This window comes from Pseudomaricurvus alcaniphilus, from assembly GCF_011440395.1.
Classification (GTDB): Bacteria; Pseudomonadota; Gammaproteobacteria; order Pseudomonadales; family Cellvibrionaceae; genus Pseudomaricurvus; species Pseudomaricurvus alcaniphilus.
On sequence record NZ_JAAOIX010000014.1, the window covers coordinates 1 to 115,343 of the forward strand.

The following is a 115,343-nucleotide window of genomic DNA, read 5'->3' on the forward strand; positions in this document are numbered from 1 at the left end:
CTTTTCGCGCTCCCGGAAACTCGCTAGCGCTCAAACATCCGTCCGCGAAAACCCGAAAAGCGCGGAGAGCCTAAACGCGACCTGATTGGTCTGGCAGGGCACACCCACCGAGCCTTGACCAAGCATCGAGCGAGATTCTGGAAAAAGACAAACTTAGAGATAATTCGATCCTCGCGAGAATAAATTATCTCGATCTTCAGCGGGTTTTGGTGGGTATGAAGGGCATACCTTCCGCGTCTTGAGCAGATCTCAGTTCTGTAAGCTGGAAGTGAAATAACACTGCTGTTAAAGAGCACAATGTAGTCAGCGGTGGGGGGAGCCCGTTGCGGATCAATCAGGCCATGCTTATCCCCCCGACCACATTTGGGGTAGTCGGCGAGGACTGTTCGAATCCCATTTTTTTGCGCGTCTTTTTGCGCAAAAAATGGTTGAGTTTCGCAGCTGCCAAATGTGGACGGGGGGATATGGCCGATCCGCAATGGGCTCCCCCCACCGATGACGGGCAGTCCACTCATATCTCGAATGTGCATAATCCCTCTGCAAATATGGAAGTCCATGTATGGATATGGCCGATCCGCAATGGGCTCCCCCCAGCGCTGACGGGCAGCCCACTCATTTCTCAAATGTGCATAAAATCCGATTAATGCCAGATGATAAGGGTTAATCTATCTTAACCCTGGCAACACTTTTACCATTTTTAGTGCTGTACACTGCGTTGGACTTTAGCGAATCAAGCAATACCGTTTCGCCGTTACGCCAGGTTACTTCTATCGACTTTATGTCGGTTTCTGTACCCAGGCCAAAATGAACTGTGTCGATCAGGCTTTGGGAGAAAACTTCGCCCGCGGAGCCAACCTGCTTGGTGTAGGTCTTGCCAGAGCTGGTAGTCACTTTAATTTTAGCGAAATAGGGGTCGACCTTCTCTATAGGGCTGTAATCTACATCCACCAGAACGTAGTTGCCTGACGTAACCGCCTGGTCGAGAGTGGTGTTTTGGTATAGATACCAGTAGCCTTCTTCTTCACTGCCATTCAGCAGATCGACTTGGCCGTCCAGGTTAAAATCAAATGCCTGGCCCATATCACCATGGCCGGGATCATTGGCGTCTTTTGTGGCCAAGCTGGTCATATTTTCAAAATAGCCTTTGCCCGTATTGAGTAACACCAGATCAGCAACTCGCTCCCTTAGAAATCCGTAGCGATAAACAAACAGGTCTTCCCAGCCATCGTTGTTCAGATCAGCGTGGGTTACACCCCAATGGTCGCCGCCTTTAGGAAGGTTCCACTCGCTTGAAGCATCAATGAACTTGTTACCTGTGTTGATTAACAGAATGTCTTGTTCGTTGCGGTTATTGGCTTTCCAGTCGTATTCAACGTCATTTAGTCCGGTTAAAGAGAAGGTGACGGTCCAGTAGATATTCTGGTTTCTTACCCATTCCGCCTGCCATTTGCCGTTGCCCATATAGCCAAGGTAAAGACCATTTTGATCCCGGACGCCGGGCCAGCCTTTGGCGTTGTCCGGGGCTATGGTTAATGAGTCCTCTGCGGTTTTCATTTCCTCTGGTAATTGGGTGACCTGAAAGCCCTTGGCTTTGACTATGTGCCTGGCTTTGTTCTCGCCCAGGAAGATCGCGAAGCCATCGTTGTACTGGCGGTAGGTCAATTCCATGTGGGATAAGGTAATAGCGTCGTCGGCCTCAAAGCGTATAGCGGTTGTGCCGGTTTCGCCGTCGTCCCGGATATCCAGTTTTTTCGTTTCCGGGTTAAAGTCTATTGATTTTCGCGATAGCTGATAATGGGTTTTACCACGTGCCAGATAGAGATCGGTTAAACCATCATTGTTTGCATCAAAATCTGTTACTGCGATAACACCGTCCCTGCCTGCGGCGGATTTTGGCAGCCATTCGTTGGTGACGTTGCTGAAATCCAGGTTGCCATTGTTTTTCCATACGCTAAGTGGCGAGTAGCAAACGAAATCCTGCTTGCCGTCGCCATCAATATCGGTCACCAAAACCCGTTCGGCCATAGCGTTTTCCAGCCCGGGGATTCTAACCTGGGTAAAGGTGCCATCGCCGTTGTTGTGATAGAAGAGCTGTTGTGGGCCGGAGTAGTTGGGTGTTTTGGCATTGAATAGCGCCAGGTCGAGTTTGCCATCCAGATCCAAATCAACCCAGCGCGGTGCACGGCCGCGCGCGGGTGTGGTTATGCCCGCAGCGACTGACACGTTGGTGAATTTGCCATTGTGGTTGTTGAGTAAAGCGTAGGAGCTCGGGTTGGTACCATTGGCACCGCCCAGGGCTACCATAATGTCCAGATCGCCATCGGCATCGTAGTCCCCAAGTGCTGAACCGTGAAAGTCCTGGGGGCCTGGGAATAGACGCTCTATATTTACCTTGCCTTGACCGTCGTTGGTGACCAGTTGGGTGGGGATATGGTTGTGGTTGTTCAAGACAAAGTCGTAATGCCCATCGTTATTGACATCGCCGATAGAAGGGCCGCCGTACTTGTAGGTTTCCTCGGTGACCAGGCCGATTTGGTTGGAAATATCCTGGAAATCGGGAACGGTTAGATCGGCCACATCGCTAAATTGCAGGCTCTGTAATGTTACTTTTCCACTTCGCCCCACGAATTTCAGCCGCGTAGTGCCCTGGGCATCGAATTTTACTAAAGCGTTTAACGTATTTTTCCCGGATTTTGGAATGTTCAAATCATCCAGAATCAGTTTGTCATCAGCGTAGACACTTAAGCCGGCGTAATCCTTATCGATGGAGACGGTCAGTGTCATGCGCTTTAGCAGGTTGCCATCGACCTGGTAGGGGGTGACAAAGTTTTCCTGGTTGCTCACTGTAACGGGTTTATTGAGTAATCCCGGGCCTGAGTTCAGGCTGGATTGTGCCGGTTGTGTTGACAGTATTGATGAGCTGTTGCAGCCAACCAGTGCGAGAGAAACCAGGCTGGCTACTGTGCATACCCGGGTTATGAATGACTTGTGCAATAGTTTGCGAGATAACATAGTAATCCTCAAATGTTCACAATATTATGTTGGTCCGGTTCTGCGAGCGCGACACAACTGTTGAGTTGTTTAATCTTTAATAGTGATTGGGTAGATGCCCGCTTCGTAGTTGTTACCATCGCTTGAAGTGAACGAGGCGCGTAAATAATAAAAGTGGCCATCTGGCAACTCGGAAGTCGGTGTCAAGCCTTCCAGGGAGATTGTCATGGACGAGCTTCCGGACTCGGTTTTTAAAGCGTCTTTGTCAGTGTGTATTATGTCCCTGGCCGGGATCCACTCGCTTTTAAAATGACGTAGCCAGAACCTTATGCCGCCTTCGTCTGCCGCTATGACCTTACGGCCGGTTCCGGCATGGTAGTCCACGTTCAGGGTGATCTTGTCGCCAACCACAAACTCCGAGTTTCTTAGCAGATCTTCATCGACAAATTTGATATAGCCTTCAGTGACGGGTTTGATGGTCAACTGCATGCTGTCAATCACGGTCTTATCGCTATCTACGGCGAGCTGGATATTTACAGCTCCGGCGCGCTTTGCGGTAATCAGGCCATTTGCATCAATGCTGGCAACCTGTGGGTCGCTGCTGGTCCAGGTTAAAGCGGCGTTGTCTGCGTATTTCGGTTGCACGAGGCCATGCAATGTCATTGTCTGGCCGACCAGTATCTCGGTGGGTTTATCTGCTATGGATACCGCCTGCACCGGCACGGCAAACCACTCAATGATCTTGCCCTGGCTGCTAGCACTCAGGTTATTGGCCGGGCTGGTTGCAGTGATGGTGGCGGTTCGATTGATCTCGCCTACCGCCGTAACCAGGCCCTGTTCACTCACTGTTAACACCGATTCGTCGCTGCTCGACCATTGCAGGCGCTGATCAGCATTGGCCGGGGTGATAGCCACTTCCGGGTTAATGGCAGTACCCCTCCTGATGGTGAAGCTGGAAGGGTTGAGTGCCAGCGACACGGGATCAATTTTGTCGGTGTCATACATTCGGTTGGCGAGCTTTTCTGTGAGTTCGACGGTTTCACCGTTGCGCCATCTTACCTTGATGCTGTCAATATGATCCTGGTCTCCGAGACCAAAGTGGACGATGTTGAGCAGGCTTTGGGAAAAAACTTCGCCTGCTGAGCCCACCCGCTTGCGGTATTCATTGCCAGCGGTGTTGACGATGACCTCGGCAGAGATGGGGTCGACACCGGATTGCGGCGCATAACCGACTCTAACCGTGGCGTAATTGCCATTGCCGGGCTGTTCATTGGAGTAGAGATACCACTCGCCGCCTTCACTGCCATTGAGGAAGTCGAGGTCGCCATCCTGGTCGAAATCAAACGCCTGGCCCATATCACCATTGCCGGGCCCACCTATGTCATTGGCGCCATGCATGGTGACGGTTTCGAAGTTGCCCTTGCCGGTATTGAGCAACATCAAATCGGAAATTCTTGCGCCAATAAAGCCCCAGCGATAGACGAAGATGTCCTGATAGCTATCGTTGTTAAAATCGCCGACGGTAACGCCCAGAGCGTTTCCACCCGTCGGAATGTTCCACTCGCTGGATACGTCGGTAAACTTGTCACCGTCATTTCTGAGGAGTACGTCTGCTTCGTTCCTGTTTTGGGGCACAAAAACCGGCTCCACCCCATGGACACCGGAGAGGCTGAATTTAAAGCCCCAGAAAATATCCCCATTGCGTACCAGTGCGGCTTTCCATTGACCATTACCCAAGTGGCCAAAATACACCCCGTTGGCTGTTATGTCGTCTGGCCAGCCCGATGCGCTAGCGGGGTCGATCTCCAGCTCGTCACCATTGGCCAGTACCCGGGCCGATTTTTCGGCGCCTAAGAACAGGGGGTAATCCTTGCCTCTGAAATCGCCCTGGGCCAGGAAGTAGTAGTTATGGAACCTGATTTTTCCCTCGGCACTGAACGTAAACTCATCGGTACCTTTGAAGCCGCGCGGCTTGATCGACAACTCTTTGGCAATTGGGTCCAGGTCCAGTGACGGTGTTTCTCCTCGACCCAACTCAAATTCCTTGCCTCGTGCAAGGTAGAGATCGAGGTCGCCGTCGTTATCTATATCCAGGTCAGCAACGGCCATAATGTTGTGCAGGCGGGCGACGTCTGCCGGTATTTTTGCGGTTACCTCGGTAAAGGTAAAATCCCCATTGCCTTGCCATACCGATAGCGGCCCGTACAGAATCACATCATCAATATTGTCCTGGTTGATATCGGTTACCAGGACGCGCGACGGGTGCACATCTTGCAAACCGGGGACAGATTTATACTGGAAGGTGCTGTTGCCCAGGTTTTCGTAGAAAAAATGTTGTGGTTTCTCTTTGCCGAGACCCTCCTCATTGATCAACATAAGGTCCAGGTCGCCATCGAGATCCATATCGGACCAACGCGCCCCTCGACCTCGGCCGCCTCTATCGATGTTGACGTCGCCGGTCATAAGCACGAACGTGCCATTGTTATTCTGATAGAAATTGGCCTTGGACGGATCTTTACCATTACCGCCGCCCTGGGTAACTACCAGGTCCAGGTCGCCGTCGTTATCGTAGTCACCGGCTGCTGTACCGTGCAAGTCATGCATAAACCAGCGGGAGAGATTCTTGCTGTGGGCGGTTACCGTGCCGTCGCCGTTATTCCAGTAAAGTTTGCTGTCCGCCTGGTTGTGGTTGTTGGTAATAAAGTCATAGTCGCCGTCGTTATCCATATCGGCAATGGTCGGGCCTCCGTATTTGATGGAGCTCACCTTGTCCAGTCCGGCGTCGGCGGATATGTCCCGGTAGAATGGAATATCCAACCGATCCAGGTCTTCGAATTGAAGGCTGTTGAGAGTGATATCAGCGTCATTGGATTTTATGGTCAGTCGGGTATCGCCGGATGCATCAAAGCGTACCAGAGCGTTGAGAACCTGCTCACCGGCTTTAGGTACATTGAGGTTGTCAACCAGGAGGGTATCGTTGGCGTATAGACTGAGGCTGGCGTAGCTTTGCGGGTTGCTAACCGTAAAGGTTGCTTTTTTGATGGGGCTGCCAGTCACCGTGTAATGCATGGTCACCGGCTGCGCCGCCGCGATGACAGTGGGCGTGGAAAGGGGATCGGTTGGTGTACGCGCGGCCAGGCACAGTCCCGCGACCAGTACAATTGTCATGCCCGCTAACAAGCTGCTCTTCTTCTCAAATTTCATTTATTTCATTACCTGGTTATTGAACAACGACATTCAATTGATTAGCTATTGCCTGCCTGAAAATCCCAGGCTTTGGCAGACACCAATCCGTAATCGGATGTAAACGAGTTAGTTAAAGGAACTTATGCCCTTTACCGAACTTTTATAGCAATCTGTTCGAGCCACTGTTTTCATCCTGGTGGATAGTGACCGGCCAGCCAGGGAATTGATTGTTCGGATTGCTTTCGGTGGCATCCACCAGAAAGCGAAAAGCCTGCAGGGTGTAGGTCTTGGCAGCCGTATCAAACAGGATAAACCCGAACCCGGAACCTTTTTCATGGGCGTGAATATAGCGGTTGTCAGATTGGCCAACTTCCGGGTTGCCAACCGCGTAGACGTAGATCTTGTTGCCGAAACTGTCCAGGTATTCACCCGTTTGCGCCAGGCCGTGCGAGGGGCGATGCTTGTGGGGTAACTTGACATCGTCCGGGCGCCACCACCTGGGCCAGCCCGCGGCGATAGCGGGGGTACAGAAGGCCCAATTGCTGTCTCGCTGGGCATTTACACCGTATTGCGACAAACTCCCCAAGTGGGTGTCGCCACAAATATGCAGCGCTTTCGACCGGCGCATAATGTCGATGGCACGGTTGCGCGCCGTTGCCGGCCAACCGCTGCTGTCAAAATCGTATTTTAAATAATTGTCTGGCGAGGGTTGGTGCGTCGAAATGCCGGCAAACACCGTCTGGCTAAGCACGGCTTTCAGGGAGTGTCCGCGCCAGTCCTCGGCCCAGCGGGCTAAAAAGTCTTCCTGGCGTTGCCCCAGCAGGTGCAGGTCCGGGTGGTCGAAGGCCGGGTTGTAATAGGCGGGTGCTTCATCATTGCCGGTTTCCCCGACGGAGATATTCAAGCGCTCTGGTCCACTTTTCCACTGGCGGTCGGCAATAATGGCAAAGCTCACATCACCGTAAACCAGGTCGGTGTAATACACGCTCATGCCCCTGGCAGAGGGGGTGGGGTCTACGGGGTCCGGGTGGTGGGCGGTATGGGTTCTATGCACCGCGTTGACCACCCGCACTGGTTCAATATAGCCTCCCCAGGTATCACTGCGCCCGCTTAGCACGGCCTCCTCTGACATTTTGGCGCCGCCTTCGCCCCACAGATTGCCCTGCAGGATGTCATGGTCATCGGGCAGGCAAACTGTCGGCGCGTTGCGCATGGCCTCCCCGAAGGCCCAGCCGAATTGGTAGTATTTGCGCAGGTAATTGAGAATGGCTGGTCTGGATGGGGCCCGAATGATGCCGAAGCCGCCGTGGTCTTCGTAAATCTGGTCGCCGGAAAACAGAATCAAATCGGGATTTAATTTGACAATATTGTTGGCCACCGGTGCGTAGGGGAAGGCGTAATCGTTCTGGCAGGTCAGGGCGGCCATGCGCACCGGCCTGTCCACCGGGTTGGCTTGAATGGTGCCGGTATAGATATCGGGAATCTCGCGGCCGTCGCGCAGCTTTTCTCGATAGACGACGCGATAAGCTGTGCTCAGTTTTTCATTCCAATTGGCAATTCGGAAGGTCGCAATCCAGGCGTCCGGGTCCAGCTGTGCTTTGGCAATGGGTTGCCAGCTGCCGGACTTGCGGATTTGTAACTCTACCTCCTGATTGTCATGCTCCCCCATTGGCCCGGTCAGTGCACTCAATTTCAGCACAAACCCTTCTTCAGTGCGGGTATTGCTCAAGGTGTACATCGTCCACAGGATGGGGCCGAATTTTTGTTCCGGGGCATAGTTAAAGCCGGCACCCGTCAATGTCCACCGGGAAAAACGATACCGTGTACCGCTGGATTCGGTCGGCTGCTCTGAGGGGAGGGTGAAATTGCTAACGATAGCGACATTTCCCAATAGTTTGTCGATGGCGACCAGGTCTTGCAGCTGACCGATCAATTCGCCATTACTGCTCAGGCGCGCCTCCAGGGACAGGGCAAATACCCCGGCCCTGGGCTCGCCGCTAAGTAGCAGAGTAACGTCTTCGCTGCCCACCTGTTTGGCTAACTCGGTGCGCTTGCCGCCCAGTGACAATTGATTGGCAATGATTCCGGCATCAAATCCCTGTTGCACAAAGCAATTGCTGCGGTATTCATTGATGTCGCTCTTTGCCCCCAGCCGAATACCGGCTCCGCCATCCTGGGAGCCTGGGTTGAGTCTTTTCAGGCGCACTGACACAGTAAAGGCCCGGTGCCCGGTTAGCTGATGAATCAAGGAGTGAATGCTGCGATTGCCGCCGCTGCTCAGGCATTCCACGCCGCCATCGACAATACCCCAGTCTTCCATGGGGTTGGCCCAGTAGTTACCACCCACCCAGACTCGATCATGCCGTTGCGCCCAGTCGTCGCTGACAGCCTCTGGTAAAGTGCTGGTGCTCTTGGTCGGGGTGTTGCTGGCAACTGCGGTGCAGCCCAGGGAGCTGCCGGCCAATCCGGCAGCAGCCAGTTTCAATGCATTGCGACGGGAAACCTGGTGCTTCATATTGTCCTCTTTATATTGTCTACGGCTGGTCAGGCTGCGGCTGGAAAGTCATGCGCGAGGCCAGCTGATTTGCATTATTAATTGTAGATTGTCTACAATATACCTGAGTGGCTTGCTAGTGTAAATATTGGAGTTCATATTTCAGCAGGCAAAAAAAAGCCGCCCCGTGGGGGCGGCAAACGCACGATCGGATGGATGTTTGCGCAGTATCAGCCTCGCGGCAGTTGCCTGGCCGCAGCCATAAGGGTACGGGCCTTGACGCGTATTTGCTCGACGTTATCGCCGGCTTGGTAGAGATTGGAGCCCAGGCCAAAGCCCCTGGTGCCTGCTTGCCAGTAAGCGGCCATATTGTGCTCATCGATACCGCCCACCGCCAGGGTGGTGATATTTTTCGGCAGTGGCCCGAACAGCGAGGCCACGTAGCTGGTCCCCAGATCACCGGCGGGGAATAATTTGATGTGGTCGGCGCCTGCGGCTATGGCGCTGAATATCTCGGTAGGCGTCAGGCAGCCTGGCAGTGACATCAACTCGGCTGCAAGGGTGGCCTTAATGACGTCGGGATTACAGTTTGGAGAGATGATCAATTGGCCGCCCGCGTTTTTAACCGCGCTTACCTCGGCGGTGGTCAAGACCGTGCCGGCGCCACAGAGGCCGCGCCCTTCCATGCGCCGGGCCAGCAATTCCAGGCTCTTCAGCGGTTCGGGTGAGTTAAGTGGAATCTCAATGATGCGAACCCCTTCTTCCAGCAGTGTTTCTGCAACGGCCTCTACCTCGGTCGGTTTTACTCCGCGAATGATGGCTATCAGTGGACACTCGGTCAGTGCCTGTTGGAATTGTTGGGTCAGCATCGGTGTCTCCCGGCGTGGTAATTAAAGGAGCGGTTATTCTAACCACCTCCTGCTGTATTGTATATAGTAAAATGTTAACAAAAATGAAAGTGGTGATTATTTGTTGTCCCGGCGCCGCTGAGGGCTGCTCAATGACGGGTGATTAAAAGGTGAATAAGCGGCAGGCTGAAATAGGGCGTTTACAGGCAGATGATAATATTGTAAATTGTTGACAACATAAAAACAGGATGGCTAATCGTGATAGGCAAGTTCGCATTTCTGGTATTCGCAATGGCGGTTACCGCTGGTAGTAACGCCGCTGCCGCGGAAGTCTCCCCCGCAGCTGCACCTGCGCCTGCAGCCCAGGCATTTGCTGTAGAGATACTGAACCCGGCAGCGCTGGCGCTAATCGAGCCCGGGGCGCGAATCAGTGTGCGCGGCGAGGGCTACAAGTGGACGGAAGGGCCCCTGTGGATTGACGATGGCGGTTACTTGCTGTTTTCAGATATTCCCAATAACACCATCGTCAAATACCAGCCGGGCCAGGGCACCAGTGTCTATCTGCGCAATTCCGGTGCGACCGGTTTATACCCCGGTGACTATGGCCAGGGTTCCAATGGCTTGCTGCTCAATGAGCGCGGTCAATTGGTCTTGTTGCAGCAGGGCGACCGGCGGGTGGCGGCAATGGCTGCCCCCCTGTCCGCACCGGCAGCAAATTTTATAACCCTGGCGGGGGACTACCAGGGCAAGCGCCTCAACAGCCCCAACGATGGGGTCTTTCACTCCGACGGCAGCCTCTACTTTACCGATCCGCCCTATGGCCTTGATAAAGGCCTGGATGATCAGCGCAAGGAGCTGCCGATGCAGGGTGTCTATCGCTTGAGTGCGCAGGGCGACCTGGTCCTGCTGGACGCTTCTGTGACCTTTCCCAATGGCATTGCGTTGTCTGTGGACGAGAAAACCCTATACGTGGCCGTATCCGATCCTCAGCAGCCGGTTTGGCTGGCCTACGACATCGTGGCGGACGGTAGCCTGGCGAACAAGCGAATTTTCTACGACGCCAGCGACCTTATCGGTGTCGCAGGGGAGCAGGGGGTGCCCGACGGCATGGCCGTGCACTCCAGCGGCAATATTTTTGCCACCGGCCCGGGTGGGGTATGGCTGTTTAACCCCCAGGGTGAGGTGTTGGCAAAAATTCGCACCGGCAAGTTGAGCGCCAACTGCGGCTTGTCCGCCGATGAAAAACGCCTGTTTATTGCCGCTCACGACACGTTACTGGAAGTGCCGCTGCACTAGTATTTAATAACACTCAATAGGTTCAAGCATGCAAAACATAAACCTGAACAGACTCAGCAAGTTCGCGCTAACGCTGGCCCTGGTAACGCCCACCCTGGCACTGGTGGCCTGTAATTCCGCTGATCCCAATCACGTTACGGCGCCCGATGACGCAGCCACTATCCGTACGCTCTATGATTTCGAAGCCGATAAGTTGCCGGCCGATGTACAGCTGGTTGCCGCCAGCGGCAGCCTGACCGCGAGCGACGCCAGCACCGGGCAACAGGCCCTCAACCTGAAAATGCATTCGGCGGAGCACAGCTATAGCGGTGTCACTTTTCGCCCCGAGCAGCCCTGGTATTGGGGCGACTACAAGGATTTTAGCCTGGCGTTTGATATTGCCAATCGCGGCGAAGTCTCGGCACAGCTCTACCTGGACGTGGAAGATATCGACGGTGCGGTAACCACTCGCAGTATCAGCATTCCCGTGGGCGCCGCCAAAACCTATTACTCCAAGATGCGAGGCCACGACCTGCGCAGCCCGGATGGCAATTCCAACGTCGAGTTGAATTTCAGTTCTGGCCTGCGCTCCAATCCCGCCACCTGGGAGGGTGACGGGGTGCAGTTTGTCTCCATGTGGGGCAAGAAGAACCTCAATCTCAACGGCATCCGCCGCATCAGTCTCAGTGTCCAGGGCACCTTGCGTGACAAGGAAATTACCCTCGACAATGTGCGCCTGATTGCCAACCCGAAAATGGACCGGGCGTTCCTTAAAGGTATCGTCGATCAGTACGGACAGAGTGCCAAGACCGAGTTTGAAGGCAAGATTCACTCCGATGCGGAATTAATTGCCCAGCGGGATGCGGAGCTTGCCGAGTTGCAGGGCGGTGAGCCCATGGCCGATCGCTCCCGTTTCAGCGGCTGGAAGAACGGGCCAAAGTTAAAGGCCACCGGGTATTTTCGCACTGAAAAAGTTAACGGCAAGTGGTCGCTGGTGGACCCGGAAGGTTACTTGTATTTTGCCACCGGCCTGGACATTATTCGCCTATCCAACTCCACTACCATGACCGGCTACGATTTTAACCAACAGCTGATCGAGCAGCGCAAGGCTGGTGACCTGACGCCGGAAGATTCCATGGGCCTGAATACGGTGCCGGCGCGGGCGCTGCCGTCGCGGCAGAAAGTTTCCTCCATTCGCGCCGATATGTTCCAGTGGCTGCCGTCCTATAGCGATCCGCTGGGCAATCACTTCGGTTACCGCCGCTCCGCCCATTCCGGCCCCTTGAAGCACGGTGAAACCTTCAGCTTTTACAGCGCCAACCTGGAGCGCAAGTACGGCGAGACGTCGCCCCACTCCTATTTGGATCAATGGGAGAAGGTTACCGTCGAGCGCATGCTGAATTGGGGCTTTACCTCGCTGGGTAACTGGACCGATCCACGCTTCTACGACCAGCAGCGGGTTCCATATTTCGCCAATGGCTGGATCATCGGTGATTTCAAGACGGTCTCCAGTGGCAATGATTTCTGGGCGCCAATGCCGGATGTGTTTGATCCGGTGTTTGAAGAGCGTGCTATGGCAACCGCCAAAACCGTGGCCGATGAAGTGCAGGGCAGCCCCTGGTGTGTGGGTGTGTTTATCGATAACGAGAAGAGCTTCGGGCGCTCCGAAACCAATGAATCACGCCTGGGAATTGTACTGCACACCTTGCGCCGGGACGGCAAGGATGTACCCACCAAGCGCGCGTTTACCGAGTTGATGCGCAAACAATACTCTTCCATCGAAGCCCTTAACGCAGCCTGGAACAAAACCATTGCCAGCTGGGAGGCATTTGATGCCGGGATAGATTCAACCCTGCAAACCGAGGCACAGCTGGCGGATTATTCACAGTTGCTGGGTGCCTACGCGGACCAGTATTTCGCCACCGTCAACAAGGCGCTGAAACGCTATATGCCCAATCACCTCTATCTGGGTGCGCGCTTTCCGGACTGGGGTATGCCCAAGGAAGTGGTTAAGGCCTCAGCGAAACATGTGGATGTCATCAGCTATAACTCCTATAAGGAGGGACTGCCCAATCACAAGTGGGAGTTCCTGGCGGAGCTCGACATGCCCAGCATTATTGGTGAATTCCATATTGGCGCCAATGATACCGGTTTGTTTCACCCGGGCCTGATTCACGCCGCCAACCAGCAGGATCGCGCCCGTATGTACCAGGAGTATATGCAGTCGGTGATCGATAATCCCTACTTCGTCGGTGCCCACTGGTTCCAGTATATGGATTCCCCCATTACCGGCCGCGCCTATGACGGCGAAAACTACAATGTCGGCTTTGTCAATGTGGCGGATGTGCCCTACAAGCAGATGGTGGAAGCGGCCCGGTCACTGCACGATTCCATGTACCGGCGCCGCTACGGGAACTAACAGGAATAGCGTTGAACTGTATTTAAGGCAGGGCACCTGGACGCCAGTCAAGCGGTCGCGGCTACCGGCGTCGCCAGAACGGGCGCGCCGGGTGATGGCTGGTATTACATTTGGCAGAATTATACTATAGCGGTAATGCGTTACACGGAACGGCCGGTAGTTGAAATGCTGCCCGCAGCCTGTGAATGCTCCCCACAGCTTGCTACAGGATATAATTATGTCAATCGCTCTATGGTGCCTGTTCGTCGCAGGCTTGCTGCATGTGGTTACCAAGGTACCGCTGTCGATGGCCCAAAACCAGGCCGGTGGCTACGACAATCACAGTCCTCGCGAGCAGCAGGCCGCCTTGCAAGGCTGGGGCAAGCGGGCCCTGGCGGCACACCAGAACCAGATCGAAAGCTTTCCCTTTTTTGCCGCTGGTGTGCTGGCGGCCACTGCCACGGGCGTTACCGGCAGTGTGGCTGATTACCTGGCATTGGCTTATGTGCTGGCCAGGCTGGTTTACCTGTATTGTTACCTGAAAGATATCGCCTTGTTGCGCTCAGTGGTTTGGGGTGTGGGCTTTCTCAGTTCCCTGGCACTGCTATGCAGTCCGGCATGGGGCCACTAGGCTTACGCATTGACGAAAGCGAACAGGCCGGGCGATACAGCTGCAAGCATAGCTTCAATCCTGCACACCGCAGCTCCAGCCTGCGTTATCGTTGGCCTGGAGCAGGCGCTGGAAAGCCGCGGCGGGCTGTGGCCGCGCATAGCCAAAGCCCTGGCCAGTCTTGCAGCCCGCTTCCACCAGAAAACGGTACTGGGCCTCGGTTTCTATACCCTCGGCGGTAACTTCCAGGTCCAATTGCTCGGCCATGGCAAGGATTGACAATACCACCTGCCTGGACTTTTGCTGGTGTGGTACATCGGTGAGAAAACTGCGATCGATCTTTACCCGGCTCCAGGGCATGCGAGCCAGATAGGCCAGCGCCGAATAGCCGGTGCCGAAGTCATCGATGGCGATGCTCACGCCCAGCGCACTGAGTTCATTAAAGGCCTGTTCTACCTGTTGCTGGTAGCGCACCACATGGCCTTCGGTGATTTCAAGTTCCAGGTCGCTGTAGGCGATGCCGGCGCTCTCCACTGCTGTACGCACCGTACTGACGAATTCCGGGTCGCACAGCTGCACTGGCGACACATTCACTGCCATGCGCAAGGGGCCGCCGTTCTGCTGCTGCCACAGCTTCAGTTGCTGGCAGGCCTCAATCAGGATCCAGCGGCCCAGTGGCACGATAAAGCCCAACTCCTCTGTCAGCGGTATAAACCGGTCGGGGCTGATCAGTTCGCCGTTCTCAGCGCGCAGGCGTACCAGTGCTTCGGCGCCCACGGTCTGCTGGCTTTGAATATCGAACAGTGGCTGGTAGTAGAGCTCGAAGCGGTCGTCGGCGAGGGCTTTTTCCAGCTCTGCTGTGATCCAGTCGCGGCATAGTGCCGGTTGCGACAGGGCGCCGGGGTTTCTTTGCAATTGTTCGCTAAGGCTACGCGGGTGTGACGCAGTCTGGGCTGGTTGCGGAAACCGGATCACCGTCGCACCGCCAGTCTGAGACGCCTGTATTTTTCTCGCTTGCTGATTGTTCAGTTGTCTGGTGTACATGGCTATACCCTTTTATTAAACCTGGTCGAGTGGTTGGTTTGCTCTGTATTATCGATCGGGATTAATCGTCCACCAGGGCCTTGTCGGACCACAGGTAGCTGTCGGACCAGAGGTAGCCGTCGGACCAGAGATAACCATCACTCCACAGATAACCGTCGGACCAGAGGTAGCCCTGGCTCCACAGGCTGCTGTCAGACCAGAGGTAACCGTCGCTCCACAGGTAGCCATCGGACCAGAGATAACCGTCGCTCCACAGATAGCCGTCGCTCCACAGGTAACCGTCCGACCAGAGGTAGCCATCGGCATCCACACCGCTGTCGGACCACAGGTAACCGTCACTCCACAAGTAGCCCAGCGCCCACTGGCTGTCGCCCCACAGCAGACCGGTTTCCTCGAAACCCATCCGGCCGGTGGTCTCATCGCGGATCACCTTGGGAGACACCGCGTTGCTGGCAGTACCGTAATCACTCAGCGCGGCGCTGATATTGAGAATGCCGGCGCCGGTGGCGAACACATCGGCAAAATCCACCTTGGTGGCTGAGCGCATTAGCCGCGCCTTGACTGAATCGGGGGTCAGCAAGGGGTTTTGCTCCAGCATCAGGGCGACCGCACCGGATACCACCGCAGCCGACATGCTGGTGCCCGACAGTTGCAGATACTCGGCGGTGGCTTTACCCGGGGCGTAGATTGCACGCTCTGTCTCGTGAGAATCCATATAGGAATCTTTGGCCTTGATGGAAATCATGCGATTGCCGGGAGCCAGCAGGTCGGGTTTCGCCACGCGATCAATCAGCGTCGGGCCGCGGGAGGAGTATGTGGACACGATATCGTTACCGGCCAGGCTGTCGCCCCAGGTGGTCACTGAACCGACGGTAATAACCCGCGCCGAATTGCCGGGGCTGGTTATAGTGCCGTAGCCATAGCTGCCAGCGTTACCGGCGGAACAAACCACTACTACGCCGGCATTCCACAGCGCGTCTACCGCTTGCACCAGCGGGTCAAGGGCCGCCGATTCGTACACCGGGTGTCCCAGCGACAAGTTGGCGACGCGGATATTGTATTGATCCTTGTTTTCCAGCACCCAGTCGAGCGCAGCGAGCACGTCCGAGGCGTAGCCCTTGCCCTGTTCATCGAGAACTCGCAGGGAGATGATGTCGGCATTGGGCGCAACGCCCCGGTAGGCGCCGCCAGAGTGCTCGCCATATCCGGCTATGAGTCCGGCGACGTGGTTGCCGTGACCGTACTTGTCGTCCCGTTTGTCGTAACCGAATGCCACGGAGACCGCTGGCTTCTTGTCCGGGTGTGAGCGCATACCGGAATCAATGACGGCAACGGCGACCCCCTGGCCAGTGAGGCCGGAATTGCTTAATTCCGGGTAGGAGGCCAGCACCGGTGCCGGCAGACTCTGCAAGGGAATTGGCTGGTATACGGGCAAGCCGTCAGTGGGTAATGGGTAGGTGTCAGTGGGTAATGGGTAGATCATGCTGTCCGCCAGCAGCGCGGCTGCACTCATGGGTTCGTCCACCGCAATCATGGCCAGGTTGGGGTTTTTCATCAGGCCCTTGATGGCGTCAGCAGGCACGGAAACGGCGTGGCCTTTCAACGCTTTGAACTCGCGTTTGATGGATCCACCCGTGACCGTCACCTGGTCATTGTCGCTATTTTTGGGCTTCTGTTTATAGGTGAGGATCAGGCGTACCTCATCCTTGTTCGACTTGTTCATGGCCTTCATGGCCTTGTCGCTCATGCGCACCGAATCCTTGTTCGACTTTTTCAGGGCCTGCATGGCTTTGTCGTTGCTGCGGGCGTCACCGCCGTGGCTCAACAGCGATACCAGCATCAGGCCCAGCAGTGCAAGGTGGCGAGAGGGGTGAAAGAACGGAATCATCATGATTCTCCTGAAAAGTGGTTTTTTACTCCGTTGCCGTTTTTTGCATTGGAGTCTTTTACATATTCCCTCTTGTAGGTGCACTGGCCGTGCCAGCTTTGAACGCAATGTTCGCCAAACTTTTTCCGGGCAATGATTGTCTTTTTTTATCAATAGGTTAGCTGGGTGCTTTGCCGTAGTTAGATGCTAAGGGTGAAAGACAGTGGCTCAGCAGCGTAAAAAACCGGTGTGTAAAATCGGTGGATTCGCCTAAAAAATGGGTTTTATTTTCAAAAAAGTGGCGCGTGGAATGCCGGTTACTCGCACCGGGTTGCGCCACTTTACGGTGTGAGCAACTGGGGAAATGTTGCGCCAGGCTGGTTTTTCCCGGCATTTTTCGCCAAGGAACGGCACTTTTCGCCAAAAAAACCACAGGCCCGCTCTTGTCCGGGATTGGTTTGGGTTGAGTGTCAATATTCCGTGTTCGGGCGCAGTGCGGCCAGAGTCATTTCGGCACCTTGGCTGCAGTGGACAAGCCTCGGATAGCGACTATGCTTGCTTTAGAAACTCTATCCGGGCGGAAATAGGGGTCCTCTTGTTCTCCGCTTTATGGATAGGAATGCTGACTTGGTCGCGGGAGCGAGTAGGAAACAATGATTGATGTAAAAAACGTTCGGCTTGAGCATATGCCATTGCGGCGCAATCTGGCGGCCTTGCTTTCGATAGCCTGTGCGCTTTCATCTGGTGTGTCGCTGGCCGACACCCGACAGCAAATGGATGTCATAGAAGTTACCGGCAGCCGTATTCCCAGGGCAGCCACAGAGGGCGTCTCGCCGCTGGTCGCCTTTGACCGACAAGCGCTGGAGCGCTCCGGTGCGAGCACCCTGAACGAGTTTATTCGGGATACGGTTTTCAGCTCCGCAGGCGTGGTAGATGAACAGTTTACCCAGGGCTTTGCCCCCGGCACGTCGGCGATAAACTTGCGCGGGCTGGGGGTAAATCGCACCCTTGTGTTGTTGGATGGCAAGCGCCTGCCGGTTCACCCCTTTGGCCAAAACGGAACCGACAGCTTTGTTGACATCAACAGCATTCCACTGGCGGCTATTGAACGCATTGAAGTGGTCAAGGACGGCGCCTCGGCAATCTATGGCGCGGATGCTGTCGCTGGCGTGGTCAATATAATCACCCGCAAACAGAATGAGGGGCTGGAGGCGGTCATCAAGTTGGGGGTCAGCGGTGAAAGCGACGGCGAAGAGGGCGAGCTCAGCTTGCTGGCCGGCAAGCGCTGGGAGACCACAAGTGCCTCAGTAAGCTTGAGCTATTTCGATCGCGACGCGGTAATGGCGGCGGATCGAAAGGTGACCAGCAGTGCCAATGGACCCATTGACGATCGCAGCTTTCTCGGCCAACCGGGAACTATTATCCCGCTGGCGACTGGCCTGCCCCAGGCGGCGGCCGACTGCCCCTCCGCCAGTTTGATCAACCGCGGGCCGGCTTCGTTCTGCGGTTACGATTTCCCCCGCTGGAATACGCTGGTACCTGAGACCCGGCGGCTTGGCCTGGTCGGCGACTTTGAGCACGAATTAAGTGAAAGCACGCACCTGTTCGCGCGCGCCATGTACAGTCACGCCTATTCCGAGCGGGACCTGGCGCCCAGCAATAATGCCCCGGACCTGTTTTTCGTCGGCGCGGCCAACCCCAATAACCCGTTGGGTGAAAATATGGTGGTGCTCTACCGTATGGAAGAATTGGGTGCCCGCCGGGATGAGTTTGAAACCGATACCTACAATTTACTGGCCGGCTTAAAGGGATATTACGGCAGCTGGAACTGGGAACTGTCGGCGGGAGTTGGCCGGGTTGACTCGGATACTGCCGGTGTCAACGGTTATGCGCGCGCGGCTGACTTGCAGTCGCTGGTGGATAGTGGCGCCCTGAACCTGTTTGGCCCGAGCCCGGATTTCGATGCTGACGCGGTGAGTTACGTCACTCGACGCGACGGTCGCTCAAAGCAGGCCGCTGTCGATTTCAACGCTGTTGGCGAAGTGCTGAACCTGAGTAACGGTCCGGTACTGGTGGCACTGGGCGCGGAATTGCGCCGCGAAAAGCTGTCTGACAGTTTTGATTCTCTTACCGAGTCGGGGGCGATTTTGGGTGTCGGCGGCTCAAGCGCGGAAGGCGACCGCAGTGTTCGCTCCATGTATGTAGAATTTTCCATTCCCGCCGCTGCGGCGCTTGAACTGCAGGTTGCCGGACGTATCGATAACTACAGTGACTTTGGCACCAGCTTTAACCCGAAACTGGGCTTGCGCTGGCAGTTATTGCCTGGGCTGGCGTTGCGAGGCAGTGCCGGCACAGGGTTCAAGGCGCCGTCCTTACATGAGCTGTACAGCGGTGAAGTGTTGGGGTTTGAGACCGTACTGGACGACGGCAGCCTGGTGGGCGACGTGCCGACCACAATGCAGGGTAATCCCGACCTGGATGCCGAGGAGTCGGACAGTATTAATCTCGGCCTGGCGCTCGACCTTAGCCGGCACTGGACCCTGGGTCTCGATGCCTGGTACCTGAAAAACGAAAATGCGGTGACCAACGATGCCCAGTACATTGTGGATAACGAAGCCAGCTACCCTGGCCTGGTTGAACGCAATAGCAGCGGCGACCTGGTAGGCCTCGCCAGCCCGTTCCTGAATATCGCGGCGCAGAAACTTTGGGGTCTCGACCTGGACTCCCAATTGACCTGGCCGGAAACCAAATTTGGCGATTTCCAGATTGCCCTGCTGGCAAGCTATCTCGGCGCGTTTGAAGAAGAGCGACGGGAAGGAGAGGGCTTTGAAGACAGTGCAGGTGAAGATGGTCGACCTGAGTGGCGCGGCAATGTCTCCTTAAACTGGAGCCACGCTGAGTTCCAGGGAGGGCTCACAGTAAACCATGTGGGCGGTTACGAGCGTGCGGAAGTGGAGGATGAGATTGGTTCCTGGACAACCGTGGATAGCCAATTTTCCTGGTCACCTGCCGGTTTGTCGACGACTACCTTTGCGCTCGGGGTTGAAAACCTGTTTGACAAGCAGCCGCCACTGGATCCCTACCTGGAAGGGTGGCCATTTATCAACCGGGCGCTGCACAACGTGCGTGGTCGCTTCTGGTATTTGAGCTACAAGCAAAATTTTTAAGTGATTGGACTGCGCCATTCATTGCGCCGGGTAATGATTGTGAGGCCGGAATTCTCCAGAGGGAATTTGTGGAAAAACCTGTATTGATTTTTGTCGAGCCGCAACCACGCACACTGGGCAAATTGCGGCTGGCGCTGATGAAATCGCGGCCCGACTGGCAGGTGTTGGCGGTAGCCGATGCCACGGCAGCACTGGATTATCTCAAGCAACGTAAAATCAGCCTGGTGATGGCCAACTTTGGCGATGATGTAAAGGCTTGCGAGGAATTTTTCTGTCAGGTGCGTGACTGGAGCCCACAGATCGTTCGGGTCGGTCTGCTGCCTGAAAGCCTGACCGGCGCTGCGGCCAGTTCGAGCCGTTACGCACACGATTACATTTGCGAAACTTCTGCCATCGAACCCATAGAAAGGGTGCTGGAGCGAGGCCTGGCGATCTGGGCCGGGAGTGAGAAAAATCCGCGTCTCGGGCAGCTCCTCTCCAATTTGGAGATTTTGCCAACTCCGCCCATGTTGTATTTTGATATCCGAGATTCGCTGGAGTCTCCGCAGGGCAGCCTGCAGGGGATTGCTGACCTGATTGGCCGTGATCCCGCCATCACGGCCAGGATTCTGAAAGCGGCAAACTCGGGCTTTTATGGTTCACCCGGCACTGTTGCTGACCTAACCAAGGCGATCAATCTCCTCGGTATGGACCTGGTTCTGGCGCTGGTATTGTCGTTGCATTTGTACGACCAGTTGCCCTTGCCGGGGGTCAACCTGGATGCGCTTTGGAATCACAATATGGCGGTGTCGCTGGTGGCGAGGGAGTTGGTGCTGCAACACGGCGGTGATCGGGCCACGGCGACGATTGCCTCCATCGCCGGTTTATTGCACGACATGGGGCAGCTGGTTTTTCTCGCTAACAGTGCCCAGAACTATTACCCCATCATTCGCCAGGCGGCCAGCGATGAGAGTTTGCTGCTGCAAATGGAAGAGGCTGAATTTGGCGTGGGGCACGCCGAGTTGAGCGCCCATATCCTGTCGCTTTGGGGGTTGCCGGACGAAGTTGTCGAGGCGGTCCGCGATCACCATTTACCGAGTTCCCTCAACTCTGCCAATGTGCCGTTGCCCACCCGGGCGGTGGCGGTGGCGGAGTGGTTGCTGCAGGCGCATCAGCTCGGCACAGCGGAGGGGGATAGTGACATTGCGCAGCTGCAGCTGCCGGCGACGGTGGCAATGCTGACTGTCGGCCGGCAAGTGCTGCGGCAGCTGGTGGAACTGGGCGCGATTCCGAATCCCGGCAATTCATTTGAGGCTTTACCCGCATGAGTGATCACCCGCTAGCTCAGCCCGCCGACACCCTGAAAAATTATCTGGTTGCAGTGCGCAAGCTGACCGCAGCGGCCAATGCGTCGCTCTATGTGCCGGCCACGGACGCTGATGGCGTGGAGCTTTTGCTGCACGAATGTGGGCGCGCTGCAATACCTGAATTGCTGGATACCGCTGTCGCTGCGCATAGTGCAGCGGCACTGCAAGCCCGTGAGTCGCCGACTGCAGTAAACCGCCTCGGCGATTTCGTTGAGGTCTTTACCAGCGCCGACCCGCAGGCCAGCCTGCTGAAAATACATTTGTCAGCGGTAGATCCGATGTTCAGGGCGCAGCCGCCACGCACATCGCTACAACTCCCGGCACCGGTCGCCTGGCTGGGGCTGAAGTTTAATGGGCAGCCGCCGCCGCAATTGACGGCAGCAGCTGAAGCGTCTGCGGGGCAGTGGATCGGATGGAGTATCGCCTCGGGTTTCCACTTCGCCTGGAACCAGTTGCGAGCTGCAAACCTGCAGCAGGACCCGGTCAGTTTGCTGCCCGGACGCGACGAATTCCAGGTGCAACTGAAGGCCACCATGGCCACAGCGCGCAAGAGTGGTCAGTTGTTTGGTCTGGCGCTGCTCAATCCCGATGACTTTGGCCTGATCAACAACCGTCTCGGGCGCGAGCAGGGCGACCGCGCACTGCGAGAGCTGGGGGCGCAATTGTGCTCGGCACTGCGGGATACCGACAGCCTGTTTCGTTATGGCGGGGCGGTATTTGGGCTGATCCTGCAAATGAGCAGTCGCGAAGAGGCGCAGGCGGCTGCTGAGCGCATCCGCCAGACACTTGCCAAGCAAGCGTTGATTGACGGCGCAATACGTCTCGGGATCAGTGTCGGGCTGGCGATCTTTAACGGTGAGCAGGACAGTGATGTCAGTGTCGACGACCTGATTCGTCGTGCCGACCGGGCCCTGAATACCGCCAAGCTTTCCGGCGGCAGCCAGACTGTGGTGTGGGAGTCTTCCAGCCAGTTGTCGATGATTCAAAACTTTGATCGGCTCAGCGGTATCTTTACGGCGGACACAGCCAAAGACTATCGCAACATGCAGTTGCTGTGGGACATGGTGGCGGTGATTTCCTCTCAGGCAAATACGGCTGCCATGGCACAGGACTTCGTCGATCGCCTCTGTGTGACCTTCAAACCGCGCCAGGTGGCGCTCTGCCTGCTGGGGGAAAATGATGAGTTTCAAGTCCAGGCTTTTGCCCTCAACGCACCGGGGCGCCAGGCCCCCGGACAGGGCAAGGTACGCGCCCTGAAACTGTCGGAAAAGCGCCGCTTGTTACTGCAACGGGCCAGTCAGTCACTGCGTCCGGAGCGTGGACGCCTGGCGCCAGACTCTGGCCCGGCGGATTCGGCTAATACCTTTCTCGCCTATGCGATACCGCTGTTGGTGGAAAACAAGACCTCGCTCGGCTGTATCTACATTGACGGGCAGGAGCCAGCTTTTACCCTGGGTTCATCCGATATTATCTTCCTGGCGGCGCTGGCTAACCAGATGGCAGTGGCGCTCGACCGCGTGCGTCTGGGTGAAACGTTGCGCCAGAGCAAGGAGCAGGAGAGCAGGCAGCTCAAGGTGGAAGTTCGAGGGCTGCGCAACGCCTTGCAACAATCGCGTATGGTATATCGCTCGCCCCAGATGCAGGCCGTGTTGGATGTGGTGCGCCGTATTGCACCCACTGATGTTACGGTACTGGTGACTGGCGAGAGCGGTACCGGCAAGGAAGTGTTGGCGCGTACCATTCACGAGCAGAGCAAGCGCAAACAGCAAGCTTTTGTGACGGTCGACTGCGGTGCCATCCCGCAAAGCCTTATCGATGCCGAGTTGTTTGGGCATGTTAAAGGCGCCTATACCGGAGCCCAGGAAGCCTCGAAGGGGCGTATTGCCCAGGCGGAGGGCGGCACCCTGTTCCTGGACGAGATTGGTGAGTTGCCGCTGGAAGTACAGACCAAGTTACTGCGCTTTGTGCAGGAGCGGGAATTTACCGCGGTCGGTGCGACACACTCACGCCAGATCGATGTGCGCATTGTCGCAGCCACCAATCGTGACCTGGCGCTGGAGTCCCAGGCCGGGCGATTCCGCCAGGACCTCTACTACCGCTTGCAAGTTGTCACCCTAACCTCGCCGCCGCTGCGTCAGCGGTTGGATGATATTTTGCCGCTGGCCTACTATTTCCTTGAGAAGTTCGCCGTCCAGAATGGCAGCAGCGCCCGCAGCCTGAGCCCGGAGGCAGAGGCAAAACTGTTGCAGCACAATTGGCCGGGCAATGTGCGTGAATTGCAAAACCGGGTGCTGCAAGCCGTCATCATGTCCGACGCCGAGGAAATCGATTTGCCGGATCTGGCGCCAGCGACGGGCGCACCGGTTACCGCCTTGTCAGGTGTATTGCCCGAGCCGGTTGCCGCGCTGCCGACCCGGATACCGGCAGCCGCCGCAGTCGTGCCACCGGCGAAGCAACCGGACAGATCTTCTGACCCCTGGGGTGCCATTGAGCAGGGGTTGGCGCAACAGGTACAGATGGCCATGAGCCAGCTAAACGGCAAAGCGTGGCCACTGGGGCGCTGGTTGCTTGCGGACCTGGTGGCGGCGGCAGATGACGCCAGTGCGGGTAACGCGCGCCAGGCTGCGCAGATACTGGGCATGGCAGAGACCACGTTTCGGCGCCAACTTGAAAAAGTACGGCAGGAGGAGGCGGCCGGACTGTTGGTGCGCGCACCCGGCTGGGCGGATTTTCAACCGCTGCTGCAGCAACTGGTTAGTGCGGTCCGCGGCAGCCCGGGAGAGGACGTCATCGACCGTGCCAGCCAATTGTTGCTCCAGCATGTGCTGGGCCGGGTGGGGGAAAACGACAAGCTGGGCTCGGCCCTACTCGGCGTGACCAGACCCACTTATCTGCGGCGCAAGTCCCTGCTGGACTATGCCTGAGCTGCCGGGCCTCGCCGGCGGCGCTCGCATCGGCAATCATAGCTCTACAGTTCTCATCCATTAACCCACTCCCGCCATTGTAATGTTGCCGGCGGCCGCGAAACCCGGTCGCCGAAACCTTGTCGCCGCACCCTTGCCTGAAGGGGCTATTTCTGGCCGTAATCCTGTTGTTGCAATCCTGTTGTTGCAATCCTGTTGTTCTAATCTGGGATCGCCGTTTTTACCCGCCGGTTTTTCAGGCCGCCAAAATTTCAGAGGATCCACCGGTTTTTATCGATAGCCAAGTGTGTGGCAAAGACTCAAGAGTTGACCTGGTCTTCGGGAAACGTTTCAGTAGCGTCTTTAAGTTTATGAATTAGCTGAAGTTATACGCTTTTTGCTGAATCGAAAAGTCGCCTGGTGAGCGATTGGCACAGGGGTTGCACTTCAGAGGATAGAGAAGGATTAATCATGCAAGCGAATTCCACGGGGGCAATAGTATGTCAGCTTTAAACGTTAACACTTTATCTGCGGAGCTTGAGCTGTCCTGGACCGGCGCCATCAATACAGCGCGGGCCGGGCATGGGCTTATGCAGTGGAAAAATTGCCAATCCCTGCGGGCGGCCAATAGCACTCTGCAGCCGAGCCAGCCCTGCGACTGGCTTAAAGTGCACAATAGCGGTCAGGCGATGTCCTACCAGGCGCGCCAGGTGCTGGAGCAACTGCATAATCAACAAACCCCCGGCGCCCTGTGTGTCTTGCGGGTCACTGAGCTGAGGCTGATTGCCGAAGCTTTTGGCCAGCGTGCTGGCAGCGAGCTTATGGGCCTGGTGGCGACCCAGTTGCGTGCCAGCATGCGGCAGTGGGATTTGCTGGAGCAGGTCAGCGAAGATGAGTTTTTACTGATCGTCGTGGGTGACAGCAGCGCCGAGGACCTGTGCCTGGCGGCCCAGCGATTGTTGGGGGCCGCTTCCGGTGCCTATGAAGTGCAGGGCTTGCGCTCCCATATCCACGCCAGCCTGGGTATTGCGCGCTTTCCGAAAGATGCCTCGGAAGCCGATTCGTTGCTGCAATATGCGCGTATCTCTCTCTATGAAAATCGCGGCGGCAATAACCGCAACTACCATTTTTTCTCACCGGAATTGCTCGGCCAGTTACAGTCGCAGCTGTGGATGCTCACCGAGTTGCAAGACGCCCTCGCGGCGGAGCGGTTTGAATTGCATTACCAGCCGCAATTTGATGTTGCTACCCAGCAAATTATGGGCGTCGAGGCTTTGGTGCGCCTGCGTACCGCTGCCGGTGAGCATATCGGCCCCGACAAGTTTATCCCCCTGGCGGAAAAACACGGACTGATTGTACCCATCGGCAGCTGGGTGATGCGCCAGGCTTGCCGCCAGCTCAAGGTGCTGCAACAGCAGGGGCATGGCCAATTGCGTATGGCGGTGAACGTGTCGCCGCTGCAATTGCTCGAAGACGATTTTGTGGCCATGGTGTGTGCTGCCGTCGAGAGCGCCGGCATTCGCTACTCCGACCTGGAACTGGAAATTACCGAGGGCCAGGTGTTGCAGTATTTGCCGTTGATTGAGACGGCGTTCAGTGAACTGGCGGCTAAAGGGGTCCGCATCGCCATTGATGATTTTGGTACCGGCTTTTCCGCCCTCGCTTACCTGACGCGGATGCATTGGAGTTGCGTCAAGATCGATCGCGCTTTCCTCGCCCGGGTGGGTGACGACCCGGCTGCCGGGCGGCTGGTGCAAGCGATTATCGCCATGGCGACGGAACTTGGGCTGGAGGTCGTGGCAGAGGGGGTCGAGTACGAGCAGCAGTATCGCTTCCTGCAGAACAGCGGTTGCCAGCGGGCCCAGGGTTTCGGCTATTCACGGCCCCACACTGAAGCTGACCTGCCGGAACAATTACAGCAGCGAAAATTACCCGTTTGGCCAATTAGCATCTAAACTGAATTTAAGATATTGATTGACAATCGCCACGAGCAGAGAGGGCTGGCGGATTGACCCTGATTCGACATACCACTTGCAGCCAGAAGGGCAGGCCATAGTCATGCCGGGCTCTGGCGTGCAAACTGCTCACGGGTGGCCAAAACGGCAGCAGCTGTTGCTTTGGTTGCTGGCGCTTGTCTGGCAAGTTATGGCGTTGAGTTGCTGGGCGGCGAGCCCGGAGTCAGCGCGGGCGTCGCTGCCGAGAAACGTGCAGTTTTTCTCCCTGGCGACGGGTGACGGTTTGTCCCAGGCTGCCGTCAATGCGGTGGTTCAGGACCAGCAAGGATTTATGTGGTTCGGCACCCAGGAGGGGCTGGATCGCTACGACGGTTACGATTTCAAATCCTATCACCACGATACGGTCGACGCTGGCAGCCTGTCTAACGATTGGGTTTGGACCCTGCTGGTAGACCGTTCCGGTCGGCTGTGGGTGGGATCCGATGGCGGCGGCCTGTCTCGTTATCTGCCCGATTCGGACAGTTTTATTCACTATCGCCACAACCCCGATAACCCCACCAGTTTGGCTAATGACCGGGTGCGGGCAATTTATGAGGATCGCAGCGGCGTTCTCTGGATAGGTACGGACGGCGGCGGGCTCAGTCGTCTCGATCCGCAAACCGGCCGTTTCAAAAACTACAGTTATGAGCTCGAGTCGCAAGCCAGCTCGGGAAAAAACAAGGTGTTTTCCGTTCGCGAAAGCCGCGATGGCCGCCTCTGGGTGGGAACCGACGGTGCCGGGCTGGTTGAATTTGACCGCCTCACGGAAAGGTTTGTGCCCTATGCAAGTTCGCGGGAGGACGCTCCGGACTTGGGGCGCGAGCGGGTGCGGACGATCTACGAAGACGCCCAGGGGCGACTGTGGATCGGCACTTACGATGCCGGAGTCAAGTTGCTGGACCTGGCCGACGGTTCCATTCGCGCTCTGCAAAATAGTCCGTCCGACCCACACAGCCTCAGTCATAACGAGGTGCGCAGTGTTTTCCAGGATGCCGATGGCACCATTTGGGTGGGCACTGATCACGGTCTGAATGAATGGCGCCCGGCGATCCAGGGTTTTGTCGCCTACCGCCATGACCCGGCGGTAGGCGGATCGCTGGTGAACAATCGCATTATGAGTATCTACCAGGATCGCGGCGATGTACTGTGGATAGGTACATTTGGTGGCGTCAGTCGCTGGAATTACCTGAGCGATGATTTTCTGCATATCGTCAATGACCTCGGTAACAACCTGGTCACCAGTGTCAGGGAAGCCAGCGACGCCAACCTCTGGGTTGGAACCTATGGCGGTGGTCTCAATAGGTTGAATCCGCTGAGTGGCGAAAGTCACAGCTATCGACACGATCCGGCCGATCCCAAGTCTCTGTCCGATAATCGGGTAATGAGTGTGTTTGCCGCGTCCAACGAGGTGGTCTGGGTGGGCACGCGGGCGGGGGGATTGAATCGCCTCGATGTGAACACGGGCCATTTCACCCGCTATGAGCATGATCCGAAAAAGCCCGGTTCCCTCAGCGCTTTGGGCGTCACTTCGATCTACGCCCAGGACGACGCCAGCCTCTGGGTGGGCACCTACGGTGGGGGGCTGAATCGGCTGGATATTGCCAGCGGGCAGTTCCAGGCCTGGCGCCACGATCCGAACGATAATACCAGTATCAGCAGCGACCGGGTGTTGTCGATCGTCCGCAGTCGCACGGGAACACTGTGGATAGCCACCGAGGATGGCGGCCTCAACGAATTTGATCCGCGCACCTACAAATTTACCCGCTATCAACACCAGTCGAAAAGTGCCGACAGCCTCAGCAGTGATACTGCCTGGGAAGTCTTGGAGGGACAGGACGGATCGCTGTGGGTGGCGACCCGTGACGGCGGCCTCAACCGTTGGCACCCCGGCGATCGCAAGGCTGGCAATCCGGTATTTCGCCATTATGGCAAAGCCGAGGGCTTGGTGAGCAATGCCATTTACGGTGTACTTGAGGATCGATCCGGGATGTTGTGGTTGAGTGGTAACCGCGGTCTGACCCGGTTTAACCCCGAGACTGAAGAGGTGCGCCATTTTGATACTGAAAACGGGCTGCGCAGTAACGAATTCAATTACGGTGCGAGAACCGGCACCGCGAGCGGTTCGCTGGTGTTTGGCGGCAGCAGTGGTTTGGTCATTTTTGACCCCCTGAAGATTCGCACCAATTACCACCAGCCGCAGGTGGCAGTGACTGCCATTTCGCGCATGGACCCGGTGGCGTATGGTCACAGCGAGACGGCCGCGGTGCCAGTGCTGAATCTCGATTACCGCGACTACGCCGTCAGCTTCGAGTTTACCGCGCTTGATTTCTCTTCATCGGACAAAAACCAGTATCGCTACTTGCTCGAAGGGTTTGACAAGCAGTGGCTCAACCCCGGTCGTTTTCGTCGCACCACTTATACCAACCTGCCGGCTGGCGATTACGTATTCAAGGTCAAGGCTTCCAACAATGAAGGCATCTGGAGCAGCGACGTTGCGGCTATCGGCATAACCGTGCAACCGCCACCCTGGAAAAGCGACATGGCCTACCTGAGTTATGCGCTGCTGGCAATGGCGCTGTTGGGCCTGACGGTGCGCAACCAGATCAATCGATTGCGGCGGGCGGAATACCAGCGCATTGAGCTGGAGAAACAGGTGTTGAACCGCACCGAGGAATTGGCGACACAAAACCGCAACCTGGAGAAATTAACCCGGGAGCTGGAGCAGGCCAGCATTACGGACCCGTTGACCGGCCTCTACAATCGCCGCTATCTCAATCACCACATCACTACCGAACTTGCAGCGCTGGAGCGCGGCATTAGTAGCGACCATGAAAACCGCGAGCAACCGTTGGCGACGGATCTCGCTCCAGGTCTCGCCCTGATTATGATCGATCTGGATGGCTTCAAACCCATCAATGATAACTTCGGTCACCACGCCGGCGACCGGGCACTGCAGCAAGTGCGCGATATACTGCTGAAATGTTGTCGGGGTAGCGACACCATAGTGCGCTGGGGCGGCGATGAGTTCCTGATCGTCGGTCGCCAGGCCAGTCGCCGCGGTGCCGAAAAACAGGCCGAACGGCTGCGCCAGGGTTTAGCCGAACACCAGTACCAGGTTGGCACCGGGCAGGTCGCTCGCTTATCCGGCTCCATTGGCGTCGCCATGATGCCGTTTGCGCCAAGCGATTCGGTCCAGCTCTCCTGGGAGCAGGTGGTATCGGTCGCTGACCAGGCCGCCTACCTGGCTAAACAGAACGGTCGCAATGCCTGGGTGGCGCTGTACGGTGCCCGTGAATTAAGCGGTGCAGATGCCTACGAGCGCATCAGTACCAGTCTCGAATCGATGGTGCAGCGGGGCGAAGTGCAGGTGAAAACCTCGCTCGACAAGCCGCTGCAATATGATCTGAAGGTACGCCAGCGAAATGCCTGATTTTGCTCTGCGTCTTTTTACAGGTCGGCCCAACGTCGTCTCATCGCGGTGCGAGTTTGGCAATCGAATGCTGCTGGCATTGTGGCTGCTGTTACTGGCAGGCTGCCAAAATAGTAATTTCCCGACAGCCACTAGTGCCCCGTCGCCGGAATTGCTGCGCCAGTACTCGATCCAGCAATTTCTCGAAAACACCAGTTTCAGCGAGAACTCCTTCTCCCCGGATGGCAGCAAAATTCTGGTCAGTAGTGACCAGAATGGTATCGATAATGCGGTGGCCATCGACCGCGAAACCGGTAACCACATTGCACTGACCAGCTCCAGCGATAATTCGATCAAGGTGGTGAGCTATTTTCCCGCCGATGAGCGATTTCTGTTTTTGGCCGACCAGGGTGGCAATGAACTGGATCATCTCTATGTACAGGAGCTGGATGGTACACAGGTGGATCTCACTCCAGGCAAGGGACACCAGGTGCGATTTCTGGGTTGGGCCGCGGACGGCAGCAGTCTGTTTATGGCGACTAATGAGCGCGACCCGCGCCACTACGACATCTTTGAAGTGCTGCTCGAAGACTATTCGCGGCGTTTAATCTACTCCGACACCGAGAGCCTGGAGCTGTTGCAAATCTCGCCTGACAAACGCTATATCGCCTTTGCCAGAATTCGCGCCCGCCACGATATCGAGCTGCTGGTTTATGACCTTAACCTGAGCCAGATGCGCAGTGTGACAGCGGCCAGCGCCGCCTCCGAAAATCATTTCCAGGCGTTTAGTCACGACGGCGCACATATCTATTACACCACCAACCGCGACAGTGAGTTCTCCTATCTGGTACGCAAGCGACTGGCCGGGGACAGGGAAGAGGTAATCTATCGCACCAACTGGGATGTTACTTTTACCCGGCCTTCCCCCCGTGGCAGCTACCTGGTTATCGGTGTCAACCGCGACGCCCATACTCGGGTTGAGGTTCTGCGCGCGGAGAATTTGCACCCTGTGTCCATCGCCCCACTGTCGGGGTTAAATCTGGATTCAGTGAGCTTTTCTGCCGACGAGCGTTATATGGCGTTCTATCGCCACAGCAGTCGTTCGCCACAAAATCTTTACAGTTTCGATTTCGTCAGCGGAGACCTGACACAGCTTACCCAGTCTCTGAATCCCGCCATCGATGAAAACCAGTTAGTGGAAGCGGAGCTGGTGCGTTTTCGGGCACCGGACGGCCTGGAAATCCCGGGCCTGCTGTACAAGCCTCGGTGGGCAACTGCAAGCAACAAGGTGCCGGCCATGGTATGGGTTCACGGTGGCCCGGGCGGCCAGTCGCGAGCGATTTATCATCCGCTGATTCAGTACCTGGTCAACCACGGTTACGCTGTTTACGCCATTAATAATCGTGGCAGTTCCGGTTATGGGCGCCAGTTTTTTATGGCCGATGACCGCGGCCACGGCCGGGCCGACCTCGACGATTGTGTTGCCAGCAAAAGCATGCTTGTGGATACCGGCTATATCGATCCCCGGCGTATAGGCATCATAGGTACCAGCTACGGTGGCTACCTGGCAATGGCGGCGTTGAGTTTTCGACCTGAGGAATTTTCTCTGGGAGTAAATATTTTTGGCTTCTCCAACTGGATTCAAACCCTGCAATCCATGCCGCCCTGGTGGCAGCCTATTCGCGAAGCGCTGTATGCGGAGATAGGACATCCGGAGCGCGACAGTGCCTACCTGAGAAGTATCTCGCCCTTGTTTTACGCCGACCAGATTGTCAAGCCGGTGATGTTACTGCAAGGCACCAATGACCCGCGAGTATTGCGTTCGGAGACCAGTGCCATGGTAGCGGCCATTCGCAATCAGGGTACTCCGGTTGAATACCTGGAGTTTGAAGACGAGGGCCACAGCCTGCGTCATAAAGAGAGCCAGCGAGTGGCCTATGCAGCCATACTGAATTATCTCGATCGCTATCTGCAACCGCAGGTTACTGAGTGAATGAATCGACCGAATGAATAACGGTATGAATACCAGAAGCGGTCGCTGACCGCACAGGGCAGATCAAATTACTGGGCATTGTTAACCCGCTGGGCTCACACTCTGGTCAGGGGTTGGATAAGGTTGCGGCACCACCACAGTTTGCCGGTTTTTACCGTCGCCACTTTTGGGGCTGCGGAGGGTGATTGCTCCTGCCGGCGCACAGCTTTTTTGAACTGCGGATTCCAGGGTTGTCTGCCAGCTTGTGTCGATTGGGATAGTTCAATGCTCATAGGTCACCTCAGGTTCATTGCCGTTGGGCAAGCACCGGCAAACGATTCCGGCGGGTTGTAAGCATTGTTATCGCAGAATGTGTGCCAACCTCCGGGGTCCTCCTGACTGAATGTTCTTTTTCTATTTTTTCTTATTTAAATCAAAGTGTTAGAGGGCAGGGTTGGTCCAGCAAACAAAGTCGCTGGCAGCAGGGGGGGCCGGTTTACATAGACAAAACTGGCGGATCGGCCGAAAAATCGGTGTCTATTCCGAAATTCCGGTGGATCTGGCTCTGCGCGGGATGTTGATCAATACGCTGCGCGGCGATTCATTGTGGCGGCAGAAGTATTTGCTTTGTGGATTAGTCCGGAAGGCTGGTGGCGAGGAGCTTGTTCCGGTTTTTATCTTCCAGCCTGGCCGGCGCGCATTGTCGCGGATCCTGGATGATCACCACGCACTCCAGGCATTGCACACACTCGTCGTAGTCGATGCTGCCATCCCGTTTGATGGCGTTAATTTCACAGCGATGGCGACACAGCTGGCAGGGCTGGCCGCACTCCCGGCGCCTATCCAGCCACTCGAACATTCGCAATTTGCCGAGGATGGCGAGGCCGGCGCCCAGCGGGCACAGGTAGCGGCAGTAGAATTTATGGATAAACATGCCCACGCCCAGCAGCAGCAGGGCGTAGATCACAAAGGGTGCCGAGCGTACAAACAGCAGGGTAATCGAGGTTTTGAAGGGCTCCACTTCCGCCAGTTGCTCGGCCAGGGTCAGGGAAAAGAGAGAGGTTGCCACCAGGCCCACGAGGATGAGGTACTTGATCAGCAGCATGGGCCGGTGGTATTTGGGTTTGATGCTGATCTGCCTGAAGCCCAGTTTTTTGGCCAGCAGCGAGGCAAATTCCTGCAGCGCGCCAAACGGGCACAACCAGCCACAGTAGAGCCCGCGCCCCCACAATAGCAGGCTGATCACAGTGAAAATCCAGAGAATAAAGATAATCGGGTCGAGCAGGAAAACATCGAGGCTAAAGCCGTCGATCAACTCCAGCAGCAGGGTGTAGATATTCACCACCGAGAGCTGGCCCTGGGCGTAAAAGCCGATAAATAACAAAGTAAAGGTTAGATACGCCCAGCGGAAGCGGTGCAGCCAGCGCGACCGGGAAGAGAGTGCCTGCTGGCGGCTAAAGGCGACGCTCAACATCAGCAATCCCAGCAGCAATACACCTGTTTCCAGCGCGCGTTCGCGCCACAAGCGCCACCAAAGTGAGCTGGTAAAGTCATCGGCTACCACCGTCGGGGCGCTGATATGAAACAGCGTCTCTGGCAACTGGTAGTCGTCGCTAAACACATGCTCATCCGCCACCAGGTGGTTTTTCTGCAAGCTGACGCGCAGGGTCAGTTGCATGGCGGAAGCCGGATCAAAGCCGGATTGACTGTTGATCTTGAAAATCTGCAGGTTGTTGGCGTCCGCATCTTCATCTGTTGCGCTAAGCCGGGGCTTGCGCTCCTCATCGTCGTAAAAGTTCAGGTCCCGCAGGGTCATGGGCAAGCCGTGTTGTACCAGGCCGACGCGCTCGGGCACGGTGCCGGGCCGGAACCATGGTTCCAGGTAGGAGTAGAAGCCCTCTGACTTTATGGCGATGGCGTGCTCGTTGGGCCCCAGCTGGGCAATGACACGGGCGTATTCAGCGTCGCCCAACATATTCCTGCCGATGCTCGGCACATTGAGGTAGGCGTAATACAGGGTTATGCCCTGTTCGACCGGGGCGGTTGCGTAATTCGCCTGGGCATCAGTTTGCAGATAGCTGTCGAGGCCACTGCCGAGGCTGGCCGCGATGTCTGGCGCCGGCAGGTGCCAGCGGCGCAGATAGCCTTTGGCGAGCAGCTCGTCGACCGTCAGTGGCTCGAACAGTTCGGTATTTATGGTCGCCGCCGCGGCCTGGGAAAATTCAGCCAGCAGCTTGCGCGCCACCTGCAAGGCCGAGGAGAGGATGGTGTCGTTAATGACGATGACCGATACCGTGGCTTTGGTGACACCATCGAAATAGGCGGTTTGTGGCGCGCTGCTGGCCGCTGAACCCCCGTTTTGCGCGGCGCCGCTTTTTGCACCACCACTTCTGGAGCCGACAATAATGCGGTCGCTGACGCGGTGACCGTTGTATTGCTCAATAAACTCCAGCAGCGGCTTTGGACCCAGGCCGTGCAGAAAGATGGGTTCGTGATGCCGCAGAATTTTCAATCCCCTGAAACGCCCCTCCGTATCGATGCCAATCAACAGGTTGACCCGGTCACCGGAAAATCCTGGCAGGTCGACAAAATCATTGCTTTCGAAGGCGTAGCCAATCAATTCGTTGAGTTGGTACACCGGCCACACCGGCGTGGCTTGCTGCTTGGCACCGATGACGGTGGCGCTGGGGAATATGGCCTGGATGTCATCCTGCAGGTCGAACGCTTGCTCGTCGCCGCGGCACCAGGCACTGAACAGTACTAACGCCAGCAGTAACGCCAGCAGCAACGCCACCAGTAATCCGGGTTGTGGCTTTGGGGCCAGGTGGGGTAGTTGCGCATTCCGGTAGACGCTGCGCCGCCAAAACGTATCTGGATTTTCCGGTCGGGCGAACTGCATGGCCAGATGCTCCCGCGGCAAGGTGTTGGAGTTATTTTTAAGGTCAATAGCGCAGTGTAAAGCGGTGGCAGCCCGTGACAATATGCAAAGCGTTGCAGTTGTTTCCTACTTTAGGAGGAGGTCTTTCGGCGGATTTTCAGTTCTGCCAAAGGACCACGTAAACCCCTAGTTGGGAGGCTATGTTTCAAGTGGCAGGCGAGTATTATCTGCATTGTCCAACTTCAAAAAATTATTAACGGACGGCAGGTACTTTATTAAGCACAACTCAAACAATAAACCACGTCAATCTGCCAAAAATGCAAGAGGTCACTATGTATAAAAATACCAGATCCAGAAACACTGCAACTACTTACACAAGTACTTGCGCAAACACTTCCGTAAAAAACAGGGCTGGAGTCGCTGCGATTGCGGCCACATCCGCCGCGGCAGTGGCGCTGGCCATCAGCATTCCCGCCAGCGCTGCCATTACTGTTTACGATAAGGAAGACACCACCTTTTCTGTTGATGGCTCCTTTAATACCTTCTATGTGCAAAGTGATTCTGACAATGAAATCGCTGGCACCGAACGCAATCAATCGCGGGTAAAGATGGGCTTGCTGCCCAATGTAGTGGGTTTCAATTTTTCCAAACAAATGGGCGACCTGAAGCTGGGCGGTCGGTCGTCATTCTGGGTTTCTATCAATGACAGCAATACCGCGATCACCTCCACCGGTATCGATGTGCGCCAGTTTTACGCCACCATTGACGGCGAGTGGGGGCAAGTACTGGTGGGTAAGGATTTTACCCTGTTCAGTCGCTCCAATATTTTTCTCGATGAAATGCTGCTCGGCTACGGTTCGGTCAACGATACCCTGGGACTGATCGATGGCCAGGGGGTTTCCTTCGGCCATATCGGCAGCGGCTATTTCTATCCGTTTCCCCACGCCCAGATTACCTATCGCTCACCGGAAATGGGCGGCTTCAAGCTGGCGCTGGGCATCGTTGACCCGGGCAATACCGCACCGACCGATCGCGGTGCAGGTCGCAGCAGCGAAGAGAGTCTGCCGCGCTTTGAGGGCGAATTGACCTTTAACACCAGCTTTGATGGCGGCTCGTTCACGGGCTTTGCCGGTTTCCTGACCCAGACCACCGAAAGTGACGTGGATGGCGATATTGAATCCACCGGCTTTTCCTACGGCGCCAAGGTCAAGGTGGGCGGCCTGGCGTTACACGCATCCGGCTTTACTGGCCAGGGCCTGGGCCTGTTGTTGGGGCCAGGGGCGGATTCCGGCCTCGGCCTTACCGGCTTGATTTCGGAAGCCGGTGAAGAAGTGGACAGCGACGGCTACCTGGTACAGGGCTCCTACAGCGCGGGTAAATCCCGCTTTGTGCTCTCCTACGGTGAAACCGAAGTGGATACCACGGCACAGTGGCAGGGGGAAACCGCACAGGCGGCCTGGTTCTACGCGCTTAACAGCAGCCTGACCCTGGTGGGAGAGTTCAACACCAATGAAATTTCCATCGGCAGCGCGAGCGAAGAAACCGACACCCTGGCACTGGGTGTGATCGTCAATTTTTAATTTACTCATGGCAGTTAAAAGTCGGGTAAATAAACAGTTTTTACGGGGTAACGCTCGGCCAGTTGCGGCTGGCCGGGTTAACAAAAAATGCCTTCGCTGTGAGCGAGACTGCGCGCCAGAACGCATTCCGCAGAAGGCCTTTTGCAGGTAATAAAAGCAACAATTGGTTCAACAATTGATTTTTGCACAACCAAAGCATCACCAAACAAACAAATGGAGTCGAAAATTATGATCTACGCATCACCAGGACAACCAGGCTCGGTTGTATCGTTTAAATCACGTTACGAAAACTTTATTGGCGGCGAGTGGGTTGCACCGGTTGCCGGACAGTATTTCGACAATGTGTCGCCAGTCAACAATGAAGTCTTTTGTGAAATTCCCCGCTCCACGGCTGCCGATATCGATCTGGCACTGGACGCAGCCCACCGCGCCAGGGCGGCCTGGGGCTCCACCTCGGTCACCGAGCGCTCCAATATCCTGTTGAAAATAGCCGACCGCATCGAGGCCAACCTGGAGACGCTGGCCGTAGCGGAAACCTGGGACAACGGCAAAGCGGTACGGGAGACTCTGGCGGCAGATATTCCGCTGGCGGCCGATCACTTTCGCTATTTCGCCGGCTGTATCCGCGCCCAGGATGGCACCATTGGCGAGATCGACGCCAATACCGTGTCCTACCACTTCCACGAACCACTGGGCGTGGTGGGCCAGATTATTCCGTGGAATTTCCCGCTGTTGATGGCGGCCTGGAAGCTGGCGCCAGCGTTGGCGGCAGGTAACTGCACCGTGCTGAAGCCGGCCGAGCAAACCCCGGCGTCCATTCTGGTACTGGTGGAGTTGATCCACGACCTGCTGCCCCCGGGTGTACTCAATGTGGTCAATGGTTATGGCAAGGAGGCCGGCGAGGCCCTGGCCAGCAGCACCCGCATTGCCAAAATCGCCTTTACCGGCTCCACTCCGGTGGGCTCCCACATCCTCAAGCTGGCGGCGGATAATCTTATTCCCTCCACTGTGGAGCTGGGTGGCAAATCCCCCAATATCTTTTTCGAAGACATCATGCAGCACGAGGATGAGTTCCTCAGCAAGTGTGTCGAGGGTACGGTACTGGCGTTTTTCAACCAGGGTGAAGTGTGTACCTGTCCGTCCCGGGCCTTGATCCAGGAGAGTATCTACGACGAGTTTATCTCCCTGGTAGTGGCGCGTACCCAGACCATCAAGCGCGGCAACCCGCTGGATACTGAAACCCAGGTCGGTGCCCAGGCGTCCTCCCAGCAGTACGACAAGATTCTCAGCTACCTGGAAATCGGCCGGGAAGAGGGTGCCGAAGTCCTTATCGGTGGTGGCCCGGCCAGTGTCGAAGGCTTCAGTCGCGGCTTCTACATCGAGCCGACCCTGCTCAAGGGCACAAACGATATGCGCGTATTCCAGGAGGAGATTTTTGGCCCCGTGGTTGGCGTGACTACCTTCAAGGACGAAGCCGAAGCACTGGCCATCGCCAATAGCACCGAGTTTGGTCTGGGTGCCGGCGTCTGGAGCCGCGATATGAACCGCTCCTATCGCATGGGTCGCGGAATCCAGGCCGGTCGTATCTGGACCAACTGCTACCACGCCTATCCGGCCCACGCCGCCTTTGGCGGTTACAAGAAATCCGGTATCGGCCGCGAAACCCACAAGCTGGCGCTGGATCACTACCAGCAAACCAAGAACCTGCTGGTCAGCTATGACGTCAATCCGCTCGGCTTCTTCTAGAAATCCGCTGCGAGCCCCGGGTCCACCGGGGCCAGCTATTACTTTCCTCTGTTTGAGGTGCTTTTACCCCGCACTCCGGTGCGGGGCTTTTTATTTACAGGGAAGTAATGTAAGCGGCGGGCGCATGGATGCGCAGGAGCCGCGATTTACAGGAACGTAATGGCCGCTACTCACTCCTCAATCTCGTCCTAAAGTACAATTCCCGAGTCCCGCGGGGCGCGCTAGGATGGCTGAAACCATAAACATAAAGCCCATAGCCTCAGCGCTGGGCACTGCAGGTGAAAAGTGCAACAGGTGAAGCGTGCGTTTCAGTAGCGAAATTGGCGAGCCGGCAGCGGGCGAATTAGTCACCGGCCGGGTAAAGTGGCTGCTGTTGCTGACCTTGCTGCTGTTGCCGGGTTTGTTGCCAATCTTCAGTAACCCCCTCAATGCCGGCACTCAGACGGTGCGGATCGGTGTTCTCAAGTTTGGCACCATCAATTGGGAGATGGAGGTTATTCAACGCCATCAGCTGGCCGAAAAAGCCGGCATCGATTTGCAGATCGTCCGTTTGGGTTCCACCCAGGCGCTGAAAGTAGCCTTGCAGGGCGGTGTGGTGGATGCCGTGGTCGGCGACTGGCTGTGGGCAGCCCGGCAGCTGGAGTTCAAGCGCGACTATTATTTCTACCCCTATTCGACCTCGGCCGCGTCGCTGGTGGTCGACCCCGTCAGTGGCATTGCCAGTTTCGACCAGCTCGCCGGCCGCCGCATTGGCGTAGCCGGGGGCCCCCTGAACAAGAGTTGGGTGCTCTATCGAGCCTACGCCCGCCGGGTTCACAACCTGGATTTGGCCTCCGACGCCACCATCAAGTTTGCCGCTCCTCCCATGTTAAACGCACTGCTGCAACAGCAGGAGCTCGATGCGGTGATCAACTTCTGGCATTACAGTGCCGAGCTCAATGCCGCGGGTATGCCCACTGTGTTGACTATGGGCGAGTTGCTGCAGGGGGTGGGGGTCGACCAGGATGTGCCGCTGCTGGGCTGGTTGTTTAGCCGTCGCTGGGGCGATGAACACGCGGATGCCATAAACGCCTTCCTGGCGGTTTCGGCCGCAGCCAAGCAGTTGTTGCTGCATTCCGACCGGGAGTGGGAACAGCTCGAGTCGATGGCGAGAATAGAGAGTGAAGCCCTGAAACACGCCTTGCGCGACCAATACCGGGCGGGAATTCCCGCGGGCTTTGGTCGTCGCGAACAACAGGCCATGGGTCAGCTATTTGCCGTGCTCAAGGAAGAGGGTGGGGCGGACATGGTTGGCAAACTGGCGCAATTACCGGAAGCGATATTTTGGCCAAGCCCAGTGATAGCTCAATAAGCCCCGTTATGAGGCCCCTGAAAGGCGACTGGTTCGACGGCGCTGGTATTGCTGCCCGCTGGACACGGTTCGCGGGCAAATTGTTCAGCAGGGGGCTGTCGGTTTTCTTGCTGCTGGTGGTCTGGCAAGCCGGGGTGCAAATCTTTGAGCCGGCCCTGCTACCCGCGCCCTCGGCAGTGGCGCAGCTGATTTGGCAATACACGCTCGACGGCGATTTGCTCTTGCATCTCGGTATCACCCTGCGCCGGGTGGCGTTGAGTTTTGCCATTGCCATGTTGTTGGGCATGGTGGTGGGACTGTTGATGGGGCACTACCGGCGGGTCGACAAGTTTCTCGACGGACTGGTCACCCTGGCGCTGAACCTGCCCGCACTGGTGGTCATTATTCTGTGCTTTATCTGGCTGGGTCTGAACGATGTGGCGGCGGTGGTGGCGGTGGTCATTAACAAGGTGCCGAATATCGCGGTGACCTTTCGCGAGGGCGCCAAGAATATCGATCGCGATCTGTTGGCGGTTGCTAAAGCCTACCGGGTGCCCTTTATGCGCACTCTACGGCAAGTGTACCTGCCCCAGCTTTTACCCTATTTCCTGGCGGCAGCGCGCTGTGGCCTGGCCCTGGTCTGGAAAATTGTGCTGGTGGTGGAATTACTGGGTTGCAGTGAGGGTGTCGGCTTCCAGCTGGGCAACTATTTCCAGCTGTTCGATATCGCCAGTATCCTGGCCTATACCTTCGCCTTCGTGGCGGTGGTTTACTCGGTGGAAGTGTTTGTATTGCAGCCCTGGGAACGCTCGGTCAGCAGGTGGCGCACATGCTAGACATCCATATTGAACGTAAATCCTACGGTGACAGCGAGCCCGTCATTGCCGATTTGCATTTCGAGGTCCACAGCGGCGAGTTTGTGGCGTTGGTGGGGCCATCGGGGGCGGGCAAGAGTACCCTGTTGCAGTTGATCTGTGGCCTGGATAAGGATTATCGCGGTACCGTCGCAGCCCGCTTTCAACCCGGTGTCGCGGCCACCACTGCGGTTATGTTCCAGGACCCTCGGTTGATGCCCTGGTTGACGGTGGAGCAAAATATCGCGCTGGTGGTGGGTGACAGCGAGGTCAATCGACGCCGGGCCGCGCAGTTAATGGCGGCGGTGGGCATATTCGAGCACAGGTACAGCTATCCTGCCCAGTTATCGGGTGGCATGAAAAAGCGGGTGGCTCTTGCCCGGGCCTTTATCACCAAGCCGGATTTGCTGTTGCTGGATGAACCTTTCTCGTCCCTGGACCAACCGGCTGCCGAGGAGTTGCGGCAGTTGACCCGGCAGCTGTGTACAGAGCACGGGGTTACCGTACTCTATGTCACTCACGACCTGCCCGAAGCCATCAGCCTCGCCGACAGGGTATTGTTCCTGTCGCCCTCACCCATGCGGGTGGTGCTGGATAAAGCGGTTAATATCAAGCGTCCGCGGCGCCTCGGCGACGCTGCGGCAGTGGTGTTCCTGGCCCGGCTATTGGAGCAGTATCCGGATATCCTCAAGGGCCACAAGCTACCGACACAGGCCGTTGAGGCGGGTTGATAAAGCGCGGGTATGAACCTTGTTCTGCGCTCGATAAGTCGCTAACCTCGGGTGGGGTTAATGTTCAATCATAAATTACGTATTTTATTTAAAAGTCATTCCCGATTTAAAAGTCATTCCCGCGCAGGCGGGAATCCATAGAATAGAACCCGTATTATCCCCGATCGCCGCCGATTTGGGGATGAGAATAATGAGCTTCTGGCTGGTTAGTGAGCCTGTGTTGCAAAATATAGCAAACCAAAAATTCGAATTATTATAACAAGGGATTTTCCCATGAAGCCGCAATTAGTGAGCAACCTATCGTCCTCCACGCCAGCATCGGGCGTCAAGCGCGCGGGCTCGGAGAACCCCAATCCGGACGAGGCCGCGCGGGAGATTCATGCCGGGCTGGCACAGGAATCCCCGGCCTGCATTATTTTTTACTGCAGTGCCGACTATTGCCTCGAGCTGTTGTCGCAGGAACTGGAAAAGTTATTCTCCGGTATTCAGTTGATCGGTTGTACCACTGCCGGTGAGATAACGCCGCTGGGTTGCAGGGTCAACTCCATTTCCGCCTTCAGCTTGTCCAGTGCGCAGTTTGCGGTGGAGGCCAAACTGATTGAGAACCTGGCCAGCTTTACCGCTGACGAGGCGGAAATCCTGGTCAGCGATATGGTGCAACGCCTGAAGAACCATGCGGTTGCCCCCATTGCCGGGCACAGCTTCGCGCTGTCGCTGCTCGATGGCATGTCGATCCGGGAAGAACTGGTGCTGAACGCGCTCAGCAGTGGCTTGCAGGAGATACCCCTGGTGGGTGGTTCGGCCGGCGACAACCAGCATTTCGTCGATACCCAGATTTATTTCAATGGTACGTTTCAGGCCAAGTCAGCGGTGCTGGTGCTGGTCAATACCATCTGCCCGTTTGAAGTGTTCAGCAGCCATCATTTGATTCCGCAAACCGACAAACTGGTGGTCACCCGGGCCTCGCCCTACGAGCGGGTGGTACACGAGTTTAACGCTGAGCCTGCGGCGCTGGAATACTGCCGGATCAACGGCCTCGCCATTGAGGACCTGACGGCGGAAACCTTTGGCGTCTGTCCGCTGGCGGTGCAATTGAGCGATGAGCTCTATGCCCGCTCCATCCAGAAGGTCAATGACGACCTGAGCCTGACGTTTTTTTGTGCCATCGATGTGGGTGTGATCCTGACCAGCATGCGCTCGTCGGGGTTGGTGGCGCACACCAAGGAGTTGTTGAGTCGCATTACCGAAAAGATTGGCAGCCCGCAGGTGATAATTGGCTATGACTGCATTCATCGGCGCTGTGAAATAGATCGCCTCAACCTGGTGGATGCCATGTCGGAGCTCTACGCCCGCTACAATGTGATTGGCTTCAATACCTACGGCGAACAGAGCAATGGCATGCATTTGAATCACACCTTAACCGGGGTGGCAATCGGGTCAGTGGATGATGGACGGCGATAAGACTCGCGCCGGCACAGGCGCCGCTGCTGCCGAGCAGGGCGAAAGCAGTGACTTGCAAGAGGGTTACGCCGCGCTGCTCTATGAAAATCAAAAGCTGAAAAAAATAAACCAGGTGTTGATGCAGCGTGTGGAAATGGGCTGGGGCAATCACAGTGATGCCTATCGCTCGTTTGAAAGCGCGGCGTTACTGGCCGATAAGGTAAAAGAGCGCACCCGGGAGTTGCGCCAGACACTCAACCGCCTGGAGGAAAGTAACGAAAAGCTGGCCCGGGCCCGGGCGGCATCGGAACGGGACCGACAGATTCTCCGCGACGCAATCGAAAGCATTCCGGAGTCTTTTGCCCTGTTCGATGCGCAGCGGCGCTTGCTGCTGTCCAACAGTCGCTTCCGCTCCTTTTGGAGTTCGGCCTCGATCAAACTGGAAGTGGGGGTGACCCGCTTGCCCGACTTGAAGCGGGCCGCCGCTGGCCTCGGCTTTATCGACAAGCGTGCGCGCATCCGCGGCAAAGCCGAGGCGCAAGCGCAACCCGGCCAGCCGGGTGAACTGGTGTTTCGCCTGCAAAATGGCCACTGGATACAGATGTCCGAACACCCCACCTCCGAGGGGGGGCTGGTGGTTATCTACACCGATATCACCTCGATCAAGGAGAGTGAAAAGTTGCGCCGCCAGCGGGAAGTGGCGGAACAGGCGCTGATCTTGCAATCGACCCTGGAAAATATGTCCGAGGGCGTGGCGCTGGTGAATGGCGACTGCAAACTCGAATCCTGGAATCGCCGCTTTGTGGAGCTGAGCGGCTTGGACACAGAAATGATCGAGCGCGGCGTCAACTTCCAGCAACTGTTGGCGGCCACAGAGCTGGGCGATACCCCGATACCCGGGCAGTTGTCCAACTGCTCGCCGGGCGAAGTAATCTACATGGGTGAGAAAACCCTGGCCAGTGGCCTGGTGCTTTTGGTCCGGCGCCACGCCATCGCCGGCGGCGGTTTTCTCGATACCTACGCGGACATTACCGATCGCTTCAAGAACGAAGAGGCGCTGCGTGAGAGCGAGCAGCGCATTCGGCTGATTACCGATGCCATGCCCGCCATGATCTCCTACGTCACTCGGGATTTGCGCTACGAATTCGTCAATCGCTACTTCGAAGACTGGTTTGATCGGCCGCGCAGTTCAATACTGGGGCAGTCGCTGCCCGATCTGCTGGCCACTCGGGACTACCAGATTCACCGGCCCTATATCGACAGCGCCCTGCACGGGCGGCAGGTCAATTTTGAAGTGGAACAAACCCTGGACGGCAAGAAAAGCCGCAATTTTCGCAAGACCTATATTCCCCACTTTGACGGCGACAAGAAGGTGGTGGGGTTCTTTTCTCTGGAGCAGGACATCACCCAGCAGCGCCGCACCGCGCAGGCGCTGCAACAGGCTTACGAACATATGGAGCAGCGGGTCAGTGTCAGGACCCGGGAGATCTCCACCATCAACCAGCAGTTGCGCAAGGAGATTGACGAGCGCCAATTGGTTGAGGCCAGCTTGATCGAGGCGAAAAAAGCCGCTGACCTGGCCAACGAATCAAAAACCAAATTCCTCGCCGCCGCCAGCCACGACCTGTTGCAACCCATGAATGCCGCCAGGCTATTCTCCGCCGCCCTCAACGACCTGGAATTGCCCGCCAGCGCCATACAGCTGGTCAATTCCCTCAGTTACTCGCTGGAGGATGTCGAATCATTGATCAGCGCGCTGGTGGATATCTCCAAGCTGGAAGCGGGCGTGGTCGAGCCGGTGCCGGAGACGTTTATGGTGGATGAACTGCTGGGCAAGCTGGTGAACGAATATTCAGCCCAGGCCGCTAAAGCCGGCCTGCAGCTGGGCTACGTCAAATCCTCCGCCGCCATTCATACCGACAGCCAGTTACTGGCGCGCATCCTGCGCAATATACTCACCAACGCCATTCGCTACACCCCCGCGGGCAAGATCGTGTTGGGCTGTCGACGCCACACAGCGGGGCTGGAAATCCAGGTGTGGGACACGGGCATTGGCATCCCCCAGGACAAGATCCATGAGATCTTTGAAGAGTTTAGCCGCGTCGATCCGAAGCAGCGCCGCAGCGACAAGGGGCTGGGACTGGGGCTGGCGATTGTGGACCGCATCGCACGGGTGTTGGGACATCGGGTAAAAGTGAAATCAAAGCTGGGCCAGGGCTCCTGCTTCTCCATTTTGATTCCCTACGGCGTGATCGAAGCTGACCGCGGCAGCGCCGCTCTGGAACTGGACACCCTCGGGCGCTCCATCTACGGCGCCAGTGTGCTGGTTATCGATAACGACAGTGAAATTTGTGCCGGCATGCGCGCCTTGCTGGAAGGCTGGAAGTGCCATGTCACCACGGTGCAGTCCATCGAGGAACTGGCCCAGCTGCAGCAGGGCAGCGAGCAGGGATTACAGCTGATGATTGCCGATTACCACCTGGACGATAATCGCACCGGCCTGGAGGCTATCGCCCTGCTGGAAAAACAGTTGCAGCGAACAGTGCCGGTGATTTTGATCACCGCCAACTACAGCAATGAATTGCGCCAGCTGGCGCGAGATTCCGGCTATGTCCTGATGAACAAGCCCATAAAGCCACTCAAACTAAAAGCGGTAATGGCCAATATTCTGGGCAACTAGTAAAACTAAGCACCTCAAAGAAGAAATCTGGACGCTGGCACAATGGTAGGTCTGGTGGCGGGGGCTTGCTTTCAAGACCCTCGACAGCATGGATGCTGTCGTGGAGCCCCCAAGGATGGGTTAACGGCGAGTCTTGAAAGCAAGACCCCGCCGCCAGGCCGGGAGAGATACTAATAACCCAAAGGCTACAAGCTATATACCTGCTACCGCCGATGCCTGCAATTACCGATTATTGTAACTGCTAAAGTCAATATTCGAAGCGCACAGCACCGCCTGGATGCGGTTGTGCACGTTGAGCTTTTGCAAAATGGCGGACACGTGGGACTTCACCGTGGTCTCGGCAATATTGAGTTCGTAAGCAATCTTCTTGTTGGATTCACCTTTCGCCATGCGTTCAAACACCAACAGTTGGCGCCGGCTGAGGGAGCCGATCAACTTGGGGTCAATTTCGGTTTTATTGGTTTGCTGGCGCTTGGGTTCGGAGCTGCTGCGAATTACGTCAGAGGGCAAGTACACCTGGCCGTTCAGGATTTGCTCCAGCGCATCGCCGATATGATGGCTGTCCGAGGACTTGGTGATAAAACCCACCGCGCCGTAAGTCACCGCCTGTAACACCACACTCTTGTTTTCTTCCGCGGAAATAATCACCACCGGCACTTCCGGGTAGTTATTGCGCACCTTGACTATGCCGTTGAGTCCGTCCATACCCGGCATGTTCAAGTCCAGCAACACCAGGTCCAGGTCCGGAGTCTCCTCAAGCAGTGCCAGGGCGGAATCCAGATCCTCGCTGGTGAGGGCGGTTGCGCCGGGAAATTTTTTCTCCAGCACGCCGGTAATGGCATCGCGGAACAGGGGGTGGTCGTCGGCAATCAGAATCTTGTACATGGGCGTCACGTTTTCCGGTTATCTGGCATTATTATCAGTCGGTAAATATACCCCAATCCGGGGCGCCGGCCCAGTCTGGCCCGGCAGTCTCAGCTCGGCGGCTTGCCCCGCTGTGGCCTGTTGCGCGGCTGGTAAGCGCTGATGGCGGCAAATAGCAGCACTGCAGTTACCGCTGCAGTAACCCCCAGTGCCGGCAGGTTGAGGCTGGCGTAGAGCGCGAAGCGGATCAATTCCACCGCGTGGGTAAACGGGTTGTAGAGGCAGACCAGGTAGATGAACTCACTGGACTCACGCATGCGCCAAAGGGGGTACAGGGCGGAAGACAGAAAGAACATGGGGAACACCACAAAATTCATCACCCCGGCAAAATTCTCCAGCTGCTTGATCAGGATGGACAGCAACAGGCCAAGTGAACAGAGCATTAGCGAGGCCAGCAGAACCGCCGGCAGCAGCCAAAAATAGCCACTGGCCGGCATCACAATATCGAACAGCGCGGCGATCAGTAAAAAAGTGTAGACCTGTAGCAGGGATACCAGCGAAGTGGAGAGTATCTTGCAGAGCAGCAGGTAACTGCGCGGCATGGGGCTGGTCAACAAGACTTTCATGCTGCCCATCTCCCGGTCATAGACCATGGACAGGGAGCTCTGCATGCTGTTGAACAGCAGGATAATGCCCACCAGGCCTGGGGTGATATAGACCTCGTAAGTGATATAGGTCTCGTAGGGCGGAATGATGGCGATACCAAGCGCGGCCCGGAAGCCGGCGGCGAAGACCAGCAACCACAGTAACGGCCGCACCAGGGCGCTGGCAAAGCGGGCGCGCTGCTGCAGGAAACGGTGCAGTTCCCGCTTGAAAATACCGAGGAAACAATAGCTTGCGGTGGCCAGGTTCATGTTGTCAGCTCCCCGGTTTGCGTGCCGGTCAGGCGCCCGAACAGATCAATGAGTCGGTCGCAGTGATGTTCTAGCAACAGCTCTTCGCAGCGATTCTGGGCCAGCTTGTTGCCGCGGTGCAGGATCATCACCTGGTCGGCAGCCTCCACTTCATCGATCAGGTGGGTGGCCCAGAGCACGGCGATACCCTGCTGCTGGCAGAGATCGCGCACGTGGCGATTGATATTGGCGCGGGTTTCCAGGTCGAGCCCGGCGGTGGCCTCATCCAGCAATAACAAGCGCGGGCGGTGCAACAGGGCGCGGGCAATTTCCACCCGCCGCTGGTGGCCGCCATTCAAATGGCGGATCTTTTTGCCGGCGGCATCGCCCAGTTGCAGGCGCTCAAGCTCCACCAGCGAGCGTGCCCGGGCCTCGCGACTGCTCATGCCATGCAGCGCGGCGTAGTAATTCAGGTTCTGTATCACAGTCAGGTCCGGGTCCAGGGTCGATTGCTGGAACACCACGCCCATTGACTTGAGGGCGGCGGAGCGCGCCTGGCGGATGGAGGTGCCGTCCACCAGGATATCCCCCTGCTGCAGCCGCAGTAATTGGGTCAGCAGGGCGAAGAGGGTGCTTTTGCCGGCGCCGTTGGGCCCCAACAGTGCCAGGAACTGCCCCGGGAAGAGATCGAAGGACAGGTTCGCCAGCGCCGCCTTGCCGCCTTCCGGCTGGCGCTGGCTGCGGTTGTACTGGTAGTTGAGCTCGCGCCCCGAGAGGATGGCGGTGTTCATAGCGGCTTGACCGCAATGCCCCAGGGGTAGCGACCGACGCGCACCGTCTTCAGGACCTTGAGCTTGTTGGTATCAATGATGGAAACATCGCCGCTGACGCCATTGCTGGTCAGCAGCAGGGACTGGTCCGCGGAAAAGCCCAGGTGCCAGACGCGCCGCCCCACCAGCAGGTATTTTTCCACCGCGTAGGTCTGCGCGTTGACCACCGCCACATGATTGGCCGGCCCGAGGGCGACAAAGGCGTAGCGGCCGTCGTCGCTCAACTTGATGCCCACCGGCTGGATCTTGTCGCGGTGCACGCCAGCAATCTTGAAATCGATTTGCTGGATGATCTTGCGCTGGTCAGTGCGGATCACGGCCACGGTGCCGCCGATTTCCGAGGAGGCCCACAGCAGTGAGCCGTCCTTGCTGAACTCGACGTGCCGCGGGCGCTGGCCCACCAGGGTGTTGTCGATCAGTTGATGGTTGCTGGCGTCGATCCAGTGCAGCATGTTGGTGGTCTCGGAGGTGTTCACCACCCAGCGCCCATCCGGGCTGACCGCCATGCCCTCGGGCTCAACCCCGACATCGATTTGCGCGATCACCGATTTCTCCCGGGTGTCGACCACGGTGACTACCGCGTCGTCTTCGTTGGCGATGTAGAGGTGGCGGTCGTTGGGGTGCAAGGCGAACTGTTCCGGGTCTTCGCCGGAGGGCAGGTCGGCAATCACCTGGCCGCTTTTGACGTCCAGAATCTGCACGCTGTCGGAATCGCTGGCGCAGATGTAAAGCTTGCTGTAATCCCGGTTGAACACGATCCCCCGCGGCCTGGCGCCCACCTCGATGGTGGCGGTTACCTCGAAGGTGTCCAGGTCGAGTACCGACAGGGTGTTGTCTTTTTCATTGGAGATATAGGCCAGGTCGGCGAGGGCGGCAGCGCTGCAGGTGGCGCTGATCGCCAGTAGGAGTGCTCTTATCATTTCAGGTCTTCCCGTGGGTTGAGGGTCGATAGGTTGGCCCTGGTCTGGAGTGGGGCGGCAGCCTGCAGGGGGGGCAGCGTGGTGGCAAAATCACAGCTGCTCTCCGGCCGGTCGTAGCCGAGGGTATCCAGCTCGGTCAGCGGGTGCAGGAACCCCTCCTGGGGCGATTGGCTGACCAGGGCATTGGGTTGCACCAGCGCGATGGGCTGGCGCAGTTGGCCGTTCCAGTCGCGAAAACTGAGCTTGCGGCCCTTGAAGGCGGCGATCTGGAATTGCTCGCCCAGCAGGTAGGCGTAGACCGTTGCCGCGCTGTCGCTGCCGCTGCGGGTGACCGCTTCGCCAATCACCCGGACGGCCAGCCAGGCGGCATAATCCTTGTCGTTCATCCAGCGCCCGGCGTGCTCGCTGAAGCGGCGCTGCAGCTGGCTGGCGCCCCATTGCTCGATGCTGTGGTGCCAGCCGCTGGGCACCAGCCCCTGGGTGCCGGCCACCGGCCGCGGCAGCCAGGTGTTGTAGGGCAGGTACTCGCCGAAATCACCCAGTTCGTCCGCCACCACCACCACATGATGGTCTTTGGCCCGGGTGAAAGCCGGTATTTCCTGTTGTGCCATACGCCGCAGGTCGGTGCTGAATGACCAGGTTTTGCTGTCGATAATGGTGGCCCCAAAGCGCTGCGCCGAGCGCCGCAACGATTGGCTGTAGAGCTGGTCTTCGGGCCGTGGGCCGCTGATGTGCAGCCAGCGATTCCAGCGTTTGCGCACCAGGAACTGGGTCAGGGCATCGGTCAGCATGGCGCGGCTTGGCAGGGTGTGCAGCAGGCCGCTGCGGCAGTCGCTGGTGCGCAGCTGGTTGGCGCTGCTGCCGGCGTTAAAGATGATGGCGCGACCGGCTATTTGCGGGTGTTGGGCGAGGCGTGAGAGGGTGGCGGCCGGCAGGTTGGCGATGATCAGCCCGTTGCCGCCGGCGACCCAGTCCAGGGCGCGCTGCAGCAGCGCGGCGCTGTCTTCACTGCGCTGGGCCTCCAGGCTGTAGTTGTGCAGGAGAAAGCGGCCGGTGGTGTTGTTATCACTGATGCCCAATTCGGCCCCGCGCAGGCCTTCGTCGGCCGGGGGCGGCAGGGTATTGGACATGACCGCCACCACCGGTGGCTGCCAGTGCAGGTACAGGACCGGGATTTGCAGTGGCTGGGCCAGGGGCGCGGTGCTGGTCAGCAGTAGCAGCAGTGCCAGGGCCCGCTTGATTCGATAATTATTATTCAAAGTGCGATCACCTGTGGTGATGAGTTTGGCTACCCATTAGTCGTAATAGTAGGCCCAACTGGCCTCGTCCGAAATGACTAAAAGGGATGAAAAGAATGGTACCCAAGTACAATGGCCGGGTCTGTGGGCCTCGTTTAGCATGTTCTCCATTGGCAACAGTAACCGGCGGCTGGGAGCGGCAAGTCTGTTGACAGGATTCTCCTAATAATTCTAAGCGAGGCACATGTTATGAGCACTTTAAAACTGGCAGGAGCTGTTTGTTTGGCGGCGTCACTGTTCTCCGCGAGCAGCGTTATGGGGCACGGCGACGTCACCCCACAGGCAGTGGATGTAAGCAAATTGAAGCCGCTGGGTGAGGAGTGGCTGGAAGAGAATCCCTACTCCGGCGATGACATGGCCATAAAAGTGGGCGATTCCGCCTACAACCAGAACTGCGCCCGCTGTCACGGCCTGGAAGTCATTTCCGGCGGTATTACCCCCGACCTGCGCAAGCTCAATGATGAAACGGAGTTTGATACCAAAGCCGAAGCCGATGACTGGTTTATGATGCGGGTACGCAATGGCGCGGTGGTGGACGGTCGGGTCTATATGCCGCCGTTTGAGAGTATTCTCAGCCAGGAAGCCATGTGGGCCATTCGCGCCTATATCGAATCTCGCGGTCTGATCGAGTAAGGGCGCCGGGTCGTGCAGGCGCTTCGAGGTTACCCAATGCTGACCGGGCAAGTGTTGTGGCTGCTGTTGGTGCTGCTGGCTGGCTTCAGCACCACAGCACAGGCCCGCAGCTATGACGACGTTATCGCCTCCGGTTATTTGGACATTGCGGTCTACCGGGAATTTCCCCCGTATTCCTTTATGGACAGTGACGGTCCCGCTGGTATCGATATCGAAATTGGCAAGCTCATTGCCGCCGATCTCAAACTCGAGCCGCGCTGGTTCTGGCTCACCGCCGATGAAAATCTCGAAGACGATCTGCGCAACGCCATCTGGAAAGGCCAGATTCTCGACCCTGAGAAAAAGAAAGCTGACCTGATGCTGCGGGTGCCCTACGACCGCAAATTCAGCTACGCCGTCGATGGCTACGGGCTACCCAAGAACGAGCTGGTGCATATGTTTGCTCCCTACCAGCGCGAGAGCTGGGCGTTGGCACGCAACCTGGAAAAAACCGGAGATGTTCGCAACCTGGCCATTTTCCGCTACGAAAAAGTCGCGGTGGAGATAGATTCGCTGCCGGATTTCTTTCTCGGTTCGACCCTGGGTGGGCGTCTGCGTGACAACCTGGTGCATGTGCTCGATGTGTATGCCGGCCTGGAGCAATTGGAGGCCGGCACCCTGGGCGCCGTGGCCGGTATGCGCGGGCAGTTGCAGTGGGGCTTGTCGCGGCTGGCGGGACAATACGACCTCAGTGCCGACGGCCTGCAGGCCATGAGCCTGCGCGCATGGGATATCGGCATGGCGGTGAAGAGCGATTATCGACAATTCAGCTATGCGGTGGAAGCCATTGTCGAAAAGCGGATTGCGGACGGTTCGATTACCGCGATCTTCCAGCAGTACCAGCTCAGCTACGAGCAACCATCAATTTACGCAGACTGAGCAAAAAACATTTACTCACGAGTTCGCAAGGCGACAGGCGAAGTGTAAACACCAAAGTTCAAAGGCAGTAACTTGAACAGCAATGATGCTACTATCCAGGAGAAATATAATGAAAAGTCTATCTTTATCCGGCGGGCTACTGGCCTCGGCAATAACCCTGGCGATATCGCTACCGCTGGGCATGTCGGCCCAGGCCAATGTCACCGACAAGGACATTCTCAACGACCAGGAGACGGTCGACGATGTGGTCAGTTACGGTATCGGGCCCCGCGGGCAGCGCTATAGCCCCCTGAAAAAACTCAACACCAAAACCGTAAAGAAAATGCACCCGGCCTGGGCATTTTCCTTTGGCGGGGAGAAGCAGCGCGGCCAGGAAAGCCAGCCGCTGGTGAAAGACGGGGTCATGTACGTGACCGCGTCCTATTCCCGTATCTACGCTGTTGATACCGTAACCGGGGAAGAGCTGTGGCAGTACGAAGCGCGGCTGCCGGATGGCATCATGCCCTGTTGTGACGTGATCAATCGCGGCGCGGCACTGTATGAGGACCTGGTCATTTTCGGGACCCTGGATGCCAAGCTGGTAGCGCTGGATAGCAAAACCGGCAAAGTGCGCTGGCGCAAAACCATGGGCAGCTACAAGGCCGGCTACTCCTCTACGGCTGCGCCCATGATCGTCAAGGGTATGGTGGTAACCGGGGTTTCCGGTGGTGAATTCGGGGTGGTCGGCAAGGTCGAGGCGCGCGATGCCAAAACCGGCAAGCTGATCTGGACCCGGCCTACTGTAGAAGGTCACATGGGTTACCTGAACGGCGAGGAAAACGGCATCACCGGCGGCGCCGCCAACCAAACCTGGACCGGCGACCTGTGGAAAACCGGTGGTGCAGCCACCTGGCTGGGCGGTACCTACGACCCGGACACCGACCTGATCTTTATGGGTACCGGCAACCCCTCACCGTGGAACTCCCACCTGCGCCCGGGGGATAACCTGTACAGCTCCTCCCGCCTGGCCATCGACCCCGATACCGGCAAGATCGTCTGGCACTTCCAGACCACGCCCCACGACGGTTGGGATTTTGACGGCGTCAACGAGGTGATAGCGTTCGACTACAAGGAGAAGGGCAAGACCGTCAAGGCAGCTGCCACCGCCGACCGCAACGGCTACTTCTATGTGTTGGATCGCACCGATGGTAAATTCATTCGCGGCTTCCCGTTTATCTCCAATATCACCTGGGCCAAGGGCCTGGATGAAAACGGACGCCCGATAATCAACGAAGCCAGTCTCCCCGGCAACCCCGCCGACAGTGAAGATGGCAGTAAGGGCACAACGGTATTTTCGGTGCCTTCCTTCCTCGGCGGCAAGAACTGGATGCCCATGGCCTACAGCCAGAAAACCGAGCTGTTCTATGTACCCTCCAACGAGTGGGGCATGGATATCTGGAATGAGCCGGTAAGCTACAAGAAAGGTGCCGCCTACCTGGGTTCCGGTTTTACCATCAAGCCGATCTTCGATCATATCGGTTCGCTCAAGGCCATCAACCCCAAGACTGGTGAGATCGAGTGGGAGTTCAAGAATGACGCGCCATTGTGGGGTGGGGTTCTGGCAACGGCGGGCAACCTGGTGTTCTTCGGCAACCCCGAGGGCTACCTGCTTGGCTTGAATGCCAAGACCGGTGAAGTGGAGTACAAATTCAACACCGGATCTGGTATCGTCGGCTCGCCCATCACCTGGGAGCAGGATGGCGAACAGTATCTCAGCGTTGTTTCTGGCTGGGGTGGTGCAGTACCCTTGTGGGGTGGCGAGGTGGCCAAGAAGATCAAAAACCTCAACCAGGGCGGCACCGTCTGGACCTTCAAGTTGCCGAAATCCTGATCCCTGCCATCTCCGGACTTAAGCAGTTATGACCCCTCCCGGGCGGCTATCGCACGGCCAGAGCGCGATAGCCGCACCGGGGCACCTATTACAATTACGATAAGGAAGAGAACGTGAACATTAATATCAGCAATACGCGCAATCCCGGTTCTCGTTTCCATGCCCCTTATGAGCTGGCAGTTTCCGGCCGAACATTAGCGCTTGCCATTGGCCTGCTGGCCTGGTCGGCGCAACCCCTGGCGAACACCGGGAACACCCGGCAGTCAGTCGTTCAGGAACAGCACCAGGGTCTGGAACAGGTGGTGACTTCTGCCACCAGGCTGCAATCCGACCCCCTCGATTACATTGGCAGTATCAGCGCTTTGAGTGAAGAAGCCCTCGCGCTGGTATCCCACACCCACGTACAGGAAAGCTTGCTGCGAGTGCCCGGCGTCAATATGAACCGCGGTGAAGGCCAGGAGTATTTGCCGGCCATACGCTCGCCGGTGTTGACCGGCTCCGGTGCCTGCGGCGGCTTCCTTATGGCGGAAGACGGTATTCCGTTGCGGGCGGCCGGCTTTTGCAATATCAACGAGTTGTTTGACGCCCACACCGAGATGGCGCAGCGCATCGAAGTGCTGCGCGGTCCCGGTACCGCCCTGTACGGCTCCAATGCCCTGCACGGCGTGATCAACGTCATCACCCCGGATCTCTCCCGCGACGATAGCGTGCTGGGTCTGGAAGCGGGGCCCTATGACTTTGGCCGCATTAAGCTGCGCACCGCCACCGACCTGGGGCAGGCTTCGCGCCTGGGGGTCAGTTTGAGCCTCACCCACAACGACGGCTACCGCGACGCGTCCGGCGTGGATCAACAAAAGCTGAGCCTGCGGCACCGCTACGAGGCGGAACAGTGGAACCTGGAGAGCGGCTTGACCGCCACCAACCTGGAGCAGGAAACCGCTGGCTATATCAGCGGTCTCGATGCCTACAAGGATTCTGCCCTGGCCCGCTCCAACCCCAACCCGGAGGCGTATCGCGATTCGCAATCCTTGCGTCTGTGGTCGCGCCTGACCTATCAGCTCGATGAGCATCGGAGTCTGGTGGTCACACCTTATGCGCGCCATACCGACATGGACTTCCTGATGCACTTCTTGCCGGGCAGCCCGCTGGAAGAAAACAGCCAGCAGAGTGTCGGCGTGCAGTCGGCTTACTATATAGCCGCCGCCGACGACCTCAATATTATCACCGGTATCGATGCCGAGTTTACCCAGGGCGACCTGCAACAAACCCAGGCCGAACCCACCCAGGGATCCGCCTTCCTGCAGGCAACCATACCCAGCGGCAAGCAGTATGACTACGACGTCGATGCCACTATGGTCGCGCCCTTCGCGCAGCTGGACTGGAGCTTCGCCAACGCCTGGATGCTGAGCCTGGGGCTACGCTATGAGTGGATGCAGTACGATTACAGCAATAACATGAACAGCGGCAGGGTCAGTGAAGACGGCAGTGCCTGCGGTTTCGGTGGCTGTCGTTATAGCCGGCCGGAAAGCGGTACTGACAGCTTTCGCAACTGGTCACCCAAGCTGGGCCTGAGCTACGCCTTCAGCGATACCCAAATGGCCTATATGAGCCTGGCTCGCGGCTTTCGGGCGCCGCAAACCTCGGAGCTGTATCGCCTGCAGCGCAGCCAGCAGGTCACCGACCTGGATTCGGAGCAGGTCGACAGCCTCGAACTGGGCATCAAGGGCACGATCGAGTCCCTGCAGTACGCCGTTGCCCTGTACGCCATGGAGAAAGACAACTACATCTTTCGCGATGCCGACTTTTTCAACGTCAGCGACGGTGAAACGGATCATCGCGGTGTGGAAGTAGAGGCCAACTACCGCATCAATTCGGCCTGGGATGTGGGGGTGAGCGCCAGTTACAGCAAACACACCTACGCCTACGACGAGTTGCTCGACGGAATCAATATTCGCGACAACGACGTCGATACGGCCCCACGGCACTTTGGCAGCGCCCGCCTGGGCTGGAATTTCCAACCCGGCAGCCGGGTAGAGTTGGAGTGGCAGCACGTCGGCGCCTATTATCTCGACGCGGAGAACCTGCACGAATACGAGGGCCACGACCTGCTCAACATGCGCGTCAGCTGGCAACCGGCAAGCGACTGGAAAGTCTACGCGCGCGCACTAAACCTGACCGACCGGGCTTACGCCGAACGAGCCGACTACACCACCTTCACCGACGAGCGCTACTTCCCGGGGACACCGAGAAGTTTCTACGCCGGGGTTGAGTTTATGTGGTAAGGGGGAGGGGGCTCGCTATTGGCCCCCGGCATGATTAAGTCGACAGTTGGGAAGTAGGTGGAGAAGCGCCCTTTATCCCGAGTGATCAGTTTGTAATTTTTGACAGCAGCGTGTGCGCCGATAAAAAAATCCGGTAGTACATTGTCTTTTTTACCTTTTCTGCGGCGATAATGTAGAAAGGCTTTGCCAGCTAAAAAAAGTGCTTCGCGAGGTATTGCCTTGCAGTCAAACGCCAATTTCGCGATCAGGTTTTCGACTTCTTCAATAGTTTCAAAACCGATAGAACATTCTGTGTATATTATCGGGTTTATTACGAAGGTGTGGTTGGGGTCCAATTGCTCAAGAGTATTGGCGCTCCATTCATACCAGCTGCTGTAGGGGTCGCAAAGGTCCGTGATGACGCACGAATCGACGAGAATGACGGCCATTCACTCGCCCCTGGTCAGTGCCATTATTTCCTCGGTACTCATGCGCAATCGCGCGCTCTTGTGTGCAGTGCGAAAGCGACTGGTTCCGTGTTTGTTAGTGGCCGCTTTACGCAAGTACCAACGTCCGTTTTCATCCTGGATAAACTCGACTTCGGTTTCAGCCGGCAGAATTCCCAAAGCTTGACGTACTTCCTGAGGAATAGTTACCTGTCCTTTGCTGGTTACTCGCATAGTACACCTCAAATTTCTTAGTAATACGGTAAGGGTATTACTTTTAAGCTGGGCTGGCAAGGGGCAGGGCAGGGGCGGCGGCACCAGTTTTTGGAATCAAGTACTGGGCCGCAACTCGAAACTATCATAACTGTCGGTAGGCTCATCGGCCTGGACATCGCTAACCTGGACGTGCTCGACCTGGGCACTAGGTGGCCCTTGCTGCGCCCAGGCTAGCATCGCCTCAACCGCGCTGTCCGGGCCATCCACCAGCGCCTCTACCGTGCCTTCCCGGCGGTTCCTGACCCAGCCCTGCACGCCGAGCTGCTCGGCTTGCTGCTGCATAGATTTCCGAAACCACACGCCCTGCACCAGGCCCGATATTTTCAAGTGCTTTGCCATGACTGTAATCTCCTTTCTAATGCGCTCACAATTCCCCGCACCAGCCTGACCTTCCACCGCTGCCACTTGTCGCTAACGACCCTGCAGACCTGCCTGTAAACGCTGCACCGCCTGCCACTGCTCGGCACTGACCGGGGCAATGGACAGGCGCCCCTGGCGAAAAATACTGAGCTCCGCGGTCACCGGATCGGCCTTAAGAGTTTTGGTCGCAATCACCTCGGGAAATTTTTCCAGCAGTCGCACATCGACACAGAACCAGCGCGGATCATCCTCACTGGCCTTGGCGTCAAAGTACTTACTTTCTGGGTCGAACTGGGCCGGGTCGGGGTAGGCCGCCTTGACCACCTCCATACTGCCGGCAATACCAATACGCTTGCAGCTCGAATGATAAAACAACACCCGATCGCCCAACGCCACCAGATCGCGCATATTATTGCGTGCCTGGTAGTTGCGAATGCCATCCCAGCGCGTAGTCTGGCCTTTCGCCGCCGCCAGGTGATCAATACCAAATTCGTCCGGTTCGGACTTGAATATCCAGTAGTTCAAAATTACCTCAGCTCGTCGCGAGTAGTGGCCCCAGTATAAGTGATTTTGCTTCTGCTGTGATCGCTGGTGCATACCACAGTCAGAGCTACTTACTTGGACAGCCACGTTTGTAGTGGGAATAACTTTTTGGCGCGGTGTTGATTTTTTAGTAATGCACATTTGAGATATGAGTGTGCTGCCCGTCAGCGATGGGGGGAGCCCATTGCGGATCGGCCATATCCCCCCGACCACATTTGGCGGCTGCGAAACTCAACCATTTTTTTGCGCAAAAAGACGCGCAAAAAAATTGGGATTCAGACAGTCCTTGCCGACTACCCCAAATGTGGTCGGGGGGATAAACATGGCCTGATTGATCCGCAACGGGCTCCCTCCACCGCTGACTACATTGTGCGTTTTAACGGCAGTGTGATTTCTTTATCAGCCAGCTACAGCTCATTTTTTGTAATCCCCGTGTAGGCGGCGGTCCGGCGTCCCGGGATCCAGTAAGTATTCGAATTCAATGGATCCCGGGACGCCGGACCGCCGCCTGCGCGGGGATGACTTTAAATTGACAATATCAAAGTTATCGAAAGCCATCTAACCATAACAGAGTAGGCCCCGGTAAATGAGTACACATCAGCAGTTGAACCAAAACTCGTAATGGGAAAAAGTGTCTTCTCCCGCCATAGCTCTTTGTCTCTTTTCCCTGAATCTCGCTTGATGCCTGGTCAAGGCTCGGTGGGTGTGCCCTGCCAGACCAATCAGGTCGCGTTTAGGCTCTCTGCGCTTTTCGGGTTTTCGCGGACGGATGTTTGAGCGCTAGCGAGTTTCCGGGAGCGCGAAAAGCGCGGAGAGCCTGCGGCCGGTCTGGCAGGGCACACCCACCGGGCCGCCGCGCCAAACTATGTTTTGCTACTAACAAATATCCAAGCGAAACACAGAGAACCGACTATTAAGACATTCACAAATGGCCGGGAGTGCGAAAAGTGCGGAGAGCCTGCAACCGGTCTGGCAGGGCACACCCACTGGGCCGCCGCGCCTAACCGTACTTTGCTGGTTTGAGGTTTACTGGCAAGAACCTGCCAACGGCCAATTCAAGCCTTGGCTTTTGGCCGGCTTCTGGTTTTACGCCGGGTCTTGGCACCAGTGCCACGCCGTGGTTTAGACACCTTAACGTCTTGCAAGCCTTGCGGCAGGGTCGCCTGGCTCTGCTCGATCAACTGCTGTAATGACGCTAGTAATGGTTGCATAAAGTGATCGTAACTGCTCTGGCGCTGACTGATGGCATTGAGTTCAGTTTCCCAACGGGCAGTCATGTCCGGCGTCGCCGCGATTACAGGTAAGCTGTGAATCAGCCCCTTGCCCGCCGCAGTGGCGTGAATCTGCTTGCCACTGCGTTGCAAAAACTGGCGACTGAACAACAACTCGATAATGCCGGCCCGGGTAGCTTCGGTGCCAAGGCCGTCCGTGTCTTTCAGGATTTTACGCAACTCTGGATCCTGCACATAGCGGGCGATGCCCGTCATCGCTGCCAGCAAACTGGCGTCGTCAAAGGGTTTGGGTGGCGTGGTCTGTTTGGCCACCACTTCACCTTTTTCACACCGGCAAGTATCACCGGTTTTCAGCTTCGGTAATTGCGTGTTAGAGGCGCTTTCGGATTTATCTTTCGCCTGCCGGGGTGGGAACAACTGCTGCCAGCCAGGGCTGATCGTGACCCGGGCTTTGGCGATAAAACGGCCGCCGCCAATCTCCAGGTCGATTTGGCTATCCTGGTATTCATGGGGTGGATAAAACTGCACCAGGTATTGGCGTGCAACCAGCTCATAGATATCCCGCTCGGCCTTGCTCAACCTGGCGCTATCCATCTTGCGGGCGGTGGGAATGATGGCGTGGTGTGCCTCGATGCGTTTGTCGTCCCACGCCTTGCTCTTGAGAGCGCGATCCGCGGCCGCAGCTGCAGCGTTTAGGGGTGGGCAGTTGCTGGCCAGGGCATCGATGACGGTGTTGCGTTCGGCCCAATGTTCCACGGGCAAGTAGCGGCAATCGGAGCGCGGGTAGGTGAGCAGTTTGTGCCGCTCGTAGAGTGACTGGCAGGTGTCGAGCACCTGCTTGGCGCTCATGGAGAAGCGCTTGCCGGCATCGATCTGCAGGGACGACAAATTGTAGGGCAGGGGCGGTGGCTGCTTTTTCAGTTTGCGCTGGCTGGCGGTCACCAGGGCCGGTTGCCCCGTGATACGGGCAGCGACATTATCCGCCAGCGCCTTCGACAACACCCGGCCCTCCTCATCCTGCCAGGGCTGGCAGGCCTCACTGGGCTGCCATTTGGCGGTGAAGTGTTCACCGGCATTGGTTACCAGGTGGGCCATGACCTGGTAGAAAGGCTTGGCGACGAAGTTGTCGATCTCCTCGTCCCGGCGCACCACCAGCCCCAGCACCGGTGTCTGCACCCGGCCCACGGACAGCACGCCGCGGTAACCCACCTTGCGCCCCAACAGGGTATAGGCGCGGGTCATATTGATGCCGTAGAGCCAGTCGGCCCGGGAGCGGGCCAGGGCCGAGGTGGAGAGGGGCACGAATTCCTTGTTATTGCGCAGCTGCTTCAGGGCCCGCTGCACCGCTGCCGGGTTGAGGTCGCTGATCAGGCAGCGCTGGATACTGTCGCGCTTGCTGCCGCGCACCTTGAAGTGGGCGATGACCTGGTCGACCAGCAGTTGCCCCTCGCGGTCGGGGTCGCCGGCGTGGACCAGTTCATCGGCGGCCTGCACCAGCTTGCGCAACACCGCCAGTTGCTTGCGCGCGCTGGCTTTGGCTTTCAGTTGCCACTGCGCGGGCACGATGGGCAGGTGCTCCAGCCGCCACTGCTTGAAGGCGGCATCGTAGGCGTCCGGCTCCGCCTGTTCCAGCAGGTGCCCCACACACCAGCTGACGCAATCGCCGTTGCCCACGTAGATACAGCCTTCCCCCTTGCGGTGGGGTTTGGGCAGTACATCGGCAATGGCGCGGCCGAGACTGGGCTTTTCGGCGATATAGAGTCTCATGTCGGCAACGATACTGTATGTAAATACAGGTATCAAGCGTGAGCTGGATTGTGCCTTTTTACCCGGCCAGACAGCGCTGCGGCAGGTCAATTCTTTGCGCGCTCGCGGTTGCTTGAATGCGCAGCAGGGCGAGGGCTATCTAATTGTGCTGCCTGCTGTTGCGCCGCAACTTGTTCGCTACGGCGGCAATAGTGAGTTTGGCTTCAGGTCTTCAATAGCTGCCGCCCAGAATCTGGTCTTGCAGATGCTTGACCAGGCCCTGCAATTGCGGGTCGCCGGGGTTCAGGCGCTGAAGTTGCAGGGCGAAACGCAAGGCCTCCGACCACTGCTGGCTGCGCATGGCCGAGTCGAGGCCGATGTTGAGCAATTCCGGATTTTGCGGTTGCAGGGCCAGCAGGCGACTGGCTTCCCTGATCGCCTCAGCATAGTGCTTGGTGCTGTGCAGGGCGACCGCGTAGACGTAGCCGTAGCGGAAGCCCTCCGGCGCCAGTTCCGCGGCCTGCTGCAGGTGGGTCAGCGCCTTGTCGTAGGCGCCGCTGCGCACCAGGGTCAAACCCAGGCTGTGCTGGATTTCCGGCCGCTGGCGATGGCGGGTGAGGGCTTGTTGCAACAGCTTTAACGCCGCATCGTCGCGGCCCTGCATGCGGTACAGGTCGGTCAGGTTAATGATGGCACCGGTTAAATAAGGCTCCATGTCGATGCTGCGCTGATAGCGGGCCTCGGCTTTTTCGAAGTCGCCCTGCGCCAGGTAGTATTGCCCCAGGTTGTTGAGTCCGGCGGCAGTGTCCTGATGCATCTCCAGCATCTTCAAATATTCCGCCAGCGCTCGCTCCACTACTGTTTGCTCGGCGGCAGGCAATTGCGCTTTGGCCTCCACCAGCTCGGGGCTGAGCAGTACCTGCACCGCCGCCATACGCACCGCTTTGATCGGGTCGGACAGTTTTGGCAGTACGGATTGCAGGCGGGTTGGGTAGGGTAGTGCATCGGTCAGGGAGATGGCCGCGGCGCGGACCAGTTCGTCCTTGCTGTCGAATTGTTGCAGGGCCAGTTCCATGGTTTGTGGCGAGGCTATATCGCGCAGGCGTTGCAGTGCGGTGGCCCGGACGATGGCCGGTTGCTCACTGGTGGCGAGCTGGCGGATCTTGTCGAACAGCTCGCTGTTCGGCGCTGCGGCTAATGCTGCGCCCGGGTGAGGCGGCAGTTGCTTGTTACCCTGCTTGAGCCATGCTGCCAGCGCCTTGCTGGCCCACTCATTATCGCGGTCCTGGTGGCACATTACACAGGCGTTGGGAGCGCCGGTGGTGGCGGACAAGTCCGGGCGCGGAATGCGGATGCTGTGATCCCGCCTGGGGTCGACCACCATGTAGGTGGTTTCCGGCATATGGCAGTTGACGCACTGGCTGCCACTGGAGCCCTGCGGGTGCTGGTGGTGGGCGGTGGTGTCATACTGGTTTGGGTTGTGGCACTGGGCACAGAGCTGGTTGCCGGGCTGGCGCAGCTCCAGGCTGTGGGGTTCGTGGCAATGAGTGCAGGTGACGCCCTGGTGGTACATCTTGCTCTGCAGGAAAGAGCCGAGCACATAGACCTCGTCGCGGATTTGGCCGTCCGCGTAGTAGAGCGGTTCCTCCAGCAGCGACAGCTGGTGCTTGTTGTGATAATTGCCGGGGGCGGTGATATCGCCGATAACCCCGCGGCGGGAATGACAGCTGCCGCAGGCGGCGATCTGGGCCGCCGATTTCTGCAAGTTCTTGCCGCCGGGGGGAATGGGTGTCAGCACTTCCGCGATGCTGCTGGCGCTGAGTTGCTGCTGCCAGCCCTTGAACGGGTCATCCTGATTGTCGAGTTCGGTCCAGGCCAGGTGGTCGCTGCCGGGACCGTGGCAGGCTTCGCAGGCGACGTTGATTTCTGACCAGGTGGTGGCGTAGGTGTCGGTGTCCGGCTGGTAGTTTTTTTGCAGGTTGGTGGAGTGGCAGTCGGCGCAGCGGTTGTTCCAGTTGTAGTAGAGGCCGGTCCAGTGCAGCGGGTCGCGGTGATCGACCGTTTCATCCGGATTGAGGTGGAACCAGCGCTGGCCGCCCTCGCTTTTGGGACGGCTGTCCCAGGCAATGCTGAGGGCCTGGTAGCGGCCATCGGCAAAGCCAATCAAGTACTGTTGCAGCGGATAGAAGCCGAAGGTGTAGGCCACGGGGAATTTTTCCAGCTTGCCCTCGGCGTTGTCGGTCTCGACCCAGTATTGGCGCGCTTCGCCGTCGTCCGCCTCGCCGGCGGTGGTGAAAAAGCGGGAGGTGATGCCGTTGTAGGTAAATTTGCGGTTGTCAAAGTCGCCCAGTACGGATTCAGCGGTGGGTTCCAGCATGGCCCAGTCGTGGTGGGACCCTTGCCAGGCTTGAAATTGGTCCTGGTGACACTGCTGGCAGACCTGGGCGCCGACGTAGTCGGCGGCTGATGCGGCTGTGCTGGTCAGTGCGCAGAGCGATGCGCAAAGCAGCAATAACAGGGTATTTTGGATGTGGCTGCGGCTGTGGCTGGGCACTGGGTATTACCTTTCTTACTGCGGCGGGCCGGGGTTGCGCGAGACGGGTCGCGCCGGAGGCATGCCGATAATTCGTTATTTTTTGAACGCAATTGGATGGCGTTCGCGGGGTGCTCACTATAAGACATGCTGGCGGTAGAGGGTAATAAAATTGACCGCGGGAGGCTAATTCCATTGGGGTAGAGCAGACATATATCTTTTCGCCCTTGGGGTATAAGTCTTTAATCCGGCCTGGCTTCGAGGGCTTGCTTTCAAGACTCGCCGAAGTCCCATCCATGGGGGCTCCACGACAGCATCCATGCTGTCGAGGGTCTTGAAAGCAAGCCCCCGAAGCCAGACCTACCATAGTGCCGGCTGCACGATGCTTGGATATGGTGGTAATTAGGTAAATCTTTCAATCCGTGGGATACCAGTTTTAATCCTGCCTGGAATTGAGGGCTTGCTTTCAAAGCTCGCCGTACCCAAAGCACTCGCTGTGCTCGCGGTGCAGGCTCAGGTTCCATTCATGCACCCAAAGCACTCGCTACGCTCGCGGGGCGGGCTCGAGGCTCCACGACAGCATCCGTGCTGTGAAATCAAGCCCCGCAGCCAGGCCCGTCATATTGCCTCCCGAGGGTGGGCTGACAGGTATTTGCCTGCAAACGGTCTCCGCAATTTATTTGCAGTCTAAGCGATTTACAAAATTATATAAACATAGTATGTTTAGCAAGGTCGTATTATGGCCGTGGTGAGTAATCTGGTGCGCCAGTTGAATTTCCAAACCTGGACATGGTTGGACTGGGCTTAGGAGTTCTGGACGTTGAGTGCTCGATACTTCTTATAAAATTATTCTCAATGGGTGATCAGTCACCTGTATTCAGGTATATAAAATGAAAAAATGCCTAGTTGTTTCGTTTTCATTGTTGGCGGCAGCCACCCAGCTGCAGGCGGAAGTGCCCAGGCCTACTGGCTCTGTAGCGGGAGAAATCCGCTGGCAGGTATTGCATGACAAAAGCGATGATTTCAACGGTACCGCCCTTAACACCGCTAAATGGGAAAGTGCGCCACCGTCCTTGAATGTGGGGGCGTGGACTTTCTCAGCCGCGAATGCCTACCTTGAAAATGGCAACCTGAACATTGCTGCGACCCAGGAAACCCACACCCGCACCTTCCAGGATAGTTGTTGGGACGGCGTGCCCGGCGGGCCGTCACAGGCGGTGGAGCGGGAGCTGTACTACAAGTCCGGCGCGGTGCGTACGGTGAGCGATGGCGTGTATGGTTTTTATGAGGCCCGGATCAAGGGGGTGAAGCTCTTTCCCGGCTTGAGCCCGGCATTCTGGCTGTACAGCGACGGCCATCCTTTTCCCGATCGCGGCACAGAAGGTGTGCAGTATGTGGACTACAGCGAGATTGACGTGGTGGAATTGCAGCAGGCCGATTGGTACGGGCCTGGCGCAGATGATGCCGACCCTATTAATGTTATGGACCACAACCTGCATGCCCGGGTTGAGGAAAACGGGCAAATTGTCTGGAAGCGCCCCAAGCCCAATCCCGACACCCAATTGCTCAAGTTTGATGCCCCCTTTGATCCCTCCCAGGGGTTTCACACCTACGCCGTTGAAAACCGCAAAGACAAGATCTCCTGGTATGTGGATGGTCAACTGATTGGCGAAAAACCCAACACCTGGTGGCATCGCCCCATGCACGTAATTGTCTCCATGGGCTTGAGGCGGCAATTTATTACCTTTAACAGTCAGTGCCAGCGCGCTGACCCCAACCCCAACAATGTCGTCTCAGAGGGCTTTCCCGAGGATACCACTATGCAGGTGGCGTATATCAAGTCCTGGGAGGCCCTGCCGTCCGTATGGGTTGACGATCCGACCAAGTACACCACCACTCAATACCCGAACAACCAAACGCTGGATGTCACGGTCAATTACCACGGCGGCAGTAATCACCACGTAGTGGCGGAAAAGTTCAACGGTATTACGGTTAACCTGGTGCAGAAAAATGCCAGCGGCGTGGTGCAAGTGGTGCGCTCGGCCGTCGACTCATCGGTGGCAACCGAGGCGAAACGCTATGGTGGCAAAACGGTTATCAGTATCGATCTAACTGGTGTGACACCCACTAGCCAGTTGCCGGAGGGTCATTTCTACGCCCTGGCGCCAGCGTTTCGTTCATCCAACGGCAGCGATGTCTTTTTGCTGAACCCGCTCAACAATGTCACGGTTATCGATTGGGATAGCAATGAGTTTGTGCCGGTAACCGGTGTCGAGTTACCAACCCAGTCGCTGACTTTGAACAGTGGTTTGACCGAACAGCTGCAGGCGACTATTTTCCCCGCCAATGCCACCAACCCGGCTGTGCAGTGGAGCAGCGAAGACCCGTCCATAGCAATGGTGTCAGAAAACGGAACCGTAACAGCCATTACTCCCGGCACCACCACCATTAAGGTGACTGCGGGAGAGGACGGCTTGTACAGTGCGTCGTTGCAACTCACGGTGGAGCCCGCGCTGCAAAACCCCAACCTGGTCGTCAACCCCGGTTTTGAAACCGGCAGCCTGGCCGGTTGGAATAACAGTTCAGGAACCTCCACCGTCTCCAGTGGCTCACCCTATGAAGGCAATTTTTCCGGCTTTCAAAGCGGGGCCGGCGGGGTGGACCAAACCGTCAGTGTAAAACCCAATACCAATTACACCCTGACGGCCTGGGCGAAAGTCGGCGCCGCCCCGCAAAGAATCCTGCTGGGGGTGAGTAAATTCAGCGCGCCGGGACCAAACGCACCGAAAAATACGCCGGTTACCAGCACCGAGTACCAGCAGTACACGCTCAAGTTCAAGACCGGCCCTGAGGCCACCACGGCGAATATCTGGACCTGTTGCGCCAGCGGCACCCCGGTTGAGGCGTATTTTGACAACTTCGTATTGACCGTGGATGGTGTGATACCGCAGCCCGATTTTGATAAGGACGGCATTGCTGACTCCGTCGATTCGGACGATGACAATGACGGCGTCAATGATGACCAGGACGCATTTCCTTTCGATGCCAGCGAGTGGCTGGATACCGATGGGGATGGTATCGGCAACAATGCGGATCACGATGACGACAATGATGGCGTCGCCGATGACGACGATCTGCACCTGCAAGTAGTGCAGGGCAATATCGTGATAGACAGCCATGACAGCGGGATACCAGAGCGAGTCACTGGGCAGGGTGTACCATTGAGTGTCATGTTTGCGCTTGGCAGCTTTGAGTGTGATGAGCCCATGGAACAGCGCAAGGCCTCCCAGCCGAAAAAGAACCTGGGGTGCAAACTGCAAATGCTGCAGGAGCCTGAAATCAAAGATGTTCTGGTTGAGGGTGATAGGACGGCCCTGCAGAAACTCCTGATTGAGATTGAAAACAGTTCCAAGTAGAACGCTGCTGTTAAGGAATATTTGTATTTTTAGCTGAAACCGCTGTGCCGGTTGTGGTAGTGGTTGCCGAGGTGGTCGCCTGTCCAGAGGACGTTGGCAGGCGAGCGCTGCGCTTTAAATTATCTCGTCAAGTGACCCATCACAAGCGGTGCGCAGGACATAACTGAACCCGCCAGCCAGCCATCGGCACACTTCAAAGTCAGGACTTGCCAGAGGGCATTATTCCGCTGCACTCATCATCAATACATATTGCCTTAATAAACATCATATGTTTAAATGTGTCGAACTGCTGCTAGCCAACAGGGGTTCGTAGCTGTGGAAGCGCCGCCCTGTTGGCCAAGCGGACCGGTATACTATCTATTAACGATCCAGTTACGTGGTTGTGAAAATAATGAAGAAACTACTGACATTTCTCCTGATCCTAGCAGTAACACCCTATGCCAGCGTTCACGCTGCCAGTGCCGCTAAAGGCCAGGCGAAGCCGCCCAATATTGTGTTGATCTTTTCCGACGATGCCGGCTACGCGGATTTCGGCTTTAACGGCAGCACCATAATGAAGACGCCCAACCTGGATAAGCTGGCCGCGCAGAGCGTCCGCTTTACCCAGGGCTACGTGTCCGATCCCACCTGTGGACCCTCGCGCGCCGGACTGATCACCGGCAAGTACCAACAGCGTTTCGGTTATGAAGAAAACAATGTGCCCGGTTATATGAGCCCTGTTTCGGCCCAGGATGGTGCCGATATGGGGCTGCCGCTGGAGGAGAAAACCATGGGCGATGTTTTGCAGGCCCAGGGTTACAAGACGGCAATTTTTGGCAAATGGCACCTCGGCAGCGCCGACCGTTTTCACCCCACGCGCAGAGGCTTCGATGAATTCTACGGTTTCCGCGGTGGCGATCGCAGCTACTATGCCTACGATGAGAGCAAGCAGACCCTGCCAGACCATATCTTCGAAGATAAAAAAATGGAGCGCGGTTTTGGCAACTTCGAAGAGCCACAAAGCTACCTGACCGATCTGTTGGCCGACGAAGCCATAGATTTTATCGAAGCCAACCAGGACGGTCCGTTCTTTGTGTTTCTGTCTTTTAATGCCCCGCACACTCCCATGGAAGCGAAGCCCGAGGATCTGGCCCAGTTCCCGCACTTGACCGGGCTGCGCAAGGTGGTCGCCGCCATGACCCTGGCCATGGACCGCGCCAGTGGCAAGCTGCTGGATCGGCTGGCAGAACTGGGCCTGGATGACAATACCATTGTTGTCTATACCAATGACAATGGCGGCCCGACGGACAAGAACGCGTCCATGAATTACCCCTTCAGTGGCACTAAATCCAACCACCTGGAAGGCGGTGTCAGGGTTCCTTTCCTGTTGCGCTGGCCGGGCCAGGTGAAGTCGAATACAGTCTATGAGCACCCTGTTAGCACCCTCGACTTGTTGCCGACGTTTTTAGCGGCGGCGGGCGGAAATCCGGGCGAGCTGGACCTGGACGGTGTCGATCTGGTGCCCTATGTGCAAGGTAGCAAAAAGGGTGTTCCGCACCGGGCGCTGTTCTGGAAAAAAGAGGCGAGGGCGGCCATGCTGGAGGGAAACTGGAAATTTATTCGCTACCCGGACCGGCCTGCAGAACTGTTTAACCTCGCCACCGATCCCGGCGAGCAGAAAAACCTGGCGGCCAAATACCCCGATCGGGTAAAGGCGATGTACAAGGATATTTTTGCCTGGGAGCTTACCCACGAGCGGCCGCGCTGGATGTTAAAGCGGGAGTATGAAAAGTACGATATCGATCGTATGGACGCTTACCGGAAGCCGGTAAAACCTTAAAAATAATGAGAGTCGGCCGGTCGCTAACAGCGACCTGCTGTGTGCCCATACCAGAGGGAATAAGCCATTGAAAATAGAATCTGTTGAAGCCCTGTTGGGGGCTGTCGGTCACCGCAACCAGTTGTTGGTAAAGGTGGTTACCGAGTGCGGTATCGTCGGTTGGGGCGAGTCAGGTTTATCCAATCGGGAGCGGGCCGTCATGGGTGCCGTCGAACACTTCAAGCCCTTCTTGCGCGGCGCCGACCCGCGCCGCATCGGCCGCATCTGGCAGGAGATGTACCGCAGCCACTACTTTGAAGGTGGCCGGGTGCTGACGGCGGCCATGTCGGCAGTGGACATTGCCCTGCACGACATCGTCGGCAAGGCACTGGGGGTGCCGGTGTACCAGTTGCTGGGCGGCAAGCAGCGCGACAAGGTTCCGTGTTTTGCCTGCTGCTATACCGAAGCCGACCCTGACCGGCTCGAAGAGCTGGTGAAAGAAGTCAAGGCGCTGGTCGACCTGGGTTGGACCACCATCCGAGTTATCCCCAGTAATTTTGACGACCCGGAGCTGTTTGAACCGCGTGATTCCATCGCGCGCACCGCGCGCTGCCTGATCGCATTGCGCGCCGCCATAGGCCCTGATATCACTCTGGGGATCGATTACCATCACCGCCTGAGCGTGGCCGAGGCGGCTTCTTTTTGCCAGCGTCTGCCGGCAGGCACCCTGGATTTTCTGGAAGAGCCCATTCGCAACCAGTCCCCCGATGCTTATGCGGCACTGCGCGGCCTGACCACGGTACCGTTCGCCATCGGCGAGGAGTTCTGTTCCAAGTGGACCGCCCAGCCCTATATCGAGCGCGACTTGACCCAATACCTGCGGGTGGATGTATGTAATATCGGTGGATTCACCGAGGCCATGAAGGTAGCCTCCTGGGCCGAGGCCCATTACATCGATGTGATGCCCCATAATCCGCTGGGCCCGATCTGCACCGCGGCGTCCAATCATTTTGCCACCGCGCTGCCCAACTTCAGCCTGATGGAAACCCACCAGGGACCATTTTCGCCTTTCGGTGCTCACAGTGCTGAGCTGTTTCCACAGCAACACCGGTTGCAGGGTTGCGATTTCGTCGTGCCCGATGTGCCGGGCCTGGGCGTCGAAGTCAATGAAGCGGCTTTCCGCAACTCGCCACCGCTGCCAGCGGAAGCTCCCCACTTGCGTCGACCCGATGGTGGCGTCACCAATTGGTAAGCGCAAAAAAAGGCAGGTAAAAGCTATGGCAGCGAAGCATCAAACATTCAGCCATAATCGGCGTCAGTTTCTGGCAACCGCGGTTGCTATCGGCAGCAGTTTGCTGTTGCCAGGCTGCCAGGGCATAAAGAGTCGGGGCGCGCCAGAGAAGGGTAGAGAGGAAATGAATATGAGCAAAGTGAGCGATACTGCTGCGGCAGTGTTTGATGGGCGTATCTGCGGGCTGGGTGAAAGCCCGTTGTGGCACCCAGCTCGGCAGGAGCTGTTCTGGGTTGACCTGCCAAACAATGGAATGCTCAGTGCCAGCGGTGTTGCCACTAATGCCTGGGATATGGGTGAAATGGTGTCGGCGTTGGGCTGGATCGATGAGCAGCGCCTGATCCTGGCGAGCGAGACCGGTCTGTACCAGTTTGATATCAATACGGGTGCAAAAACCCGAATGTGTGAGCTGGAAGCCGATCGCCCCAACAATCGCAGTAACGATGGTCGCGCCGATCCCTGGGGCGGCTTTTGGGTTGGCACTATGAGTAAGGAGGCCGAACCTGGCCGCGGCGCCATTTATCGCTGGTATCGCGGTGAGCTGCGCCAGTTGGTGGATGGGTTGACGATCAGCAACGGTATTTGCTTCGATCGCAGCAGAAACCGCGGCTATTACGCAGATTCTGCCCGCCACCTGATATTCTCCGTGGAACTGTCCCCCGACAGCGGCTGGCCCAGTGCGGAGCCACAGATTTTTCTCGATCTGTCCGCGGAAAAGCTGGTGCCGGACGGCGCGGTGGTGGATGCCGAGGGTTGTATGTGGTCCGCCCAGTGGGATTCAAGTTGTGTGGTGCGCTACGCCCCGGATGGCACCGTATTGGCCAAGCTGGACGCCGGCACGCCACGACCAACCTGCCCGGCATTCGGTGGCAGCAATAACCGGGATCTCTATCTAACCACCGCCGCGTACGGGTTAGATAATGTAGCATCCACCGGCATAAGCCACGGCACGACCCTGGTGTATAAAGGTGTTGTAAATGGTGTCGCTGAGCCGCGGGTTCAGGTTTAAAAAGCACATGCTGGTCAGCGGTCGGGGTGTCTATAGTGCGGCGACTCGGTGGGTGTGCCCTGCCAGACCGGCCGCAGGCTCTCCGCGTTTTTCGTGCTCCTGGCCCGTGGTAACTTCTTTATAACCGCTTCCGTTTCAATTTTTGTTAGTAACAAAACATGGTATGGCGTGGCGGCTCGGTGGGTGTGCCCTGCCAGACCGGCCGCAGGCTCTCCGCACTTTTCGCGCTCCCGGAAGATCACTACGTTTAAATATCCGTATCCAGAAATATGCAGTTTAGCGCGGCGGCCCGGTGGGTGTGCCCTGCCAGACCGGCCGCAGGCTCTCCGCTCTTTTCGCGCTCCCGCCCCTTTATTAACTTCTAAATGGTCACTCCGCTGGCGCTACGTTCAAACATCCGTCCGCGAAAGCCCGAAAAGCGCGGAGAGCCTAAACGCGACCTGATTGGTCTGGCAGGGCACACCCACCGAGCCTTGACCAGGCATCGAGCGAGATTCTAGGAAAAAAACAAAAAGAAAGATAATGAGGTCCTCGCGAGAATCATATATCTCGATCTTCTGCAGGTTTTGGTTGGTATGAAGGGCGTACTGCCAGGTCTTGAGCAGATCTCAGTTCTGTAAGCTCAAATTGAAATAACACTGCTCTTAGATACCACAATGTAGTCAGCGGTGGGGGGAGCCCTTTGCGGATCAATCAGGCCATGCTTATCCCCCCGACCACATTTGGGGTAGTCGGCAAGGACTGTCTGAATCCCAATTTTTTGCGCGTCTTTTTGCGCAAAAAATGGTTGAGTTTCGCAGCCGCCAAATGTGGTCGGGGGGATATGGCCGATCCGCAATGGGCTCCCCCCACCGATGACGGGCAGTCCACTCATATCTCGAATACGAATTGCTATAAAGTCAGCACCGCGCCCATATCGGTTCCCTGCAAGTGTGGGTGTCCATGGACGACTCCTCCATGGACGACCTCCAAAAATGGTTGAGTTTCGCAGCCGCCAAATGAGGTCGGGTGGGGATATGGTCGATCCGCAATGGGCTCCCCCCACCGATGACGGGCAGACCGAGACAACAACCTCTAAATCCAGCTGAGTTTTCATTACTCCTTATTTCCTTTCCTTATCAAAAACACCCGGCTATTAGCGCAATCGTCTATCCCACATATTGCCTATACAAACATCATATGTTTAAATAGTTCCCATGATCGGTTGAGAGGTGGTTTGCACAACACCGAATATAAGTAGCTGCCGAAAGTACGAACTGATGTTGGTTCACCTCAGCATAAGGGGTGAAAAAGTCAAGCGCCAAACACAGGTCGAAATAACAAGTTTTTAGTTAGCAGCAAAGTTATAAATATCCAGCGCTGCGCGCATCGTGGAGAGTAATCATGAAACGTTCTACCAACCTCAATAAAATACTGCTACTCGGCTGCTGTTCCGTCAGCGTGTTGATGGGCAATGCCTACGCAGAAGATGGCGAAGATAAAAAAGCTCGCTCGAAAGTTTTGGAAGAAGTGGTTGTCACCGCGCAGAAGCGCGAGCAGTCACTGCAGGACGTGCCCACTTCAATGAAAGTTATGAGTGGTGACGAATTCGAGGCCAATAAAATTACTGACGGCTTCGACCTGATCAAATACCTGCCCGGTTTTGGTCTCGATGATAACCGGGAAATTCGTACTACAACACTGAAAACCCGCGGTATCGGTACCTTTACCAACTCCATCGGCTTGCAGTCTTCCAACCTGGTGGTTATCGACGGTGAGGTGCTGCCCCGCCAGTCCATGCTGAACCTGGCGGTCTCCGACGTCGAGCGGGTCGAAGCATTGCGCGGACCCCAGGGTACGCTGTTTGGTCAGAACACCTCCACCGGCCTGATTCACTATGTCACCAAGCGGCCCACTATTGGCAAGTTTAACGGCAAGGTGCGCGCCGAAGTTTCCGAATACAGTGGTCGCGACCTGAGTGCTACCGTCAACCTGCCTATCGATGATCAATGGGCCGTGCGCCTTAACGCCCAGTGGGGCGAAGAGGATGGCTGGATCGATAATACTATGCCCGGTGAAGAAGACTACGACATCGGCCAGGATGAAAAGTGGGGTTTGCGCGGGCAGGTGCTGTTTGACAATGGCAGCAACTTTGATGCGTTGCTGCGGGCTGAGTACTCGGAGCGGGATACCAACTGTTGCTCGCAGACCGTGATTGGACCTATTAACGTCAATTTTGGCCCGAGCCCCATCATCCATGTGCAGGACGACGGCACCATTGTCGGCAGCACTTACAACACCATCAACCCGGAGTCGACCTTTGACACCCATGGTGGACCTGTAACCGCCCGGAACCGCTCAGGTAACTATGGTTCTACCGAAAATACCGGCCTGTCACTGGAGCTGAATTACGACCTGGGCGGCAACAAGCAAGTCACTTACATTGGCAGTTATCGGGACTACGAACTGCTCAACAGTTCCACCTTCTTCAATCTGAACTTCCCAATCGAACGGGAAGCGTTTGGCGGCAATGAGTCCGTGGAAATCATTCAGCAGGAAGTGCGCTTGAGCTCATTTGGCAATGACAAGCTGGATTGGGTGGTAGGCCTGTTTTATCACGACACAAAAGGCCAGCGTTCGGAAGTACGTGATGGCTGTATCGCCGGTAACCGTGGCTTTATTGAAAATGGCATGATGGTGGGCTGTTACTCCGGTGCGTCGACCAATAATTTCCTCAACCTGTACCGCGGCACCAATATCGCCGACGCCGACACGTCAATACTGGTGCCCCAGCGTCTTCTCAATGGCGGTGACTTTACCACCAACTTTGAAAATATCGCTATCTTTGGTCAGTTGGAGTACCAGATCACCGACCGGTTGGATGCGACCCTGGGTTTCCGTGCCCTGAAAGAAAAAGGTTCGGCCACATTTGATCGCACTGACTTGCGCACCCCGGCTGACGGCGTCGGCATGGATACCTTCGCAGACGTGCTGGCACTGGCGGAAAATGACCCGTCGCTGTTTATCAACCGCACCGAGCCGACCAAGTTTTCGGACTCGGATACCGATGCCATCTACAAGGCGGTACTCGGTTATGACTTTACCGATGCGGTACGCGGTTATGTCAGCTATTCCACTGGTTACAAAGGCTCTTCTTATTTCGTCACCAGTAACACCAACCCCGATGAGGTCGAAAACTTCCCGACTTTACCGGAGCAGTCATCCAACTTTGAAATTGGCTTGCGTACCCGCCTGCTCGACGACCAGTTGCTCTTTAACGTGACCTGGTTTGATATGGTGGTGGAAGATTACCAGACCCGGGCATTCCGAGTATTGGATGAGGCGAACGGCATCTCCTTTGCGGGTTACGTGAATGCGGACGAAGCGCGTTCCACCGGCTTCGAGATGGACTTTGACCTGAAAGTGACCGAAAACCTCTCGGTCCAGGGTAGCTACGCGAACTTCAACGCCACCTACGAGGATTTCGCCAACGCGCCGATCTCCTGTCCTGGCGGTGCACTGCAGAGCCGCTGTTCTGTCGATCCGGTGCTGGGCAACGTCTTTGACCAGAGTGGCTTGTCGTTCGAGAACAACGCCGAAGAGCAGTTCCTCGGTACCATTATGTACGATACCGACATCGGTGCTAGCGGTTGGGACGGCAATATTCGTGCGGTCTGGCGCTACAATGGCGAGCACACCCAAAGCATCAACGAATTGGCGCAAGGGCTGGAAGCTAACCCGTCCCACGGTATTTGGGACCTGTACTTCGGCCTGGGTAACGACCAGCTGCGCTTCAACCTGTTCGTCAAGAACGTGTTTGACAAGCCGTACACTACCAGCCAGCGCACCGATAGCCTGGGCAATGGATTTGCCTTCTTCCCGCGCGACTGGACCCGCTATGTCGGCGGCAGTGTGCAGTACTCATTCAAGTAACGGTCGGGTTTAAATTATTCATGCGTTCGGCCTCTTCTTGCTCGGCAGGGAGAGGCCTTTTTTTTGCGCTGCTGTGAACGACATTCTATTTTCGTCCAGCAGGTAAAAATAGATTGCGCGTATAAACATCATATGTTTAAATTGTTCATATGTGGAATGGTAGGTTAGGCGTGGCGCTGCGGATTTACCGGTTTAGCGGCCACTATCGACCAGAGAGGTGAATTTATGACGTTTTCCAAACAACTGTATATCGGCGGCGAGTTGGTGGCGGGGCAGTCCGTGGCCGATGTAATCAACCCCGCCACTGAGCAAGTTGTCGGCACTGTTGCTGTTGCCGGGTTGGCCGAGGTGGACACTGCGCTGCAAGCGGCGCAGCGTGCTTTTCCCAAGTGGGCTGCGACCAGTATCAGTGAGCGCTGTGCGTGGATGCACAAACTGCGCGACGCCGTCATTGCCAACGAACAACATCTGCGCGAGTGCGTGCATTTGGAGATGGGCAAGAGCTGGGCTGATACCCAGGAGGATTTCGACGGCCTGGTCAACAGCTTGCAATTTTATGCGGAAGAGATTGCCCGGTTGCGAGCGGAAGAATTGGTGGACCGGGAGGGTACCCACAGTCACAGATTGCTGCACGAGCCGGTGGGCGTCGTCGGTGCCTTCCTGGCCTGGAACTTTCCGCTGCTTAACCTGGCTTACAAAATCGGCCCGGCCATGGCCAGTGGCTGCCCGATAGTGATCAAGCCCTCCTTGAAGACGCCGCTGTCGGCATACGCCGTGGGTGAACTCTGCGCCCAAATCGGCTTGCCGGCGGGAGTGGTCAGTATTGTTGGCGGCCAGGACCAGGTGGTTGGGGACGCCATATCCGCCTCCACCATTCCGGCCATGCTGACGTTGATCGGTTCGACCCCCACCGGGCTGCATATCATTCGTACCGGTTCCACCTCGCTGAAGCGATATTCCATGGAGTTGGGTGGCAATGCGCCGGTGCTGGTGTTTGCCGATGCCGATCTGGACCTGGCCGCGGATATTGTCTGTGGGCTCAAGTTCAGTAACTCGGGCCAGATTTGTGTGACCCCGAACCGGGTTTTCGTAGAGCAGAGCGTGGCCGCCAGCTTCCGCGATAAAGTTGTTGCCCGAGCCAGGGCGGTGCGGGTTGGTTTCGACAAGAGTGCTGATATCGGCATGGGCCCGGTAATCGACGGCGGTGCCTGGCAGCGCATCGACGGGCTGGTCAAGGACGCCGTGGAAAACGGCGCGCAACTGCTGGCCGGCGGCGGTCGACCGGAGGGGCTGGAGGTGGGCCATTTTTATGCGCCGACGGTGCTGGACGGAGTTGACGAGTCCATGCGCATCTACCGCGAAGAGGTGTTTGGCCCAGTGGTTAGCCTGATGACTTTCAGCGACGAAGCCACTGTGCTGGCGCAAGCCAACGATACCGACGCGGGCCTGACCGCCTATGTCTTCAGTCGAGACCTGCAGAAAACCGAGCGCTGTGCTGCCCGCTTGCGCTTTGGAGAAGTTCAGATCAATGGCGTCAAGTACGGTATGGATCTGCCCCATTGTGGCCTCAACCAATCGGGAGTAGGGGTCGACGGTTCACATTTGGCACTGGATGAGTATTTAACGCCCAAGCGTATCTCGCGTGCACTACTGGTATAAAAGGAACTCTAATGAAAATCACAGAAATCATCAGTCACGTCCTCCAGTACGATCTGGAAGAAGAGTTGGGCTACTCCCAGCAGTATTACCTGAAGCGGACCGCGCACCTGGTTGAAGTGCGCACCGATATCGGTGTCACCGGTTGGGGTGAATGCTTTGGTGGCGGCAACATCGCCTTTGCCAACGAGACCATCGTGGAAAAGGTGATTCAGCCCATGATCCTCGGCATGAATCCGCTGGATCGCGATGTTATCTGGCACAAGGTCTACAACCTGTTGCGCGACCACGGTCAAAAAGGTATGCCCATACAGTCGCTGTCCGGTGTCGATATTGCACTCTGGGATATTGCTGGAAAAATTCACGACAAGCCGGTTTATCAGCTGCTCGGTGGCGCGTTCCGCGACCGCATCGAGGTCTACGGCTACGGCATGATGTTGCAACGAGTACCGGACCTGAAAGAGCGGTTTGCCCGTGACAGTGCTGCCATTGTCGAGGCGGGTTTCAAGGCCGCGAAGATGAAAATTGGCATCAGTCCGGCGCGGGATATTGAGCTGGTGGAAACTGTGCGCAATGCCGTCGGTCCGGATTTCCAGTTGATGGTGGATGCCAACCACGCCTACACCGCTCGCGAGGCTATCCCGCTGGGGCGTGAGTTGGAGCGGCTTGGGGTCTACTGGTTTGAAGAGCCGGTTGCATCAGAAGACCAGCAGGGCTATCGGGATCTGTGCGAGGCACTGGATATGAATATCGCCGGTGGTGAGGGGGAGTTCACTCGTTGGGGTTTTCGCGACCTGATTAAAAACCGCTGTGTTGACGTCTTGCAGCCCGAAGTGTGCGCGCTGGGCGGTATTACGGAATATCAAAAAGTACTGGCCATGGCCCAGGCGCATTTTGTGCCGATCGTGAACCATGTCTGGGGGTCGGCAGTGGCGGTAGCGACCAATCTGCACCTGATTGCTTCAATGCCGGATCTGCCCGGCGCTGCTCACCCGGTTCAGCCGATGCTGGAGTACGACACCACGCCCAATCAGTTTCGCGAGGAGTTGTTGCTGAATCCGCTGCGCATCGGTGAGCAGGTGAAACAGAGCGGTGGCACAGTGGCGTTGCCCCAGGGCCCCGGCCTCGGTATCGAGCCGGACCCGGACTTTATCCGCCATTTTTCAGTAACCGGTTAATCGCCGTAAGCGCGAGACGGAGCATTAGAGAATGAACGATAACAGTCTGCAAGCGCCGGCGCTGATCTGCGTCGACTGGGGCAGCAGTAATTTTCGCGCCTTTCTGCTCGACGGCGAGGGAAACTTGCTGGACAGCATCCGCGCGCAGCAGGGTATGTTGACCCTGCGCCAGGAGCAGTTCGAAACCACGTTACTGGATCTGATTGCACCCTGGCTGGAAGGCCGATCACTGCCTGTGCTTATGGCCGGGATGGTGGGCAGTGCCCAGGGTTGGCGCGACGCCGGCTATGTGGATTGCCCGGTGACCCTGGATCGCCTGGCGGCGCAGTTGTGTTGGGTGAGCAATGGCGCCGGGCTGAAAATTGGCATAGTGCCTGGTATCCGGGCGCGCTCCCAATTTGAGCAGGCGGATGTTATGCGCGGCGAAGAGGTGCAGGTGTTTGGCGCCTTGCGCCTGTTGCAAAAGATGGCTTCCGAGCGGGAGGTGTTGTCCCGGGGCGAGGCGCTGTTCTGCCTGCCCGGCACCCACTGCAAATGGGCCAGTATCGCCGGGCCTGCCGAGCAGGCACAGATACTGACCTTTGCCACGCAAATGACCGGCGAACTCTACAGCCTGTTGCGCCAGCACAGTATTCTCGGGCGCTTGATCAGTACCGACGCGGCCGAACAGGACGACAATTTCAGCGCCTTTGATCGCGGTGTTGCCCGCAGTCGTGCCGGCGGCGGTTTGCTGCACCACCTCTTTAGCGCGCGCACGGAGGTTTTGAGCGGAACCTTGAGCGGTGCCGAAATTGGCAGCTATATGTCTGGCATGCTGTTAGGTCACGAGGTTAAGGCGATGTTGGCAACGCTGGCGCAAACCGCCACGGTTTACCTGGTTGGCAGTGACAGTCTCAATACACGCTATCGGCGAGTGCTGGAGCAAGCCGGGGTAAATGTGTGCCCGGTCAACGGCGACCAGGCCGCCTGGCAGGGCATGCTCAGTATTGCCAGGCAAGCCGGGCTTATCAATGAAGAGGAAAACGGGAATGACTGAATTAACTCTGGCGGCTGCACTGCAGCAACTGCCACTGGTGGCGATTTTGCGCGGCGTGACGCCGCAGGAAGTGTTGGCCATAGCCAAGGTGATCAAGGCTGCGGGTTTTGGCGTGATTGAAGTGCCGCTCAATTCGCCGGATCCCTATGCCAGCATTAAGCTGCTGGCCGAGAGCATGGGTGATGAGGTGCTAATCGGTGCCGGTACGGTGCTCGATTGCGAACAGGTGGACCGCGTCGCAGCGGCCGGTGGTCGACTGATTATCTCTCCCCATGCCGACACCGAGGTTATCGCTTACAGCAAGCAACAGGGGCTCTATTCAGTGCCCGGCTTTTATACGCCGACGGAAGCGTTTGCGGCGATCAAGGCCGGCGCCGATGCCCTCAAGTTGTTTCCTGCTGATACCCTGGGCGCCCAGGGTCTCAAGGCCATGACTGCGGTATTGCCACCGGCCATGCCAATCCTGCCTGTGGGCGGTGTGGCTGCGGAAAGTGGTTGTATGAGTGATTTTCTCAAGGCCGGGGCCAAGGGGTTTGGGCTGGGCTCCGGGTTGTACAAGGCCGGCATGAGTGTCGAGGCGGTGCAAGCCAACGCCGAAGCCTATGTGACTGCCTGGCAGAAGGCGCTATTATCCTAGCTCCGATAACCTGCACGAGCTCAATACTATGAAATACATCCTTGGCGCCTACAGCACTGCTCCAGTAACTGCGGAGTGGAACCCGGAGTTACAAGCGCAATACTTTGCGCAATTGAAAACGTTGCCCAATCTGCAGGGGCTGGAGCACCCGTTTGCCGGTAGCCTGCACCCCTATGATGAGCAGTGGTTCCTGCAAAATATTGACCCTCAATGGGACTTTGTCTTCACCTGTATACCAGGCGTCATGGATCACATTGGTCGCGACCCGGAATTTGGTCTCGCTGCCGATGATGAGCGGGGTCGACAGGCGGCACTGGAGTTTTGTGAGCAAGCCCGGCTAGCGGTGTTGCAGCTCAACCGTCATGTTGGGCGCCAGGCGGTTAAATTTGTGCAGCTGCACAGCAGTCCCAATCGCGCCAAAGCCAGTTCCTCATCGGCTCGGGCCTTACAAGCGTCACTGGAAACCTTGCACAGTCGGGATTGGGATGGGGCCGGGTTGCTGATTGAGCACTGTGATACCTATATAGAAGGGCAGGCGCCGGCCAAGGGTTTCCTCACCATCGAGGAAGAGATTGCGGCGCTAACTGCGGCCAATGAAAGCACCGGCGGCAGTATGGGAATCTGCATCAATTGGGGCCGCTCGGCACTGGAAACCCGAAATGCCCAGGGCCCGCTTGACCATATTGCCAAGGCCCGCAGTGCCGACCTGTTGCGCGGCTTGATGTTTTCCGGCGCATCTCCCGCAGACTCTCCCTATGGCGCCTGGAAAGACAGCCATATGCCGCCGGCGCAGGCGTTTGGTATCAAGCACTTCGCCAGCGACTCGTTACTCACCGCCGACGAGATGCGCAAGTGCCTGCACGCCAGCGATTATAAAAACCTCGATTATTTAGGGGTAAAAATAGCCGTCAGGCCGGCGGAGTCAGGTGTCGCAGAACGGGTTGCGTTTAATCGCGATGCGCTGGCGATACTGGACCAGCTTACGGCTTGAGTTAGCCATTAAATAAGGCCAGCCTGTCACCCGGCGCAGCATTTTTTGCCCGTGTGTTTGCTGGCACTTCGAAAATTAGTGTGCATCCAGAAACTGGAAGATTCACTTTACTCTGGTTTCCCCGTTAACCAAGATGAAAAAGCAGCGCTTCTGGAGAGGCGCTGATCAATTTTCCTCGCATGACCCATCTCGCCGCCTGTTGGTTGGCGCTCCTGAATATTTTTCCAGTACCCGCTTTCTTGTAATTCTGCTCGCATAAAAACAGGCGAACATATTGCACCCTTAAACATCATATGTTTAAATAAATACTATTAAAAGCACTACTTAAGAAAGTCTGCTAAAGATACAGCGGCGCATGATCTCCGCCCTGTGTCCCCGGTTACGCCCGGTTTGGCAGGACAGCTTAAGCGCCAGTTTATAACTATAAATTCAATTCAACCCCAAGCTAAAAAGGTGGCAATCTCGATGTTATATAAACACAAATTGACAGCGGCAATAATGGCGGTGATTTCCTGCGCATCCATCGGTGATGTTGTTGCAGAGCAGTCCGGTCCCCTGATGGAAGAAGTAGCGGTTACCGGCATACGCCGAAGTTTACAGGCCGCCTCCGACCTGAAGCGAGACAGTGCGGTTATACAAGACAGTATTGTTGCTGAGGATATCGGCAAGTTTCCGGATCAAAATGTGGCGGAATCGCTGCAGCGAATTTCCGGTGTGAGCATTTCCAGGACCAACGGCGAAGGATCAAAGATTACTGTGCGCGGATTCGGGCCGTCCTTCAACGTGGTGCGGGTCAATGATCGCACCCTGGCCACCACAGAGGCGGGGCGTGAGTTTGATTTTCAGGTGCTGGCCTCCGAGTTGATCGCCGGCGCCGACGTGGTAAAGGCGCCCATGGCCAAGACCCCTGAAGGCAGTATGGGCGCTTACGTCAATGTTAAAACTGCGCGTCCACTGGACAATCCCGGCCTGCATGTGGCCGGCTCGGTGAATGCCAAATACAGCGAGCTCTCGGGTGAGACCAGTCCGGAAGTGTCGGGCGTCATCAGCAATACGTTTGCCGATGAGACTATCGGGGTTTTACTGGGTTACTCTCGCCAGGAGAGCAGTAACCGGATCGATGCCGCTGCCACCAGTCGCTGGGCGCCACTCAACGCCAACCAGGCGGGGGTTATTAGCGGTGATATTGTCGACACCAGTGGCAATGTGGTGACGCCCTCTGTGCTGTGGTATCCGGGTCGCTATGAATTTACCCTGGATGAGGAGGAACGCGAGCGCACAGGCATTAATGCAGCAGTTCAATGGTCTCCGGATGAGAGTTGGGTCAACACCTTTGATTTTACCTATACGGATTTCTCCCGCGTTGCGGTAAGCCAGGGCATGCAGGTCGGCCTGCAGTTTCCCGGTTGGCGCGATGTGGTGGCGTCGGAAAACGGCACCGCGCTGGCTGCGACCAAGTTCGGGCAGCAGCCCCATGATGGCTTGTTCCAGGTGCGTGGTTCGGAATCAAAGACCAAGGCATTTGGTTTTAATACCATCAAGTTCCTGGATCGTTTGACCCTGGAGTTTGATGCCTCCCATTCGACCTCTGAGGCCGACCCGCGCCAGGATACCCTGGTGCCCAACTACGTCAACAATTCTCGCGATCCGAACCTGTTCCCCAACGGACTTGATCCGGACAATGATTTCTTCTCCTACGACATGACCCAGGGTGATGTGCTCGATCTGGATTCAACCATTGATTACGCTGATCCCGCCAATGTCCGGGCCCACTGGAATCAAATAACCCATCAGGAATTGAAAGATGAAATAACCGAGTTTAAATTTGACGGTGGCTATCAGCTGGATTTGGCCTTCAGTGACGCCGTCAACCTGAATTCGGTGGAGTTTGGGGTTGCCGTATCGGACCGTGAAAAAACCCGGAACGTATTCGCGACCCCGCATGTTGATAACTGTGGCATCGGCGATGGCCGCACGCAAATTTGTGGCGCCTTCCGCGATATGGACGACGCGGTGTTTTCCACCAACAGCGGCTCTGGCTTTCTGGGTGAGGAATCCGGTAACTTTCCCCGTGATTTTATAGTCGTAAACAGTGTTGACCAATATCACGCGGCGATCGCGGCGATGTCCGGAGTGAGTGATTGGCCGAATGAGCAATTTGACGAAACTCGTTCAACCACTACCAGCGAAGAGACCCGGTCTGTCTATGGCCAGTTAAATTTCTCCGGCGTTTTGGGGGATAATGATTGGAGTGGTAACCTGGGTTTGCGCTATGTTGAGACCGACACCCAATCAACCGGTTTTGGCAAGGAGAGGATCAGTATTGAGCCGGGAATCGACACCAGCAACCAGGCGATTATTGACGTCACCTATACCGAGCCAGGGCAATTGAAAAAGAGCCACAGCTACGACAATGTCCTGCCGAGCTTGAATCTGTCCTACAATTTGACCGAGAACCTGCTGCTGCGCGCAGCGGCGGCAAAAGTGATTTCGCGCCCGGCAATCGAGGATATTGGCGTCAATAAGAACTATGTCGATGTGCAGGCAGTGAACTTCCGCACGTCCGGGGGCAATCCGTTCCTGAATCCCTACGAGGCAACCCAGTTTGACCTGTCGCTGGAATACTATCACGATTCCGGCAGCGCCTACGCGATCAACCTGTTTCGCAAGGATATCGATACCTTTATCTCTACCGAAACCTTTCGCGATGAGACACCCAATGTGGTGGTCAATGGCGAATCCGTTGACATGAGCTACGAGCTGCCGGGCTTTGGTTCCATTGTTGAAACCATCACCCAGAAAGGCAATCGTTCGGGTGGCCAAATTACCGGGGTGGAACTCTCTGCCTTGCATTACTTTGACTATCTGCCCGGGTTTTGGAGCGGCTTCGGTGTGCAGGCCAACTACACCTGGGCGGAATCTGAAGACAAGAATGCCGACCCTGTTGGTCTCGACGGTGTAGCTGAGCCGGGTTCCGGACTGGAGGGCTTTGCCAACAACTCCTATAACCTTATCGCTTTTTACGACAAGGAAGGGTTCCAGGCGCGCCTGGCCTACAACTGGCGCGATGATTTCCTGCAGTTCAGAACCGGTGCCCGATCTGGCGGCCTGCCGGAGCATGTTGCAGCCTACGGGCAGCTGGACTTCAGCATGTCCTACGATATCAATGAAAACTTCACGCTATCCGCTGAGGCCATTAACCTTACCGATGAGCGAACTTTTGAGTACGTCGACGTTGAGGAGCGCTTGTCCCTGCTGCAGTATGCGGGTCCGCGTTTTAAAGTGGGCTTGCGCATGAGCTTCTAGTTCCGCTTGCCGGAACGGGCTTTGAGCGGTGTGGAGCATCTGGCTCCACACCGCCTGGCCACACACTCAGGTAGCAGGTGACCACAGGGGGGCACAATGGCAGCAGCCAGCGACAATTTGCTCAGGCATTTCGTAATAGTGGGTGGAGGCACTGCTGGCTGGATGTCTGCGGCAATCCTGGCGCGGGTAATGGAGCACCTGCAGTGCCGGGTAACCCTGGTGGAATCTCCCGACATACCCACAGTGGGAGTCGGTGAGTCAACCATTCCCTCAATGGTCGATTTGCTCGATTTCCTGGCCATACCCAAGAGTGACTTTATTGCGCGCACCCAAGCGACCTTTAAACTGGGCATTAAATTTGTTGATTGGCTGGATAAGGGCCACCACTATTGGCACCCGTTTGGTTCCATAGGTAACAAGATAGATGGCGTAGCCTTTTATCAACACTGGCTCAAAAGCCGGTTCCACGGCGGTCAAAATGAATACACGGATTTTTCACCGTCCATCGCCATGGCAAAGCTCAATCATTTCGTGATTCCGGACCCGAACCAGAAAACAGCACTGTCCGGTTCCACTTACGCTTTTCAGCTCGATGCCGGCTTGATGGCAAACTATTTTGCAGAGTACTCCAGGGCCAGAAACGTCACCCATATCCGCTCCCATATAGGCGGGGTCAACCTGGCTGACAATGGTCGTATCAAGGAGGTAGTGCTGCACGATGGTAGCAAGCTGGAGGGCGACTTTTTTATCGATTGCAGCGGTCAAGCGGCTCTGCTAATTGAGAAGGCGTTGGGAGTAGACTTCGTCGACTGGAGTCACTTTCTCCCAGTGAATCGCGCCGCGGTGGTGCAGACTACTAACACCTCGCCATTGCCGCCCTATACCGAGGCTACGGCGCACGCACACGGCTGGCGCTGGCGTATTCCGCTGCAATCGAGAACCGGCAACGGCTACGTCTACTGCAGTGATTTCTGTGATGACGAAACGGCGCTGGAGGCCTTGGCCCGGCAGGTGAAGGGGGAGTTGGTGACCGATCCCCGGGTGCTTAGGTTCAGGACGGGCAAGCGCGCCCGTCACTGGCACCAGAACTGCCTGGCGGTGGGGTTGTCTTCCGGCTTCCTCGAGCCACTGGAGTCTACCGGTATTTACCTGGTTATGCGGGCGCTGCTGAATTTTATCGAGCTGCTCCCGGATAATCACCTCGATCAGGTCACAGTGGATGAGTTCAACCGGTTGATGGATATGGAGTTCGAGTGCATCCGGGATTTTATAGTGCTTCACTACTGTCCCTCCCGACGCACCGACTCGGACTTCTGGCGCCGCTGGCAGGAGTTGGCAATACCGGATTCCCTGCAGCGAAAGCTGTCGCTGTTTAAAGCCAATGGCCGGCTCTTTAAAAATCCGCAGGATCTTTTTGCCGATGAGAGTTGGTACGCGGTGCTGGAGGGCATGGGGGTACGACCAAGGGCTTATGCGCCCAATGTCGATGCTTCGGTTTTCCCCAAGGTAGAGGAGAATCTGCGCCAGCGGGCGGAGGTGCTGGCAGCGGCAGCCCAGCGCGCGCCGGGCCATGAGGCATTTATTCGTTGGTTGCAAACCGGTCAGCACAGGGTTGATGGGCAGTAGCACAGCAGCCGTGTACAACGAAACGGGATTCAGTAGGCACACAAACATATTGAAATTATAAACATCATATGTTTAAATTGGCCTGTCGGTGCGGAAAGGTCCGCGTGGTCGCCTGCTGTATAAGCTTACTGGCAGCCTTTGCTGCTTTGACCCCGCACCGGCAACAAGAGCCTGAAGCGCAACAAGCGATGATTACCAGCAGTTTCCGGTTGATTATTGAGCGGTTAATCAGGTTTTTCTAATAAGTTAATAAAAGACTGGTTCTACAGGAACTGACTCATGATTAAGAATAGCACCGATAGAAAAGTGACCATGTACTCGCTCATTGCCGCATTTGGCGGGTTCGTGTTCGGCCTGGATGCGGCCAATATCTCCGGGGTCGTGCGCTTTGTCAGTTCCCAGTTTGAGCTGACCAGCATGCAAACCGGGGCACTGGTAGGTTGTGCCATCGTCGGGGTGATCCTGGCGTTGTTTTTTACCGGTACCTTTTGCGACCGCTTCGGCCGCAAGAAGGTGCTGATAGCCATTGCCTTGACCTATTCGCTGTCGACCATCATCTCCTCGCTGGCGGTCAACTTCCCCATGTTGATCTTTGGTCGCTTTATCGGTGGTGTTGCGTTTGCCTCGATCACGGTTTCGGCCATGTATATTGGCGAAATTGCGCCGGCGGAGACGCGGGGTCGCTTTGTTTCAGTCAACCAGTTGCTGATCACCCTGGGTAGCTTGATCGCCTTTATTGCCAACTATTTCCTGGTTAAGGCCATGGGCGATATCAGTTGGTTGCACGAGGAAAATGTCTGGCGCCTTATGCTGGGCTTTGAATTGCTGCCCAATATTCTGTGGGTGTCCATGTTGCTGACCATTCCCGAGTCACCGCGCTGGTTGATCATCGCCGGTAGAGTGGATTCCGCCAGGGAGGTGTTCACTAAAATTGCCCACGCCGACCAGGTCGAACACATTATTGCCGATGTCAGGCACAGCATTCATGAAGACCAAAAGCACGACACGGTTACTCAGCTCAAGACCCTGTTTAGCAAGCCTATGACATTGGTGCTGGCCATTGCGATCTGTTACGCGGTGGTGCAGGGGGCCTCCGGCATGAACGCAGTGTTGTTCTTTGCGCCCACCGTGTTCGAACAGATCGGTATGAGTGTCGAGGATACCTTTATGCAAACCATAACCCTGGGTGGGGTTGCGGTGGTGTTTACCCTGGTGGCGATTACCTTTGTGGAGAAGTGGGGGCGACGCACCCTGACCATTGCCGGGTTGGCGCTTATCGTGCTTGCCCACGGCTCCACCTGGTATGGCTTTAAGTCTGCCAATTATGTGTTGGATGACACCGCCTTGACTGAAATCGCGGCGCAACAGGTCGATACCAGCAAGCTGCAGTCCTTTGTTGGCAGCAGCTATGCCAGTGATGTGGCGCTGAAAAAGGACCTGGCCAAGGTCTATTCCGCCAAGGAATTGCCGTTGGTGAGCGGGCCGGTCATTAACGCCACTATCCAGATCGAGGCGGTGTTTGTGTTGTTTGGCATATTTGCTTTCCTGGCGGCGTTTAATATGTCCATTGGGCCAATCATGTGGGTGGTGTTTGCGGAGATTTTCCCGAATAAAGTCAGGAGTGTGGCCCTGCCATTTGCCGCCCTGGTGCAGAGTATTTCCAGCTACTTGATTCAACAGTTTTTCCCCTGGCAGCTGGAGAACCTGGGGGCGGCCAACACCTTCTTCAATTACGGCTTTATTGCTTTTGTGGGTATGCTGGTGATGGTGTTTATCCTGCCGGAAACCAAGGGCAAGTCCATCGAAGAGATTGAGCAGCAGCTGGTGCCTGATGTTGAGAGAGAGCCGAAGGTATGTACACAGGGGTAGTGTTTTAAGTCGTCAAGTTATCGGGGTAATAGTATGACAGAGAGATTAAAAGATCAGGTCGCGATTGTAACAGGGGCGGCAGACGGCATTGGTCACGCCATTGCCGAGCTGTTTTGCAAGCAGGGTGCCAGGGTCTGTGTGGCCGACATCAATGGGGAGCTGGGCGCAGAAGTCGTCGCCGATCTCAATGGGCAAGGATATCAGGCTATATTTGTCAAAACGGATATTTCCAGCTCGGCCGCGGTGGCGGCGATGGTGCAGGAAACCGTGGACAAGCTCGGCGCGCCGACTATTCTGGTCAACAACGCCGCCTTGATCAGTGTCAGTAGCGATGTGCTGGAGACAACTGATGAACAGTGGCAGCGTAATTTTGCCGTCAATGTGGATGGCATGTGGAAGTGCTGTCGCGAGGTCTTGCCCCATATGAAAGCCGCCGGTGTTGGCAGTATTGTCAATATTGGCTCCGTGCACTCGTTCAAGATCGTGCCCAATTATTTTCCCTACGCTGTTACCAAGCATGCGGTGATCGGACTCACTCGTAACCTGGCGGTAGAATTTGGCCAGTACAATATCCGCGTCAACGCGCTTTGCCCGGGCATGGTTGAAACACCGGCCGCTTTCAAGGCCTGGGCCAAGACGCCGGATCCGGCCGCGGCGCGGGCGGCCATTGCCAATGTCCATCCGCTGAAGCGCAACAGTTCCACCGGGGAAATGGCTTATCCGGCCCTGTTCCTGGCGAGCAGTGAGTCCAGCTTTATGACCGGGCAGAGTTTGATCGTTGATGGTGGCCGCTCCGCACTCTATCATGATTAAGCCCCGGTAAAATGCCTGCTGCCAGTGGTTGCGGCAATTGCGGGTTGACCCTGTAATATTCGGGAAACAGCGCAGGAAGTGTTTCGTTGTTGCCCCGGATTAGCAATGCCTTGGGCTAGTACGCAATCCTTTCCAGGTGGCTGGGTTTAACTCTGCAATATCCATATTTCTGTAATATATCGGGTTATTGCTGCAGATGGCTTGCCAGCGCCATGGGCCGCCGGTAAAGTCTACCTATCAAGTGGCCCGCTAATAAAAAGGCCTGCTAATAAAAAAGGTCCATCGGTATCCGTCGGTAAGAGGTCCATTGATAGCGATCCCAGCGGTAAACAATGAACAGCATCATGTGCCGGGGCAGGGAGGCTCTCTTTGCCCAGGCGCGCACTCCCAGTGCCAGCCGTCCTACAAGTGAGACAGGCCCTATGAACATCAGTGAACAAGAGCTACCCGGCCTGAAGACCCTGGCCATGCAGTACCCCTCCATCCAGGCCGCGTCGACGGCCATTATCAATCTGCAGTCCGAGCTTAACCTGCTCAAGGGTACCGAACACTTTGTGTCGGATATCCACGGCGAATACGCCACCTTCAGCCATGTGCTGAAAAACGGCTCCGGTTCGATAAAACAGGCCATTCGCGACGCCTTCGGCGATGACCTCGGCGCGCCTGAACAGCATGAGTTGGCGACCCTGATTTACTACCCGGAAAGCAAGATTTCCCTGGTGTTGCAGAACGAGGCCGACGCTGGCGCCTGGTTGCGGCAGGCGTTGCAGCGCCTTATCCGGGTGTGTCGCGAGTTTTCCTCACTCTATACCCGGGCCAGGATCCGGCAGCTTATGTCGGCGGAGTACGCCGGCATCTTGGAGGAGTTGCTGTATGAGCACGAGAGTGTGCAGAGTCGCAGCGCCTATTACCAAAGCATCTACGACTCCATCATAGCCACCCGCAGTGCCCAGGCGTTTGTGGTCGCCCTGGCGGAGTTGATCCAGAGCCTGGCGGTATCGCGCCTGCATGTGATCGGCGACATCTACGACCGCGGCCCCGGCGCCCACCATATTATGGACGCCCTAATAAACTACCACAGTGTCGATATTCAGTGGGGTAACCACGATATCGTCTGGATGGGGGCTGCGGCTGGCAGCGAAGCCTGTATTGCCAATGTCATCAGGATTGCCCTGCGCTATGCGGACCTGGAAACCCTGGAGAGCGGCTATGCGGTGAGCATGTTGCCGCTGGCCTCCTTTGCCATGGAAACCTATGGCGACGATCCCTGCCAGCGATTTATACCCAAGATCGCCGAGGGGCAGGAAATCACCGAGCGGGAGATCAAGCTGCTGGCGCAAATGCAAAAAGCCATCGCCATTATCCAGTTGAAGCTGGAGGGGCAGATTGTGCAGCGGCGGCCGCAATACCAGATGGCGGATCGGTTGCAGTTGGACAAGATTGACCATGCCCGGGGCACGGTGACCATCGGTGACGGGGTCTACGCCTTGCTGGATACAAATTTTCCAACCGTCGATCCGAACGATCCCTACGCCCTGTCGCCTCAGGAGCAGCGCGTGGTGGACAAGCTCAGGCTGTCCTTTACCGACAGTACCAGTCTGCAAAAGCACGTGCGCTTCTTGTTTTCCCGGGGCGGAATGTACCTGGTGCACAACGGTAACCTGATGTATCACGGTTGTGTGGCCATGAATGCGGACGGTTCATTCAAAGCATTTGAGGTGGCCGGGGAGGCTTACGCCGGTAAAGCCTTTGTCGACCGGGTTGAGCGGCTGGCACGGCAGGGTTATTTTTCCGCCGCCGGCAGCGCGGAAAAAGCCTACGGTATGGATGCGATGTGGTACTTGTGGTGCGGTGCCCAATCACCCCTGTTTGGCAAAGAGAAAATGGCGACTTTCGAGCGGTATTTTGTCGCTGAAAAAGAGCTTCATGCCGAGGGCCGCAACGCTTACTACGATTTGCGCAACGAGGAGGCCGCAGCGCGTAAAATCCTGCAGGAGTTCGGTGTCGACCCGGACCGGGGGCGCATTATAAACGGTCATGTGCCGGTTAAAGTACGCAAGGGCGAGAGTCCTATTAAAGCCAATGGTAAGCTGTTGGTGATCGATGGTGGCTTTTCCAAGGCCTACCGCAAGGAGACCGGGTTGTCGGGCTACACTTTGATTTATAGTGCCCACAGTTTGCAGCTGGTTGCCCACCAGCCATTCGAGTCAATCGACAAGTGCCTGGAGGGCGGGGCGCAGAGCGCCGGGGACATCCAGTGCCTGGAGACGGTGGCTACGCCATTGCGAGTGCTGGATACCGATGAGGGCAAGGGCTTGCAGCAGGAAATAGTGGTTCTGCAGCGTTTGCTTGAGGCCTATCGGGCTGGCTTTATCAAAGAGCGCTAGATCAGTGCAGCGCGGCCGGGGGATGTACCAAAAGTAGCCGGATGGTGCGCCGAAGCCGGGTTGTCTGTACTCGAGCTGCATGCGGCGCTATTATCCTGCCCTGACGCTGCGTTTTGTGCGCGGTTGTCGGGTCCTACTGTTACTGTTACTGTAAACCGGTGCAATACTGTGTTGTCAGGCAGAAGGGTACGACTTTCTAATAATCAACATTAGTGACCTTTTTTGATCACGACCTATATTTGAGGTATCAGCATGGATAAACCGGATAAGTTATTAGTATGCGTTAACCCTAACGAAGAGGAGCACCTGGCCTTGCAGCGGGCGATCATCACCGCCAAGCTCAGGGAGCCGACTGCGATTCTGCATGTGTTTGTCTGTGTCGACGGCGAGGCAGTGGACACTCGTGCCACCAACGACAGTCTGTATCGCAACCAGAAATGGTTCGAAGAGGTTATCCGGCGTCCGATTGAAGAAAACAACATCAAGTACCAGGTTGAAGTGTGCTGGTCCCATGAGTGGCAGGAAGCAATCCAGCGCTCTGCCAAGGTGTTTGGGGCCGATGCGATATTGCTGCCGATTCCACGCAAGGTAAGCTACAGTCGCCTGACCTTCAGTGAGTCCAAGTGGAGCCTGCTAAAGGGTGCCGACTGCCCGGTAATTCTGGTGCGCCCAGGCGCGCACGAGCAGCGCAAGGTCATCCTGGCCGCGGTGAATTTCCAGGCGGCTCGGGATGAGCAAAAGGAGCTCAACGCACGCTTGCTGGAGGCCGCCAAGTTTTACGCGGAGCGGTATTCGGCCGAGTTGCATGTGGTTAACGCCTATATCGACTCACTTAACTATCCCGACCGGGGCAAACTGGCCCGTGAGACAGGTCTCACAGCCGAGCATATACACGTGCGCCAGGGCTATACCGATGAGGTGGTATCCGCTGTGGCCAAGGATGTCTCTGCAGACCTGGTGGTGATGGGTACCCTGGGGCAGAACGGTATGGTCTCAGCTCGCCGCGGTAACACCGCCGAGCGGGTGATCGCCGGGCTGGATATGGATGTGATGGTGCTGAACTAGTACCGATCCGGAGGTGGCAGGCAGCGCGCCTGTCGCCTCTGCTTTGACGCCTGGCTGTGAAAGCCTGGCCGATCTTCTTGCAGTACAGTTTTAATCTCCTGCCGCAATCCCGCATTTCGATCCATCTCCCACTTTGGGCCCTTGCAGTTTGAATCATTAGTGATAAATCTGTTGCCAGACTAACATATTATGTTTATATTTATGGCATGAGCGAACTGGTATATTACGATTTAAAACGGGCGGCTAAAATGTCGCCATCCTTGTCGGTGCAGGTGGCACGGGAGATGGGGCGCCGGATTGTTTCTGGCTCTTACGAAGCGGATAGCCTGATCGATGACGAAAACGCACTGGCTGAACGCTATCAGGTGAGCCGGGTGGTCGTGCGTGATGCGGTAAAGATACTGGTGGGCAAGGGCTTGTTGGACGTTCGCCGTGGCATAGGTACCCGGGTTCGGCCCCGCAACCAGTGGAATATGCTCGATGACGATGTGCTGGCCTGGCATTTGTCGGCGCCGCCCAACCCGCAATTCCTGGCGCAGTTAATGGATATTCGCCTGGCGTTCGAACCCAAGGCAGCGCGTTGGGCGGCGGAGCGAGCCACGCCTGAAGACCTGCTTGAAATTGAAGCGGCCTGCAAGCGCATGGCTGAAGAAGATGGTTCGGCGGAGGATTTTGTCATCGCCGACTCGCTGTTTCACCGGGCCGTTATTCGGGCGGCGCACAATGAATTCCTGGCGGCGATGGAGGGGGTCATCTACTCGGCGTTGCTGGTCAGCATCAAGGTCACCAACAAGGATCCCCGTGACAATGGGGCTTCGGTGCCTTTTCACCGGGAAGTCTATGAAGCCATCGCCGCCGGTGACGGCGAGCGGGCCGAACAACTCACCGAGAAACTGCTCAATGATGCCAGGCGGCGCCTGAAAGGTTGAGTCAGGCCCTGTTCTTCAGTTCGGTAAGGGTATAGTATGGCCTTACATACTATGTTTAGATTCTTTTTATGAGCGAATTGGTTTACTACGATCTAAAGCGCTCGGCCTCCATGTCGCCGAGTCTGTCTGTGCAGGTGGCGCGTGAAATAGGGCGCCGAATTGTAGCTGGTACTTTCGAACCGGGTACCCTTATTGAGGATGAGGGGGCGCTGGCAGAGCGCTACCAGGTCAGTCGTGTAGTGGTGCGTGACGCAGTGAAGATTCTGGTGGGCAAGGGCCTGCTGGAGGTGCGCCGGGGCATTGGCACCAAAGTGCGGCCTCGCAGTCAGTGGATGATGCTCGACGATGATGTGCTGGCCTGGCACCTGTCGGCGCCCCCCAACCCGGATCTTTTGAAGCAGTTGATGGACATCCGCTGTGCCTTTGAGCCGAAAGCGGCACGCTGGGCGGCGGAGCGCGCTACAAAAGAAGACGTGGCGGAAATCGAAGCAGCCTGCGTGCGTATGGAAACGGAAAAAGGCACCGTAGAAAACTTTATTATTGCCGACGCCATGTTCCACCGCGCCGTGTTGCGGGCGGCACACAACGAATTTTTGAAGGCTATGGAGGGTGTCATTTACTCCGCTTTGCTGGTCAGCATTCGCATAACCAACAAGGACCCCCGGGAGAATGAAACGTCCATCCCCTTTCACCGCGCTGTCTATGAAGCCATAGCGCAAGGCGATGCCGACCTCGCGGAGGAGTTGACCCAAAACCTGCTCGGCGATGCCAATGCGCGCTTGCAGGCGAAAGCAAAGCCAAAGGCGAAACGCGGTAAAGCCAAGCGCTCCTGATTACCCTGCCGTGGGCTTCACTATCGTCCCCGGCAGCCTTGTTTGATTCCTTTCTCTCGCCCTGTGCAGGCACTCTATAGCGTTCACGCGCTACCGGCTCCTATAGTGCTTCTATTTGCATAACAAAGTACCAGTTGCAGGTCTCGCCCTCTGTTATGGTCGCGCAGCGGTTATTGCTGTAGGCGTCGTAGAGGCTGTCATAGATACCGGTGCAGGGTTCGAGGGCGAAGTTGTAGTCATTCATATAGCCCCCCTGATTTTTCCAGATACCCAGATAGAGCACCTTGTCGGTGTCAACCGTCATTAGCACCCTGTGCTGGTCGTCCATAAAACCAAACTGGTCTTCCGGTTTGAGAGTGCTGGTAAAATAAAACTTCTCGCAATTTTGTGCCGATCGATCTTCAATCTTGCTGATGTCCACAACTTTATTATTTGCCGCGGTGGTGCGGGGGTAGGAGTGGATTGCCCCCTGCTGACCGAGCTCGCCACTGTGGTCAGTAACCGTAATAATCTCGTTCATATGGGCGGGAATCAGCAGCTGTGTATTGGCGCCGGGATTAAATAAAGCGTGTGGCGTCCAGATAAAGGGCAGTTCTTTTCGGCCCTCCAGCAGCGTGAGTTGATAGTGACTGGTTAAACGATTGTCCGTAAGCGCAATCGACTTTGTAAGCTGATAGCCGAAAGCCTGGCTGCGGGCCCTAAAAGTAATTTCGGTGCTACTACTGGCGAGAACTTCCCAGGCTGCGGTCCACAGTTCGCCGTGGTCAGGCACTACTGTCGAGCGCTGCAGCTCACCGGGAAAAGCACATTCGGTGATGGTCGGAAAGCACTCGTCAAACCCGCTGAGGTCGTAGTCGGAAAAAGTAGCCCCGTAGGGAGGTTTAGTTAATTTTTCAGTCCTGGCTTGATAGAGCAATTCTCGTGTTCCAGAGCCGCCTTTGGCGATTAGCGAAGCCAATTTTGATCCATAGCCCGGCAGCCATTCGCAGCGCAAGTGCGAGTTTTCCAGGACGATGGAGGGCATTCCCTTAAAGAAACTGTGAAAGCAGGCAGGATTCATATTTGGCTCGGTCAGGGTTTTAGACGCAGAGAATTGTAATAGATTCGTCCGCTTCGGGGCAGGGTGGATGCCTGGTTACTGGATTGCTGGCACTGTTCGACTGGGGCTTTGTGGTTTACTTTACGCCAATGGTCTCAAAAGCTTTGCCAGCTTTCAGTTCGCGCTTGACAGTCTCGCCGTTGCTCCAGGTTACCTTTACCTTTACTGGTGCCACGCAATCACCCAGGCCAAAGTGCAAAAAACTGTTATAGCTGAGTGAGTAGGCCGCACCTGTTGTGCCGACGCGCTTTACCTGGTTTTTACCACAACCTTGCACCGCCACCACCGCGCCCAGGGCGGGTGCTGCAGCGGTCTCTGAGGAGCCAACTTCTATCACCAGTTGCTGTGCGTGCTTGCCAGCGGGGATCGTATTTTTAAACAGGTGCCATTTGCCGCGCTCGTTGCCGAGCAGGATATCGACCTTGCCATCGCGGTTATAATCCAGGGTTTCAACGCCCATGCCTATTGCGCCGAGTTCAGTGGAAACCACGCCGTGCATTGGGAGTTCTTTAAATTTACCGTCGCCCTGGTTGAGGTAGACGCGGGACCTGTTGGGAGTAACCAGATTGCCCCGGCGCATCACCACCAGATCCTGTGTGCCATTGTTGTCAAAATCTGCCGCTGCGGCTCCGGTGGTGTGTTCCTCGATATCCAGTTGGGCAGCCTTGGTGACATCGCGGAACTTGCCGCTGTTATTCTCGAGCAGAACATCAGCCAACCCTTTGCTGTGTGCAAAGTCGGGGTAGTCGTTAACCCCACGCACGACGCCGGTGACCGGCGACCAGACATGACCGGCAATTCTCCACCTGTTGTTGCCAACATAGCCGATATAAATGCCTTTCTCGGTGCGAGTATCCGGCCAACCGAGAGCATCACTGTTGACCAGGGTCAGGTCTTTGCCAGAATGGGTTTCGCCGGGGAATTTATACTCGTAAGCCGATTCGCCGATAAATATTTTCTTGTCCGGCCAGGGCGCCTGGTAATTTTCTATGTGAATAACATCCTCCGCGGGCAGGTCATCGAACTGAAACTCCCCGCGTTTGGTGTAGAAGCCCCAGGTCGAAGTCGCTTTGTCGTGGAAGGTTTCGCCGGAGACGAACTCCTGGCCGCGAGTCAGGTACAGGTCAAAGTCACCATCATTATCGTAATCGAGTTCAACGATTCCGGTTACATCGCTGATATCATGGGGCAGAACAGTGTCGCTAACATCCTTGAACTTGAAATCCCCCAGGCCCTGATAGGCCTTGATGTTGCCGTCGCCATAGAGCACCAGGTCAACAATGTTGTCGCCGTTGAAATCGGTGAGCAGGGTCTTCTGGCCGTCGCGGTTGACCGCAGGAATGGTCGACGTCAGCACCAGGCCGCCCTGGCCATCATTCTTGTAGATGTAGTTTTCAGTTTGTCCTTGCATCCCGGTTGCAGGGAAGGCGAAATTGATCAAATCGAGGTTGCCGTCGTTGTTACCATCAAAAAACTTGACGGTGCGACCGCGCATAAAGGCGAGGGGGACATCGAACTCAGGCAAGCGCGAGATAGTGCGCGCTCGATCTACCCTGAAGATAACCGAGTTCCGTGCGTTGGTTCCGGATCCGCCGCCGCGGGAGATAACGATCTCCTGGTTGCCATCTTTGTCAAAGTCTCCGACGCTGATGCCGTGGGCATCGCCCATAATCAGGTCATAGGGTTTGGCGTAGCGGCCACGGTTATTCCAGTAGATTTTGACGCTGAACCCGTGATCGTTGAGCAGCAGGTCAAGATAGCCATCCTGATCGAGATCGGCCAGGGTGGGCGCGTCCCACTTGCGCAGATTCTTGTCTTCGGCCGGAAAGTCTTGCCCGGCTTCAATAAAGGCGGTGCTGTCAGCGGCGGCGCCTATTTGCGCCAGTGCCTGATGGGGTTGAGCAGCGGCTATTAATGTGGCGCAGAAGTAACACCGGAGCAGAACGCCAGAGCGCTTTACGGGCGATATTGCTCGGACAAGCTTGTTTCTGATTAGCGTTTTTCCGGCTGTTTTCTTTCTGGATAGAGCTTTTCCAATGATCATAGGCTAGCAAACATTAATCCGTTATTTTATTTGATTGAGAACATTTTCCGGCGATTCGGCATGCCGGATTTATGCCACTGGGATTCGGCCTGTCTGGAATCCCACCACAGTGGTTGCGGGTGATTGCGGGTCATTTTTTCCACGGCAGCTACCATTTCACGCAGTCGCTCAGGGTGCTTTTTGCTGAGATCATGCTGTTCGCCGATATCCTCGTCGAGATTGAAAAGCTGCCACTTGCCATCGGCGCGAACAATCTTCCATTGATCCTGCCTGGCCCCGAAATCTGTCTGGTTGTCGCGGTGGCGCAGGGTATAGAAGATTTCGCCTGCACGCGGATTTCTGCCGGCCAGTACATCGGCCCAGACATCCTTGCCATCGAGGTCTTTATCGGCCGGGATAGAGGCTTCGGCAAGTCGCGCGAAAGTAGGGTAGAAATCCAGCGCGCTTACCGGGTGCGCGTAGGTCTGGCCCGCTTTCACCTTACCGGGCCAGTGGAAAAACATGGGGGTTCGGTAGCCGCCTTCGTAGGTGTCGCCTTTCACCCCCTGCAACGGGCTGTTATTGGCGCCCTGGTCCGTTCTGCCGCCGTTATCGCTGAGAAAGACGATCAGGGTATTTTCATACAGCCCCTGGGCCTGCAGCGCCTTGACCAGCTCGCCAACACCGCGATCTAGGGCATGCACCATGCCGGCGTAGATCTTGCGCTTGCCCTGGAGGTTCGGGTAGAGCGCCATGTCTTCCTCTTTTGCTGCCAGCACCGTATGGGGAGCGTTGTAGGCCATATAGAGAAAAAACGGGCTCTCCTGGGCGGCGGCCCGATTGATAAAGTCTACCCCCTTGGCGGTGAGTACATCGGTCATGTAGTCCGCTTCGGTGAGGCTGGTGTCGGCGACGCCATTGTGTTCCGGATAGACCTTGTAGTCCCAGACCGTGCCGGCCTCGTTGTTCGCCTCGTAGGGCCCGAAGTAGAGAATGCCGCCGCCCTGAAAACCGTAGAATTCGTCAAAGCCGCGATTGTTGGGGTGATACTGTGGTTGTTGCCCCAGGTGCCATTTGCCCATAATGCCGGTGTGGTAGCCGGCGTTTTGCAGGACTGTACTGATCATGGTTTCGCTGGGGCTGATTCCGTGTTCGCGGTAGTCCCCGGAACTGTGGGGGGGCAGGTTAAACGGCGCGCCGTACTCATAGGGGTAGCGCCCGCTCAACAAGCCCATGCGGCTGGGCCCGCAGAACGGATGTACCACATAGGCGGAGGAGAACACCATGCCGGCGGCCGCCAGCCGATCCAGTTCCGGTGTTTTTATGTCCGTTGAGCCATTAAAACCGACATCGGCATAGCCGAGATCATCCGCGAGAATCAGGAGAATGTTAGGGCGCTGTTGGGCCTCCGCGCTACAGCTGGTCGATGCCAGCATCAGCACACAGGACAGCAGCGCGCTGGCCATTGCTCTTACCATGGTAGTCTCCTTCATAAACTTTCCTAATTGCGCCGATGAATAAGCCAGCTATCGGTGATAGTAAACATATACCCTGTAGCCTCTGGGACAGCAGCTTTGCTCCCGGCCTGGCTACAGGGACTTGCTTTCAAGACTCGCCGTGCATCCATCCATGCACCCAAAGCACTCGCTCTGCTCGCGGGGCGGGCTCGAGGCTCCACGACAGCATCCCTGCTGTCGAGGGTCTTGAAAGCAAGCCCCCGCAGCCAGGCCTAACATAGTGCCGGCTGCACGACGCTTAGCTTAGGTGGTAATTAGGTAAACTTTTGGTTCCGAGTTTGGCCTATGCGATCCTGTGCAGGTGTCCTGAAGCCGGGAGCTAGTCGACGGCACGAATCCCGATATCATCGATAAACAGCTTCGCCGCTTTGGTCTCGGGCAGTTCCTGCTTGCGAATCTCAATGCGCATTCGGTCGTTGGCGCTCGAGGGCTGGGTGCGGGTAATCCTCTGCTCGACCTCTACCCATTGACGCCTGGGCAGACTTTTCAGCTCATCGAAAGTTACTTCCAGTTCAGGGTTCTCGGCCAGTTCGGGGTTTTCCAAAATCACGTGGATTTTGTCGGCGATGCGACCCTGATCCAGCCAGACTTTCATGGACAGGATAAATTCGCCGGCGGGGAGGTTCAGCGCCCCATTTGGAGTGATAGCCACTGCCTTATCAATTTCCATGTGTTCATTCTTGCCGTAGCCGGAGAATTTCAGGCTGTTCACGCCGGTGGCGTAGTCGCCCTCGACAATAGTCAGGTATTTTTCTGAACCACCTTCGATCGTCCAGAATTTCTGGTAGTCGTTGTTTTCAGAATTCTCTGGCACCAGCTTTAGCGGTCGCGGGTTTTGTTCGAAGAGAATAGGGCCTTCAAAGCCATAGAACTGCCGTGCCAGCAGATTGGAGTCGGGCTTCTGCCAAACCCGCAGGTATTCAATTTCGAAATCCACCGGCAGCTCTTCCTTGTGGGGCAACCCCAGCCAATGGAATATCTCTGAATCCAGCCAGATTTCCATCGGGTTGTTCAAAATCCAGTCCAGCCCCACATCATCCTGGGTGAAACTGTGGACCTCTCTGCCATCGATAAATATTTTCAGGTAATCAGGTCCCCACTCCGCACCGTACACATGAAACTCATCCGCGGTGCGATAGGGCAGGCGTTCGACGTGCTGGAAGACGTTGGTGGGGCGTTCCGCCGGGGGGCTCCAGTCGTGCCCGGTGGCGAGGGAGTCCCGGGCACCGATATTACCCTCTTTCTTGGGGTTACCCATTTGCTCGTATACGTCGAGCTCCTGCTCGTAGCCTATACCCCAAAAGGCGCCGGTAATCGCGGCGTCGCCGACTTTGGATTTAACCTCCATATAGCCGTACAGAAACCGCTTTTTGGTGATTACACCGGCGGTAGTGACCGGCATTGGCTCGCCTTTCCATTCGCCGTACTTCGCCGACCCCATATTGCCGTCGGAGTAGGCTTCCTGAATAAAGTCGTAATCGGGCTCCCAGGCAGTCCTGAGTTTCAGTTTACCGTCTTCGACCCGCACGTTATGGGGGACAAACTGGGATGGCGCGCGGCCCTTCCAGATGTAGTAGTCGCCATTGGCACCTTCGATAAACCACTTGGACTCATCCAGTTGTTCACCCTCAAATTCATCGCTGAGGTCATGGTTCAAAACCCAGCCACCGGAATTGGTGGGATCTGAGGCCGGGAAGAATGGAGTGTGGGCGTCAGCGGGTCGGGAGAGGGCAGCCGCACTTGCGGCAGCAGGGGCTTTCGCACTTGGGCTGTTAGCGCCATCTTCGGCCTTCTGGCAGCCGGTGGTGAGTGCAGTGGCGGTCAGTAACACCAGCCCGCTGTTTTGCAGATACTTGAACATTCGTTGAACTCCCGTAATGAATTTATTGTGGCTTTTGCGCAGGCCTGGAGGCCCGGGTGTGAGCAACCTGTCCGTGGTGTCATCTATGACAAATATAAACATCATATGTTTAAAAATCAACCGATAAATTCGCTATTGTTACCTTATGGATCGTGATCGGTTCGGATTATTGTGGACGCTGGTTCCCGTCGTGATCGTAGGTCAAGTCGTCGCGGGGCATGCCTTGCAAGCGCCAGTGGGCGCCCTCCTCAGTGGCAGAGAACCAGAGCGGCTGGGTGTTTGACCAACTCCACATTTCCATGCGGCGCACCATGTCTGCCAGCAGTTCTTTATTCTCCAAGCTCAAGTCGTGGCTCTCGGAAATGTCATTTTCGATATCGAACAGTTTCCAGTTTGTGGCGCTTACCTTGACCGCCTTCCATTGATCCTTGTGCACGGCGGCATCGCTGAATCCGTGGCGATGGCGCAATACGTAATAGGGTTCGTTGGCGCGGGGATTTTTGTTGGCGCTGAGGTAGGGGAAAATATTCTTGCCGTCGAGAACCTTGCCTTGAGGAATCCGGGCGCCGGCCAGGGCCGCAAAGCTGGGGTAGAAATCCAGCGCCAGTACCGGGTGCTCGAAGCGCCTGTTGCCGGGCAGTTTTTGTGGCCAGTGGAACAGCATAGGTACCCGCGAGCCACCTTCATAGACGCTGCCCTTGCCCTCCCTGAGGGGGTAGTTATTGCCGCCCGCGGTGAGCTTGCCGCCATTGTCACTGGTAAATACAATCAGGGTGTTGTCCAGTTGGCCGGACTGCTGCAAGGCGTTCACGATGCGGCCAACGCCCCTGTCCACGGCGTAAACCATGCCGGCATAGGTTTTGCGTTTGGAATCTTTGATATCGGGGAACATCGCCATATCTTCCGCCTTGGCCTGCAGCGGTGTATGGGGTGCGTTATAGGCCAGGTAGAGGAAAAAGGGTTGCTTCGCATCGGCGGCTTTTTTTACAAAGGCCACCGCTTCTCGCGACAGGGCGTCGGTCATGTATTCTGTTTCCACAACGGCCTTGCCGTTGTGCTGTATGGGCAATTGGTATTCGGGTATATAAGTAAACTCTTCTCCCAGGCTGCCTTTGTTGGTCTGTGCGTAAGACGCCGGGAAATATTCGTGACCGCCACCCAGGAAGCCGTAGAATTCATCAAAGCCGCGCCGATTCGGGTGGAATTGGGGCGCCTCGCCCAGGTGCCATTTGCCTAGCGCACCGGTGAGGTAGCCACTGTCCTTTAACACCTGCGCGATAAAAACCTCTTGCAGCGGGATACCGAGGCCGGATCGCTCGGGCAAATTAAACGGTGCGCCGTAGTGGTGGGGGTAGCGCCCTGTCAGTAATCCCGCGCGGCTGGGGCCACAAAAAGGGTGTGCGGCATAGGCCCGGGTGAAAGTCGTTCCCTGCCGTGCCAGTTGATCGAGGTTGGGCGTGACAATGTCTTTTGCGCCGTTAAAGCCCACATCCGCATAACCCAGGTCATCCGCCAGGATGAAGAGAATATTGGGCCGGTCAGCGGCCATTGCGGTCGAGGCAACAGAGCACAGCGTCAGAATAAATGCCAAATACTTACAGGTTTGTGCAAGTTGCATAGAGAGGGTCCTCTTGCTTTTATCGAGTAGGGCGGTGCGCCCGTCGGAGCCATAAACAGCTCTAACAAGGCGCACTCAGCAGGCGACAGGGCCAAAACAAAGGCGGATTTGGCCGCTTACTTTTTATATATTTTCATGTGGTGGTGGAATGTCTCGATGGCAGGATCCTTGATGCGAACCAGCTCGGACTCCATATGGCCAATCAGTTGCAGCAGTTTTTTGCGATAGGATTTCTCGCCGATCAGGTTGTTAATTTCAAGCGGATCATTTTCCAGGTCATAGAGTTCATCGGTGTCGTCCCCGGGGTTCCAGACAAATTTCATGGTGGGTGTGCGGATGGCGCGAATTCCAAACCAGCCACCGTTGTACCACTCGTAGGCGTAGAGGGCGATGTCCGGGCGCTTGCCGTCGGCTTTGTCGCCGCGCTCCATCAGCGGAAGCAGCGAGCGACCATCGACTTCACCGTCTGCGGGCAAGGACATGATCTCGGACAGGGTCGGCGCCACATCCAGCATGGATACCAGGCGGCTAATGGTGCGTGGCGCTATCCCCGGGCTGCGCACGATAAGCGGCATACGCATCAACTCATCATAGGCATAAGGCCCTTTGTCATAGAGGTTGTGCTCACCCAGCATGCTGCCCTGGTCGCCCAGCAGGACAATGTGCAGATCCTCGTACAACCCTTCTTCTTTGGCGGTTTTGATCAGTTCACCTACGGCGTGATCAATCATGGCGATCGCGCCATAGTAAAAGGCACGGGTTTTACGCCAGTCGGTCTCGGTCATGTGGCCGACATCGTGCCAGGGCCAGACAATGTCATCCTGGGACATGGGTTTGTTGACGCGCTCGATGCCGTGATTGCCGGGCAGCTCTACTTGTTGCGGGTCAAACATGCTGGCATAGGGTTCCGGCACACGATAGGGCGGGTGGGGTTGCTCGAAGCTGACAATACCGAAAAAGGGTTGGCCATCCCTGGCGGCGGCGCGCAGCATTTGCTGGCCCTTGGCCACTTCTATGCCCGCCTCAGTGCTCTCGAACGTCCCCGCCAGAGTGCGGTAGTACTCGTGTTTTTCATTATTGCCATCGAGCTCGCCGCGGTAGTAGCGGTCAATGGATGCCTTGGTTGTGCGCGGTACAAACGGACGTGCGTGGCGCTCGGCGTCTTTGTCATGACCCCAGATAAAGTTGGCGCCGCGCAGGCTGGGCCCCTGGGCGCCCAAGTGCCATTTGCCGACATAACTGACGTTGTAGCCCGAGTTTGCGGCCCGGCGCAACAAGCCACCTTCCGACAGCGCCAGTTCAGACAAGCGCGAATGATACAGGTGGACATTATCATCGAGGCCCGTTTTGTGGCCCCAGCGCCCGGTAAACAAGGCTGCGCGCGACGGTGAACACAGGCCGGTGGAGGTTATGGCGTTGTCAAAACGTGTGCCCTCCTGTGCCAGACTGTCAATATTTGGCGTGGGCACCGGGCCGCCGCGGTAAGAAAAAGTATCGAAACGCATGTCATCAAACAGCAGGATAAGTACGTTCGGCTTGCTGCCGGCCGCGGTTGAATCCTTGCTTGCTGCTGCCGATCCAATGCTGAACATGCACAGAAGCGACCAGCACAGTAGCGTTATTATATTTTTCATTACGTTCCTCACATTGGACATGATGCCTGCGGTTTAGCCGAGCCTGACGGGTGGCGCGCGGTTTCTGGCGGAGGCGAACTTGCTGCGTCGCCAGGATTCAGCTATATTTCATATGCCATATATAAACATATGATGTTTGTGATGGCAATAGAAACCTGTTTCAGGCGTTCGTCAACGGTCTTGCTGCCAGCAGACGTTACCCGGGCCAGGGCGCAGTCGCGGCTAGCTCCTGCCGCCCTGATACTGGTGATGGTCACGGCCCTCAATGCCAGGTAATGGCCAGGCAATGGAATGTTCAGCATAGCTGGATCGATTAATTAGAGGATGAATTACGCCTATGTACAAAACAATAATTACGCGCAAAAAAATTCTTTCGGCCACCGGGTTTGGCGTTGGTGCGCTGTTATTTACTGGCTGCCAGGGGCTGACGGAAAGCACTGCCCAGCCATCCAGGTCAAGTATCCTGGCGCCGCCCCTGTTCAGCGCAACCCGGGGCATAATGCCGCTGGAGGACAAGTCCAGGCAAAAGTGGGATAACGCCGTCATTGCTGACCTTGACCAGGATGGCCACCAGGACGTCATCCTGACCGAGCATGGTTATCGGGTGCGAGTATTCTGGAACGAAGGCGGTACATTTTCCGGTCCGCAGGACATTACTGTTGGCGATTTGCACGGCGTCGCCGTCTCGGATTTCGATCGCGACGGTCGTGCCGATATAATTATTGCCCAAGGTGGTGGAGACGGAAACAACCCCCGCAGGCCCCTGTGGTTTCAAGTCAATAAGGATCGCACTGTCGACGGAGGCAAACCGTTTGAATATTTTGAGCCCGGTCGCGGTCGGGCTGTCAAATTACTCGACGCTGACCAGGATGGGGCAGCGGACCTGTTGCTGACAGGGTTTCCGCTGCCCAGCCAAAAGGCCGGGGCCAACCATTTCTATGAAAATACAGGGGCAGGGGGGTTCGAATTTGTGGGTAACTTGCCGCAAGCAAAGTGGCTGGGTTACAGGGCTCTGGTGACCGATTTCAATAGCGACCACGATCCGGATTTTATTCTCTATGGCGGTGACAATATGGTGGCTGTGGCAGGCGGTGAAGGCATGGCCTTCGCCAACGTCAATGCAAAAGTATTTGGTGACCTGGCGGACACCAGTCATATCAGCAGTATCTCCGAAATCGATTTCGACAATGACGGTGATTTCGATTTGTTTATTACCCGCGCAGAGGCCCAGTTCGAACAGGAAACCTACTACGATGAGGAAAACCAGCGCTTCGCCTTCCTCGTATTCCGCCAGGATTACCTGTTTGAAGACCTCGAAGTAGAGGGTGATCTGCAAGTGGATAATCTTCAGGTTAGCTACCCGCATTTTGATGTATTTGTCGGAGCGGAAAAGAGAAAGCTCGAGTTCAAAGGCGACCGGCACGGGGGTAAGGATTTCGTGCTGCGCCAGCAGGACGCCAGGGGCTGGCCGAGCGGGCCGCTCAAAGCTGGCTTGTACATTGGTTACCTGGGCGATGGTATGTGGCGCGTCGGCGGGCAATCACATTCGCGCACGGCTGCGGTTTTCAGTAACGTTGTTTCCCGGCCCAAAACAGTGCCACAGCAACCGCTGCCGGTGCGATTGCTGGAGAATCGCGACGGTGTCTTTGCCGATGTCACCGCCCGGCTGGGTATTGCCATCGACGAACAAACCACCAGCGCTGCAGTGGGCGACTTCGACAACAACGGCTGGGCAGATCTTGTGGTACTGCGCTATGGCGATATGGCCAGCCAGAACGAGCATATCGTCTATCTCAACCAGGGCGGTAAAGCCTTTGTCCGTGCCGCCAATCACGGGTTTTTTTCACCGGAACTGGGCGCCACCGGCGGTTCCGTCGAAGCCTTTGATTTTAACCTGGACGGGGCAGTTGACCTGTTGTTTTCCAATGAACGGGGAAAATGGCACCTGCTCGAAAACAATAGCGCCAGGCAAGCTGCTCAGGGCAACTTTGTCATTGTGCATGCAGGCAGCTCTCCCTCTGGCCAGGGCCTGGCGGAGAGTGCCGAAGTTACCCTCAAGGCCTGCGGCAGTACCTACCGGCGCAAGGTGGGGGCAACCTCGGCGGCCTTTGCCCAGGGCATGAATACCAGCCTGCATATTGGGCTTGGGGCGTGCCAGAAAGTGGACGGCGCGCGGATACGCTGGAGCAACGGTGAATCCGAACGCTTTGCCGTCGAGACGCTGAATACGCAGGTATCCGCGGGCCGCGCCCGCCAGTATTAGCGTTGCGTATTCGACTGTGGCGATAGTCGCCAGCCAAGTCGTCCCCGATTGACAGGCCGGGGCAGGCTGGGTATAACCGATGCATACACTCCTGAATTTGTGAGCGTCATCGCAGCCAGCCCCGAGTCTGGTGATGGCGCGCACAGACCAAACCCTGGGAGCCACCCATGCACGGTACTATATTCCTGATACTGGGTTTGGCCGGGCTCCTTACCATTGCCAGTCTGCTGCAGCCGCTGGCCCTGCGCCTGAACTTCCCCTACACCGTACTGCTGGCCGCCGCCGGCATAGTGCTTGGGATTGCCGTACTGATCCTCGATGACCTCGAGCGCTTCTGGATGATCGGCGATTTCCTGCTGTCGCTGGAACAGTTTCAAATTACCTCGGATGCGGTATTTTTTATCTTCCTGCCGGCGCTGATTTTTGAGTCGGCACTGAATATCTCCGTGCGTCACCTGATGGATGATATCGGCCCGATCCTGCTGTTAGCGATTATCGGCCTGCTCATTTCCACCTTCCTGATCGGCCTGTCACTGGCGGCGGTGACCGGGGTTGGGCTGGTAGCGTGCCTCTTGCTGGGAGCAATTGTCTCCGCGACCGATCCGGTGGCGGTGATCTCCATCTTCAAGGATCTGGGGGCCCCCCATCGGCTCACCATCCTGGTGGAAGGGGAGAGCCTGTTTAACGATGCCACCGCCATAGTCCTGTTTACTATCCTGGCCGGGATCCTGATGGGTACCCAGGAGCCGAGCGCGCCGCAGGCCATCGTCAGTTTTATTACGGTGTTTTTCGGGGGCATTCTGGCCGGTGCTGTGATTGCCTGGATAGTGGCATCAATCATCGGCCAGATTCGCAATATGCCGGTTACCGAGATTACCCTGACGGTGTGCCTGGCTTACTTTTCCTTTTTGTTTGCCGAACACTACTTGCACGTATCCGGCGTTATGGCGGTGGTCAGTGCCGGTATCGTGATGCGTTCGTTTGGCCGCACCAAGGTATCGGCCACTACCTGGCACGCCATGATGGAAACCTGGGAGCAGCTGGCGTTTTGGGCCAACTCACTGATTTTTTTCCTGGTGGGATTGATCGTCAGTGAGTTGCTGGCCGACACCGGCAGCAAGGATATTGTCCTGTTGGGGGTGCTGGTGGCCGCTGCACTGGGCGCCCGGGCGCTGGTGTTGTACGCAGTGCTGCCACTGATGGCACGTATGGGTATCGGCCACTCGGTCAGCAGCGCCTATCGCACGGTGATGTTCTGGGGTGGTTTGCGCGGTGCGGTGTCGCTGGCGCTGGCATTGATCGTCGTGGAAAACCCGGCCATCGATCCGGCGGTCAAGCGCCTGGTCGGCATCCTGGTCACCGGCTTTGTGTTGATCACCCTGTTTGTCAATGCCACCACCATTCGTGCGCTGGTGCGCACGCTGCGACTGGATCGGCTGCAGAGCAGCGACCTGGTAATGCGCAACCAGGCCATGGCGCAATCACTGCAGCACATTCTCAAGGATCTCAAGCAAGCGGCCAGCCAATATCGAATTGGCTGGGCAGCGGCCACCGAGGTGAGCGCCGGCTATCGCCAGCGACTGGTGGAGCTGCAACTGGAACTGGCCGCCAGTGACCGGGTTCCCCGCGCCAGCCTGCAGCGTATCGGCCTGACCACAGTTACAAACTACGAGGGCGAGCTCTACCTCAACCGCTTTGCCCAGGGTTTGGTCTCGGCTGCCATTACCCGGCATTTACTGGGGCATATTGATAACCTGCTGGACACACTCAAAACCGCCGACCAGGCGGAATACCGCGAGGCCGTGCAACACTCGCTGGCCGTCGGCGCCAGTTTCCGTATAGCGGTGGGCTTGCACCGGCGCCTGGGCTGGTCAGTGCCCCTGGCCAGGCAGATTGCCAATCGTATTGAAGTGTTGACGGCCACTTCATCGGTGGTGGAGGAGTTGCGCAGTTATCCTGCCACCCGGCTGGCGCCATTGGTCGGTGAATCGATCTGCGCTGAACTGACCGATCTGCTGGAGTGGCGCAGCCAGGCGACCCGCGACGAACTCGACATCCTGCGCTTGCAGTACCCGGCTTACGCCCACACCGTGCAGAAACGGGATCTCGGCCGCATTGCCCTGCGGCTGGAAGAAGTGGACTACAACCGGATGCTCAAGGAGCGGGTGCTGAGCCAAGAGGCCTACACCGATTTAATGCGCGACCTGGACCGACGCGCTCGCAAGCTGGATCGGCAGCCGCGGCTGGACCTGGTGCTCTCGGCCGAGGAGCTGGTGGCGCGAGTACCCTTCTTTACCGACCAGCCCCGAGACTTTATCGAAGGGGTCGCGCAATTGCTGCAACCCAGGCTGATCGAGCCGGGCGAGCATATACTGCGCCAGGGCGAGCGCCCGCAGGCCATGTATTTTATCGCTACCGGAGCGGTGGAAGTCAAACTCGAACCCAAGCCAGTGCGACTCGGCAGCGGCGAGTTCCTGGGGGCGATTGCACTGTTGACAGGCCATCCGCAAAAAGCCGATGTCTACGCGCTTGGCTACGGCCAATTGTTTTCCCTGTCCGCCCACGAATTCGAACTGCTGCTGGCCAGTGACCCAGAGCTGCGCCAGACCATTACCCGTTCGGCGCTGAAGAGCCAGGGCCCTTGGGCCTTTATCGGCTAGGCACTAGCGAGCCAGCAGGCCCAGCATGGCGGTCTCGTATTGTTTGGCCTGCAACCCCACCAGCAGGTGCAGAATGTTGCCGGGCAACGGCATTACGCCCTCGATCCCCGCTGTGCTGGCCAGCGCCTGGTGGTCAACCATTGCCGGGTTGCCGAGTTCGACCCGCAGGCGGGTGAGGGCGCTGGCAGTAAGGCGATGAATATTGTCCCGCCCGCCCAGCGCCGTCACTATGGCCGCCAGCTGGCCTGTATCCAGCCGCACCGGGCTGCCAGCTGCGGCGGCACTGGTGGCGCTGGTCGTCGCAACCGCTGCTGCTGGCACCGGCCGACCCGCTGCCGCGGGCGATTCGCCCGAGCTGCCGAGGTAGGCCTCGATATCCGTTTTTAACTGTTCCGAGCGGGTGCCGAAAATGGCTTGCAGGCTGTTGCCAACCACCACTACATCCGCCGCCCCCAGGGCTTTTAATTGGCCCGGGTCGGCAGCGGTAATTTCCTTCAGCTCTGCCCGCAGGCGAGTGATGCAGGCGTCCAGGCTGACCAGGTTGCTGCGCCCGCCCAGGGCCGCGACCAGGGCCTGGCTCAAATCACTGTCGGCTGGTGTGGCCGTTCGGACCGGGCCGCCAGCGTCATCCTCCCGGCCGGGGGTGGCGAGGTTAAAGCGGACGATGGCGAGCCGGAAAATAGTGTAGTAGAGCATCCCCCAGAGCGGGCCGATAAGCACTAACCAGAGCCCGTGGGTAGATTTGGGCAGCAGTACCAGGTAGTCGATCAAACCGTGGGAAAAGGTCATGCCGTGCTTGATGCCCAGTTCGATGCAGAGGAAATAGGCCGCGCCCGCCAGCAGCGCGTGCAGTAAATACAGCAGCGGGGCGAGGAACAGGAAGGCAAACTCCAGCGGCTCGGTAATGCCGGTCAGGAACGAGGTCAATGCAGCCGAGAGCATAATGCCGCCGATGCGGGCGCGGTGTTGCGGGCGGGCGCAGTGCCAGATGGCCAGGCCCGCGGCGGGCAGCCCCCACATCTTGAACAGGTAGCCGCCGCTCATATTGCCAGCGCTCGGATCGCCGGCAATATAGCGGTGAATCTCGCCGCGGATGACCTCGCCCGAAGCCGGGTCGAGGTATTGGCCCACTTCAAAAAAGAAAGGAACGTTCCAGATATGATGCAAGCCGAAGGGAATCAACAGGCGCTCGACAAAACCGTACAGGCTGAAGGCCAGGTTCGGACTCTCGGTTGCGGCCCAGTGGGAAAACGCCGCGATTGCCTTGCCAATGGGCGGCCACAGCAGGCTTAGCAGGGCGCCCAGTAGAATCGCCCCAAACGCGGTGGCGATGGGCACCAGCCGTTTACCGGCAAAGAAACCGAGGTAGGGCGGCAGCTGTATGCGGTAGTAGCGGTTAAAGCACCAACTGGCCATGGCGCCGGCGAGGATACCGCCGAAGACACCGGTATCGACCGAGTGGATGCCCAGAATCGGGGTGAGCTTATAACCCAGGTTGCCGGCGACTATGCCCATGACCGCCAGCATCACCACGTAGCCGATGGCCGCCGCCAGCGCTGAAACACCGTCGTTATTACTGAAGCCCAGTGCCACACCGATGGCAAAGAGGATCGGCAGGTTGCTAAATACCGCGCCACCGGCAGCTGCCATTATCTCGGACAGGCTGTGCGGCAGCAGCGCAAACTCGGCCGAACCAATGCCCAGCAGCAACCCGGCGCCCGGCAGCACCGCCACTGGCAGCATCAGCGCCTTGCCGAGCTTTTGCAGCGTGGCAAAGGCCCTGTCCGTCAGTTGCTTTCCCTCTCTCATGCGGCACTCCGTTTTGCGTGTGTGTTTTGCCTTGGTTAATTTTCATCCGGGTACAGGGCGCGCACCTGGGCGGCGCCGTCCTGCTGCAGGGCCTGTTGCGCCAGCTCGCGGCAGTGGGCCATATCCAGGCTGCGGATGCGCGCCTTGATGGCCGGGATCGCCGGCACGCTGCAACTGAGTCGCTTAATGCCCAGCCCCAGCAGAAATGGCAGTGCCTGCGGGTCGCTGGCGATGGCACCGCAGATCCCCACCCAGGTGTGGCCGCCGCTGGCGCCTTTGACCGTGGCTTCGATCAGGCGCAGCACGCCGGGATTGAGGCCGTCGATGGCGGCGGCCAGGCGCGGATGGTCGCGGTCCATGGCCAGGGTGTATTGGGCCAGGTCGTTGCTGCCGATGGAGAAAAAGTCTGCCTCCCGGGCGAACTGGCTGGCCATCAGTGCCACCGTCGGCACTTCCACCATAATACCCAGCGGCACGGGTTTGGTGCCCAGCAACTGCTGTTCCGCCTCGACCATGGCGCGGGCACGGCGCAACTCATCGAGGCTGGCGATCATAGGCAGCATCAGGGCGAGGTTGTTGTGCTTGCCGGCCTGTAAAATGGCCCGGATTTGCTGGCGGAAAATGTCCGGGCGCTGCAGGCTGATACGAATGCCGCGCTCGCCCAGGAAGGGGTTGTCTTCCCGGGGGATGCGCAGGTAGGGCAGCGGCTTGTCGCCGCCCACGTCGAGGCTGCGGATCACCAGTGGTTGTTCCGGCTCGAGAAAGGCGGCGATATTGCTGTAGAACTGGCGCTGTTCGGCCTCGGAGGGCGGTTGGCTGCGGTTCATAAACAGAAACTCGGTGCGCAACAGGCCAATGCCCTCGGCCCCCAACTGCACCGCGTGGCGGATGTCGGCCATACTGCCAATATTGGCCGCCACCTCGACCCGGGTGCCATCCAGGGTGATCGCCGGTTCCCGGGTCTGGCGCAAGTACTGCTGGCGTCTTTGGCTGGCCGCGCGGCCGCGGGTCTCGGCGTCCTGCAGTTCTTCCGGGCTGGGGTTGATGCGCAGGGTGCCGCGGTCGCCATCGAGAATGGCAGCGCTGCCATTGGCAATATCCAGTGCCCGCGAGTCCACTCCCGCCACCGCCGGCAGGTCCAGCGAGCGGGCCAGGATGGCTACGTGGGAGGAAGTCCCTCCCAGTACCGTGCAAAAGCCCAGCACGTTGTCGCGATCCAGTTCTACAGCGGAGGACGGGGTCAGTTCTTCTGTTACCACTATCGATTGTGCCGGTACTGCGGTCTGCAGTTGCCCGCTGCTGCCGGTGAGCAAGTGCATGACCCGCGCGCCCAAATCGCGCAGGTCCGCGGCGCGCTCGGCCAGCAGTCGATTTTGGGATTTGGCGAGGCGCTCGGCGTGGATATCCACCGCCTGTTGCCAGGCCCAGGGCGCACTTTTACCGGCGGCGATTTCGTCCAGGGCGATGTCGAGTAATACCGGGTCGTCGAGCAGCTCCTGATGGGCGGCAAAGATGGCGGCCTTGCTGGCGTCGGCTTCCTGGCGCAGGCGTGCTTGCAAGGCCTCCAGTTGGGCGCCCGCCTCGGCCAGGGCGCCATCAAGCAGGCGCTGCTCGTCGTGGGCGTTGCGGCCAAATTCTTCGAACACCGGTTGTTCACTGCGCAGTTGGAATATGGTGCCGATGGCCAGCCCCGGTGAGGCCGCCAGGCCCGGCAGCAGGTTTGTATCTTCCGGCGGCAGCGGCTGCGCCTGGTCGCCGGCGGTAGTCGCGACACTGGCCGGAGCCGGGGCGGGGGCCAGGCCCGTGTCACCGAGGCCGGCGGCGAGCAGGGGCACCAGTGCCCCCAGGGCGGCGCCGGCGTCGTCACCCCGGGCCACCAGTCTGATGCGGTCCTGGTAGGCAACGCCCAGTTCCATCAGCGACAGCACGCTCTTGGCGTCGGCGCTGTCGGCACCGCGCTGCAAGCGGATCTCGGCCTTGAATTGTTTCGCCAGGTTGGCCAGCACCGCGGCGGGGCGGGCGTGCAAACCGTATTGGTTGGGAATGCTGATTTCATCGGACTGCAGGCCCGGGGTGGTTGCGGTCGCAGCCCCGGGTCGGCGCGAATCTGTGCGCGGGGATGGGGCTGGACTGGTCGTGGCCGCGGGTGCGGCGGCAGCGACGGCCGTTTCCGCCCCGACTGCGGTGGCGATATCAGCCCGGGTTCCGGCCTCTGTAGCAGTTGTTGTAGCGGTTACCGGTGCGGCGGCAGCAGGTGGGGTGCCGTTGTCGGGCGGCGGGCCCAGCCATAAGTCGATCAAGTCATCCTCGCCCGCGGTTACCGTGCCGCTGCGCGGGTCAAAGCGGCTGACCATCTCCGAGTTGGTAATGACGATCTGGGTCAGCAGGCTGGTGGCCCGGGTGGCGATAAAGTCGGCGTCGAACTCGATCAATATATCACCGCTGGTGACCTGGTCACCGGCTTTTACCCGCGGCCTGAAACCCTCGCCCTGGAGTTCCACGGTATCGAGGCCGATGTGTATCATGACTTCCAGCCCGGGATCGGTCAGCAGGGTCAGGGCGTGACCGGCGGAGTGTACCTGCAAGACCTCGCCGTCGCAGGGGGCTAACAGCAGCTGGTCGATGGGGTCGATGGAGATGCCGTCGCCCACCATCTTCTGGGCAAACACCGGGTCTGGAACGGATTCGAGGGCGTGCAGCGGGCCCGACAGCGGCGCCTTCAGGGTGATTTTCCTGCTCGAGGAAGGGGACGCTGTTTGCACCATGATTCAATCCCGCGCAGAGGTGGTGGTGAAAGTATATCCCATGGTCGCGGCCGGTGCTTGTGTTCCCGGGCGCCGCGGTCAGACCTTGCGGTAGAGACTGGGAGAAACCCCGGTCCAGGATTTGAACGCGCGGGTAAAGGCGGCCGGGTCGGAAAACTGCAATTGCTCGGCGATGCTGGCAATGGGGGTGTTGGGCCGGCTGAGTAAATGAATGGCGGCATCGCGGCGCAGGTTGTCTTTCAGGGTTTGAAAACTGGTGTGCTCGTCCGCCAGTTTGCGGCGCAGGGTGCGCGAGGTGACGTGCATGGCGGTGGCGACGCTGTCCATGTCCAGGTCGCTGTAACTGTTGTGTTGCTTGAGGATGTTGACCACTTCACGGGCGTAGACCGGGTAGTAGCTCTGCTGTTTGAACCAGTCAAATGGAATTCGCTTCAGGTAACGGTGCAAACTGTCCGGGGTTTGCAGGATCTTGGCGTCGAGGGTGCTGCGCTCGAATTCCAGGCAGTTGACCGGCTGCTCGAATTCTACCGGGCAGGGGTACATCAATTGGTACTCCTGTGAATGGGCCGGTTCAGAGAACTCGAACTGGATGCGCAGCAGGGGAATCCTGCGACCGATAAGCCAGCTGGGAAAGCGATGCCACATCAGGGTGAGAAATTCACACATGGCGTGATCGTCGTCCAGCTGCGGGTCGGTTAGCCTCATGGTCAGCCTGGCGCGCTCCCCGGCTTCGATAAACTCCAGCTGAAAGGCTTTACCCACCAGGTTGTAAAAAGCGCACAGGTGTCGGTAGACCTCGCGCAGGCTGGTGCAGTGCACGGTCTGTTTGGCAAACAAACCGAAGACGCCAAAGCGCAGCGGGTAGTTGCTCAAACCCAGCAGTTCATCGTCGCCGGCCAGCCAGATGCCCCGGGCTACCCGGCTCAACTGTTCGGAAGTAATGCGCAGTTGCGGGCTGGCAACCATTTGCGGGTTGAGCAGCGATTGCTGCAGCAGCGGTTCATGGTCCAGGCCGAGGCGGCTGGCGCCGCGGAGAAAAGCCCTGACGAAATGCACCGAGACGGTGTGGCGTTGTCTGTTCATTGGCAGCAGTGTCAGTGTAGGTGGCTGGGAGTCTGGCTGGATGTCTTGCTGGCAGTATAAAGCGCCTGTCCGAAAATGTTAATTAGTTGACCTTCCCGGTAATTCCGTCCCGGGCGCGCCAGGTCCAGAATAGACCCTCGCTACACTTCCAGAATTGACCCTCAATTAGCCGGAGCTGCCCATGAGTCATTACGATTATCCCTATCGCGACGTGGAATTTGTTATCAATAACCTGTTGAACTTTGATCAGTTAGCCGCCGCCGGCCAGTTGGATGGAGTCGATAGCGGGTTCCTGATGGAAGTACTCAACGAGGCCGCCAAGCTGGGTACAGACGTACTCGCGCCCCTCAATGTTGTGGGTGACCGGCAGGGGGCACAATTGACCGAGGCCGGAGTGCAGGAAACTGCGGGTTTTGCCGCAGCCTATGAGTTGTATCAACAGGGCGGTTGGACCTCGCTGGCGGCGGCGCCGGAATACGGCGGGCAGGGCTTGCCCAACCTGCTGTCAACGGCGGTGAGCGAAGTTATCCAGACCGCCAACCTGGCCTTTAGCCTCTGTCCGCTTCTGTCTACCGGTGCCATGCACGCCATCGAGGCCCACGGTTCCGATGAACTGAAACAGACCTGGCTGCCAAAAATGGTGGACGGCTCCTGGACCGGCACCATGAACTTGACCGAGCCGGACGCCGGCTCGGACCTGGCAGCGGTGAAGACCCGCGCTGTGCCGGAAGGTGACCACTACCGCATCAGCGGCCAGAAGATCTTTATCACCTGGGGCGACCACCAGATGACCGACAATATCGTTCACCTGGTACTGGCCCGCCTGCCTGATGCTCCCGCCGGAGTGAAGGGTATCTCACTGTTCCTGGTGCCGAAATTCCTGCTGGACGACCAAGGCCAGCCGGCCACCGCCAACGATGTGCGCTGCGTCGCGCTGGAACACAAGCTGGGTATTCACGCCAGTCCTACCTGCGCCATGAGCTTCGGTGACGAGGGTGGCGCTGTGGGTTACCTGGTGGGTGAGCCCAATGAAGGCCTCGCCTGCATGTTTACCATGATGAATGACGCCCGCCAGGCGGTGGGTTTGCAGGGCGTGGCGGTAGCGGAGCGCAGTTACCAGCAGGCCAGGCAATTTGCCAAAGAGCGCCTGCAGGGCACCAAAGCCGACGGCAGTCGCTTCAGTATCATCAAGTTTGGCGATGTGCGGCGCATGTTGCTGCAGATGAAATCCGTGACCGAGGCCATGCGGGCGCTGGCCTATGTGGGAGCCGTGGAGATCGATCGGGAAAAGCTGGCGGCGAGCCCCGCCGAGGCCGCGCAGCACCGGGCCAGGACAGAGCTGTTAACTCCTATCGTCAAGGCCTGGCTCACGGAGATGGCCCAGGAGGTCACTTATCTGGGCACGCAAATTCACGGTGGCATGGGCTTTATCGAGGAAACCGGTTCGGCCCAGTTTTACCGCGATGCGCGCATCCTCACCATTTATGAGGGCACCACCGGCATCCAGGCGCTGGATTTTGTCGGCCGCAAGGTGTTGCGCGACGGTGGCGCGGCGCTGCGGGAGCTGCTGGCAGACATCGAGGCGGTGGTGACAGAGCTGGTGGATGTGGAGCCGTTACACGGGCTCGGCCAGCAGCTGGGCGAGGCGTTGCAAACCGGTCGCGAAGCGCTCGACTGGATGCTGGGCGCCGGCGCGGAAAACCGGGAGTTACTGCAGGCGGTGAGTGTGCCGTTGCTGATGCTGTACGGTCATTTGTGCGGCGGCTGGTTGCTCGGGCAATCAGCGCTGCGAGCCCAGCGGTTGCTGGGTGATGGCAGCGGCGACCGGGAGTTTTTACGGGCCAAGGTGGTCTCGGCGCAATTCTTTGCTGCCCACCTGTTGCCCCGGGTAAAGGCCGCACTGGATAGCATTCAGCGCGATAACGGTGTGGCGCTGTTGTTGAGCGAAGAGCAGTTTAACTAAACCGGCCGCTGCCGGCCCCGCGCCACCGCTTCGGCCAGTTGTTCCAGCAGTGGCACCGTCTCTTGCAGCGAAATACAGGCGTCGGTAATGCTGAGGCCGTAGGTGGCGGGTTGGTCGGGGCGGTAGTCCTGGCGACCGTGGCGCAAGTGGCTCTCCAGCATGATGCCGGCAATACGGTCGTCGCCGTTACCGATTTGCCGGGCCAGGTCAGCCACCACCAGGGCCTGGTTTTCTGCCTTTTTCTGGCTGTTGCCATGGCTGCAGTCCACCACTATCTTTTGACAAATCTCGTGGGGCCGCAGCAGCACGGCGGCGGCGTCGATGTGTGGCGCGCTGAAGTTTGGCCCGCTGTCACCGCCGCCGCGCAAGATCAGGTGGCAGTGGCGATTGCCGGTGGTTTCGTAGATGGCCGGCGTCCCTTCTTTGGTCAGGGTGGGAAATATGTGGCGCTCGGCGGCGGCACGAATGGCTTCCACCGCCACTTGGACGTTGCCGTCGGTGCGGTTTTTGATGCCCACGGGCATGGACAGGCCGGAGGCCAGTTCCCGGTGTATCTGGCTCTCGACAGTGCGCGCGCCAATGGCGCCCCAGCTGACCAGGTCGGCGTAGTATTGGCCGAAGGTGGTGTCGAGGAATTCGGTGCCGGTGGGCAAACCGAGTTCAAGCACGTCCAGCAGTAGCTTGCGCGCCAGGCGCAGGCCTTTGTTAATGTGGTAGCTGTTGTCGAGGTCGGGGTCGTTGATCAGGCCTTTCCAGCCGACGACGGTGCGGGGTTTTTCGAAGTACACGCGCATGACGGGCAGCAGTTGGTCGGTGTAGGGTTTTACTGCTTCGGCCAGTTGCCCGGCGTAGTCTACGGCGGCGGCGGTGTCGTGGATGGAGCAGGGGCCCACCACGACGAAGCAGCGCGGGTCGCGGCCGTCGAGTATG

At 57.3% G+C, this 115,343-nt stretch carries 69 protein-coding genes (1 of these 69 running past the window's edge); 41 read left to right on the plus strand and 28 right to left on the minus strand.

Features of this window, described 5'->3' with window-relative positions:
- Window positions 1–660: 660 nt before the first annotated feature.
- The 4 genes from G8764_RS20765 to G8764_RS20780 all read right to left on the minus strand — a co-directional run bounded on the left by G8764_RS20765 (window position 661) and on the right by G8764_RS20780 (window position 9,540).
- Window positions 661–2,844 (minus strand): FG-GAP-like repeat-containing protein, encoded by a 2,184-nt coding sequence (locus tag G8764_RS20765; protein ID WP_207952016.1) that lies wholly within the window; start codon window positions 2,842–2,844, stop codon window positions 661–663.
- 237 nt (window positions 2,845–3,081) lie between these two features.
- Window positions 3,082–6,195 carry an FG-GAP-like repeat-containing protein gene (locus G8764_RS20770; protein ID WP_166167770.1) on the minus strand — a complete coding sequence of 1,038 codons (3,114 nt, stop codon included), beginning with the start codon at window positions 6,193–6,195 and terminating at the stop codon, window positions 3,082–3,084.
- A gap of 142 nt (window positions 6,196–6,337) precedes the next feature.
- Complete coding sequence (locus G8764_RS20775; RefSeq protein ID WP_166167773.1) at window positions 6,338–8,692, minus strand: alkaline phosphatase D family protein; 2,355 nt, start codon at window positions 8,690–8,692, stop codon at window positions 6,338–6,340.
- 209 nt (window positions 8,693–8,901) lie between these two features.
- Complete coding sequence (locus tag G8764_RS20780; protein WP_166167776.1) at window positions 8,902–9,540, minus strand: 2-dehydro-3-deoxy-6-phosphogalactonate aldolase; 639 nt, start codon at window positions 9,538–9,540, stop codon at window positions 8,902–8,904.
- 270 nt (window positions 9,541–9,810) lie between these two features.
- Between G8764_RS20780 and G8764_RS20785 the strand changes: the two genes are divergently transcribed.
- The 3 genes from G8764_RS20785 to G8764_RS20795 all read left to right on the plus strand — a co-directional run bounded on the left by G8764_RS20785 (window position 9,811) and on the right by G8764_RS20795 (window position 13,823).
- Complete coding sequence (locus G8764_RS20785) at window positions 9,811–10,815, plus strand: SMP-30/gluconolactonase/LRE family protein (RefSeq protein WP_166167779.1); 1,005 nt, start codon at window positions 9,811–9,813, stop codon at window positions 10,813–10,815.
- A 28-nt stretch (window positions 10,816–10,843) separates the two neighbouring features.
- Window positions 10,844–13,213: a beta-galactosidase gene (locus G8764_RS20790; protein ID WP_166167782.1), complete on the plus strand. Its 2,370-nt coding sequence runs from the start codon at window positions 10,844–10,846 to the stop codon at window positions 13,211–13,213.
- A 217-nt stretch (window positions 13,214–13,430) separates the two neighbouring features.
- Window positions 13,431–13,823 (plus strand): MAPEG family protein, encoded by a 393-nt coding sequence (locus G8764_RS20795; protein WP_166167785.1) that lies wholly within the window; start codon window positions 13,431–13,433, stop codon window positions 13,821–13,823.
- 54 nt (window positions 13,824–13,877) lie between these two features.
- Here the strand turns inward: G8764_RS20795 and G8764_RS20800 are convergent, their stop codons facing one another.
- Window positions 13,878–14,846: a putative bifunctional diguanylate cyclase/phosphodiesterase gene (locus tag G8764_RS20800; protein ID WP_166167788.1), complete on the minus strand. Its 969-nt coding sequence runs from the start codon at window positions 14,844–14,846 to the stop codon at window positions 13,878–13,880.
- A 61-nt stretch (window positions 14,847–14,907) separates the two neighbouring features.
- The gene (locus tag G8764_RS20805; RefSeq protein ID WP_166167791.1) at window positions 14,908–16,737 is read right to left on the minus strand and encodes a S8 family peptidase; all 1,830 of its coding nucleotides are present in this window, start codon (window positions 16,735–16,737) and stop codon (window positions 14,908–14,910) included.
- A gap of 629 nt (window positions 16,738–17,366) precedes the next feature.
- Between G8764_RS20805 and G8764_RS20810 the strand changes: the two genes are divergently transcribed.
- The 6 genes from G8764_RS20810 to G8764_RS20835 all read left to right on the plus strand — a co-directional run bounded on the left by G8764_RS20810 (window position 17,367) and on the right by G8764_RS20835 (window position 31,525).
- Window positions 17,367–19,880, plus strand: coding sequence for a TonB-dependent receptor plug domain-containing protein (locus tag G8764_RS20810; protein WP_166167795.1), 2,514 nt, complete (start codon window positions 17,367–17,369; stop codon window positions 19,878–19,880).
- Between the two features lie 68 nt (window positions 19,881–19,948).
- Window positions 19,949–21,187 carry an HDOD domain-containing protein gene (locus G8764_RS22630; RefSeq protein ID WP_166167798.1) on the plus strand — a complete coding sequence of 413 codons (1,239 nt, stop codon included), beginning with the start codon at window positions 19,949–19,951 and terminating at the stop codon, window positions 21,185–21,187.
- Entirely contained in the window at window positions 21,184–24,150 is a 2,967-nt protein-coding gene (locus G8764_RS20820; RefSeq protein ID WP_166167801.1) for a sigma 54-interacting transcriptional regulator, read from the plus strand. The genes G8764_RS22630 and G8764_RS20820 overlap by 4 nt, the downstream gene beginning before the upstream one ends.
- Window positions 24,151–24,629: 479 nt before the next feature.
- A complete protein-coding gene (locus tag G8764_RS20825; protein WP_166167804.1) occupies window positions 24,630–26,084 on the plus strand; it encodes a putative bifunctional diguanylate cyclase/phosphodiesterase in 1,455 nt (484 codons plus the stop codon).
- Window positions 26,085–26,274: 190 nt separating this feature from the next.
- Entirely contained in the window at window positions 26,275–29,553 is a 3,279-nt protein-coding gene (locus tag G8764_RS20830; RefSeq protein ID WP_166167807.1) for a two-component regulator propeller domain-containing protein, read from the plus strand.
- A gap of 67 nt (window positions 29,554–29,620) precedes the next feature.
- The gene (locus G8764_RS20835; protein WP_166167810.1) at window positions 29,621–31,525 is read left to right on the plus strand and encodes a S9 family peptidase; all 1,905 of its coding nucleotides are present in this window, start codon (window positions 29,621–29,623) and stop codon (window positions 31,523–31,525) included.
- A gap of 613 nt (window positions 31,526–32,138) precedes the next feature.
- Here G8764_RS20835 and G8764_RS20840 read toward each other — a convergent pair.
- A complete protein-coding gene (locus G8764_RS20840; RefSeq protein ID WP_166167813.1) occupies window positions 32,139–34,403 on the minus strand; it encodes a NosR/NirI family protein in 2,265 nt (754 codons plus the stop codon).
- 428 nt (window positions 34,404–34,831) lie between these two features.
- Between G8764_RS20840 and G8764_RS20845 the strand changes: the two genes are divergently transcribed.
- The 7 genes from G8764_RS20845 (at window position 34,832) to G8764_RS20875 (ending at window position 44,743) form a co-directional block, all read left to right on the plus strand.
- Window positions 34,832–35,962 carry a porin gene (locus tag G8764_RS20845; RefSeq protein WP_207952017.1) on the plus strand — a complete coding sequence of 377 codons (1,131 nt, stop codon included), beginning with the start codon at window positions 34,832–34,834 and terminating at the stop codon, window positions 35,960–35,962.
- A 228-nt stretch (window positions 35,963–36,190) separates the two neighbouring features.
- Window positions 36,191–37,708 carry an acetaldehyde dehydrogenase ExaC gene (gene exaC / locus G8764_RS20850; protein ID WP_166167819.1) on the plus strand — a complete coding sequence of 506 codons (1,518 nt, stop codon included), beginning with the start codon at window positions 36,191–36,193 and terminating at the stop codon, window positions 37,706–37,708.
- A 301-nt stretch (window positions 37,709–38,009) separates the two neighbouring features.
- On the plus strand, window positions 38,010–39,059 hold the full coding sequence (locus tag G8764_RS20855) for a substrate-binding domain-containing protein (protein WP_166167822.1): 1,050 nt from the start codon (window positions 38,010–38,012) through the stop codon (window positions 39,057–39,059).
- 8 nt (window positions 39,060–39,067) lie between these two features.
- Window positions 39,068–39,874: an ABC transporter permease gene (locus tag G8764_RS20860; protein WP_166167825.1), complete on the plus strand. Its 807-nt coding sequence runs from the start codon at window positions 39,068–39,070 to the stop codon at window positions 39,872–39,874.
- The gene (locus tag G8764_RS20865; protein WP_166167827.1) at window positions 39,868–40,623 is read left to right on the plus strand and encodes an ABC transporter ATP-binding protein; all 756 of its coding nucleotides are present in this window, start codon (window positions 39,868–39,870) and stop codon (window positions 40,621–40,623) included. Before G8764_RS20860 ends, G8764_RS20865 begins: the two co-directional genes overlap by 7 nt.
- 273 nt (window positions 40,624–40,896) lie before the next feature.
- Window positions 40,897–42,084 carry a nitric oxide-sensing protein NosP gene (nosP, locus tag G8764_RS20870; protein WP_166167830.1) on the plus strand — a complete coding sequence of 396 codons (1,188 nt, stop codon included), beginning with the start codon at window positions 40,897–40,899 and terminating at the stop codon, window positions 42,082–42,084.
- The gene (locus G8764_RS20875; RefSeq protein WP_166167833.1) at window positions 42,068–44,743 is read left to right on the plus strand and encodes a hybrid sensor histidine kinase/response regulator; all 2,676 of its coding nucleotides are present in this window, start codon (window positions 42,068–42,070) and stop codon (window positions 44,741–44,743) included. The genes nosP and G8764_RS20875 overlap by 17 nt, the downstream gene beginning before the upstream one ends.
- A gap of 222 nt (window positions 44,744–44,965) precedes the next feature.
- Here G8764_RS20875 and G8764_RS20880 read toward each other — a convergent pair whose 3' ends face one another.
- The 5 genes from G8764_RS20880 to G8764_RS20900 form a co-directional block, all read right to left on the minus strand.
- Window positions 44,966–45,628 (minus strand): response regulator transcription factor, encoded by a 663-nt coding sequence (locus G8764_RS20880; RefSeq protein WP_166167836.1) that lies wholly within the window; start codon window positions 45,626–45,628, stop codon window positions 44,966–44,968.
- Between the two features lie 89 nt (window positions 45,629–45,717).
- Window positions 45,718–46,521, minus strand: coding sequence for an ABC transporter permease (locus tag G8764_RS20885; RefSeq protein ID WP_166167839.1), 804 nt, complete (start codon window positions 46,519–46,521; stop codon window positions 45,718–45,720).
- Window positions 46,518–47,291 carry an ATP-binding cassette domain-containing protein gene (locus G8764_RS20890; RefSeq protein ID WP_166167841.1) on the minus strand — a complete coding sequence of 258 codons (774 nt, stop codon included), beginning with the start codon at window positions 47,289–47,291 and terminating at the stop codon, window positions 46,518–46,520. Before G8764_RS20890 ends, G8764_RS20885 begins: the two co-directional genes overlap by 4 nt.
- Window positions 47,288–48,250: a YVTN family beta-propeller repeat protein gene (locus G8764_RS20895; protein WP_166167843.1), complete on the minus strand. Its 963-nt coding sequence runs from the start codon at window positions 48,248–48,250 to the stop codon at window positions 47,288–47,290. The genes G8764_RS20890 and G8764_RS20895 overlap by 4 nt, the downstream gene beginning before the upstream one ends.
- Window positions 48,247–49,509 (minus strand): ABC transporter substrate-binding protein, encoded by a 1,263-nt coding sequence (locus tag G8764_RS20900; protein ID WP_207952018.1) that lies wholly within the window; start codon window positions 49,507–49,509, stop codon window positions 48,247–48,249. The genes G8764_RS20895 and G8764_RS20900 overlap by 4 nt, the downstream gene beginning before the upstream one ends.
- A gap of 228 nt (window positions 49,510–49,737) precedes the next feature.
- Here G8764_RS20900 and pedF point away from each other — a divergent pair, with 228 nt between their 5' ends.
- The 4 genes from pedF to G8764_RS20920 all read left to right on the plus strand — a co-directional run bounded on the left by pedF (window position 49,738) and on the right by G8764_RS20920 (window position 55,251).
- Window positions 49,738–50,181 carry a cytochrome c-550 PedF gene (gene pedF / locus G8764_RS20905; RefSeq protein WP_166167845.1) on the plus strand — a complete coding sequence of 148 codons (444 nt, stop codon included), beginning with the start codon at window positions 49,738–49,740 and terminating at the stop codon, window positions 50,179–50,181.
- A 36-nt stretch (window positions 50,182–50,217) separates the two neighbouring features.
- Window positions 50,218–51,099: a substrate-binding periplasmic protein gene (locus G8764_RS20910; protein ID WP_166167847.1), complete on the plus strand. Its 882-nt coding sequence runs from the start codon at window positions 50,218–50,220 to the stop codon at window positions 51,097–51,099.
- A gap of 109 nt (window positions 51,100–51,208) precedes the next feature.
- Window positions 51,209–52,969, plus strand: coding sequence for a PQQ-dependent methanol/ethanol family dehydrogenase (locus G8764_RS20915; RefSeq protein WP_207952019.1), 1,761 nt, complete (start codon window positions 51,209–51,211; stop codon window positions 52,967–52,969).
- A gap of 113 nt (window positions 52,970–53,082) precedes the next feature.
- Entirely contained in the window at window positions 53,083–55,251 is a 2,169-nt protein-coding gene (locus G8764_RS20920; protein ID WP_207952020.1) for a TonB-dependent receptor domain-containing protein, read from the plus strand.
- Here G8764_RS20920 and G8764_RS20925 read toward each other — a convergent pair.
- From G8764_RS20925 to G8764_RS20950, 6 genes are all read right to left on the minus strand, one after another.
- Window positions 55,224–55,679: a type II toxin-antitoxin system VapC family toxin gene (locus G8764_RS20925; protein ID WP_166167849.1), complete on the minus strand. Its 456-nt coding sequence runs from the start codon at window positions 55,677–55,679 to the stop codon at window positions 55,224–55,226. The two genes, G8764_RS20920 and G8764_RS20925, sit on opposite strands and share 28 nt — an antisense overlap.
- Window positions 55,680–55,910, minus strand: a complete 231-nt coding sequence (locus tag G8764_RS20930) for an AbrB/MazE/SpoVT family DNA-binding domain-containing protein (protein WP_166167851.1) — start codon at window positions 55,908–55,910, stop codon at window positions 55,680–55,682. It lies immediately after the preceding gene.
- A gap of 96 nt (window positions 55,911–56,006) precedes the next feature.
- Entirely contained in the window at window positions 56,007–56,291 is a 285-nt protein-coding gene (locus tag G8764_RS20935; RefSeq protein ID WP_166167853.1) for an acylphosphatase, read from the minus strand.
- A gap of 72 nt (window positions 56,292–56,363) precedes the next feature.
- Window positions 56,364–56,837 (minus strand): EVE domain-containing protein, encoded by a 474-nt coding sequence (locus tag G8764_RS20940; RefSeq protein WP_166167867.1) that lies wholly within the window; start codon window positions 56,835–56,837, stop codon window positions 56,364–56,366.
- 1,073 nt (window positions 56,838–57,910) lie between these two features.
- A complete protein-coding gene (locus G8764_RS20945; protein WP_166167870.1) occupies window positions 57,911–59,854 on the minus strand; it encodes a DNA topoisomerase III in 1,944 nt (647 codons plus the stop codon).
- 211 nt (window positions 59,855–60,065) lie between these two features.
- Window positions 60,066–62,387 carry a tetratricopeptide repeat protein gene (locus G8764_RS20950; RefSeq protein WP_166167873.1) on the minus strand — a complete coding sequence of 774 codons (2,322 nt, stop codon included), beginning with the start codon at window positions 62,385–62,387 and terminating at the stop codon, window positions 60,066–60,068.
- An 869-nt stretch (window positions 62,388–63,256) separates the two neighbouring features.
- Here G8764_RS20950 and G8764_RS20955 point away from each other — a divergent pair.
- The 18 genes from G8764_RS20955 to G8764_RS21040 all read left to right on the plus strand — a co-directional run bounded on the left by G8764_RS20955 (window position 63,257) and on the right by G8764_RS21040 (window position 92,118).
- Window positions 63,257–65,782 carry an Ig-like domain-containing protein gene (locus tag G8764_RS20955; RefSeq protein ID WP_166167876.1) on the plus strand — a complete coding sequence of 842 codons (2,526 nt, stop codon included), beginning with the start codon at window positions 63,257–63,259 and terminating at the stop codon, window positions 65,780–65,782.
- Between the two features lie 391 nt (window positions 65,783–66,173).
- Window positions 66,174–67,601 (plus strand): sulfatase, encoded by a 1,428-nt coding sequence (locus G8764_RS20960; protein WP_166167879.1) that lies wholly within the window; start codon window positions 66,174–66,176, stop codon window positions 67,599–67,601.
- 67 nt (window positions 67,602–67,668) lie between these two features.
- Window positions 67,669–68,832 carry a mandelate racemase/muconate lactonizing enzyme family protein gene (locus tag G8764_RS20965; protein ID WP_166167882.1) on the plus strand — a complete coding sequence of 388 codons (1,164 nt, stop codon included), beginning with the start codon at window positions 67,669–67,671 and terminating at the stop codon, window positions 68,830–68,832.
- A 169-nt stretch (window positions 68,833–69,001) separates the two neighbouring features.
- The gene (locus G8764_RS20970; RefSeq protein ID WP_166167885.1) at window positions 69,002–69,880 is read left to right on the plus strand and encodes an SMP-30/gluconolactonase/LRE family protein; all 879 of its coding nucleotides are present in this window, start codon (window positions 69,002–69,004) and stop codon (window positions 69,878–69,880) included.
- 1,383 nt (window positions 69,881–71,263) lie between these two features.
- Window positions 71,264–73,792 (plus strand): TonB-dependent receptor, encoded by a 2,529-nt coding sequence (locus G8764_RS20975; protein ID WP_166167888.1) that lies wholly within the window; start codon window positions 71,264–71,266, stop codon window positions 73,790–73,792.
- A gap of 225 nt (window positions 73,793–74,017) precedes the next feature.
- Window positions 74,018–75,451: an aldehyde dehydrogenase family protein gene (locus G8764_RS20980; protein WP_166167891.1), complete on the plus strand. Its 1,434-nt coding sequence runs from the start codon at window positions 74,018–74,020 to the stop codon at window positions 75,449–75,451.
- 11 nt (window positions 75,452–75,462) lie between these two features.
- Window positions 75,463–76,626, plus strand: a complete 1,164-nt coding sequence (locus G8764_RS20985; protein ID WP_166167894.1) for a mandelate racemase/muconate lactonizing enzyme family protein — start codon at window positions 75,463–75,465, stop codon at window positions 76,624–76,626.
- Between the two features lie 31 nt (window positions 76,627–76,657).
- Window positions 76,658–77,662, plus strand: a complete 1,005-nt coding sequence (locus G8764_RS20990; RefSeq protein WP_166167897.1) for a 2-dehydro-3-deoxygalactonokinase — start codon at window positions 76,658–76,660, stop codon at window positions 77,660–77,662.
- Window positions 77,655–78,299 (plus strand): 2-dehydro-3-deoxy-6-phosphogalactonate aldolase, encoded by a 645-nt coding sequence (locus G8764_RS20995; protein ID WP_166167900.1) that lies wholly within the window; start codon window positions 77,655–77,657, stop codon window positions 78,297–78,299. Before G8764_RS20990 ends, G8764_RS20995 begins: the two co-directional genes overlap by 8 nt.
- A 28-nt stretch (window positions 78,300–78,327) precedes the next feature.
- Window positions 78,328–79,290 (plus strand): DUF4862 family protein, encoded by a 963-nt coding sequence (locus G8764_RS21000; protein ID WP_166167902.1) that lies wholly within the window; start codon window positions 78,328–78,330, stop codon window positions 79,288–79,290.
- Window positions 79,291–79,755: 465 nt separating this feature from the next.
- Window positions 79,756–82,596: a TonB-dependent receptor gene (locus G8764_RS21005; RefSeq protein ID WP_166167904.1), complete on the plus strand. Its 2,841-nt coding sequence runs from the start codon at window positions 79,756–79,758 to the stop codon at window positions 82,594–82,596.
- Between the two features lie 96 nt (window positions 82,597–82,692).
- Entirely contained in the window at window positions 82,693–84,222 is a 1,530-nt protein-coding gene (locus G8764_RS21010; RefSeq protein WP_166167907.1) for a tryptophan halogenase family protein, read from the plus strand.
- A gap of 279 nt (window positions 84,223–84,501) precedes the next feature.
- Window positions 84,502–86,091 carry a sugar porter family MFS transporter gene (locus tag G8764_RS21015; RefSeq protein ID WP_166167910.1) on the plus strand — a complete coding sequence of 530 codons (1,590 nt, stop codon included), beginning with the start codon at window positions 84,502–84,504 and terminating at the stop codon, window positions 86,089–86,091.
- Between the two features lie 33 nt (window positions 86,092–86,124).
- Window positions 86,125–86,904 (plus strand): glucose 1-dehydrogenase, encoded by a 780-nt coding sequence (locus G8764_RS21020; protein WP_166167913.1) that lies wholly within the window; start codon window positions 86,125–86,127, stop codon window positions 86,902–86,904.
- A gap of 422 nt (window positions 86,905–87,326) precedes the next feature.
- Entirely contained in the window at window positions 87,327–89,291 is a 1,965-nt protein-coding gene (locus G8764_RS21025) for a fructose-1,6-bisphosphatase (RefSeq protein ID WP_166167916.1), read from the plus strand.
- Between the two features lie 252 nt (window positions 89,292–89,543).
- Window positions 89,544–90,356 (plus strand): universal stress protein, encoded by an 813-nt coding sequence (locus tag G8764_RS21030; protein ID WP_166167919.1) that lies wholly within the window; start codon window positions 89,544–89,546, stop codon window positions 90,354–90,356.
- A 248-nt stretch (window positions 90,357–90,604) separates the two neighbouring features.
- Window positions 90,605–91,285, plus strand: a complete 681-nt coding sequence (locus G8764_RS21035; RefSeq protein ID WP_243748937.1) for a FadR/GntR family transcriptional regulator — start codon at window positions 90,605–90,607, stop codon at window positions 91,283–91,285.
- A gap of 68 nt (window positions 91,286–91,353) precedes the next feature.
- Entirely contained in the window at window positions 91,354–92,118 is a 765-nt protein-coding gene (locus G8764_RS21040) for a FadR/GntR family transcriptional regulator (protein WP_166167925.1), read from the plus strand.
- Window positions 92,119–92,218: 100 nt separating this feature from the next.
- Here the strand turns inward: G8764_RS21040 and G8764_RS21045 are convergent, their stop codons facing one another.
- From G8764_RS21045 to G8764_RS21070, 6 genes are all read right to left on the minus strand, one after another.
- On the minus strand, window positions 92,219–93,178 hold the full coding sequence (locus G8764_RS21045; protein ID WP_166167928.1) for an aldose epimerase family protein: 960 nt from the start codon (window positions 93,176–93,178) through the stop codon (window positions 92,219–92,221).
- Window positions 93,179–93,293: 115 nt separating this feature from the next.
- Entirely contained in the window at window positions 93,294–95,261 is a 1,968-nt protein-coding gene (locus G8764_RS21050; protein WP_166167931.1) for a CRTAC1 family protein, read from the minus strand.
- Between the two features lie 26 nt (window positions 95,262–95,287).
- A complete protein-coding gene (locus G8764_RS21055) occupies window positions 95,288–96,718 on the minus strand; it encodes a sulfatase family protein (protein WP_166167934.1) in 1,431 nt (476 codons plus the stop codon).
- Window positions 96,719–97,076: 358 nt separating this feature from the next.
- Entirely contained in the window at window positions 97,077–98,618 is a 1,542-nt protein-coding gene (locus G8764_RS21060) for a family 16 glycosylhydrolase (RefSeq protein ID WP_166167937.1), read from the minus strand.
- A 166-nt stretch (window positions 98,619–98,784) separates the two neighbouring features.
- Window positions 98,785–100,236 carry a sulfatase-like hydrolase/transferase gene (locus G8764_RS21065; RefSeq protein WP_166167940.1) on the minus strand — a complete coding sequence of 484 codons (1,452 nt, stop codon included), beginning with the start codon at window positions 100,234–100,236 and terminating at the stop codon, window positions 98,785–98,787.
- Window positions 100,237–100,352: 116 nt separating this feature from the next.
- The gene (locus G8764_RS21070; protein WP_207952022.1) at window positions 100,353–101,828 is read right to left on the minus strand and encodes a sulfatase-like hydrolase/transferase; all 1,476 of its coding nucleotides are present in this window, start codon (window positions 101,826–101,828) and stop codon (window positions 100,353–100,355) included.
- Window positions 101,829–102,207: 379 nt separating this feature from the next.
- On the opposite strand from G8764_RS21070, the gene G8764_RS21075 reads away from it, so the two are divergent.
- A complete protein-coding gene (locus tag G8764_RS21075; protein WP_166167946.1) occupies window positions 102,208–104,133 on the plus strand; it encodes a CRTAC1 family protein in 1,926 nt (641 codons plus the stop codon).
- Between the two features lie 167 nt (window positions 104,134–104,300).
- Entirely contained in the window at window positions 104,301–106,793 is a 2,493-nt protein-coding gene (locus tag G8764_RS21080; RefSeq protein WP_166167949.1) for a cation:proton antiporter, read from the plus strand.
- A 3-nt stretch (window positions 106,794–106,796) separates the two neighbouring features.
- On the opposite strand, the gene ptsG is transcribed toward G8764_RS21080, so the two are convergent.
- The 3 genes from ptsG to G8764_RS21095 form a co-directional block, all read right to left on the minus strand.
- Window positions 106,797–108,602 (minus strand): PTS glucose transporter subunit IIBC, encoded by a 1,806-nt coding sequence (ptsG, locus tag G8764_RS21085; RefSeq protein ID WP_166167952.1) that lies wholly within the window; start codon window positions 108,600–108,602, stop codon window positions 106,797–106,799.
- Window positions 108,603–108,637: 35 nt separating this feature from the next.
- Window positions 108,638–111,367, minus strand: a complete 2,730-nt coding sequence (ptsP, locus tag G8764_RS21090) for a phosphoenolpyruvate--protein phosphotransferase (RefSeq protein ID WP_166167955.1) — start codon at window positions 111,365–111,367, stop codon at window positions 108,638–108,640.
- A gap of 78 nt (window positions 111,368–111,445) precedes the next feature.
- Window positions 111,446–112,450: an AraC family transcriptional regulator gene (locus G8764_RS21095; protein ID WP_166167958.1), complete on the minus strand. Its 1,005-nt coding sequence runs from the start codon at window positions 112,448–112,450 to the stop codon at window positions 111,446–111,448.
- Between the two features lie 181 nt (window positions 112,451–112,631).
- On the opposite strand from G8764_RS21095, the gene G8764_RS21100 reads away from it, so the two are divergent.
- Window positions 112,632–114,413 (plus strand): acyl-CoA dehydrogenase family protein, encoded by a 1,782-nt coding sequence (locus G8764_RS21100; RefSeq protein ID WP_166167961.1) that lies wholly within the window; start codon window positions 112,632–112,634, stop codon window positions 114,411–114,413.
- Here the strand turns inward: G8764_RS21100 and G8764_RS21105 are convergent.
- Window positions 114,410–115,343, minus strand: the 3' portion of a protein-coding gene (locus tag G8764_RS21105) for a 3-deoxy-7-phosphoheptulonate synthase (RefSeq protein ID WP_166167964.1). The gene runs 137 nt beyond the window's last position; the window shows 934 of its 1,071 coding nt (coding positions 138–1,071); its start codon lies off the right edge, out of view; its stop codon occupies window positions 114,410–114,412. The genes G8764_RS21100 and G8764_RS21105 overlap by 4 nt on opposite strands.

What these genes read in the sequence shown, in the direction of transcription:
- G8764_RS20830 (WP_166167807.1), top strand. Translation starts at nt 26,275, where the DNA reads ATGGCGTTGAGTTGCTGGGCGGCGAGCCCGGAGTCAGCGCGGGCGTCG.
- G8764_RS21100 (WP_166167961.1), top strand. Translation starts at nt 112,632, where the DNA reads ATGAGTCATTACGATTATCCCTATCGCGACGTGGAATTTGTTATCAAT.
- G8764_RS21015 (WP_166167910.1), top strand. Translation starts at nt 84,502, where the DNA reads ATGATTAAGAATAGCACCGATAGAAAAGTGACCATGTACTCGCTCATT.
- G8764_RS20880 (WP_166167836.1), bottom strand. Translation starts at nt 45,628, where the DNA reads ATGTACAAGATTCTGATTGCCGACGACCACCCCCTGTTCCGCGATGCC.
- G8764_RS21010 (WP_166167907.1), top strand. Translation starts at nt 82,693, where the DNA reads ATGGCAGCAGCCAGCGACAATTTGCTCAGGCATTTCGTAATAGTGGGT.
- G8764_RS21050 (WP_166167931.1), bottom strand. Translation starts at nt 95,261, where the DNA reads ATGATCATTGGAAAAGCTCTATCCAGAAAGAAAACAGCCGGAAAAACG.
- G8764_RS20915 (WP_207952019.1), top strand. Translation starts at nt 51,209, where the DNA reads ATGAAAAGTCTATCTTTATCCGGCGGGCTACTGGCCTCGGCAATAACC.
- G8764_RS20810 (WP_166167795.1), top strand. Translation starts at nt 17,367, where the DNA reads ATGATTGATGTAAAAAACGTTCGGCTTGAGCATATGCCATTGCGGCGC.
- G8764_RS20885 (WP_166167839.1), bottom strand. Translation starts at nt 46,521, where the DNA reads ATGAACCTGGCCACCGCAAGCTATTGTTTCCTCGGTATTTTCAAGCGG.
- G8764_RS20865 (WP_166167827.1), top strand. Translation starts at nt 39,868, where the DNA reads ATGCTAGACATCCATATTGAACGTAAATCCTACGGTGACAGCGAGCCC.
- G8764_RS21065 (WP_166167940.1), bottom strand. Translation starts at nt 100,236, where the DNA reads ATGCAACTTGCACAAACCTGTAAGTATTTGGCATTTATTCTGACGCTG.
- G8764_RS21095 (WP_166167958.1), bottom strand. Translation starts at nt 112,450, where the DNA reads ATGAACAGACAACGCCACACCGTCTCGGTGCATTTCGTCAGGGCTTTT.
- G8764_RS20980 (WP_166167891.1), top strand. Translation starts at nt 74,018, where the DNA reads ATGACGTTTTCCAAACAACTGTATATCGGCGGCGAGTTGGTGGCGGGG.
- G8764_RS21040 (WP_166167925.1), top strand. Translation starts at nt 91,354, where the DNA reads ATGAGCGAATTGGTTTACTACGATCTAAAGCGCTCGGCCTCCATGTCG.
- G8764_RS21030 (WP_166167919.1), top strand. Translation starts at nt 89,544, where the DNA reads ATGGATAAACCGGATAAGTTATTAGTATGCGTTAACCCTAACGAAGAG.
- G8764_RS20790 (WP_166167782.1), top strand. Translation starts at nt 10,844, where the DNA reads ATGCAAAACATAAACCTGAACAGACTCAGCAAGTTCGCGCTAACGCTG.
- G8764_RS20875 (WP_166167833.1), top strand. Translation starts at nt 42,068, where the DNA reads ATGATGGACGGCGATAAGACTCGCGCCGGCACAGGCGCCGCTGCTGCC.
- G8764_RS20910 (WP_166167847.1), top strand. Translation starts at nt 50,218, where the DNA reads ATGCTGACCGGGCAAGTGTTGTGGCTGCTGTTGGTGCTGCTGGCTGGC.
- exaC (WP_166167819.1), top strand. Translation starts at nt 36,191, where the DNA reads ATGATCTACGCATCACCAGGACAACCAGGCTCGGTTGTATCGTTTAAA.
- G8764_RS21005 (WP_166167904.1), top strand. Translation starts at nt 79,756, where the DNA reads ATGTTATATAAACACAAATTGACAGCGGCAATAATGGCGGTGATTTCC.
- G8764_RS20840 (WP_166167813.1), bottom strand. Translation starts at nt 34,403, where the DNA reads ATGCAGTTCGCCCGACCGGAAAATCCAGATACGTTTTGGCGGCGCAGC.
- G8764_RS20860 (WP_166167825.1), top strand. Translation starts at nt 39,068, where the DNA reads ATGAGGCCCCTGAAAGGCGACTGGTTCGACGGCGCTGGTATTGCTGCC.
- nosP (WP_166167830.1), top strand. Translation starts at nt 40,897, where the DNA reads ATGAAGCCGCAATTAGTGAGCAACCTATCGTCCTCCACGCCAGCATCG.
- G8764_RS20825 (WP_166167804.1), top strand. Translation starts at nt 24,630, where the DNA reads ATGTCAGCTTTAAACGTTAACACTTTATCTGCGGAGCTTGAGCTGTCC.
- G8764_RS20990 (WP_166167897.1), top strand. Translation starts at nt 76,658, where the DNA reads ATGAACGATAACAGTCTGCAAGCGCCGGCGCTGATCTGCGTCGACTGG.
- G8764_RS20970 (WP_166167885.1), top strand. Translation starts at nt 69,002, where the DNA reads ATGAGCAAAGTGAGCGATACTGCTGCGGCAGTGTTTGATGGGCGTATC.
- G8764_RS21080 (WP_166167949.1), top strand. Translation starts at nt 104,301, where the DNA reads ATGCACGGTACTATATTCCTGATACTGGGTTTGGCCGGGCTCCTTACC.
- G8764_RS20890 (WP_166167841.1), bottom strand. Translation starts at nt 47,291, where the DNA reads ATGAACACCGCCATCCTCTCGGGGCGCGAGCTCAACTACCAGTACAAC.
- G8764_RS20835 (WP_166167810.1), top strand. Translation starts at nt 29,621, where the DNA reads ATGCTGCTGGCATTGTGGCTGCTGTTACTGGCAGGCTGCCAAAATAGT.
- G8764_RS21045 (WP_166167928.1), bottom strand. Translation starts at nt 93,178, where the DNA reads ATGAATCCTGCCTGCTTTCACAGTTTCTTTAAGGGAATGCCCTCCATC.
- G8764_RS20770 (WP_166167770.1), bottom strand. Translation starts at nt 6,195, where the DNA reads ATGAAATTTGAGAAGAAGAGCAGCTTGTTAGCGGGCATGACAATTGTA.
- G8764_RS21035 (WP_243748937.1), top strand. Translation starts at nt 90,605, where the DNA reads ATGTCGCCATCCTTGTCGGTGCAGGTGGCACGGGAGATGGGGCGCCGG.
- ptsP (WP_166167955.1), bottom strand. Translation starts at nt 111,367, where the DNA reads ATGGTGCAAACAGCGTCCCCTTCCTCGAGCAGGAAAATCACCCTGAAG.
- G8764_RS20985 (WP_166167894.1), top strand. Translation starts at nt 75,463, where the DNA reads ATGAAAATCACAGAAATCATCAGTCACGTCCTCCAGTACGATCTGGAA.
- G8764_RS21070 (WP_207952022.1), bottom strand. Translation starts at nt 101,828, where the DNA reads ATGTTCAGCATTGGATCGGCAGCAGCAAGCAAGGATTCAACCGCGGCC.
- G8764_RS20895 (WP_166167843.1), bottom strand. Translation starts at nt 48,250, where the DNA reads ATGATAAGAGCACTCCTACTGGCGATCAGCGCCACCTGCAGCGCTGCC.
- G8764_RS20805 (WP_166167791.1), bottom strand. Translation starts at nt 16,737, where the DNA reads ATGATGATTCCGTTCTTTCACCCCTCTCGCCACCTTGCACTGCTGGGC.
- G8764_RS20960 (WP_166167879.1), top strand. Translation starts at nt 66,174, where the DNA reads ATGAAGAAACTACTGACATTTCTCCTGATCCTAGCAGTAACACCCTAT.
- G8764_RS21025 (WP_166167916.1), top strand. Translation starts at nt 87,327, where the DNA reads ATGAACATCAGTGAACAAGAGCTACCCGGCCTGAAGACCCTGGCCATG.
- ptsG (WP_166167952.1), bottom strand. Translation starts at nt 108,602, where the DNA reads ATGAGAGAGGGAAAGCAACTGACGGACAGGGCCTTTGCCACGCTGCAA.
- G8764_RS20820 (WP_166167801.1), top strand. Translation starts at nt 21,184, where the DNA reads ATGAGTGATCACCCGCTAGCTCAGCCCGCCGACACCCTGAAAAATTAT.
- G8764_RS20795 (WP_166167785.1), top strand. Translation starts at nt 13,431, where the DNA reads ATGTCAATCGCTCTATGGTGCCTGTTCGTCGCAGGCTTGCTGCATGTG.
- G8764_RS20800 (WP_166167788.1), bottom strand. Translation starts at nt 14,846, where the DNA reads ATGTACACCAGACAACTGAACAATCAGCAAGCGAGAAAAATACAGGCG.
- G8764_RS20995 (WP_166167900.1), top strand. Translation starts at nt 77,655, where the DNA reads ATGACTGAATTAACTCTGGCGGCTGCACTGCAGCAACTGCCACTGGTG.
- G8764_RS20925 (WP_166167849.1), bottom strand. Translation starts at nt 55,679, where the DNA reads ATGGCCGTCATTCTCGTCGATTCGTGCGTCATCACGGACCTTTGCGAC.
- G8764_RS21020 (WP_166167913.1), top strand. Translation starts at nt 86,125, where the DNA reads ATGACAGAGAGATTAAAAGATCAGGTCGCGATTGTAACAGGGGCGGCA.
- G8764_RS21060 (WP_166167937.1), bottom strand. Translation starts at nt 98,618, where the DNA reads ATGTTCAAGTATCTGCAAAACAGCGGGCTGGTGTTACTGACCGCCACT.
- G8764_RS21055 (WP_166167934.1), bottom strand. Translation starts at nt 96,718, where the DNA reads ATGGTAAGAGCAATGGCCAGCGCGCTGCTGTCCTGTGTGCTGATGCTG.
- G8764_RS20785 (WP_166167779.1), top strand. Translation starts at nt 9,811, where the DNA reads ATGGCGGTTACCGCTGGTAGTAACGCCGCTGCCGCGGAAGTCTCCCCC.
- pedF (WP_166167845.1), top strand. Translation starts at nt 49,738, where the DNA reads ATGAGCACTTTAAAACTGGCAGGAGCTGTTTGTTTGGCGGCGTCACTG.
- G8764_RS21075 (WP_166167946.1), top strand. Translation starts at nt 102,208, where the DNA reads ATGTACAAAACAATAATTACGCGCAAAAAAATTCTTTCGGCCACCGGG.
- G8764_RS20945 (WP_166167870.1), bottom strand. Translation starts at nt 59,854, where the DNA reads ATGAGACTCTATATCGCCGAAAAGCCCAGTCTCGGCCGCGCCATTGCC.
- G8764_RS20955 (WP_166167876.1), top strand. Translation starts at nt 63,257, where the DNA reads ATGAAAAAATGCCTAGTTGTTTCGTTTTCATTGTTGGCGGCAGCCACC.
- G8764_RS20935 (WP_166167853.1), bottom strand. Translation starts at nt 56,291, where the DNA reads ATGGCAAAGCACTTGAAAATATCGGGCCTGGTGCAGGGCGTGTGGTTT.
- G8764_RS20975 (WP_166167888.1), top strand. Translation starts at nt 71,264, where the DNA reads ATGAAACGTTCTACCAACCTCAATAAAATACTGCTACTCGGCTGCTGT.
- G8764_RS20930 (WP_166167851.1), bottom strand. Translation starts at nt 55,910, where the DNA reads ATGCGAGTAACCAGCAAAGGACAGGTAACTATTCCTCAGGAAGTACGT.
- G8764_RS20775 (WP_166167773.1), bottom strand. Translation starts at nt 8,692, where the DNA reads ATGAAGCACCAGGTTTCCCGTCGCAATGCATTGAAACTGGCTGCTGCC.
- G8764_RS20780 (WP_166167776.1), bottom strand. Translation starts at nt 9,540, where the DNA reads ATGCTGACCCAACAATTCCAACAGGCACTGACCGAGTGTCCACTGATA.
- G8764_RS21000 (WP_166167902.1), top strand. Translation starts at nt 78,328, where the DNA reads ATGAAATACATCCTTGGCGCCTACAGCACTGCTCCAGTAACTGCGGAG.